This is a genomic window from Fibrobacter sp. HC4 (assembly GCF_023373925.1).
Lineage (GTDB): Bacteria > Fibrobacterota > Fibrobacteria > Fibrobacterales > Fibrobacteraceae > Fibrobacter.
In genome coordinates this window covers 1-99,337 of record NZ_JALCZV010000002.1, presented here as the reverse complement: position 1 = coordinate 99,337, position 99,337 = coordinate 1, and the positions used below count along the sequence as shown (strand labels likewise).

The window sequence follows — 99,337 nt, the reverse complement described above, 5'->3', positions numbered from 1 at the left end:
GTAGTGGATGATGCAGGGGTCGAACCTGCGACCCGCTGATTAAGAGTCAGCTGCTCTACCAACTGAGCTAATCATCCATAGTCGCGTCTCGAAGACGCGCACAATGATAGAAAAGAAAAGAACACTCGGCAAGGGGGAAAGGCAATTTTTTTTCTTTTTTTTGAAACCACCCCAAAATAGTGGATAGTGAAGAGCGAAGAGTTCTTTTACGTGTCATTCCGAGCGGAGGCCTGTAAGGCCGTAGTCGAGGAATCCAGAGCAAGAGACTCAAATCGCTACCTCACAATCCTTACCCTCTACAAGGAGGGATCTAGACACTTAGGCGATCGCCGATACCGGAAACACACCAAACAGCAACAAGCATAAAGCCAAAGAATAGAGAAGACATCTCATACCTCATACCTCATATCTTTTTATATCTTGTATTTCACACTTCAAATCTCTAGCGCCAAAGGCGCGCACCCAAACCTAGTACCAGCCTATGAGCCCAAATTTCAACCGACTTGACGCCTATATGGCATTCCTGGGGGTCGAGAGAAACCTCTCCCCGGCCACGATCCAGAGCTATCAGGAAGATTTGCGCCATTTCGTTGGATGGTTAGACGAACATTCTCTAGATTTAAAAGCCCTAACCCCAGAAAAACTGGACGAATTTTTATCCGATGCGGCCGCTCACGAGGAATACTCCCCCACCAGCATCGCCAGGCATTTCTCCAGCCTCCGAGGATTTCTGAAGTACATGCAGAACCAGGGCGAGTACGATTTCAGTACCGAGAGCATGCTGGCCACACCGCGACTGGGCCACTACCTACCCCAATACCTAACCCGCGAAGAAGTGGACAGCGTATTCGAGAGCGCCGCCAACGGCAAGAACCCATTGAGAGACACAGCCATGTTCGAGCTGATGTATAGTGCGGGCCTTCGCATTTCAGAAACTTTGGGAATCAAGCTGACGCACCTGGACCTGGAAAACGAATGGCTGACCCCTATCGGCAAGGGCAACAAGCAGCGTCTCATTCCGCTAGGCAGCAAGGCCAAGGAAAACCTGAAAGAATGGATCGAGCGAGGTCGTCCCCTCACCCATCCGGAAACAGACAACGTAATTTTAAATTCCCGCGGCAAGCCCATGAGCCGCATGGGCGCTTGGAAGATCGTGCAGCAACATACCATGCACTTGACTAAGCAGGTATCGCCCCACACCTTCCGTCACAGCTTCGCCACCCACTGCCTCGAAGCGGGCATGGACCTTCGCGTGCTGCAGGAACTGCTGGGTCACGCCGACATCAGCACCACCCAGATCTACACTCATGTGGACAAGGAATTTATCAAGCAGGAACACAAGAGTTTCCACCCCCGCGAAGTGGCCCAACGAGAATCTCGCGAGGATGGCGGAAAGAACGGGAATTAAACAAAACGAGAGGTAGAAATGCCCCTCGTTTTTTACTATCTTTGATTCGTTCAAATTTTAACCAAGGACTCAATAATGAGCAAGAATTACAAGATTGCAGTTCTCCCGGGCGACGGTATCGGTCCGGAAGTGATGAAGGAAGCTGTCCGCGTTCTGGACGTTGTTTCCAAGAAGTTCGGTTTCGACGTGAACGCAGAATGGGCCAACGTTGGTGGCGCTGCTTACGACGAAAGCGGTTCTCCGCTGCCGGAATCCACCCTCAAGCTGGGTGAAGCTTCTGACTGTATTCTTTTCGGCTCTGTGGGTGGCCCGAAGTGGGAACACCTTCCTCCTAACCTGCAGCCGGAACGCGGTGCTCTGCTCCCCCTCCGTAAGCACTTCAAGCTTTTCTGCAACCTCCGCCCCGCTCGCGTCTATAAGGAACTGGCCGGTGCTTGTCCCCTCCGTTCCGACATCGTCGGTGACGGCTTCAACATCCTTACCGTTCGTGAACTGACTGGTGACGTTTACTTCGGTCAGCCCAAGGGCCGCGAAGGCGTTCCGGGCTCCAAGGAAGAAATCGGTTTCGACACCATGAAGTACAGCCGCTACGAAGTGGAACGCATCGCTCGCTTCGCTTTCGACGCCGCTATGCTCCGCAACAAGAAGGTTGCTTCCATCGATAAGGCTAACGTTCTGACCACTTCCGTTCTGTGGCGCGAAGTCGTGAACGAAGTCATCAAGGATTATCCGGAACTGACCCTCGAACACCTCTACGTGGACAACGCTGCTATGCAGCTCCTGAAGCGCCCCCGCGACTTCGACGTGATGCTCTGCCCGAACCTGTTCGGCGACATCCTGACCGACGAATGCGCAATGCTCACTGGTTCCATGGGTCTTCTCCCCTCCGCTTCTATTGCTGAAGGTTCCTTCGGTCTGTACGAACCGGCAGGTGGTTCCGCTCCGGACATCGCTGGCAAGGGCATCGCTAACCCGCTGGCACAGATCCTCTCCACCGCTTTGATGCTGCGCTATACCTTCAAGGAAGAAGAAGCTGCACGCGCTATCGAAGCTGCTTGCGAAAAGGTGATTTCTCAGGGCTACCGCACTGGTGATATCTACCAGGAAGGCTGCACCAAGGTCGGTACCACCGGCATGGGCGATGCTATTATCGCTGCTTTGAAGTAATCGAAAACAGCAATTCGCTAAAAAAGGCAGTGTCTTGAACTAGTTTTTTAGTTCAGGCACCGCCTTTTCGTTAATTTACACTAAATCAAAAGCATTTTGAGCTATTTTACAATCAAAAAGGCCAAGACAACTGTCCTTAAAAGGGCTTTTTGTTCCATTCCGCCACGGATTTCACAAATAAACTAACAAAAAGGCAGTGGATTTCGGCATTTTTCATGCAAATCCACCGCCTTTGGGGCGTTTACGAACGAACCTGCGCAATCACTTTTGGAAAAGAGCGGCGATTTCTTCACAGGTCATGCAGGTGCGCTGTTCCAGCCCATCCACAATCACAAGCAAGGCCTTCTGGCAAGCCATCAGAATGTTGTAGCACTGCTCCACCACGTTGGTTTCCGACATCTGGAAGTAATAGCAAGCAGCCTGAAAGCTTTGGTAGTCCGCGTCACTGCGGTTCAGCTCCATAGGCAGTTCACGCATCACCGTATCTAGGTCACAAGCGAAATTCTTGCGGATAATGAATTCGGAAATATGGCCCGCAATGGCAATGTGGGCAGAGCCGTCCAGTTCACTTCCGGTAATGCGGGTAACGCCCGGACGCTCCTTGGAATTTGTCATCTTCACATATTCCAGAGGACGCTTAAACAAAAAGGCAACCAGAGCATGCCCCGCCTCATGGCGGCACAGGCGAGAGTATTCTTCAGCACCGAAGAATTCCACCAAAGTTTCACGAGTTAAATTCTGTTCAGACATTTTTTACCATTCCAAAAATAGCATTCCAAACAAGAAATGCCGCATAGCGCGGCACCTCTCAAAGATTAGACTTTACTTTTTCTTTTTAGAAGTCTTCTTTTTTGCAGCAGCCTTCTTTTTAGTCGTCTTTTTGGCGGCAGCCTTTTTCTTGCTGGTTGCCTTCTTGGCTACAGGCTTCTTCTCCGGTTCGGGAGCGGGTTCAGCCGCAGGTTCCTCAGCAGGAGCTTCTTCAGCCACAGCCTCTTCTGCGGGAGATTCTTCGGCAGGAGCCTCTGCGGCAGGTTCTTCAACCGGAGCAACTTCAGAAGATTCTGCGGCAGGCTGTTCTTCTGCGAGAGCAGCATCATAAGCAGGTTCAGCAGAAGGTTCACCAGTCATATTTTCTGCAGCGGGTTCACCATAATTAGAATACGGATCCGTAGACTCAGAATTTTCATTCACACTAGAAGGAGCATATGCGTCATAGTTTTCTTCTACAACCGGTTCCGCCACAACAGCATCATTTACAGTAGCGGCCTTATCGGCTTCAGCAGATTTGCCAGACAAATCAAAATGAACCGTAATGGAACCACCAAACTTCACAGAACTCAGGCGGAAATTCACACCATGCTTACTGAAGTACTTATCCATGGTCAGATAGGTGCAGTCGAACTCTACACCCATATGGTACGGCAGCTGCACACCGACGTTTCCCGTTACGAAAAAGTCCTGAGGCTTATCCCACCAAGTCAAATAATTAGTGGCCGGAATCGGATATCCCACGCGAGCGCCAAGGTAAGGGCGAACCTTCCAGCTATCAGGGCCAATTACACCAACAGAAAGCCACAGAGGCACGGAAGGCATCACGACATTATAGCCGCCATCAGTCTGTACACTAAAAAATCCGAGGCCACCGCCAACCATAAGGGGACCGACCGGGAAAGCCAAATATTCGGCACCAAGTCCCCACATAAAATCGGTATGGAGATCTCGGCTGGATTCAACACCTTTTGCTTCTTTTTTTTCTTTAACGTTACCAGGTGCGTATCCTGAAACAAAGCCTTGAATCTGGGCTGCAGAGCTAAATGTTACAAATGCGCCCAAGGCAAGGGCTAATGTAGAAGAACCGATTTTCATGTCAAAACCCTCTAATAGTGGTACAAATATAGTTTTGTCAAACCACTATTACTCGTAAATTTTGACAAACATTTTTGATAAGACTACTGTACTGACTAATCCTCGAGGCAGCGAACGACATCGCATTCGATTTGACACAGTCACTACCTTGCAAAAAAGCATAGTCTGCATAACAAGTCATGAACACGTAATATGCATATCGGCCATGATAATCTTCACTTTCATTTTGGGTAACGGACCAAAAATCAGATTCACAGCCGCCAACACTTTCAAACAAAGTTTCCCATTCCGCTAAACTGGGCAAATGCCATCCGTTGGGGCAAACACCTTGTACTGGTGCCAAAGCAAGGGCATCGTCTTTTAAACGATCACATACGACTCCATAGCCACAATTCTGCGGGTCATTCGCGTCATTAGCCAACGAGATCGAATCAATGGCAGCAATCCACGTATAGAGGCGTCCAAAAATGGAGCATTCATCGGCGTCATCATTACGGCACCAGGAACTTTCCTTGAGACTCGGGGTCTGCACAGAATCCGCATAGTTCAGATTCTCGGCCATCCAGGTTTGAGAGCCAATCACTACCGTTTTATAAATTTTTCCATCCCTTTCATCGACCAAGGTGCCATACGTAACGTCGGGATTAAAGAACGATTCCTTCTGAAAGAATCAGCCCCCGAAGACAACCCTTCAGATAGAGAACTAGATGAAATCATTTCTTCACTACCAGAAGGCGAAATATTTTCTGAAGAACTTACAGGCAACTCACTGGAGGAACTTGCAACGATATCGTCAAAGTCTGTTTCTTCGCTACTTGAAGTAATTGACGTAACAGCCGCGCTGGACGAAGATCCAGAATTATCGTTGGACGAACTTGCAAAGCCTTCATTAGCGGAACTTGCAGGAATTTCGCTGGAGGAACTTGCAAAACCTTCATTCGGTAAGTCTGCAGAACTTTCACTGGATGAGATTTCATCAACTACACTTGAAGATGAAATTTCATTGACATCTTCATTTGTGGAAGTTCCACTATCGCCATCACCGCAGGCTTAAGCCAAGAAATCTTCTTAAAAAGATTCATAATAAGCTCCTAACTTTTAACAACCTGCAATGTAAAAAAAATCCGCCCCTGCGGTAAAGCAGAAAGCGGATTTTTCAAGCAGCGCGGTACATGCCCGCGACAAGACTTTTATTAGCCCACGAAAATACGGCCGTTGCGGAACAGCTGCATCCACGGACCGTCTTCGCCCCATTCAGCCGGATGCCAGGAGTACTGGCAGGTACGGAACACGCGTTCCGGATGCGGCATCATGACGAGAGCGCGACCGTCTTCAGAGCAGAGGCCGTTGATTGCGAACGGAGAACCGTTGGGGTTCAGCGGGTAGCGTTCGGTGTATTCGTGCTTGCCGTCCACATAGCGGAGGGCTACGAGGCCAGTCTTCAGGCAGGCTTCTGCAGCTTCACGAGAGGCGAATTCTGCGCGGCCTTCACCGTGAGCCACTGCGATAGGCAATACGGAACCAGCCATACCCTTCAGGAGAACAGCCGGGGTATCTTCAACCTTCAGAGAGCAGTAACGGGCTTCGAAACGTTCAGAGAGGTTCTGAACGAAGCGCGGCCAATGCTTTGCGCCAGGAATCAAGTCCTTCAGGTTAGAAACCATCTGGCAGCCGTTGCAGACGCCCAGAGTGAAGGTATCCTTACGGTTGAAGTAAGCTTCGAATTCTGCGCGAGCCTTGGGGTTGAACAAGATGCTCTTTGCCCAGCCTTCGCCAGCACCCAGAACGTCACCGTAGCTAAAGCCACCGCAAGCCACGAGACCGTTGAAGTCCTTCAGGCTAACGCGACCGCTCAAGATGTCGGTCATGTGAACGTCGATGGATTCGAAACCAGCCTTGGCAAATGCGGCTGCCATTTCCAGTTCGCCGTTGACGCCCTGTTCACGGAGGATAGCCATCTTCGGGCGGCTGGAGTAATCCTTGATGATCTTTGCGCTTGCAGCCAAGTCGAAGGTGACCTTCGGAGTGATACCCGGATCATCCTGTTCCAACTTCAGCTGGTATTCGCTTTCGGCGCAAGCCGGATTGTCGCGGAGGGCGGCGATGCGGCGAGTGGTATCGGACCAGATAGCGCGAAGGTCAGAGAGGCCTTCGGCGTAGTCGCCGATAACCAGGTTGTAAGTATCGTTCAGCTTACCGATTTCAGAAACGGTGTCGCCAAGACCTGCAGCAGCGAAGGCAGCCTTAACAGCGGCAACGTCAGCATTTGCAACCTGAATGACAGCACCCAGTTCTTCGTTGAAGAGAGCGTCGATGACATTGCCCTGGAGAGCATTTACGTCCAAAGTAACACCAACGTGGCCAGCGAAAGCCATTTCGGTAACGGTAGTATAGAGACCGCCATCAGACTTATCGTGGTAAGCCATGATCTTGCCATCGGCATTGAGCTTCTGGATGGTTTCGAAGAAGGCGCGGAGTTCCTTTGCGGAATCCACATCCGGAGCCTTGTCGCCAAGCATGTTGTAAACCTGGGCTGCAATGGATGCACCCATACGGTTCTTACCGCGAGCCAGGTCAACCAGCATCAAGGTAGTCTCCTTGTTCTGGATGAGCTGCGGAGTCATAGTCTTGCGAACGTCGGCGCAGGGAGAGAAGGCGCTGATGACCAGGGAGATCGGAGCGGTCACGCGGTGGCTGCCCTTGTCGTCCTGCCATACGGTGCTCATGGACATGGAGTCCTTACCCACCGGAATGGTGATGCCCAGTTCCGGGCAGAGTTCCATACCGATTGCCTTTACAGCTTCGTACAGGTCGGCACCGTCACCTTCGTAGTTGGGAGTTGCCATCCAGTTTGCGGAAAGGTTTACGCGGCCCATATCCGGAACGTAAGCAGCAGCCATGTTGGTGAGGGATTCAGCAACAGTCATGCGGGCTGCAGCAGCCGGAGAGATGAGAGCAATAGGAGCGCGTTCGCCCATGGACATGGCTTCACCTTCGTAGGTGTCCAGAGTTGCGCTTGTGACAGCGCAGTCAGCCACGGGAACCTGCCAGGGGCCAACCATCTGGTCGCGGCAGATCATACCGGTCACGGAACGGTCACCGATGGAGATCAAGAAGGTCTTGTCTGCCACAGTGGGGTTAGCGAGAACACGGTGTGCAATATCCTTGATGGTTGCATCAGCAGGAACCACCTGGGAAGTAAGGGGACGCTTCTGGCTCTTTTCGTTACGGATCATGCGGGGCGGCTTGCCCAGCAAGACTTCCAGCGGCATATCGATGGGAGTAGAACCGAAGTGTTTGTCGGTAAGGGTCAAATGCTTTTCGGGAATAGCTTCGCCAACTACAGCATAGGGGCAACGTTCACGCTTACAGATAGCGTCGAACACGTCCAGCTTGTTGCCGGCAACAGCGATCACATAGCGTTCCTGGGATTCGTTACTCCAGATTTCGAAGGGGCTCATGCCCGGTTCGTCGTTAGGAACGTTACGGAGTTCAAACTTACCGCCGAGACCGCCATCGTTCACCAGTTCCGGGAAGGCGTTGGAAAGTCCACCTGCACCCACGTCGTGAATGAAGGTAATGGGGTTTTCTTCATCCATTGCCCAGCAACGGTCGATGACTTCCTGGCAACGGCGTTCCATTTCGGGGTTTTCACGCTGCACAGAAGCAAAGTCCAGAGATTCGTTACCAGCACCGTTGGCCACAGAACTTGCTGCACCGCCACCAAGGCCGATAAGCATAGCAGGACCGCCCAGAACTACCAGGTGGTCACCCGGATCGATGTGGCCCTTTTCGATGTGGTCGTGCTTGATGTTGCCAAGACCACCAGCCAGCATAATGGGCTTGTGGTAGCCGCGAACTTCGTTACCCTTTTCAGCAGAAACTTCCTGTTCGAAAGTACGGAAGTAACCGAGAATGTTGGGGCGGCCATATTCGTTGTTGAATGCTGCACCGCCAAGAGGACCTTCAATCATGATGTCCAGAGCGCTAGCGATACGGCTGGGGCTGCCAAAATCCTTTTCCCAAGGCTGAACTGCACCCGGCAGCTTAAGGTTAGAAACGCTGAAGCCAGTGAGGCCGGCCTTCGGCTTGGAACCCTTACCGGTAGCACCTTCGTCACGGATTTCACCACCACTACCAGTAGCGGCACCGGGGAACGGAGAAATTGCGGTGGGATGGTTATGGGTTTCCACCTTCATCAAGATATCCACTTCTTCGTTGTGGAAGTCATACTTGTTGGTGCGGGGGTCAGCGTAGAAACGACCGGCGGTTGCACCCTTCATCACGGCAGCGTTATCCTTATAGGCGCTGAAGATGTTGGTGTTGTGCAGAGCGTAGGTGTTCTTGATCATCTGGAACAGGGACTTGTCCTGCTTGACACCGTCGATGGTCCATTCGGCACCGAACACCTTGTGGCGGCAATGTTCGGAGTTGGCCTGAGCGAACATGTACAGTTCCACGTCGGTGGGATTGCGCTTGAGAGCGGTAAAGTTGTTGACCAAGTAGTCAATTTCGTCGGCGGAAAGAGCGAGGCCCATGGCCTTGTCAGCCTTCACCAGGGCTTCGCGGCCTTCGGTGAGCACCGGAATAATGTTCAGGGGACGCGGTTCTTCCTTGCTGAAGAGAACGTCCAGGGAAGCGGTGTCTGCGAATACAGCCTGAGTCATGCGGTCGTGGATCTTGGATTCGATCACCTTGCGAGAGTCGGCGGAAGCGGCACCGTCAAACTTCACGTAGTAGGCAATGGCGCGTTCGATACGCTTGATAGCGGGCAGGCCGCAGATGTGAGCGATATCGGTAGCCTTGGAGCTCCAGGGGCTGATGGTACCCGGACGGGGGCAAACCACGAACAGTTCACCATCCAGGGCCTTGGCTTCACGCATGGGGCCGTAGTGGAGCACCTTTTCCAGAGTTTCCTTTTCGGAAGCGGAAAGATCGGCGGACAGATCCACCACATGGAGGAATTCAGCGTAAACGCTTGCGACGTTCAGGTTTTCTTTCTTGAAGTCAGCCAGAAGCTTCTGGAGACGGAAATCCGACAGAGCCGGAGTACCACGAAGAATGAGCATTTTTACCTCTTGCCGGGGGTTAGCCGGCACCTTGTGTTATTTAAAATTTTACGGGGCTAAAGATAGAAAAGATCGCAAGAATTTTCACTAGATCCTTCGCTTCGCTCAGGATGACACTGGTGCAAAAACAGGAAAAAAACCGCATACATGAAAACGAAAAATCCCGGCTCATTCAAGCCGGGATTCCTCAATTTTTATCAAAAAGTGAGCGTTAAATCGTCTAACTCTTTACCAGTCAAAGAGTTAAGTTACTTGCGCTTCTTGCCTTTCTTACCCTTGGCAGCCTTCTTGGGAGCCGGAGCTTCTTCCACAACAGCTTCTTCGCCCTCTTCTTCATCTTCGTCAGATGCAGCAACAGCGGCATTGCCCAGAAGAGCATTCACGTTCACAGAGACGAGGCCAGAAAGGGACTTCACTTCGGTCTTCTTGTCGACTTCGACCTTGGCGAAGTTAGAAACGATGTAATAATCGGAGCTAGCTTCGAACTTACGAGTCTTGTTGGCAATGCTCATGGTACCCTTTACAGAGGGGAAGAGCTTTGCTTCGAGGCGAGCCTGATCCTGAGAAGTCTTTACGCTCTGAACAGCTTCGCAAGCCAGGGTCCAAACGCCCTTGTTGGTCTCGATGGAGTTGTTCACATACTCAATGATCTGGGAAGCGCCCTTGAAGGACTTGGTAGTGGTCTTTTCGTAGTGTTCAGTTGCCTGAGAAACGTAGCTACCCTTCTGCATCAGAAGAGTTGCCAGCAAAAGCACAACCACGACAGAAAGAGCAATGGAAATATTCTTCATGTTCATCGTTCATTACTCCTTATTCAAAGTGGTAGGGAGCCGGAGCTTCCAGCTTAAAGTTTGCACCCATGTTGTATTCGGTCAGAGCCTTGTAGTCAGCGGTCTTCAGCTTGCCCTTTGCGAAGGTGAAGCTAATGACGCAGTTCTTACCGCAAGCCACTTCCTTGACGCCGCCTTCATTCTTCAGAAGGAACTTGTCAGCAAGGCCAGCCTTTTCGTAGATGGAGTTCTGAGCCTGAGGAGGAATGCCTGCAGCGTTGTACATATAGGAAAGTTGCTTGAAACGGGCATCCTTGTCTTCTTCGATAGCCTTTGCGGTGGCATCAAAGGTAGCTTCGGTCTTGTCGCCGGTCAAAGTGGCAAAAACGAGCTTCCAGGCCATGCCGTACTGGTCAACAGCCTTCCACTGTTCCTGAACAACACCGTTAGACTGTTCCAGGTAGGCACCCACCTGTTCGCCAACGGACTTCTGAGCCTGGTCATTATAAGTACCCTTGAGGATCATCATCAAGGCAAACAAGCCGATAATCAATGCGATATCTACAATAAGTAGAATCTTGAACTTTTTGTTATTCATAGATTTCCTTTTTACAAGTTTATGCAGGGGTGAATTTAACTTCTTATTTCCAAAATAACAAACTAAGCTTTGTAAAATTACCACAAAAGGGGCTTTTTTCAGTTATAAATGGAGAATTAATCTATATTGGAGGCCATGAGTGATTTGCTTCCATCCCAGATTATATTCAACAACCTCAAGGAAATGCTGAAGGCCAAGAACACGGCCCACGAGTCCATGTTCAAGTTCCACTGGAAAAAGATGTGGCCCTTCAACCTGATCTGGCCCCAGGTGGATTTCGAGCGAATCGTACGACTGATGAGCGAACTGCGCAAGAACGTCATCAATCAGAAGAACCTTGTGGGTCAAGCAAAAGGCAAGGCCAAACCTTTTGAAAAAAACTTCCTGAACGCGGTGCCCGCCTATCTCGACGCCCTGGACGAATCCTGCAAGTTCCTTGGCGAAGCCGCCCAATGGAAACAGGACATGCTCATGAAAAAAATTCGCAAGGACATCAAGTTCAAGCGCGACGTAACCGAATGGAGCCGCATCCTGAAGGAATACGAAGACGCCCAGGGGAACTTGGTACGAGCAGGCGCCCTTGTGCAAATGGGCTGGGGCGAAGTGGTCCAAAACCTAAGCCAGGCGTAAAAAAGCCCACCCTATGGCAACCGTAAGCGTCATTATTCCGGTATACAATACCGCCGAATATCTGGAAGCATGCCTTATCAGCGTACAGCACCAGACCTTTGCCGACTTCGAAGCCATTGTCGTTAACGACGGTTCCACAGACAACTCTGCAGAAATTGTCGAAGAATTCATCAAACGTGATGAACGTTTCACGCTTCTGTCCCAAGAGAACGCAGGACTTTCCGAAGCCCGCAATGCAGGCCTCCAGAAGGTCTCCGCCCCCTGGATTACATTCGTCGACAGCGACGACATGATCGCCCCCACATTTCTAGAAACCCTGCTCAAGGCTTCACAAGATTCCGATGCAGAGATTATCTGCTGCGGGTCCAACAGCTTTACCGAATTGCCCGCCAAGATTCCAGGAAACCGAAGCAAGTCCATCCAGAAAATCTGGTCCCCCGAAGACGCCCTTATCCAGGCGCTGTACCAAGACAGGATTCCCGACCATTCCGCATGGAACAAACTTTACTCAGCAAGGCTCTGGAAAGACGTCCGCTTCCCGAGGGGCAAGTACTTCGAGGACCTTTGTACCATCCCGCAGATTTTCTTGAGCGCAAAGGAAATCCGTTCCGTAAGTTTGCCTCTATATCTGTACCGCAAACGCGAAACCAGCATCCTGAATTCCGCCTACAATTTAAAGAAAGCGGAACTGCTGGACATCGCCGAAAACCTTTGTACGACTATCACGGAAAAAATAAGGAACCCGAAGTTACTTCGTGCCGCAAAGAACATGCTCATCAGCACCAGCTACAGCATTCTGAAGCGCACCCCCGATACCGACGAATTCCAGGATTACCGCAATCGCGCCTGGAATCACATCAAGGAACTTCGATTGCAGAACCTGTTGGATTTCAAGGTTAGACTTCGCAACAAGGTGGCCAACGTAATCTCTTTCGGAGGCCGCGACGTCTTGCAAAAAATGCTTAGGAGGGATGAAAAATGATTCCTAGGAAAATTCATTACTGTTGGTTTTCCGGGGAGCCGTTCCCTGCTGATGTAACCCAATTTTTGGACGGATGGAAACAAGTTCTACCCGATTATGAACTGATCCTTTGGGACCGTTCCAAAGCCGAAGCCACAGGCATTCCCTGGGTAATGCAGGCCCTCGCCCAAAAAAAATGGGCCTTCGCCGCAGATGCAGTCCGTCTGTACGCCCTAGAAACAGAAGGCGGTATCTATCTCGACACCGACGTTGAAGTCGTGAAAAGTTTCGATCCGTTAATGGGCCGCGAATATTTCTTCGGATTCGAAAACGGATCCCGCCGCATAGAAGGCGCGATTCTCGCCGCAAACAAAAATCACCCCGCCATTACAAAAGCCCTGGACTTCTACAGACAAGAATCATTCAACTACACAGAATCCCAGGTGAATGAGCTGGTCTTGCCCAACATCCTTGCCAACGCCTTTAACAGTCTGCGTGACCCTTTGGAAATTTTCCCAGAAGATTTCTTTTCACCCAAGAGCTTTATAGACGGCAAGATTCGCGCCACTGCAGAAACCTACTGCATCCACCACTTTCAAAGTAACTGGAGACCGGAATCCGTCCGCAAGGGAATTGAACGTCGTCAAAAGCTTTACAAGATTTTCCCGACACCGGTCGCCAAGATTCTCTCCATTCCCCTTGCCCTTTGGACAAACCTAAAGTCACTGGGAATTGCAGGGACCATCAAGAAAATTTTCAGACGATAACGGCGTTTTGAATCAGACGTTAAAACGGCGGTCCAGAATAAACTTGGGCACAAACAGCTTCGGGAACCTTTTGAAAAAGTCCCAGGAGAACGAGGCTAGCTGAGGAATCCTGCGAACGGCCTCGGCCTTGTTGGTATAAGCAAGCATGGAGAACCAATGGGACTTCCAGATTTTCACAGCTTTCGGGTAAAGGGGATGATCGGAGTAACGAGCCAGCGCCTTTAAGAACGTGCCATACATCAAGGTACTGTTGCTGGACATGTTGTTTCCGTGAACGCGGTAGTAGCAGCACAAGGTAGGCAACACAGGTAACGTTCCAAACCTATGGAAGAACTTCAGCCACTGGGGAAAATCCTCGAAAGGGAATTCCTTATCATAGCCGCCCATATCACGGAATACATCCAGGCGAATCATTTCGGAACAGCCGTGAACTTCTTTCTTCCCCATGAAAAATTCCTCGAATGTCACTTGAGGAACAGAACGGGTATAGCGCGGGTCCGGGGTTTCGCCATGATTCCCTTCCCCATCCATCACCACAATCTGTCCGAAGCATACGGGAACTTCAGGATGACTTTCCAGGTACTGACTTTGTTCAGCCAATCGGCCTGCAGGCATCATATCATCTGACGCCATGGAGCAAAAATACTTGCCCTTCGCCATAGAAAGCAATTCATTCATGGTCGCCACCACCCCTTTGTTCGAACGATGGACGTATTTGAAGTGGAACTCGTTTGCCAAGCGTTCAAGAATCTCGGGCGACCTATCGGGACTGCCATCATCAATAACGATCAATTCAAAGGACACGCCCTCTTGAGCCATTACAGAACGGACAGCCGCCTCTACAAAACGTTCATGCTTGTAGCAGGCCATCAGCACAGAAACAATTACTGCTGATTCCATTTCAGCCTCCGGACAACAACGAACATAACTGCAAAGTATAGGAAGTTTTCTACGGCGTAAGCCATCATGGGTCCCTGGAATTCCACCAGTTTCATTAGAATCAGGGAACCTGCGGCCAGAAAAATTTCCGAACCAATTTCAATGGAAAGGAACTTCTTTGTTTCGCGGCGAGCGATCAGGACCAGTGCCAAGGAAAATCCACCAGCCCTAAAGAAATCTCCCAACAGTTGATAAAACAGATAATCGGCGGCACCCATATAGGCTCTTGAAAAAAGGATTTGCACTAGGAGACCGCGGCACAAAAATAAAGCCGTCACCATCACCAGAGAAATTCCCATCACACGCAAGAGCAAGGGATTAAACAACTTGAAAAATTCCTGCCTAGTCTGCTGGGCCGAAACCTTCGGCAGGATAATCACGGTAAGAATAGCCGACATCATCATGAAGAGGAAGTCCGAAACCTTCAACACACTCTGCCAGATGCCGGCGGCATCCTGCCCAAAGTTCGAAGCCACTGCGGTTCGGATTACCGTAAGCACAACGGGAGTCATGACCATGGGAACCAAGCCCATCAAGGCATAAGAGACCCAAGGTTCACGAATATCGGCTGCCGTAGACCAGACTTTCTTGACACTAAAACCAGCCTGGCTTGCAATGCGGATGGCAAAAAAGGCGGCCACGATGGACTGGGTCGCAATAATAGAAAGGACAGACAATTGGCCCGTATAAAGGAAAAATGCAACCCATAAAACTTGCCACAAGGAAGCCACAATATTGATAAGCGCCCACTTGCGATTTTCACCCATACCGTTCATGACGGCAGCACAGATGGCAATAATATTGGTAGCGAATACACCTGGCAAAGCAAACAGGATTGCAGCCTGCACCAGTCGAGTATTCATCCCAGGAAACAGAGTTTCCAATGGAGCCATGAAACAGAACAGAACTGCAGCCACAAAAGTGAACAGGCTCGCAAAAGTTGTCAGACGAAGACCGCCTCGCCACACTCCAAGAAGTTGCTTTTCGTTCTTGAAATTCTGAGCGGTCAGGCTAGTCCAGCCATTCTGAAGAGCAAGACTGGAAGTGGCCTGCCCGATAGTCAACAGGTTCATGAACTGCCCGACGCAGGCAAAGGCTGCAGGCGGCAAGAAAACAGCCAAAAGCTTGTTGATGGCAAAAGCCCTCAAGGCGTTAAAAGCCGTTACCGCACCCGAACCCAGGAAACTTTTCACAAACATAGACTAATCCTTAAAGCTGTTAACGCCTTCAATTACTGCTGCAATTTCATCTTCAGTCATGAAGGGGTGTAAAGGCAGGCTCAACTCCTCATTGGCCAGACGTTCTGCAACTGGGTAAGCCCCGGTGGAAAAATCATCGGCAAAAGCCTTCTGCAAATGGGGCGGCGTCGGATAATGAATAAGCGTTTCTACACCACGATTTGCCAAATGTTTTTGAAGGGCGTCGCGACAACTTTCGCCATTAGGCAGTTCGCAGTGTACCGCAAAAATATGCCACACACAATCCGCCACAGTACCGGCGGGCACAGAAACAGCAGCCTTTGGCAACCTCACCAGCGGATTTCTGATTTCGGCCAGGTAGCGGTTAGCGATTTCATTACGGCGGCGGTTTTCTTCGTCCAGTCGAGGAAGCTTCACGGACAGGACTGCAGCCTGAATTTCATCTAGGCGGGAATTTTCACCGGCAAACTCGTGAACATACTTCTTTTCGGAACCATAATTTGCAAGTTTGCGGACAACGGCAGCCAATTCGCCATCGCTGGTAACCACAGCGCCGGCATCCCCAAGGGCCCCCAGGTTCTTTCCCGGGTAGAAACTGAAACCGGCTGCGTCTCCGAGATTCCCGGCGCGAACAACGCCATTTTCAGTAGCAAATGACGCGCCATGAGCCTGGGCCGCATCTTCCAGCAAAAGAAGATCGCGATTCTCTGCAAACTGTTTCAGTTCCATCATGGGGCAAAGACGACCGTACAGGTGAACCGCCAGAATTGCCCGAACCTTAAGACCGTCCTGCTGGGCACCTGCAAACGCACGATCCACAGAAACGGCACTCAAAACCGCAGTTTCTGCATCCGGTTCCGCAGGAACCGGCACAAGATTAGCAGCCTTTACCGCAAGCCATGAGGCAATAAAAGTATTGGAAGGAACAATGACCCCGTCGCCTGGCAGCAAACGGCCCAAGGAGACATAACCCTTCAAAATCAAGGCCAAGGCCTCAAGACCATTCCCTACCCCGACGCAATGGCGAGATCCACAGTATTTGGCAAACTTCTCTTCAAAACCGCCGCATTCCTTGCCACGGATATACCAACCAGAATCCATCACACGATTGACAGCCTCCTTTATTTCGGAGCCGTAGGAATCGCTTACTCGCTTCAAAGGGTAATAGGGAACTTGAATCATGAACCTCAAAGTAGAAAATATCCCTATTTGAAAAACAGTCTAAAGCATTAAAACCGATAAAACCACCATTTTAATGGACAATCTAAAGTTTTCATCCATCGTTAAATACTAATTTGTGAATATGTTCGAGATTTTGCCCTACAACAAGGAATTGGACCAACGACTGGACCGGTTTGTGAACCGGGAGTCCGTCAACGGCACCTTTCTACAGACCCGGCAATTTTTGAACTACCATCCGGAAGATCGATTCAAGGATGCAAGCTTCGCCATCCACAAAAGCGGAATCATAACAGCCTATTTCCCCGGCACGGTTACAGCAGACGGAGAATTCATATCCCACCAAGGTTCCACCTTCGGCGGCCCCGTCATTTCAAAGGATTTTTACACCGCCAGCCGCCTGCAGGAAATCCTGAAATTCGCCGACGAATATTTCGCAAAGAATTTTAGAAGAGTCCGTCTGAAACTAACCCCGGCCGTATTTAGTCAGGAATCCCCTGCCCTTGTGGAATACCTGTTAGAGCACCTGGGCTACGAAAGACATACTGAACTAAGCGCCGTAACAACCATCGTTTCTGCGCCGGATGGAACATTCGCCGATCCTTTTGATCTCTGCGAAGGGGCTAAGCGCAGACAGGTTAAAGCATACGAAAAATACAAGGCCGAACACAAAGACATCATTTACCGCCCCATCGAGGCTGAAGAACTCGGACCGTTCTACGAATTTCTGAAAATTTCAAAAGCCAAGTACAACGTCAAGCCTGTCCATTCCATCGAGGAAATCAAGGATCTCGCTTCCGTCCGCATTGCAGACAACATTTGGCTTCGAGGCATTTTCGGCAAAGACGAAACCGGCAGGGAAAACCTCATTGCAGGAGCCATGTTCTTCGTCTTCCCTGAAACCAAGGCCGTGCACTACCAGTACATCGCCCCAGACCCAAGCTTTGACGCATTCAACCCAACCGTGGCAGTCCTCACGTCCATCATGCGCGAAGCGGCAACCAAGGGTTTCAAGAACGTGTCCTGGGGAATCTCCACCGAAGATGGCGGCAAATACCTGAACGAAACCCTGTTCAAGTTCAAGGAAGGCCTAGGCGGCAAAGCCTCCCTCAACACCTACTACACAAAAAATTTTTAACGACGCAGGGGCAGTAGCCCCCATGCATCATCTAACTTCTTTGAGGAAGTCTTCATATTCATATATATAGTCGGCTTCTTCGTAATGTTCCGAAGCAAGAACCATGCATACTGCGCCAGAAGAGAAATTCTCGATTTCACGCCAAGTCATGGTGGGGATATACAACCCCTTGTAGGAACGGTTCAACTGGAACTTCTGACGTGTCTTACCATCGTCCAGAACCACGTCAAAACTGCCACTGGCCGCAAAAATCAGCTGACGAAGCTTGCGATGGGCGTGCCCCCCGCGGGTTGATCCACCGGGAACATCATACAGATAATAAACACGCTTGATATCGAAAGGGACCAGTTGTCCCCCTTCCACAACACTCAAATTACCACGTTCATCGTGTACAATAGGAATATCAATAATCTGCGGTTCGTTCCAATTCATGAGATAAATATAGACAAAATGGAGTGAGGAACGCTGCGCTTCAGGTGTGAGGTCGCACGCAAGCGTGCTAGAGGTTTTATAGGGGGTTAATGGTGCATTTTTCTGACATCTAGCGTCGCTGGACGCGACCAGACCCCCTCTAGGAGCTCCGCTCCGACCTCACCACCTCGTTCCTCCGGTGGAAGTTTCCCCGCTGGTAGCCGGATTTCCTTGCGTGAACTCCTATGACACTTGAAAACCCCTATTGGATTTTCTATATATAGGTCCAACATCTAGCGTATGTCGTGTTAAGCTCTACCAGCATACGTCATTAACCAAAGAGCTTCCTTTTACGAGGTTAATATGTCCTCTTTCCGTGGACCTAAGGGCAAGGTTGCCCGTTCCCTGGACCTTGCTGTTTCTCAGAAGACTCAGAAGGCTCTCGACCGCCGTCACTTCGCACCTGGCCAGCATGGTCAGAACCGCAAGAAGTCCTCTTCTGTTTACAAGCAGCAGCTCGTCGAAAAGCAGCGTCTCCGTTTCACCTACAACATTTCCGAAGCACAGCTCGCTAAGGCTTACGCCGAAGCAAACCGTCGCGCAGGTTCTGCTGGTGACAACCTGATGATCTTGCTGGAAACCCGTCTGGACGCAGCAGTGCTCCGCATGGGCTTCGCTCGCACCATCTTCGCTGCTCGTCAGTATGTTGCTCACGGTCACTTCACCGTGAACGGCGTCCGCAGCTTCTCTCCCTCTCGTCAGCTCAAGGCCGGCGACGTGATTGCAGTTCGCGAACAGTCTAAGGAACATGCACAGATCAAGGAAGCACTCGCCGCTGGCGCAGCTGTTCCCGAATATCTGACTGTCGATGCTAACAAGATGTCCGGCTCTCTCGTGAAGCTCCCGCTCCGCGACCAGATCCCCGTTCAGCTTGAAGAACAGCTCGTTGTGGAATACTACTCTCGTTAGTCCGAGAGTCGATCCAACGACAACTGGAACATTTGGAGACACCTCGCTTCGGCGGGGTGTTTCTTTTTTATAATACAAGATGTATAATAAAGAAATAATTTCTTTAAATTTTTTATTAAAATTTTATTTTATTACATAAAAACACACTTTTTGTATAATAAACAAATTGTTTCTCGTGTTCAAATCCTATATTTGATAACATGAAGAACATCATAAGTTACACTGATTTCCGACAGTATATTAGGGACTTCTACGAAGAGCAAAAAAGGACATCCGCCTTCTCTTGGAGAGAATTCAACAAGCGGGCCGGATTCACCTCCCCAAACTACCTGAAGTTGGTTTGCGACGGAAAAAGCAAACTGAGCAAGGTCAAGACTGAATCCGTGGCTCACGCCATGAACCTGGCGGGCTACGAGGCAGACTATTTTCGCCTATTGGTTTCCCTGGACAACGCCAAGGATGACCTTTCCAAAAAATCCATCTTGCTTCAGATGGATGAAATGGCAAAGGAACATAAGGCCCGCGTCATTGACGGCGATGCTTTTGAATTTTATCAGTCTTGGGAATACCCCGTCATTCGAGAACTGGCCCCCATGATGCCGGGAGCAAAGCCCCACGAATTGGCGGCAGCCTGCAACGAAGATGTTTCGGCAGAAGACGTAAGCCGCATTTTAAAATTTCTTGTGAAGCGGGGTTTCCTGAAAAACGAAAACGGCAGTTACACCCAGACAGAAAAAACTGTAGTAGGATCCAAGGAGGCGATGCCCCTGGCAATTCGAGCCATGCACCGGATGATGGCCAATTATGCAGAAAAGGCTGTTGACAGGTATTCAACCGAAGAGCGACATTTCATGGGAATTACCATGGGGATCAACGAGGAACTTTACGGCAAGGTGGTGGAAGAACTGGAAAATTGTTGCAGACGCATCAATGCCATCACCGCCAACTGCGAGAACCTGGACCAGGTTTACCGCATGAACATTCAATTTTTCCCATTTACAAAAAAGGTTTAGGAGGCAAATATGAAAAAACAAATCATGGCAATGGGCACATTGAGCTTGCTGGCACTTACCGCTTGCACCGACAACAATACCGCAGGAAACGCCATAGAACCCAATGGCATCGCAGAGAATACATCGTCAAGCAGCATTGAATCAGCAGAAAGCTCTTCCGGTAGTTTATTCAACGCGGTCATCGATTTCGACCAACTCTACACATTCTCCACCGAAGCAACTGCTAGCAGCGTAATACAGGATATCGTCTCTGTAAACACCTATGAAGAGGAAAATGCTGCATCGGCCAGCTGCGAGGCTGCAGAGCAAAAACTCACTGGTGTTACAAGAATCCAGGACGGGCTAATTACAAGAGCCTATTCCGGTAGAAACTTAAGGGTTGACGTAGACAAAATGGTCGATATGCTCAAGAAGACCTGCGCATACACCTTTGACGCCGCAAACGCTTCAATAGATTCCTTGATTACCACTGCGAATGGTTTTGACTTTGCCTGCGTAACCACCACCGACATCATGAATATCGACGAAGCTCTCGGCCTATTCAATCACGTCATGGCCACGCAATGCGAACTTCTAGAAAAAAAAATCTCTCTGGATTCCCTAGATAGCGCAAACGCCGCCAACAGGGAACCAATCATCGAATTTTCAGAGGAAGATCCCGACACCATTTCTATCGACACCAGTTCCAGAACCTTGAGTGCATACGCAGCCCAGTTCGCGAGACCGGAGGATTTATCCTTCGACAGTCATGTATTAGCATATAACAGCAACCTGAGTACGGAATGTATCAACGCCATAAGCACCCCTGTCAAAACCGAATCGTACATACCCATCAATGCAAAGGCAATAAACTTCATCGAAAAAGAGGACATCTCTGCATGTTTCCCTACTACGGATTCCATAGGGAAGTTTTCCAAAAAAGAAACGTCTTGCAAGTACTATGTAATTAATAATTCTGACTCAAACCAGCCTACAGCCCACGTTCTTACCAAGGTAGCCCAGGATACCATTACAGCAATGAGCATTGGCCGTGGTTTTCCCAAAAAGCAAAACGGACTGTACGGATGCGCAGTCACAAATATGATTTCACATGCACATGTAATCTACCTTATTGAAGACTGCGAAGGAATCATCAACGAAAATACGGTGGTAAAGAATCGCTACGCCCAAAGTAGCCGTTGGATTTGCGGAACCAGCAATGAATACAAAGTACGAGCCTACGGAGAATGGTATAGCGAAGCCCTTCTTGACAATTAAGATTCTCTCTCAAGATACAGACACCCGCAGAAATGCGGGCGTTTCTTTTTTTTATAATACAAGATGTATAATAAAAAAATGTTTTTTCTTTTTTTAGGCCATATTTATCAGGACCTATTTACACTAGACAATACAATTTTTTCAACTAGCGCCATTCATTTTTTTGAATAAAAAAAAAGTATAGCTTTTATTAAGAAAAGAAGGTATATTCGGGGATGAAAATGCAATTGGGGAACCCCAAAAGCACGTTTTTTGTAAAAGTTAGGAGGTTTACATGAAAAAAAAATTCTTTACCACCGCAGGGATTTTAAGCCTGCTGATGTTCATGGCATGTTCGGACGATCAGGTTTCAGGAAGTCCTATCGACGACAACGAAACTACAAGCAGTAGTTCAGCCCCGAAAGCCGACACAAAATCGTCAAGCAGCATCGCCATCGACTTGAAAGAAATACTCACCCTCAGCACGTCCAAAACAGACAGCCGTTCGGTAGGTTTAACAAACATTGAAATCTACAAAAAAGAAAACGCCGTAAAAGCATCATGTCCCGTAATTCCATACGAGCCCGATTATTCCGGTATTATCGGTATCGCAAAAATCAGCCAAGGGCAACTCAACATGGCTTTCTTTGGCCGCCATCTAGCAGCCAACATTGACAGTCTGGTTATCAACTTGTCAAAAGCCTGCACAGGCGGAAAGGACGATGTTAACATCATAGCAGATTCACTTTATATTAAGGGAAACAGCTTCAATTACGCCTGCGTAACAGAAACTGAGGCCACATCCATTGATGATGTAGAAAAGGCATTTAGCAAATCAATGGACCTCAGCTGCAAGATCGTTAACGAAGCCGAGCCCCAAGAGCAGCCCGAAATAACTCTTCCAAACAAACATGACCCCAAGGCGGATCCTGTCGTTGTTGATACAACGGTCAATACACTGAATCGTCTCGCACTGCAGTATGCCGACCCAGAAGATTTATCCTTCGACAAACATGTAATGGCATATATCTCGGATTCGGAGTGTCAAACGAATCAGGATTCCACGAGCTCCTACCCCTACCCAGACATAGACAACAATATCTATCCCGTCGATAGAAAGCATATTTCCTCCTGTTTCCCTAAAACGGATTCAATCGGACATTTTTCAAAAAGAGATAAATCCTGTAAATACTACGTGGTCGCATTACCACTCAACGAACCTACAGGAAGCGTCCTTACCAAGGTTTCTTCAGACACCATAATGGTTCTCCAGATAAAATATCTCGATCTTTCTTTTGACACTTTTACGTCTGCAAAATTCCTTATCGAGGACTGCGAAAACATCATTAATGACAGAACAGTCTTATCCTCCCAAAGCGTCTTAAGCGCTCGATGGTCCAACGGGGGCGATTACAACATAATCTATTCGGAATGGTTCAGCGAAAGTTTACTTAAAAACTAGCCCATTTAAAAGGATGCCGCCAGAAAGAAACTGGCGGTATTTTTTATTTTTGCTTATATGATTCCAGCCCGCACACGCTCACTCAGAGACATTGACCCAGAAACAGCCCGAGGTCTCATCGCCAATAGCTTAAGCGACGAATCCGTCGATGAATCCAGGGTTCATGCCACCGCCATCCAGATGAAGAAGGGGCGGTTCGACACTTATGGAGTTTGCCTGGAACTGGACTCCCGTGGACACCTAATTAGCGGCCTAGATTACCTGCACGCTATAGTTGAAAGCAATAGCACGGTCAAAATTTGGGTCGCCGAGAACCGGGAACCGTAAAAAAAGCGAAATTTTACCAAAAAAAAACAAACTTATAAAAAACTTACAATCCTTGAGTTTGCAAGGTACTTTTTCATAAGTTAAAAAAACATCTCAAGCGAATTTCCGCCTTCATTTTATTCTATTTTATAAAAAAATTAAACGGAGTCCAATATGGAAAATTCCTTTAGCAAGATGATCTGCAGACTGGCCGTTGTCGCAGCCGCCCTGTTTGCTGCATTCCACATTTTCGTCAACAACAAGCTCGACAAAGACAATCTTTAACGAGAACACCAAAGGTTTATTATGGAAATCAATAAGGATATTGCCGACCTTCAAGCTGCTGAAGAATATCGCAACAAGCGAAAGAAGTTCATTCTGTGCTATCATAACTTCAATGCGAAGAATTTCAAGAAGGCTTCCGTACAAATCCGCAAGCTGGCCGAAGCAGCCGGTTCCCCCATCAGTATCGCCGTGGTCCCCTCCATCGGCGGTGTTCCGGAATCCGAAGCCGAAGAATTCCAGGCAACCATCCAGCAGTTCGTTGACGAAGGCTACGAAATCATGATTCACGGCGCACATCACCGTGCAGACCTGGCAGTCAACAGAACATGGGTTGGTAAAATTGCCCAATGGATTTCCGGCAACGAAGCCGAATTCGCCGGTCTCGATGAAAAATTCACCATCGCCCTCCTGAAACGCAGCCTTGCCCTTTGGAAGGCCAACTGCAGCCACGCCATTCCCTCTGGCTTTGTCCCGCCCATCTGGTTCGGCAACCGCCACCTGCGTGAACAGGCTCTGGAACAGTTCGACAATTACGAAGACCTGCATTTTATTTACAGCAAGAGAGACGGCTCCATTAAGAAGATTCCATCCAAGGCTCTCAGCTTCTCCATCGTCCCAGATGTTCTTCTGGGAATCGCCCAGACCAGAGCCTGCCTGACCATGATGCTCCCCGGCGGCATTCCCCGTCTGGTATTCCACCAGAAGGATTTCTTTACCATTGGCGAAAAGAGAATTTTGAACTTAATCCGTTACGTATCCACCATGCGTGAAAAAGTGATGTACAAGGACCTGTAATCGTCCATAATCATAACGGAACGAATGATGATTTTAAACAAATTTTTAAGTCGAGTTGACTACAATTCCTATGAAGATCTCCACGAGAACTTCAAGATTTCTATCCCCGACAATTTCAACTTCGCTTACGACGTCGTAGACGAGTACGCAAAGAACGAACCTAAACGCGAAGCCCTGGTATGGTGCGACGATAACGACGAAAGTCATATTTTCACCTTCAAGGACCTTTCCCGTGCCTCCCAGCGTACAGCAAACTTCCTGAAGGAACAGGGAATCAAGAAGGGCGACCGCGTGATGCTTATCCTCCGCCGTCGCTATGAATTCTGGTTCTTCATCATAGCCCTTCACCGCATTGGCGCCATCGTCATCCCCGCCACCAACATGCTTTCCGCCCACGATCTGGAATACCGTTTCGATGCTGCAGAAATCAAGATGGTGGTATCCTACGACGAGCCCTCCCTCCAGAAGGAAGTGGAGACCGCCAAGTCCAAGTGCTCCTCCGTAGAAAAGCTTGTGACTATCGGCCAGGCCCGTCAAGGCTGGATCAGCTTCTACGACGACTACGAAATCATGTCTCCGGAATTTCCCCGTCCGGTCGGCGAAGAAGCTACCAAGAATGACGACATCATGCTGGTCTATTTTACCAGCGGAACTTCCAGCAACCCCAAGATGGTGGCCCACACCTTTACCTACCCGTTGGGACACATCAATACCGCACGTTTCTGGCAGCACGTCGTAGATGGCGGACGTCACCTGAGTATTGCAGAAACCGGCTGGGCAAAGGCCATGTGGGGCAAGATCTACGGTCAGTGGATTGCAGGTTCCGCAGTCTTTGTATACGACATGAAGGTGTTCATCCCCGGCAAGATGCTGGAAAAGATGGCAGAATACAAGATTACCACATTCTGCGCACCTCCTACCGCCTACCGCTACTTGCTGCAGCAGGATTTGAGCAAGTACGACCTGTCTAGCCTCACCTACTGCGTTACCGCAGGCGAAGCTCTCAGTTCCGACATTTTCAATAGGTGGCTCGAAAAGACCGGCCATAAACTTCGCGAAGGCTACGGTCAGACCGAATCCACCCTCATTACCGGCAACTACGAATGGATGGAAGCCAAGCCCGGTTCCATGGGCCGCCCCTCCCCCGGTTACAACCTGGACATCATCAACCCCGACGGAACTTCCTGCGGCGTTGAAGAAGTGGGCGAAATCATCATCCGCATCGATGGAGGCAAGCCCTTCGGCCTGTTCGGCGGTTACTACCGCGATCCGGAACGTACCGAGAAGGTTTTCGAAGGTGGTGTTTACCACACCGGCGATACCGCCTGGAAGGACAAGGATGGTTACTTCTGGTTCGTGGGACGTACCGACGACCTGATCAAGACCTCTGGCTACCGCGTGAGCCCCTTTGAAGTGGAAGAAGTTCTCCATCAGCATCCCGCCGTTATGGAAGTGGCTGTGACTGGCGTAGAAGACGCAGCCCGCGGCCAGGCCGTTAAGGCAACCATCGTGCTCCACAAGGGTTACGAGGCTTCCAAGGAACTGGCCAAGGAAATCCAGCTGTTCACAAAGAAGGTGGCTGCCGCTTACAAGAGCCCCCGCTACATCGACTTCGTTTCTGAACTGCCCAAGACCATCAGTGGCAAGATCCGTCGCGCCACCATCCGCGACAACGACAAGGAAAAGGCAACGACAGAAGCAAAGTCCGAAGCTAACGGAGCCGAAAAGTAAACAGGACAAAGTCTAAGGAATCCCGGCGTAAAATGCGCTGGGATTTCTATATTTGACCAAAACTTTTAACGAGAATTCTATGAACAGAAGAAGAGTTGTGATTACCGGTATGGGTGCTGTTACACCCGTTGGCAAGAACGTTAATGACCTGTGGAAGGCCATCGAAGAAGGCAAGTGCGGCGTAGGCCCCATCACCTTGTTCGACGCCACCAACTGCCCCGTCAAGATTGCCGCAGAAGTCAAGGAATTCAAGCCCGAAGAACACGGGATCGACCCTAAGGAAGCCCGCCGCATGGCACGCTTCACTCAGTTCCTGCTGGCTGCCGCCAACGAAGCCGTCGCCGACTCCAAGCTCACCGAAGAAATCCTCCACGCAGATACCACCGGCGTCATCGCAGGTAGTGGTCTCGGCGGCATGGACATTCTCGACAGCACCTTCAACCAGTATGTAGATGGCAATAAGCGCCGCGTTTCTCCGCTGGCTATGGCCGAACTGATTCCCAACGAAGCCGCTGCCAACGTGACCATCGCCCTGGGCATTAACGGTTGCGCCTGGACTATTGCAACTGCTTGCGCTTCCGGTACCGACGCTATCGGCGTTGCCCTGGATGCAGTCCGCTCCGGTCGTCTGGACGTCTGCCTTGCCGGTGGTTCCGAAAGCGGTATTACCGACTACTCCATCAAGGCCTTCGCCGGCATGCACGCCCTCACCGACAAGTTCAACGACTGCCCCGAAAAGGCTAGCCGCCCCTTCGACAAGGACCGTTCCGGCTTTATCATGGGTGAAGGCGGCGCCGTTCTCGTTCTCGAAGAACTGGAACACGCAAAGGCCCGCGGCGCCAAGATCTACGCCGAACTGGCTGGCTACGGCGCTTCTGCCGACAACTACCACATTACCAGCCCCCGCCCCGATGGTTCCATCTGCGCCAAGGCTTTCGAACGCGCCATGAAGGACGCTGGCGTTACTCCCGAAGATATCGACTACTACAACGCCCACGGTACTTCTACCCACCTGAACGACCTGACTGAAACCGCCATGCTGAAGATTGCCCTGGGCGAAAAGCGCGCCCGCGAAATCAAGGTGTCCAGCACCAAGAGCATGACCGGTCACTGCGTAGGTGCCGCCGGTGTCTGCGAAGCCATCATTACCACCCTGGCTGTTTGCAACTCCTTCTACCCCGCCACCATCAACTACGAAACTCCGGATCCGGAATGCGACCTGGACTACGTTCCCAATGTTGGCGTCAAGGGCAACATCGACTGTGCAGCCTCTGCCTCCCTGGGCTTCGGCGGTCACAACGGTATCGTGATTATTAAGAAGTTCGAAGAATAAACTTCAAACCTTATGAACACAAAAAAATCCGCGAGTCAAACTCGCGGATTTTTTTTCGTAGTTCTTTCAGGTGTTTTCGCCTGGGACTTAGCGAAGCACAGATTCCAGAGTTTTCAACAGCTTTGGAATCTCGATAGGCTTGCCTACATGACCATCCATACCCGCCTGCAAAGCCTGCAAGCGGTCTTCTTCAAAGGCATTTGCAGTTACGGCAATAATAGGCAGGCTAGAAATTCCGGAACGGTGCATGGCACGAATCTGGCGGGTCGCCTCGTAGCCATCCATAACAGGCATCTGCACATCCATAAGGATTACGTCATACTGCCCCAATTCCGCGGTACGGATTCGTTCAACGGCAACAGAACCGTCTCCCACGGTATCCACCACAAAGCCAGCTTCCTGCAAAATACTCTGGGCGATTTCCGCGTTCAGTTCATTGTCTTCTACAAGCAAGACCTTCAGACCCTTGAAACTCTTGGGCGCAATATTCTCGATCTTGACATCAGGCTCTTCGACAACAACCGTTTCCTCGATCTTGAAGCTGAGTGAAACCGTAAACTTGGTCCCCTTCCCAGATTCACTCTGCACAGAAATGGTTCCGCCCATCATATTCACGATGTTCTTGCAAATGGCAAGGCCCAGGCCCGTTCCCTGAATGCCGCTGACCGTCGAAGTCTTCTCACGTTCAAAAGGTTCGAATACGTGCTTCAGGAATTCCTCACTCATTCCGATGCCATCATCTTCTACGACCAACTCGTAGGCGGCAGACTGGTCAACAGCGGCCCCCTTCTGCTTAACTCGCAAGGAAACATGACCGCCATCATGAGAAAACTTGATTGCATTTCCCATCAAGTTCAAAAGAACCTGGTTCAGTCGCAACTTGTCGCAAGAGACAGAATCGTTAATAACTTCACTGGTATCAAAAATCAAGGTTAGAGACTTTTCCTTGGAGCTTTCATTGACGATGGTCTCGATTTCACGGATCATCGCAGAAATGCTGGCAGGAGCTTCATCGATCTTGACCTTACCGCTTTCGATGCGGCTCATATCCAGGACATCGTTCACCAGTTCCAGCAAGTGGCGACCGGCTGTAGAAATCTTTGAGATGTAGCCCTTTAACTGCTCACGTTCATCTAGGTGAGTACTGGCTAGGCTAGAGAAACCAAGGATTGCGTTCAGCGGAGTTCGAATATCATGGCTCATGTTATTCAGGAAAGCAGACTTGGCGGCGCTGGCCTGCTGTGCAGTCACAAAGGCGTCCCGCAAGGTAGCCTGCTGCTGTTCCAGCTGAAGTTCCATTTCTTTCTGGTTATTGATATCGATAAACACACCGATCATCGAAATGGGCGATCCATTTTTACGTCTAGTCACACGCCCAGCCGCATGGAACCAATGGTAGACCCCATTCTTCATCTTGGCTCGATATTCTACATCGTATACAATTCGATCAGACCTGTCGTATACCGCAGTCCAGAAAGAATTAAGGATAATATCGCGGTCTTCGGGGTGAAGCCGCTCCGACCAGGCGTCCAACGTATTCGGGAACTCATCAATAGAAGAGTACCCCATCATCTTGCGGTAGGCTTCACTACGGTAGCACGAGACAACCTCGCCAGCCTCATCAAAATCAACATTCCACATGCCCGACTTGATGGACTCATTCAACTTCTGCAAATGTTCCTGACGAAGCAAAGCCTGCTTTTCGTCGTTAATGGAACGTGCGCAAAATAAAGCCTCAACCGTATCACCAAATTCGTTCAAGGTCAGAGGAATAATCAGGGCACGACTCCAGCCCGAGAAAACCCCAAGGAATTCCTCTGTAATGGTGTTCTTGCCCCTCAATCGTTCTTGCATGGTATCAATATCTGTAAAACGACTGATGGCAGCCTTATCCTCGGCCGACACCGTCTTTTCTGTCAACAGGTAGAATCCCTGTCTTGCATCCCCTTCTACACCAACCAGGTTACGAATTGCCTCTGTAGACTTGATTTCCTTGAAGTTCTTTTTTTCTAGATCAAAAAGGTAGAGGGCATAAAAAGGGTTACCCAGACAACGAATCACCGAGGAGTTCAGACGTTCATGTTCAAGGCTCGTTTCCAGTTCGCTGTTTCGGGCAATGAGACTGAAGTTCAACTCGTCAATCTTTGCAGATTGCTTCGCCAGTTCCTTACGTTGATGTAAGTCATTCACCTTGGTTCGATTTATCACGTAGCAAAGCATGCAACCGGCCACAGCAAAAGGAACAACGTCAACAACATCCGCCAAAAAGATTTCGTAATCCTTTACGTGGTGACTGCAAACCAGGAAAGCCCCGGTACCTACAATATTCAACCCGATCATTCGAAGGGGCAAATCGTAAAAGAAAATCGGAAGGACAACCACCATAGCCGCCATGGCCACAGCCAATCCCCTAGGCCCAAGGGCACATCCGGCATAAATCGCAAGAATGTAGCACGAAATCAAGACCACATAGCAAAAAGGGAGAATGACCTTCGGGAACGAGACGCCAAACTTATAGGAAATAAAGAACATGCCGTAATTCAGCACAGAAAAGGCGATGTAGGCAAGAGAGCTCACCATGACACCGCGGCTTTCCCAGAATATGGCTGCCAGAGCCAGGGCAAGCACGACCGTACCCAGCAAAAAAGACAAAGCCATCAAAAGTTTTCGGTTGGATTCCGGAAAAAGTTCGCTAGCCTGAGAATACTGCTCACGAGTAAAGCCGGCAAAAAGAGCAAAATCCTTTATTTTATTCAATAAAACCATATACTCTAATCTTATAAAAAAAATAGGCCGTATGCAAACGTCCTATTACTACAACTCGTAATTATGCCGATAGTTTTATCACTTTTTCTTTACGGCCAACACGACAACCGAGGCAAGAACCAGCAAAATACCCAACGCAAGTCTTATAGTCAGCGTTTCTCCAAAGACGCAAACCCCAATAACTACAGCCGTAAGAGGTTCAAGGCCACCCATAATCGCCGTGGAAGTGGAACCCACAATCTTAACCGCCTTGGTCATCAGTACCAGAGACAACACGGTAGGTACAAAACCAAGCATCAGGGCCCACCCATACGAAGACGGGGACTGCAGCAAGGGAGGAAGCCCCGACCCAAGGCACACGGAATACAGCGTAAGGAACAACAGGCAGAAAATCATCACGTAGAAGGTAAGCTTCAGGGGTCCCATCTGCAAATTGGCCTTGTTCACGAACACGATATAAATGGCGTAAGTGAAAGAAGAAAGGAATACCAGCAGAAGCCCGATGGAACTCAGGGGCATACCCCCTTCCCCACCTCGATACAGGAGACCGATCCCCAAAAGAGACAAAGCGATGGCGGCACCGGTTTTGGCGGTTAGGCGTTCCTTATAGATGAGGGCCATCATAAGGGCTACTTCTAACGGATAAAGAAAAAGTAGCGTGGAGGCAAGTCCTGCATCCATGTAATTGAAAGCCGCAAAAAGAGTCAGGGCACAAAAGGCAAACAGGAATCCAAGAACCGCAAGAGGAAGAATCTCAGCCTTCTTGATGGCGAACCGATTGCGGTTGAACAACATCAGCAGAGCCAGCAGCACAATGGCCGTAGCAAAGCGATAGCACAGCACCGATTCAGGGGACAACCCTTCGCAATACAGGAACAAGGCTCCCAACGGATTAGTGCCGTAACAGATGGCGGCACCACACCCGTAAAAAATGCCCTTCACCGAATTACTAAGCAAAGGCGCACCCCCGAACCTTAGTACTACGTGAGCATAAGGCTGCTCGTATTAACGAGCTGCCGTTGCGAGAGCGAGCGCCTACAGGACGTTCTTCTCCAGCCTTAGCGCGAGCGGTCTTAAATCGCGAACTTAGTTGCATCGGCAAGCTGAACGCTAGCAATACGGGAAATACCCTTGATTTCCTGGGTCACGCCGTACAGCATATCGGCTTCAGCCATGGTACGCTTGTTATGGGTCACCACGATGAACAAGGTCTGCTTGCTGAATTCACGGAGGAGGGCCATGAAACGACCCACGTTAGCGTCGTCCAGAGGACCATCCACTTCGTCCAGCACGCAGTACGGAGACGGCTTTTCCATGTAGATGGCGAAGAGCAGTGCCGTTGCGGTCAAAGCATGTTCACCACCAGACAGGGCCTTGATGCCACGCATCTTCTTACCGGTAGGACGGACGTTAATTTCGATATCGGCGTCCAGGATATCCATGGGCTTGCCCATTTCGTCTACCTTTTCGATAAGACTCATCTTGGTTTCGCCATTCAGGAACAGCTTACTGAACACGAACTGGAAGTTCTTCTGAATGCGTGCGAAAGTATCCAGATAGCGCTTGCGGGCGATGTCGTCCAGCTTGGTGATAGTACGATCCAGAGAGGCACGGGCGCGGTCCAAATCGTCGAACTGCTTTTCCACTTCTTCAAGACGTTTCTTTTCGTCTTCGTAGTCTTCCATCACGTTCACGTTGATGGGGCCCAGTTCCTTGATCTTGCCACGGAGTTCGCGAATTTCGCGGTCAGCTTCGGGCTGGCTGTATTCCACACGTTCAAAGTCTTCAGGATTAGAAAGGTCGAAATTGTATTCGTTGGTCACGCGTTCCACGAGGCGGTCCAGGTTGGCCTGCAAGGCTTCCTGACGGCGGCCCACGTCGTTCAATTCCTTCATCTTCTCGATCATGTCGTCACGGAGGCGGTTTACCTCGGAGCGCCATTCTTCAAGGTCGCCAGAAACCAGGTCGAACTTTTCCTTGGCCAAGTCGCGCTGACCTTCGAGATCGCGGAGGGCAGAATCCTTGGACTGGATCTGGATTTCAAGTTCGCGGCCATCTTCGTTATTCTTTTCGATGGCGATGATATTCTTTTCCATTTCTTCGGAACGGTTTCTGATGGAATTTTCCAGGTAACCGATCTGATCGGCAATACTCTTCAGGCGGTTTTCGTTCTGAGCCAGGCGGGCGTTCTTGTCGTTGGCGGAACGTTCCAGTTCGCGGACATCTTCTTCCTTCTCGCGATACATGGTATCCTGTTCCGTCAGTTCGTCGTTGACTCTGGAGTATTCGGCTTCCACACGTTCCATCGTAGCGGAAGCTTCCTGAAGTTCGGCATCGCTGTTCTTGGATTCTTCGGCAGCCTGAATCTTGCTTTCCGCATTGCGGATGTCATTTTCAAGCTGGGCAATGCGACGGTCGCAGTTCTGAACCGTATTGTTCTGGATAGAAAGGCCTGCGGTACCGCCACGCTTCATATCCTGCTTTTCGCGAATTTCATCGGCCAGGGAAGCAAGCATCTGGCTATCTTCATCCACAAGTTCCTGGATGCGGGCCACTTCATCTTCCATCTGGGAAGCTTCGGACTGGGCATTTTCCAGCAGTTCCAGAGCTTCGGCAATTTCATTCTTGCGAGACAAGGCTCCAGAAGTCGCCGCACCGCTGGAAACCAGGCCGCTAGTACGGACAATGGCATCGGGTGCCACAAAGCAAAGATCCTCGTCACGCATGGAACGGGCGAAGTTCAAGGCCGTCTGCAGTGAATCCACCACAAAGTAGCGGGAAAGGATTCCAGAAAGCCAGGGACCGATTTCGGGATCAGCCTTTACAAAGTCATTCAGGCAGCCCACAACTCCTTCACCGGAAATGGTTCCCGTGTATGCAGGAGCGCTATCGCTTGCCAGGGCCAGCAGGGCCTTGCCCACATTGTAGCCCTTCATGGAATTGACCACGTCCACCACGGCGGAATCGTTGGCCACCACCACGGCATCCATCAAGTCGCCCAGGGCGGCTTCCACCTGGGAAGCATATTCGGGAGCGGCCTCGATACGTTCGCTCAAAAGGCCACCAACCACGTCGGCCTTGTTCTCCATGAGCCAACGGCTGGCATCAGTTCCTTCGTTGGCTACGCTCTGAAGTACGTCAATTCTAGACTGGAGGCGAGCCTCTTCGTTGCGCAGATTCTGTAACTTCTTCTGGGCTTCCTGAAGGTCAGCCTTGCCGGCTTCCAGACGTTCTTCACGGGTAGATTTCTGTTCGGTCAGACGTTCAATATCTTCATCTGCCCTATCCATATTTTCCTGGATATCGCGGATAATGTCCTGGGCAGAATTCTTCTGGTTATTCAGGTTTTCCAGTTCCCCCTGCCAGCGGGTCAAGTTTCCCTGGAGCAGGGCGGCTTCGGCATCCATACGTTCAAAGCGGCTCTTGAGAGAGTTGGCCTTGTTGGTTGCCTGCAGACGCTGGTTAGAAAGTTCCCTAGACTGCTGGCGCAAGTCATCCAGCTTATCACGCATGACCTGCAAGGTTTCCCGTTCACGTTCCAGCAGGGCATTCAGTTCGTCCATTTCGTTGTCGGAACCCAGAGCCGCATTTTCTTCTTCAAGGCGACCACGTTCCACGGTCAATTCCTCGACCTTGGACTGGTTGCGGCTAATTTCTTCCTGGGCGCGATCGTTGGCGGATTCCAGGCTAGACACCACATCACGGATACGACCGATGTTGTTATTCAAGTCGTTCAGTTCGATGGTGGCCTTCTGAACATCGCGTTCCAAATCACGGTATGCGGTTTCATCTTCGGCGATCAACAATTTCTTTTCGTCAATCTTGGCCTGGAGCACCGTTGCGTTGGTCTTGGCGCTTTCCACCTCGTGGTTCATTCGCTTGGTGGTGGTATCCAGAGTAGAAAGACCTTCCTTCATATCTTCGTACTTGTCGACGCTGACAGAAAGATCCAATTCGCGGAGGCGCTTGCTCAAACGCTTAAATTCGTTAACCTTTTCAGCCTGGGTTTCGTACTGACGGACAGAACGGCGGACACTGCGCAGATTGTCTTCCACACGATCCATATCCATCTGCACACGTTCCAGCTGGCGGCGGGTTTCCTTACGCTGCTGCTTATACTTGCTAACGCCGGCTGCTTCTTCGAAAAGCACGCGGCGGTCGTCGGCCTTGTCAGACAGCACAGCCTTGATCATGTCGGCGTTCATCTGGGAATACGTACTGGAACCCAGACCCGAGTCAAAAAGCAAGGCATGCACATCGCGAAGACGACATTCCTGGTTGTTAATCAGGTATTCACCGGAACCATCACGATGGACGCGACGGGTCACGATCACTTCGGAATATTCAGAATTCAAAGTTCCGTCGCTGTTATCAATCACGATGGATACTTCGGCAAGGCTCATGGCGGCACGTTCTTCGGTACCGCTGAAAATCACGTCCTGCATCTTGCCCATACGAAGTGCGGCGGCCTTCTGTTCGCCAAGCACCCAGCGGATAGCGTCGGTAATATTGGATTTACCGCAACCGTTAGGGCCCACCACGGCGGTAAGACCCTTCGTGGGGAAGTTCACTTCGGTCCTTTGGGCAAAGGACTTAAAACCAAAAATCTTTAGCTTTGTAATCTGCACGGCAGCAAATTTAGAAAATAAGCAGAAAACGTTTCGCACCAACAGGTTACGAAACGTTCATAAGTCAAGCTTTACGGGAATTTCTAACGGAATCGATAGGTTAGCGAGTCTCCATCCGCTTCAACAACCATATAGAGGCTCCCCCCATCCAAGTCAAAGGAGCGATCATCGGCATAAACCTTGCCCGAACCGTCCTTGGATTTGGTGTACTTGAAACGGAGGGTAAATTCCCCCACCAGATCCTCTTCGACCACCCGGCTCCTTTCGCCAGGAAGGATAACTTCGTCGATCCACTTCTTGGACGATCCATCATTGGCCAGGATATCAACTCGCACAATGGAATAATCCTCGGTACCATTTTCAATCTGGAGTCGGCTAGAAGATTCTAGGAACCAATGGGAAATGCACCCGGTCAAGACCAATGGGAGAATGAGAATCGCAATAAGTACAGCAAACCTTGAAACAAGGAAAGACTTTATCTGCAATCGCATTATTTACCTCCCTTTTCGTAGCGGATACCCTTAGCCTCGATAGTCTTGGATGATCCAGGATTCAACGAGAAACCGCTTTCTTCAGAAGACTTGGACTTATTCTTCTCCTTCAGGATTTCCGTTTCCAGGGGAGCCGTTCTTGCGGCACCGCGACCAAACAGGAAACCATCAAGAGCGGCCAAGCCAAACTTGACTTCGGCAATGAAGGTTCCCTTGGCACCAAAGAAATTGTCATAGTCATAAGAAGAATTGTAAGCCAGACGTACAAATAATAAGTCTACGGCACCACCCCACAGCAGGTCCTTAAATCCGCTGCGCACACCGCGACGCACGCAAGTGGCTTCAAAGCCGATCATGCGAGAAGGATCCGGATAATAGGCCAACGAAGCGGAATGGAATTCGCCATCAGGGAAATCAAAGGAGACCTTTCCATACAGACGTTGGGCAAAAAGGTTCTGCTCCCATGTGACGCGGATGGAATCTTCCCCATGACCATTATAAAATCCGATGTCAAAATTGGGCAAGTAAGTCAAAGGTCCAGAAAGGCGGCCCCCATAAACGGAACGGCTTTCCAGGTCGAGATTCACATGGGCGTTCCGCCAGGAAGTACGGTAGAAACTTCCACTTGCGCTAAAATTGCCCCAGCGGAAATAACCCCAGCTGTATGCCAAAGAATCGCTTTCGTCGGCATAAATATTTCCTACATGTTCAACATTGGAATGCTGCATACCGGCAGCAATTGTTGCGTTAGACTTTACATCGGTATAAACCATACCCCAAGTCGTTGTAGAACGGACCAGGGAATAATCGGTATAATGGGGGAAGAGAACGAAATCTTCGCCATCCCAACCGGAACGGTCGAACCAAAGGACTAAACCGAAATACCTTTCGGGGCTCACATCGCCCGAGAAGAAACCAGCCATATGTTGCCTGAAAGCAAATCCATCATGTTCGCCATATTTGCTTTCTAGAGGCATCTGCTCGGCAGAAGGCAAATAGTAAAAACCGGCATCGATATAACCACCACGCCCCCCACGCAAAATCTGGGAGATTTCGGTCAACTGACGGTCACGAGTTACGGCACCACCGGCAGAAAGTGCTTCTGGAGTCACGCTATCTGCAAAGGAAAAAGTGGTTGCAGCAAGCAACACGGCCAGACCTTTAAAAAGATTTCCGATTCGCATAACCCAAATCTAGAAAATGCCGGGGAAAAATTTATATTTGCGCCCATGAACGAGCAAGAAAAAACACAGGAACAGAACAAGGCCCTGATCGCCGCATGGAGCGATCATTCCCGCATGTGGAAAGACAACACCTGGGTCTACCCCGTCATTAGCCGTCGCGCAGGCGGTTTATCGGTAGGTATAAACCTAAATCCCGACCACAAATGTTCCTTCGCCTGTGCCTACTGCCAGAGCGGCCCGCAAGAAGGTCACGAAAGTGTCGCCATCGATATCGACGGCGTGGAGCGGGAGCTTCGTCAATTCCTGGAATTCTACAAGTCCGGCGAATTCAGCAAGTGCGATTTCTTTGGACACGTTCCCGAAGACAAAAAGATTCTAAAGGACATCTGCCTTTCTGGCGATGGAGAATCCACCATCGTCAAGGAATTCCCCGAAGTGTGCAAGCGCATGCGCAAACTCCAGAAGGAAAACGAAGGGCAGTTCAAGCTCCGCCTGATTACAAACGCCAGCCGCCTCGGGAACGAGAAAGTCGAAGATGCCCTGGCCTACCTGCTGGAAAGTGACGGTGAAATCTGGGCCAAGCTGGACGCCGGTACCGAAGAATGGTACAAGCGCATGAACCGCTCCGCAGTCAAGTTCGAAACTATCCTGAACAACCTGGAAAAGGTCATCAAGCTGTACCCCATCTGCATCCAGACCATGTTATGCAGCCTTCAGGGAGACGTTCCCACCGACGCAGAAATCGAACAGTACATCGGACACCTCCAGCGAATTTACGCAGCGGCACCCAAGAACTTCGTAGAAGTTCAGCTGTACACCGTTATCCGTCAGACGGCCACTCCCGACGTCCTCCCTCTCCCCAAGGAATTCCTGGAAGCGGTCGCCAAAAAGATTAACGAAAAATTGCCGGTACAGGTTCGAATTTTCTAAAGTAAAATTAAACCATATAACGAAAGAAGCCCGCGTCGAAGCGGGCTTTACTTAATTTCGCCAAATTTCAAAATCGGCAAAATTGCCGTCGCGGCACTCGCCCTAGATCAACTCTTCAGGCGGGAGGTTTGTGTCGGCTTCCGGTTCCTGGTAGCAGGTTTCGGGAATCTGAACCTGGTTCTGGAAATAGGCACGATGGGCGGCGATTACCTTTTCGCGGGCAAAGGCGGCATCCTTCCATTCACCAATCTGAACATCCTTGCCTTCCAGTTCCTTGTAGTTCTGGAAGAAGTTCTTGGTAATGCGGAGGAACATCTGGTCCACATCCTTGATGTCGTGAATGGGGCGCGGGTTAAATACGGGAACGCCAAGAACCTTGTAGTCCTTCTTGCCGCCGTCGGTCATGTCCAGAGCGCCAACCACGCGGCAACTGCAGACGGTACCGGTCATCATGGAGGCGGGGCTGTAAATCAGCATATCCAGAGCATCGCCATCATCGGCCTTGGTGCTGGGGATAAAGCCATAAGTACAGGGGTAGCTCATGGAGCTCAGAAGGCAACGATCCAAGCGGAAAACATGAAGACGTTCATCATATTCGTACTTCAAATTGGTGTCCTTACCAATTTCCACAACACAATCCACTTCGTACGGATATTTCTTGCCGATGGGCAAATCCAAATAGTTAATAGCCATTTTTCTCCTACGAGAACTCACCTTGAGTTCTTCATCTTTTGACAATCCATCAAATTTTGTAATAAGAATTTAGTATTATAATCCTAAACGTCAAGCGGTAAGGGGTCTAACATTGAGATAATGTTGTTCTCGCTCACCGTTTTCTCAACATCTAGAGGATATAGGGGCGTGCCTGCTTGAACATCAGTTCGCGTTCGTCGCCCATCACCTTAAATTCAATATCCAAAATCAGCTCATCGGCGCTCTTCTTGTAGAGTTTGGCGAAATGAGTCTGGATTTTCTCGACGAAGCCATAGAGTTCCGTCACCTCGGAATCAGTCAAGACGGGTTCATCCGGAGACAACGTGGAGCTCTGCAGAAGAACCTTCTGAACGCCCTTGGCCGCAGGAACGATAGAGAAAATTTCGGGTCTGGAATTGTTTTCGGGATTCGTAATGGAAACTTCACCCTTCTGCACATTCACATAAATGCCGGCAACAGAGAAGTCTGCGATGTTCTGGGTAACAATGACACCATTGGCAGCTTCATCGATGAAGGCTCCATGTACGGCAACAGCCATCTGCACAGAGAAATGGTCGATGTTCCACAGGGTTCGTTCCTCGTAGGCCTTAAAGCTCCAAACCGAGGCCCAGACCTTACGAATTTCATCGGAGGGCAAATCCTTAGGCTCGCGGGTCGCCTTTACTGACTTATAAAGTCCTGCGCCATTAAATTCATCAAGGTCTTCGGAGTTCGTGCTGGAACGCAAGCGCACCGGAGTCTCCCCAAAAATCTTGTAGACCTTTTCATCCAGTTCCGTACCGAATTTTTCGTCTACGGGAATATGGCGGATCATGTAACGGATATTATCAAGAACAGCTTCCCTTGTACGGGTATCTGATTCAAACTTTTCGTCAGCAGTTACAGCGGCGATGTACTTTTTCAGCGGCAAGGAATCGTCCTTGACTGCAGACTCGCACAGTGTCTCGATGTAATCGCAAATTTCAGAAGAGCGACCTTCCTTCTTGCAATCCTTTTGAGAGCGAAGGCAAAGAGATTCCGTCACCTGGGCATAGCTCATGAAATTATCGTAATGATAGAACGGTACCGCAAAACCATCAGGAGAATTTTCGGGAATAAACTTTTGAAGTTCAGCCAGGTTTGCTGCCTTGACGCCTACGAATCCCGCAGAATTAAAACCAAGATCCTTGAAATCGGGGAATCCCTTTTCGCTCAAGTCATAAGAGAGGATCGTCTTTTCTTTCTTGAGACTTTCCCAATATTCCTTAGCTTCTTTCAAGGTCGTCTTTTCTACGGTATAGGACGCGGTGCTGACCGTCAGCTTCACCAGGCTATCGCAAAGAGCCAGAAGGGAGTCCGGCAGTTCATGCCCGTTAAAGGCTATGTTGGGAGTCTTACGAGCCTTGGCCGCAAGGTTCACATGAGAAAGCGGAGTCTGGGCATCCTTGCTGATAGCGCCAGCCACCAGCGGAATTTCGGCAGGCAGGGTTTCAAGAATTAAAATATCATGGGAAGAAACAATAGCCGTATCCAGTTCATCGGCGGTAAACTTTCTGAGAGTACCGTAAGCGACACCCGTATTCATAATCTGAAGACTGACGTCTCCAAAGATTTGGGCATGAGTGTACACGGGAACGTCTAACCGTTTAAATTCATCAGCGTAATCTTCGGCCGCAGATTCGGCCACGCTACCCGACGGCATATAATACAGGCGATTCTTTTTTGTTCCCACATTCAGGAACTGCAGACGGGATTCAATAATGCGATGAGTTTTCGCCACCAGTTCTGCACTAATCTTGTCTGTCGGGAAGAACGTCAGGGCGATCATGGAATCTTGAGCCGCATAATAGACTAACGTTCCAGCCACAGTCTTCTTTTTCGTGCTGTAATAAACATCGCTTTCAAATTCCGACAAGCTACGGGAATCCTTCAGCACCTTCTTTGCAAATTCATAATGCAGAGAATGCTTGCCGGTATTCTGCAAATGCAGCACAGGCTTCTTGGAATCAAAATCCGTAATGATGAATTTGACCAGGTAGCTTCGGCCAATTTCAGTCGACGACTTATAAGCCTTCTTCAAGAAAGCATCGTAACCTTCATCAGCAGTAAATCCAGAAGCTTCATCTGCAGTATTCTTGAATTCGTCAAGGCGACTCAAGGAAACATCGATATTACGATCCCTGTCCGCGCCCAGCTTTCCGGCAAAGAATTCGTTTCCCCAGGCCTTCACCACCACATCGGCAGAATCGCCTACGTCAAAGGAAATAGAGACACCCGAAGAAGTACACTTCAGATTGTCACTATCCGATTCCGGACATAAAACTTGCTGTTCATCGACTCCGACAAAAAAACTCTCAAGTTTCGCACCAGAAGCGTTAATATGCAGACCAGAAAATTCCTCGTTCACCGAAGAAGAACTGTCATCGGAACAAGCCGAAAAAAAGGCCACTGCGCTTAAAGTGGCCATAAAACAATTACGATATTTTTTCAGATTAATCATCAAAATCACCAGGGCACTTTTCAAAAGTATCATCAAAGCTACTTACGCGGCCCTTTTCATCAACATTTCTACAGACAACAGGCAAGGAGCGTTCTGAAGTGCAACCATCCTTGATTTCAGTTTCACCGTCAGCCTTGAAAACCTGCAGACAGTCCATTTCCTGGCAAGAACGCCATCCAAAGCCAAAGGAAGAGTGGTAAAACTTGAACACCTTGTCCTTGTAGGTAAAGGAGATGTTATCGTTATGATGGTTTCCACCCCAGCTATACTCGGCCTTAGAAACAGGCACCATTTTACCATTCACATAAAGCTCAGCTTTTTCAGTTTCAGAGGAAACCGGAACAACAGACATGAACATTTTCGCTTCGTCTACAGAAGACTGAATGTAGAAGTAACCATCTTCACCTTCGTAGTTAAAAGTGCAAATCCAATCCTGCTGCATGAATTTTTCAGAAGCAGGCTTGCCATCTTCGTCGGTATAGGAAACCTTCACGGAATCCGGCTTACGGACTTCGAAGATGGACATGGGATCATCGTTCTTTACGGGATCTGCAGAAGAGTTGGAAGAGGAATCATCACCGCAGGCAGCAAATAAAGCAAGTGCGCCAATGGACAGGATAAATTTTAAGTTCATATTTTCTACTCCTAATTTTTTGAAATAAAATAAAAAAAATTTTATAAATCGTAAATCAAGAAATTATCGACTGCGCCAGCGGGCAGAAGTCGTCTTGTCGAAAAGTCCGAAATAGAACTTAGGTTCCTTACGGTCAGGGCTATAGCCTACTTCAAAACGCACACGGTCCAAGGCGGGAATCACCAAGTGCAGGCCACCGTAAACGGCACCTTCATAGTTCTTCCAGCTTGGCGAACCTTTGTCCCAAAGCAGACTTCCATCAAGGCCAGCCACCAGCTGCAAACCATAGAAGAAATTGATTCCCCAGAGAGAAGCCGCCTTACGTTCGCGCAACACAAAACGTTCTTCCAAAGTCAGAAGAGCCTCGTGGACGCCTAAACTATTGCTGTCGGCTTCATGTCCGCGGAAGGTATTGGTTCCGCCATGATAGAAATAATCGTAACGTTCTACATCGCCTGGACGAATACGAACAAGAGCCGTAGCCCCAGTAATAAAGCGCCATGCCGTATAATAGGCGCGTGCATCCGTCAGCAGTTCCCAGTAGTTCTCGCCGCCCATGCCGTCACAGCTTTCCACAGTACAATCAGCATCATGATCGTCTCCATAGCCTACGTGAGTCATCATGTACTCAAAATACACACCCTTGCGGCTGTCCAGTTTACTATCGCGGAAATCAAAGGCAAAGCCAAGGCCCGCTTCGGGAAGCCACGCAGCCTTCTCCAAATAACGAACCGCCACCGTTCCCAGCAGCGAAAGTCGGGAAAGCACCTGATATTCTACATCCAGATCGGCCAGGTAGCTATCGTCCTGAAAGGAACGCAAGTCATCCCAGCTATCGGTCCGCAAGAATTCGAAATTCCAGCCCACCGGGAGTCCAAACAAGTACGGCGAACTTGCATAGAAGGCATATTCGTTGCTTTCAAAAATCGGGTCAATTGCAGTACGGTACTGGACCTCGGCACGAATGTCCTCACCAAGCACATTGAGATTTGCCAAGGCAAGGCCGATCATGAGCCCGTCGCGGTCAGTCGTCTTCCCCGCCGGAGCGGGAATCCAGCGGAAAATTTCCTTGAAGGAATAATGAAGGACCATCCCGCCGCCATTATCGGCACTTTCACAGTTTGCGGAAATCTCTGTGAATAAATCCAGATCCTGAAGTTTTAATTTTTCAGACTCAAATTTCTCTGTAGAAAAGGGTTCGCCTTCACGATTCTGCAATTCACGCAGCACCACGCGTTCATTTGTATGTTCTAGACCACCCAGTTCTATTTTCTTGATAATCGACCCATCAACACAGACAGCACCAACAGACGGGACCATCAAAAAAAGCGCCAACAAAAGCAGCAAGGCTTCCAAAAAGTGTAATGGGGCAAGAACTATCTTCACAAATCCTCAAATTTATAGTACAAAGATAAAAAAACACATTTCATTTTTTCTATCTTTGGCTTCGTCAAGGAGAAAACCCGAGGTTTTTATGTTAGACTTTCTTGCCAACAATTGGCCCTATCTTATCGCACTAGTCATTATCGTCTTTGCAGTCTTCGCAATTCGCGGACTCCGCAAGGCCCTCAAGGAAGGTGGTGGAGCATTCAGTCTCGAAACCATCAAGAAGGCAACCGAGCCCAACTTCGCCGCCCTCAAGCAGAAGTCTCATGCCCTGCTGGCAGATGCCGACATGATCTGCGAAGTCAAGGAAGGCGCCACCTACGTCATCCCCAAGAAGGAAGACCTGAAGCTGTTCCGCAACGCCGTCAAGCAAAAGTACAAGTTGGCCATGTTCCTGGTGCCGGGCACCACACAGGTTGCCTATTTCTTCTGCAAGACTGAACAGGGCCTCCGCCGCCGTATCGACAACCTGGTCATTAACCAGAAGTTCCAGGCCGGCAAGAAGCCTTACAACGATGTCGCCACCGGCGAAAAGCTCCGCTTCCCCAAGGCCTAGTAGATTAAAGGTTAAAGGATAAAGATTAAGCGCGATCAAGGTCGCGCTTTTTTCATAAGCATTTAAAGCAGACTTCAAAATTCAACCGCACGAAACAAGATGTTCCGAACATACAAAGACCTTGCCATTGCCGAAGAAGAATCCAAACTGATCGAAGCGATTGACCAAACCAGAAATCTACTGGTTGAAGCGCCCACCGGTTCCGGCAAGTCCCTATATATTCCCTGGTTCCTTTCGAAGCATTGTACAGGTCGTGTGGTAGTACTGCAGCCCCGACGCATCGCTGCTCTTTCCCTGGCCCAGTATTCCGCAAAATTACACGGCGAACCTTGTGGCAAGACCGTAGGCTATCAATTCAGACAGGACACCTGCAAAAGCGCAGAAACCCGCATTCTGTTCCAGACCTACGGAAACTTTCTGCAGGAACTTCTCCACGGGAAAATGGACGCCGAATGGGTTATTTTCGATGAATACCACGAGCGCAAGTCGGACATGGATTTGCTGTTCAGCTACCTGCTTAGACTACAGACGAAAGACGAAAGACGAGAAAAGAACAGTGATAAAGTTCCGCGAATTGCGGTCATGTCAGCAAAGCTGAATCGCGAAGAAATGGAAAATGCCCTAGGCGTAAAATGTCTGGAATTGGGACACCCTCTTTATCCGGTCCAGATTTTACATCAAACCCCATTAGCAGGTTCCTCCCTCGAAAGTGAAGTGGTCAAGGCCCTCAAGTCCCTGTACCGCAGCAACGTCTGGAAAACCACACTGGTATTCCTCCCCGGTAAAGCCGAAATTTCTAAATGCCACACTGCAGCCGAAGAATCCATGGGCAATGCTGCAGAATTTCTAGATCTGTATGGCGGTCAGGAACGTGATGTTCAAGACAGAATCTTCGAAGAAACGGAACGCCCCCGCGTCATCTTTACCACCAATATTGCCGAAACCTCCATCACCGTTCCCAACGTTAGCGGCGTGGTAGATAGCGGCGTGGAACGAATTTCCGAATACGACGACAGCCAGAAAGTAAACGTACTACGCACCGCCTCCATCTCGATGCAGAATGCCATCCAGCGTTCCGGACGTTCAGGCCGTACACAGAACGGAGCCTGCATCCGACTGTGGAGCGAAGAATCAGAAAACAGAATGCCCCGCGGAATCATTCCCGAAGTTACCCAAATTGAACCTTCCGAATTTTTGTTACAGAAGTCCGCACTGGAACGTTTCTTAGACGAGAGAGAAGGAACTAGAGGCGAGAATGGATTGGTTCTGCCGACGGCTATTCCCGAAAAACGAGAAATCGTCGCGAAGGAACTTCTGCAAGAATTGGACATGGTCGACGAAAATGGAATTACGGAATTGGGTCTGCAGGCCGTTCAGTCCCCCCTTTCCGATGTTCAGCTGGCTTACGTTTTAATCAAGTCCAAGCCTGCAGGAATCAGTAATTTAACTTTGTCTGCAATGGCATGGATTCACGGCGGCACAGAAGCGTTGCAAAAGAACAAGCAGCCCACCAACCTACTGATGTTGGCAGGCGATTCTTCTGGACACGGCAACAACACTCCCCGCGAAGTTTCACTAACGCTACGACAGTTGCAAGACTATTGCAAAAAGGAGAACTTCAAGAAAAGCGCAGACAACGAAACCGAAACCATCCAGATGCTAATGAAGGCCTACTCCGATAGGCTTGCCTCCCCCACGTCCAGTAACGGATCCTATAAGCTTCCCAACCAGAATGTCATCCGCCTGCAACATCCGGAACCGCCCTTTGCATTGCTGGCCATGACCATGCTCCGCACCAGCTCTGGCGCCGCTGCAGGCACCAAGACGGAACTCCGTCTAAACCTTTACGTTCCCGTTCCTAGAAGTCTTCTAGAAAACGAGGACGAAGAAGCCCGCTACGAACTCATTTGGCGTAGTGGCCAGGAACGTTTTATCGGAAAGGAAATCCGCGGCACAGTCGAACGGGAAATTCTCCCTCAGGAAGCCTCCCCCGCCGTTCTTGATCAGCTAAAGGAACTGACCGTCAGCGCCTGGAAAGAAAAGCTGGAAAAGGAAAACTGGACCGGGCGTTACCTTACAGAAAATCTGCAGACTCTTCTAATCAAGATGCGACTGGCCGCACAACTGTATCCAGAATTCAGCCTTCCTGAATTCAATGAAGAAGATATGGAACTGATCTTTGATGAATTCGCCAACGGCATCTTCCTGCTACGCGACCTGAACGAAGACCGCTACCGCGCCATTCTTGAAGACTACTTCGGACGATCCATGTTGCAATGGCTTCACAAGACCTTCCCCGACCATTACATTCTCCCCAACGGCAAGAAAGCTCGCTACAGTTATCAGGAAGTTGAAGCACCGGAACCGGGAACCCCCGGCAGCAATCTCGTTACCCAAAGTGCTGAAGGCGTTCTCGTAGAAGTTTCCGCCCGCATCGAAGACTTGATGCAGTTGCGAGGCGAACATAAAATTGCCGACGGAAAGTTGAAGGTCCGCTACGATATTCTTGCCCCAAACTTCAGAACCATTCAGAAAACTTGGGACTTAACAGGATTCTGGCAGAACACCTACGCCGAAGTCCGCAAGGAACTTCGCGGCAGATACCCCAAGCATCCCTGGCCGGAATCCGTTCTCTAGGCCACGGACCCCGAACTACTTGATAGTATAAATCACCAGCGACTTGCTGTATTCGTAATTGACAATCAGAATGGGAGTTCCCACAAGGGGGCTGTTCTTCTCATCAATAAACAGCATACCTTCAGGACCGCGATCTTCAGGATCCATGGTATATTCAACAAGCTTCGGAGCAACATGCTCCGTGCCAATGCTGGTCAAGCCAAAAACAGCAACACCACTCATCCGTTCCAATCCAACGAAGGCTAGACGGCGGCCATTTACAGTACCGATTACAATATTTTCCGGTTCGCAGCCCTTATCATCGCTGCGGGCATCAGCCTTACGTTTTCCCTTCTTGGAATTCCAGTTAAAACATTTGGGATACTTTCTGGCAAATTCCCTTTCCAGGGCATCTCCGGAATCCCAAATCAACTTACCCGAAAAACCATCAAACACGCTAATGGAACGGGAGCCAAATTTCACCTTGCACATTTCTTCATTGCCGCAAATTTTTGATTCGTCAAAATTCTTGACATCGGCACCTTCATTTGCTGTCACGACAAAAGTTGAACTTTCCGTTTCGAAGGCCTTAATTCCATCAGGTTGACGGAGTCCCCTAATGAACGCATTTTCAATACGGATCTTGCCATCCTTGATGGCATCCAGTCCAAACCCGGCCTTGGAATGATCCACATAGCCTAAATCAAACACGCCATCCAATTTCTTGCCGATCACGTCGATGCGGGCAATGGCGTTGTTTTCCTGCAAGCTGACCCAAGCCCATTTAGAATCCTTAGAAACTGTAATGTATTCCGGTTCCACATCCACATCGTCAAAAGGAACCACGGTCACCACAGGAGAAATATCCATAAAGGTGGCATCATCAAGACTTACAATGGCAACACCGCCAGGAGGATTGATTTTACCATCTTCGCTAGGTTCGCCTTCGCAAGCCACTAGCAACGCCTTTCCATCAGGGGTAAACGTAATCATATCCGGATGACTACATACCTTGTACGTCCCGATTTTCTTGACGCCCCCCACCACAGACGAATCCTCAGGTTGCTCCCCCACGTACTGCATCAGCTCAACAAAACCATCTTCCCAAGCCGGGTCCGCAAGCAAACTAGAGGCAATCAAGTTTCCATGAATAGAAACACTTGTCGCTTCCCCATCAAGCGAGAATGTTTTTTTAACCACAGGCTTCGTCGGATCAGCCAAGTCCACGACATCCATATTGTTGGAATCGCCCACAGAGAACAGCAACCTGTTTTGAGGCATGTAGGCAGAAATCTCGGCAGATTTCAGCTCAATTCGGGAAAGAGGTCTAAGAACAGACGTCTCCTGGGAATCGCCACCCTTCTTGGCGCAGCTAATCCCCGCAGCAAGCAACAGCGGTATCAAGATAAAATTTAGACGAACCATTCCAGACACCCTTTAAATTTCTAGTCGAAAATCAACCAGAACAGCAACATACCGAGACCGAGACCGCCCATAAAAGAAGTAGAAGTCATCATGGCGGCCTGCTGACGGTCCATATTTTCCTTTTCCTTCTTCTTTTCATTAACGCCGATAGAAACGCTCAAGGCCTGGGCGCAAACTTCGTTGTTCTGCTTGGCAGTATTGTAGCTCTTTTCCCAGTTGGCGCTCTTGGCCTGTTCCACTTCCAGAGCCTTCTTCAAGGAATCCCTTTCTACAGAATAGGAACTATCGCGAACAGCCATCACGGAATCACGGACAGCGATTTCACGCTTCAGTTCATCTTCGGCAGAAACTTCTGCAGGAGCAGCCTGTTCAACAACAGCAGGCTCAGCCGGAGTGGCGACAGGTGCAACCACAGCGGAATCCTGGGCAAAAAGAAAAGTCGCCGAAAGAACGACGACTGCAAAAATAGAGGCAATCAAATTCTTCATGTTTTACAATATAGCAAACTGAAGAATTTGAGTTTTGGAACTATCGCGGAAGAACCATCTGCTTTTTCCAAATACCATTGGCACCCTTTACATAGTAAACACCAGGCACCATGGCGTCACCAGGAGCAACCAAGGAACCATCTAGACGGCGCACCTGCAAACGGCTTCCCGAGAATTTTGGAACAGACTTCAAGTTTGCAATAGATGTAAGACCATATTCGTCATCAGAAGATGCAGGCTCCGCAGACTGGGATGAAGATGAAACTTCATTTTCAGAGGAAGCAGGCTCCACTGACTGGGAAGAAGATGAAACTTCATTTTCAGAAGATGCAGGCTCCGCAGACTGGGAAGAAGATGAAACTTCATTTTCGGTAGAACTACTCAACCCGATCTTCCGTTCGTCCATGAATATGCCATGAACTACTTGCAATGTCACGTCCTTAATTGAATCCGGAATTGCAACAGCCTTTTTAGCCTGATCAACAACCGTTACAGAATCCATGCCAACACTTTCACCAAAGTAATACTTACCTGCGGTAGTCACCTTGGTCTCACCACCCTTAACAACAGTATCCCTTCTAGTGACATGGTAATAGGCTACAGAAGCATACCACCAGTCAAACTGGAATTCATAGGTTTTAGACGCAAGAATTTCTCCAGAACGATAAGATCCATCTTCAGGAAAGTCGTCCTCCACAAACACCAGAAGATTATTGGTATTGGTAGAATCATAACCATTCATCTTATTGCCATGGATATCCAAAATAACCGTAGCATAGTCACTCGAACCTTGCTCCCACCTTCCAGAGGAACTCGAACTCAACCAAGAGTAATACTTATAGTCGTTGGAATAAGTTTCACTACAGGCAGCGGTTACCGTATACGGGAAATTGTACTTGGTATTTCGAGAAGGCTTTAAAGTCCAAATATCTTCATGACGAGTTTGCGTGACAGAAGTAGCCGTTTTCAAATCCTTGCTACCTTTCCACAAGGTCTCATCCATATAGGCCATCTTCAAAGTCACCTTGGGAAACGAACTATGAAGCAAAGTATCGCACACATTGCGAACATAAATGGATTCGTCAGCCCAGGCAGACACACCCAGCAGCATTCCAACAAACAAAACTTTTTTGGCCAGATTCATTTTAGCCTCCAAAACACAATTTTACTACCACTAAAGATATATCAAAAAAAGACAGTCCGTAAACTGTCTTTTACAAAGAGTGATTAAATCAGCCGAATTTTCGTAAAAAAGACTACAATTCCGTTGACTTAATGCGTTTCCACCCCTCTTCAGGAATCATGGCACCCATGACCTGCACCACTTCGTTAGAAACAACACTACCCAACTTACCGGCACGATCCATATCCCAGCCATTCATATAGCCATAAAGGAAACCGGCAGCCCACAGGTCGCCTGCCCCGGTGGTATCAATGGCCTTGGCAGCACCAGCCTCCACACGAGTCACCACGCCGTCCTTGGCAATCAAGGCGCCACGCTTGCCGATCTTAACCACAGCCACCTTGGCCTTCTTGGCAAGAACTTCAAGAGCGGCCTCTTCCTTGACACCGGCATAGGCGAAGGCTTCGTCTTCGTTGGCAATCACGATATCGATCATCTTCTTTTCGAAGAGTTCATCGAACAAGCCGCGGCAGGCATCCACCACCCCAAAGGAACTGAAATCCAGAGCGGTTTCAACACCAAGGGAACGGGCCAAGGTAAAGCACTTCTTGAAATTTTCGGTATCGAAGGCGCTATAACCTTCCGCAAGAATCAGGGAGACGCCATCAAACAGTTCCGGGCAGAAAACCTCAGACTTCATATCGTTAGACGCACCCAAAAAAGTCCACATAGAACGCTGGGCATCGGGAGTCACCGCGCTAAAGACGCAACCCGTAGCCACGTCAGAAAGACCCATACGATTTTCCACATTGTGAGACTTCAGATGATTCTGGAACAGTCGACCCAGTTCGTCATCACCCACGCGGCTAATAAAGGCGGAATCGCCACCCAGCTTCGAAATACCCACCATGGTATTGCAGGTAGAACCGCCAGGAACGCGAATGGGATTCTTCAACTCGCCCAGGAACTTTTCCATCTGGGGCCAATCCACATGATTCATGCCACCCTTCTGAACACCCTGTGCAGCCATCCATTCTTCGCTGACATTGGCCAAGACATCAACCAGGGCAGCTCCAATACCAAGAATTTTTTTAGTCATATGAGTTCGTTCAACCTTTAAAAAACAAGGCGGGTACAGAGACCCGCATTTTTAAAACTACCGACGGCGGCGAAGCTTTTCGCTTGCATCCAGAAGGAATTTACGTTCAGAGTCCGTCAGCGAATTGATTCCGCTTTCGTTCACCTTCTTCAGGATTTCGTCCATGCGCTTGTTTTCGTCTACATAGAAAACTTCACCTTCCAAGGGTTCGTCCGACTTGCGGGAACTGCGACTGGATTCCGCACGGCCACCGTCATTCATCTTGAACTTAGGGCCGCGGGCCTTGCGGGCGGCGCGTTCAAACTTGTCGGCAAGATCACCAATCTTGCCAAAGCCACGTTCGTAAAAATGCATATAGATAAAGCCACCAACGACACCGCCCAAATGAGCCAGGTGAGCCACGCCATCTCCGGAGGGAGCCATGAACACGTCGATACCCACCATAAACCACATGGCGTACTTGATTCGCATGGGGAAGAACATGAACATGAGAATCACACGGTTGGGGAAGAACTTATAGTAGGCCACGAACAGCCCCATCAAGGCGCCAGAGGCTCCGATAATGGGATTATTGGTCAGGCCCAGTACACACATAACCAGGCTGAACACTGCAGCAAAAATTCCGCAGAACATGTACATGCCCGTAAAATGTTTCGAACCCATCATGTCCACCACGTCGGAACCGAACATCCAGAGCATCAGCATGTTAAACAGGAAATGCCAGAAATCCACATGGACGAACATGTAAGTCACATAGCGCCAGGCTTCGTACGGAACCGTGGGGAAATAGGCGCCAAAATAAGTGATATAGTCGCGAAGATTGCCCGGTCCAACACCGGGAATGTTCAATTGCAAGCCTAGCACACCACCCAGAACAAAGGCTGCGGCAAAAACACCAGCGTTGATCAGGAGCAGAACTCGCAAAACCTTAGGCAAAAAACTAAACGGTCGCATTTCACATTACCTATTCAATAAATTGTCGAAAGAATTTTCACTACGAAAAATAGCAAATTCACACAGCTGACTTTGTGATAAACCGAATTACATTTTCGGGCAGGAACTTCTTTAAAGTCTCGACACCTTCAGCGGTATCAGCGATTCCACATTTTACGATTTCACGGACCACGGTACTGCTAATAGCCAGATGTTCCTGCTTGCTGGAAAGCAGCACGGTTTCGCAATCCGGGTAAAGCACCTTGTTGTTCCAGGAGACGCTCTGCTCGAAATCCAGGTCCATACCGTTACGGATTCCGCGAACCAGGAACTGGGCCCCGACAGACTTCATGAAGTCTACAGTAAGACCTTCGTAGGAAGCCACCTTTACGTTGGGCAAATGGGCAACAGCTTCCCGTACCAGAGATTCACGGCAGTCTCCAGCCAGCATATACTTCTTGGAGGTATTTACCGCCAGCAGTATCCACAATTCATCAAAAAGTTTGCAGGCCCTTTCAGCGATATCCAAATGACCTAAAGTAAAGGGATCAAAGGATCCCGCAAAGACCGCCACTCTAGATGTAGCAACATTCTTCTCGGACATTTCTACCCCAATTAAAGAGCCTTGCGGAAAATGACCAGGGAGGATTCGCCATACTTTCGGACAGAGGCCTCACCCGCTTCTTCGGATTCCTTGACCCAGGCCGGTAAATTCTTGGTGGGAGCCTCGAACACCGCCACGCCACCAGGATTCAGCCAATCAACGAAAGGGCGCAAATCCGGGTAATCCATATTCTTGAAAGGAGGATCGGCGTAAATCAGGTCAAAGCCTTCTTCCTCGCAAAAGGTTTCCTTGGACAAAGTCAGGGCATTGCTTTCCAGCAAAGTCAACTTCGATTCAAGATTCAAGGCCTTGTAAGCCTGTTGCACCAGGCGGGCTTGCACATGAGCCATTTCTACAGCAATCACGCTGGCGGCGCCACGACTCAAGGCTTCGATTCCCATGATACCGGTTCCCGCAAACAGATCCAGCATACGGAAATTTTCTACGCCCTGAAGAATATTAAAGAGGGCCTCCCTCGTGCGGGAGGCTGTAGGTCTAGTTTTTGATGTGTCCGGAGAGGGAACATTGCGTCCCCTCAGATTTCCACCTGTGATGCGAATGGGCATGAGTTCAACCCAATTACGGAATCACGAACATTTCGAAACGAATGGCAGTCAGCAAGTCCTTTCTTGCAAACTTCATTTCTACAGACGGAACGCCCATGCGGATGGGAGATGCGCTAAAGGCAGCGACAAATGCCTGCAGATCGCTAAAGTCAGCAGAAGTAGTTACCTGATAGGTAAAACGCTTGTAGACACCGAAATCTTCAACAACAGGCTTTTCGAATCCATTGAACGTTACCTTGTTGGTAGAGCCCAAGGTCTTTATAGCCTTGACTTCGTTGGCAACTTCAGCAGCGGAAACAAACTTGTTGACAGAATTCAGGTTAACATTCTCTACGTTGTACTGACCGAAGGCGGTAATGTCGGTTGCAGGAGCGTTTTCCGGCAGAGGCGGAGTCCTAAAGTTGGAGCTAACCGTCTTGATGCGATCCAGGAAGCTGCGCTGAGAAGCAGGCTTAGCAGCCACACCACGAACATAGAAGTAGTTGGGAGCCTGGTAGATACAGTCAGAGAAGCCCACGTCTTCGGGAGTTGCCGAATTCATGAAAGCAACGAACTGACCCAGAGAAGACTTCTGGAAGGAAACCTTTTCGAGAGGCAGGTAGGAATTGTAATCCGTGCGTTTGTTGTTAAACAGAGCCTGAGGATTGATTTCACCCACGACCTGCTTGGCGGTCATATTGTCGCGGTAACGCAGGGCGGCAGCCTGTGCAGCAGCCTGAGCTTCCAACGAACCACCTGCGGAAGTCCGCTGTCCGTTGCCCATGACAAGTGCGGTGCGGCTTGCATCTTCGGCACCAATCAGAGACAAGTAAGCCTCGGGGAAAATACCCTGCAGAGGAGCGGGAACGCCACAAATGCTGAGGAAGGCACTGAAAGCAACAATGGCAAACAGAGCGGCAACGGCAACCGTAAGAGCCTTCTTGCGGCTCTTCTTCTTCAGTTCGTCGATACTGGTAACGTGAACCGGAGAAACGGACTCGACTATAGTCAGTCGTTCAGCGGCATCAATCAAGTTCAAATGAATCATACGCCCTCCAATGCGTAAAGGGCAGCACCAATGGCACCGGCGCAACTCAATACGGCAGCGGAATCTTCAGCTTCCACCGGAAGTCTAATGTTGGAGAAAGAATCCATGGATGTGAGCAGACAATCCGGAAGAGCCTTTCTGAGGCATACCATGAATTCGGGGTCCAGAGCCATTTCACCGCAAAGATTGACATTCTTGGTGACAATGGCAGAATTTTCTTCCTGGGCAACCTTAATCTGTTCGACAATGCCCTCGACAAGGATCTTGTAAGCTTCTTCCTTAGTCTTGTTTACCAGGGGAAGAGTAGAGACACAACGCAGGGCCTGCAGATTATCCTTGGTGAGCCAAATCAGCGTCACACCGGCGTAGTCAGCCTTAATAACGCATTCCAGTTCAGTCATGTTTTCTGCAAAGGCCATCAGGTTCATTACAGAAAGAACATCCACGTCCAGGGACTTCGGTGCGAGGGACTTGTTACGGAAGCCCTTGCGCATGTTGTCCACCCACTGGTGGCGGACCGCAATCAGCATGACGGTAAAGCCCAGCGATTCGCTTCCGCTCAAGACCTGGTAATCGATGATATAGGCACCAGGATCAGCATTCGTAATCAGGGAAACGTACCACTTCAGGTATTCGTCCAGAGTCTTGGCAGCCTCAGCCGGAACAAACACCTGACGGACAATAGACCTGAATGCAGGAACGGTAACCGAAACTGCATCTACGGATTCAATCTTCGCAAATTCCATCCAACCTTCGAGGACGGATTCAAAAGCAAAAACGTCATCCAGAGGGCTGGTTTCAGTCTCGAGAATAGCTGTCTTCAGAACGCGGCGTTCATCCACATCAAAAACGGCAACTTTCAGGGAGGCGTCAGCCACCTCGATACCCATGTATAATTTCTTATCACTCATACTATCAATGACTTACAAAAAGTTTTCCATGTAAAAAATTAATCAAAAATTACCCCTTGCAGTATGGTCTCCAACTTTTTCTTGCCAATTCCAGGCACTTTTTTCAGGTCTTTTTCACTTTTAAAGGGGCCAGAGGACTCTCTTTGGGCAATAATCTTTTCGGCAAGCTTCGGACCAACCCCCTTCAAGGCACAAAGCATATCTAAATCCGCCGAATTGATCGGTATGGGAAATTGAACTTTTGGCGGCTTCTTTTTGGACATTTTTTGAGAATTGTCTTTTATTTTGTCTGCAACAAAAACCGTTTTTTCAACCGGTTCTCCGCGTAATTCCCTATGAGTTGAATCTTCAACATTCGCGATGACTACAGGATCTCCGACCTGGAACGTATCGATCGAAGGAAGTCCCCAAGGCAAGAATCGGTAAACGATTCCCATGACAAAAAGGACAAAAGACAGAAAAACCATCTTTTTTTCTGGTCCGTTCATAAGAACTCTCGTAAGGCGAGGGTCTGAATCTAAAAAATCAAGGGACTAGACGAGCCTCTACGGCAGCCACGTCCGATGGTACATCTACAGAAATGGAGATATAAGGACTTTTAACCATGCGTATGGTCCTGCAATTAATAATACGCATCTGTTCCAAAGAGCGTTCCAATTCAACGCTGGATTGAGGAAGAGCAGCGAATTCATCGCGGGAAGCCCGAGAATAAGCATATACACCCTGATGTTGGAACCACTCCGCAGATAACTGATCTGCTGTGGCGAGACATCGCTCGTCTACATCACGGGTAAAATCAAGAGCCACACCATCTTTCACCAGGACTTTCACCACGGTGTTCAAGTGATGTTCGGCAGGATTAAGGGGGCAGGCAACCGTCACCCAGCAATCAGGATGACATTCCAGTTCCCTAGCCACCTGAGCCAGCAAAGCAGGCTCCACAAGCGGTTCATCCCCTTGCAAGTTTACCACAAGGTCAAGTCCCAGCTTGCAAGCGGCCTCAGCCACACGATCAGACCCCGTCTGGGCAGGACCGGTCATGACACATTCAAAACCAGCCCTGGTCACTACATCGGCAATGACTTCAGAATCAGTAGCACAGACCACCGTCCCAAAACAGCCCGCATCACGGGCCCGTTCCAAGGTGCGTACAATCATTTCCTTGCCAGCTATCTTGACCAGGGGTTTCCCGGGATAACGAGACGACCCCATGCGGGCAGGAACTATGCAATGCACGGTCATAGACTAAAAATCGAAGAGATTAACCGCCAATGACCTTGGGAATAGCAAAGTGGTCGTTTTCTACGGCCGGAGCGTTTGCAAAAGCCTGTTCCAGGGTGAAACCCTGCATGGGAACATCTTCGCGAAGAATGGTAGCACCATTTTCGACACCAGTCATAGGTTCGACATCGGCAAGGTTCAATGCCTTCAAAGCTTCCATCTGGTTCAGCATCTTGTCAAGATGACCCTTCAGAGCCGGAATTTCCTCTTCGGAAACACTCAGGCGAGAAAGCTTAGCCAATTTCAATACTTCTTCACGTTCAAGCATAAAAGCCTCTTTTTTATCAAATACAGGAACAATGTAGAAAAAAGTAGATAGTAGGTAGTAGGAAGTAGACGGTTGGAAGGCGGTAGTAGACGGTAAAAAGAGTGAGAAGGGCGGAGCCTGCGGCTCCTTTCAGCAGTGAGCTGTGAGCTAGATAATCGCGCCAAAGGCGCCTTACTTTAACTCATAATTCGTATCTAAGTCCCTGGATCCCTCGACTTCGCTCGGGATGACATACCCTCACAGCCCACCATCCACTCTTCACTATTAACTGTTAATCGTTCACCCTCTAGACCACTTCCAACGATGCGTACTTCAGGATAATGGTTCTCGTGACACCGTCTCCAAAGCGGACGTCCACTCGGGCGTTGTCTCCAGTTCCGTAGGATTTCTGAACCACGCCGATACCGTATTTGATGTGGCGAACCTTTGCTCCCTGGTGGAACGGATTCTCGCTGAATTCGTCGTACACCACACGGGGGCCTGCGGGTGCCGCAGGAGCAGGCTTGGGAACAGAAACCGGATTGCGGTAGACAATGCGCTTATCGTTCTTGCGAATGGAATCGGGAACAGCGCCAGGGCGACTGAATCCACCGCTAAAGCCGCGTGAACCGAAATTAGAAGGTGCGGAACTGCGGCCACCAAAGCTACCGGAACTGGGACGACTGCCAAAGCTACCAGAGGCTCCCGGACGACGAGGAATGGGCGGAGGAGGATTTCCCATGCGAGGAGCCCTGAAGCCACCACCCTGAGAGTAATCCTGATTGAAGCTATTGAAACCGCCACCAAATCCGAAATCTTCACACGGTACAAAATCTACAACAGACGGATCCAATTCCTTGAGGAAACGGGACGGGGCGAAGGGACGGATATTCCCCTGGAAGAACCTGCGTTCCGCATGATACAGGAACAGCTTCTTTTCGGCTCGGGTACATCCCACATAGAACAGTCGACGTTCCTCTTCCATCTGTTCATTCATCTCGGATCCAGACATCATGGAAGACATTCGGATCAACGGGAAAATTTCTTCATCGCAACCCGCAATATGAACCGTATTGAATTCCAGGCCCTTGGCCATATGAATCGTCATAAGGGTAACTTGTCCCTTAGAAGAATCCACCTTCTTGTCGCCATCTGTCAAAAGGGAAATATCCTGGAGGAACGCATCCAAAGTAGCACCGGGATGTTCTTCATCGAATTCACGGATGGCGTTAACCATTTCATCCAAGTTAGCGATTCTTTCGTCAGCAGTAATCTCATCTTCCTTACGGAGGAATTCCTTATAGCCAACGTCATTGATAATCTTTTCGGCAAGGATGGGCAGCGGAGTCTCGCCTGCGGCCACCAAAGCCTTCCAACCGAGAACCAAGTCTGTAAATCCCTTAAGTTTGGGAGCCGTACGTCCAAGGCCATTGGCTTCGGCCAGCAGATTTTCCCAGAAGGAACCTTCCCCATTACGTTCCTTTTCCAGGACCGTTTCCACAGTCGTCTTACCGATGGAACGAGGAGGCGTATTGATAACACGGAGGTAGGCGGCGTCATCACGTTCGTTGGCCAATACGCGCAGATAGGCAATAATGTCCTTGATTTCCTTGCGGTCCCAGAATCGCGTTCCACCAAAAATCACAGAAGGAATGCGTCGATCGTTCAAAGCCTTTTCAAGAGAACGGGACTGGGAATTTGTTCGATAGAAGACCGCAGTCTTGGCATACGATTCAGGACCGGCCTTGGCAATAGTATCGGCAATGGCAGAAGCTTCGGAGCGATCGTCCATAAAGTGGCGAACATGAATCAGCTCACCCGCCTCCTGCTTGGAAAACACGTTCTTCTGCATTTCCTGCGGACGGATATTGTGAGCGATCACAGACCCTGCGCCTCTGACAATATTCGATGTGGATCGGTAGTTCTGTTCCAGTTTGACGATTGTCACCGGAGCAAAGTCGCGATGGAAATTACGGATGATCTTGATGTTGGCACCACGCCAGCCATAAATACTCTGGTCGTCGTCGCCCACCACAGTCACATTGTGCTGTTCATTCATCAGCAACTTCAGCAGTTCATACTGCACATCGTTGGTATCCTGATATTCATCCACAACCACATACTGAAAACGGGTAGCCAGCTGATTCGCCAAATTGGGCAACTTCTGCAGCATGAGCACCGTATTGAACAGCAAGTCGTCAAAGTCCATGGCATTGGATTCCAGAAGTTTCTTCTGGTATTCCGTATAATAGCGGGCGTACTTTTCTTCGTCAGGGTACTGAGCATTGTTGCGAGCCACTTCCGGAGTCTGCAACAAGGTACTGTTCCCTACCACCATCATAGAATTCTTGAACTTGGAAATGGCGGCGTGAGCCTTTTTTACATCAGCGGCTTCCACATTTTCATCACCGTCAGCCTTAAGAATTTCTTTAAGGATACGCTTTTGATCATCATCGTCATAAATGGAGAAGTTACCGTCGTACCACCTACCCCCCGAGCCGGCCATAGCGGCCACTACGGATTCCTTGGACAGGCAAAGTTTCAGCAGACGAAGACAAACAGAATGGAAAGTTCCCATCCAGCTGAAGCTCATCCTGCAATCCAGAAGCTTGTGAATACGTTCCTTCATTTCGCGAGCGGCCTTATTGGTAAAGGTCACCGCCAAAATACGATCGGACTCCACATTGTGGGCAGAAACGAGATGGGCTATCTTATAGGTAATGCAACGGGTTTTTCCCGAACCAGCACCAGCGAGAATCAGCATGGGTCCCTGGATTTTCTTGGCTGCAGCAGCCTGTTCCGGATTCAGTTCCCGGTCCAACACACCATTGTCCACAATATTTGCCATTTACCTCTCCTGACTTTTTAGGACTCGCAAGATAGCAAAAATGTCGAGACCCATGGGTCCCGACATCTAAGTTTTGCAATACATCTACGGAACTATTAATCGTCGGCAGTAGATGCACCCAGAGCCTGTTCCAGAGTTGTAATACCCTGCAGAGCCTTGGAAATACCATCCATACGAAGCGTAATCATTCCGCATTCCTGCATAGCGGCGCGCTTAATCACGTCACCGGAAGAACGTTTGATGATCAAGTTACGAACAGATTCGTTAGGCACCAGGAATTCATAGATACCCGCACGACCCTTGTAACCAGAACCGTCGCACTTATCGCAACCCTTACCATGATAGAACTGCATATCCGGAGACAAGTGCAATTCTTCGCGGAGGGATTCGGAAATTTCATACGGTTCCTTACAGAACTTACAGATACGACGCACAAGTCGCTGAGCCAACACGCCCTTGATAGCGGTAGACACAAGGAAGGGTTCCAGTCCCATTTCCAGCAAACGGGGGAATGCACCAGCAGCATCGTTTGTATGCAACGTACTAAAGACCAAGTGACCCGTCAATGCGGCTTCGATAGCCATTGAAGAAGTTTCCTGGTCACGCATTTCACCGATCATGATCACGTCAGGGTCCTGACGGAGCAAGGCACGAATGCCCGCGGCAAACGTAAACCCGGCCGCATTGTTGATCTGCCCCTGGTTGACGCCGTCGATATTCAATTCCACAGGGTCTTCCATGGTAGAAATGTTAATAGTACTATCAAGAATTTCACCAATAGATGCGTAAAGCGTAGTAGACTTACCGGAACCCGTAGGACCAGTAACAAGCACAATGCCGTTAGGAGCGTTAATAGCGTCGATAAACTGCTTGAGCACGCGAGGATCGAAGCCCATATCCTTCAGCGGGAACTGACCGGAGTTGGGGTTCAAGATACGCATAACGATCTTTTCGCAGACACCGCGCTTACGGAGAGAGATGGGGAATGAAGACACACGAAGGTCAACTTCAGAACCCTTGTATCGCACCGTAAAACGACCATCCAAGGGTCTACGCTTTTCAGCAATATCCATCTTGGAAAGCAGTTTGATACGGGACAAAATCTGCGGCATCAGACGAGCCGGAATAGGAGACATGACCTGCAGGTCACCGTCAATACGATAGCGGAGCTTCAGGAAGGTTTCCTGAGGTTCCAGGTGAATATCGGAAGCCTTACGGGCAATAGCTTCGTGAATCAAGGTGGTCACGATCTTAACGACCTGGCGACCTTCTTCGTCACTCAGTTCTTCTTCCTGGTTGCCCTGACCGCGTTCCACGGTCTCAAGTTCTTCACCATCCTTGGAATCACCGATAAGGTCTGCCAAAGATTCTTCGGTGCCGCCACCATGGCCAGCATAGACTCGTTCGATGGCCTTCTGCACATCGGCATCGGAAGCCATCACCACGTCCACGTCCATCTTCACCTTGAACTTGATGATGCTGATGGTACGCATGTTGGTGGGGTCCGTCATAGCAAGTGTCAGGATGCTATGGGCCTGACCCATTCCGTCTTCACCCTTCTGCATGTACAAAGGACATACCTTGTACTGCTTACACATATCTTCAGGCAGGTAAGTGTAGGCCTCGGAGTCAATGCTAAACGTATCCAGCTTTACGTAAGGAACTTCGAACTGCCTAGAAAGAATTTCAATAAGACGTTCTTCGGGCATAAAGCCCAGATCCACCAAGGTACGACCTAGACGCTTACCTGTGGTCTTCTGAGTTTCTAGAGCCTTGTTCAACTGTTCATCGGTGATATAACCTTGAGCGATCAGCATTTCACCAATACGCATCTTGGTGGAAGACTGCATCTGCACACCCAAAATGCTCGTTAGCGTATCTTCGCTAACCATGCCCAGTCGAACAAGAATCTTACTGAGCATAAGGCCAGTGCGTTTGTGTTCCGCCATGGCATGGGCCAACTGATCTTCGTCAAGCACACCTTGACGCAGCAACAGCTGACCCACATTCATTTTAGTACCATTTATCATAAATGCGACCAAGCCTGCGGTTTAACAGGCATTTTAGCTCCATTCTTGCAAAGCATGCAGACATTGTCATTCCCGGACCATTCACGGGCAACACCAATCCTGTAGACCTTGCCTAATCCATCATTATATCCATTAAATATACTTATTGGGCTAGAATTGGCAAACAACAACTGGTATTCTTCCCCTCCATTCAGGACTAAATCCAGAGGGTTCACACCATAACATTCAGCCATTTTCACCACTTCAGGATCAATTGGCAGGGAAAGTTCGTCAATTTCAATAGACACCCTGGAAGCCAATGCCAGGTGATTCAATTCCGAAGAAAGCCCATCGCTAATATCCATACAGGCACAAGACGCACCGTTCAGTAGACCTACCAACTCAGCCCCCGCCCTCTCGCAAATACGGGGAGCCAGATGATACTCCACCAGGGATCGGAATTTTTCGCGGTCTTCCGGATGATTCATCAAAAGCCAGAGCCCCGCAGCAGATTTGCCCAGAGTTCCGTTTACATACAAGTTATCTCCAGGCTGTACCGCCGAGCGTAGAAGAGGTTTACTTCCGGCCAATTCGCCGAGAAGAGTTGTGGAGAACACCCCCTCTTCGCCAGAAACGGTATCACCCCCGATCAAGGTAATTCCACGCTTGGCAAAACCCTCGGCCAGGGCGACACGCACTCTAGTCTTGATTTCGTCAGACCAATGACGATTCAGGCAAAGCCCCAGCAAGGCGATACGGGGACGCCCGCCCATAGCGGAAATATCCGAAACATTTGAAACGATATGCTTTTCTACAGCCTGTTCCGGCGTCGACCAATCAAGACGGAAATGGGTGTTTTCAACGGAAAGGTCCTTGGTAGCAAGCCATCCGTCAAGAATGGCGGCATCATCCCCCACCCCGAGCCAAGTACGGCTACCGGGAGAACGTTCCTCCAGGGGGGCGGCATCCTTCAAAAGAGCGTCAATAAAACGAAATTCACCAAGATCGAGCATAGCAATTAACAATGAAGAGTGAATAGCTTAAAGGTTAAAGAGTGATGAGCTGCGAGCAATGTGTATTGAGTTAAGGTAAGGCGCCTTTGGCGCGATTATCTAGCTCACGGCTCATTGCTCACCGCTGAAGGGAGCCGCAGGCTCCGCCCTCATACCTGATTCCAATAACAATGTAGTTTTTACGGAGGAAAATCGCCAATTTCGGAACAATTTGCTTTATCTTTTTTTACATTTTAGCCAATGGGTCACATTTTTTTCATTTCACCGTCTTCACCAGGCAGCTTGGATAAGCTGAGCCAATGGACATTCCGTTGGCTGCTGGAGCACGATGAACTGTCTGAAGATGCTACCCTTTACACCTGCAATACCATCGAAGATGCCACGAACCTTCTGGAATCGGCTCTGATTATTGGCGAATCCCCGGCCCTCATCGTGTTGGACCATGCCGACCGCCCCAAGGCCGAAAACCTGATTTTCAGCAAGAAACTTCACGACGGCATCCCCGAATCCTGGATTGTGGAACTGGTCCCCGACTCCATGCCCCTCCCCGACAAGGATTGCGAAGAAAACGGTTTCTACTGGATCCGCAAGCCGGTCAGCGAAGAAGAATGGCACAAGACACTGGAGTTAGTCCTGGTCCGTAACGGATCCCCCCAATGGGCCAGTAACAATTAGATTTTTTCATCCGACTTAAAAAGTCAGACCTTAAAGAAAATGATGGAAGTAAAAGTAAAAGGCGTAAGCTACTTTGGCGTGCGCTCCCCTAAGCATGTTCTTGCCGACATGGCCGACATCAAGGCCGCAGGATTCAACGCAGTACTCCACACCTGGAGTGAAGAAGACCAGCAGTATTATTACGGCACCATGAAGGAAATCGTAGACGGTTCCGCCAACCTCGGACTGAAGGTCTACGTGAACCCCTGGGGAATCGGCCGCGTGTTTGGCGGAGAAGCCTATTCGGAATTGACCGCCCGCGACCACAGTATGTGCCAGGTTGCTCTAGACGGGAAACCCAAGGTTGCAGCCTGTCCCAGCAATCCCAAGTTCAGGGAATACATGCACAAGTGGATTGAAACCGTTTGCAACACCGCCGTAGACACCATCTTCTGGGATGAGCCCCACTTCTACTTCGAAAAGGGCGGTCTCAGCAACTGGAGTTGCCGCTGCCCCGTCTGCTGCGCCAAGTTCCGCCAACGTTTCGGCTACGATATGCCCGCCGCCCCCTTTGATGAAATGCAGCAGGATCAAGCCCGAGACGTCCTTCAGTTCCGCGAAGACAGCCTTATTGACTTCCTGAAGGAAATGACAGAAGACGTTCACGCCCGCGGCAAGCGCAACTGCGTCTGCATGCTGCCCCCCTGGTTCCCTGCAGGCCTTGATGACTGGAGCAAGGTGGCCCGACTGGAATCCGTAGACGAAGTGGCCAGCGACCCTTACTGGGAAAAGGGAGCTACCGAGGAATGGGTCCGCGAAAAATACGCCGAAACCGCCCGCAAGTTGACCGACGTCGCCAAGCAATTCGGCAAAGACGTGCAGATGTGGATCAAGGCCTATCAAATCGAAGCAGGCCGTGAAAACGACCTCGCCATCGCCGTCGAAGAAAGCCGCAAGGCCGCCATCGACAACATCTTCGCCTGGAGCTATCGCGGAACAGAAACCCTAAGCTGGCTGAAATCCGACAATCCGGATGCCGTAGCCAAAGCATTCCGCACCGCATTGAAATAACCTCTCAAGCCCCACCACATAAATTACTGTGAACGGAAAAAAAGCCCCCGGCAAAACGCCGATGGGCTTTTTTTCTCAAGATCCAGTCTGAAAGTACGCTCTCCTTACCTGACGAAGTGCCAAGTTATCGGAGGTTACCATCCCGACGAATTACTTGGCACGTTCCAAATAAGAACCGTCGCGGGTATCCACGCGGATCTTGGTGTTGTTTTCGATGAACAGCGGAATCATGACCTTAGCGCCAGTTTCAACGGTGCATTCACGGAGAACGTTACCGCTGGTGTTGCCCTGGACAGCCGGAGGAGCGTCGATGATCATGAGGTCAACGAAGGTCGGCGGAATAACTTCGACGGGGATAGTAGCCAGAGACTTCGGGTCCTTCCACCAGGTCACTTCAACGGTAGCACCGTCGAGGAGCCAAATTTCGCAGCCGCCCATGCTTTCCTTACGGATTTCCATGGTTTCCTGAGTGTCGTTGTCCAGGAAGAACCAGGTTTCGCCATCATTGTAGAGATAAGTCATTTCGGTGAAGGTCACATCTGCTTCTTCAACAGTGTCACCGCTCTTCCAGGTACGTTCGAGAGTACGGCCGTTAACCAGGTTCTTGATACGAACGCGGTTGAAAGCCTGGCCCTTACCCGGCTTCACGAACTGGTTTTCAATGATTTCGTACGGCTGATCGTCGACGATGATTTTGAGCTTCTTGCGGAATTCGTTGGTGCTTACAGTACCCATATTATCCTCTTTTTGTGTTTTATGTTTCTAAATTTAGTAATATAATGGAACACCCCGCTTTTGTATTCACACAAATTTCTGACTTTTTGGACTATTTAGGCCCGGATTTTGCGACTTTGATTGCAAATACGCCCTATCTGGCCAACTTGGACCACGCCCCCTCGTTCCCTTTCTGCTGTTCCAGGCATTACGCAGACCTGATCAAGAACGCCAAGGAACCGGCGGCCCTATTGCGGGAAGTGCTCCCCACGAAAGAGGAATATGCCGACATTCCCGGCTTCGTCATGGACCCAGTCGGCGACTTGGACGCAGGCAAGAGCGAATGCGTCATCCAGAAATACGACCGCAGAGCCCTTATCGTAACGACCGCCACTTGTGGTGTCCGCTGCAGGTTCTGCTTCCGCAGGAACTACCCCTTCCAAAGTTCTCCGAATATTGCAGCCGAGGTCGGCTCCTGGCTGGACACACACACCGATATCTGGGAAGTGATTTTGTCTGGAGGCGACCCGCTGACTTTATCGCCCGCAAAATTGCAGAGCCTCATTGAAGCCATTAGCGACCATGGTTCCGTGACCACACTTCGCATCCACAGCCGTCTGCCCGTAATGCGCCCCGACCTGGTGCAGCAGCACTTCGAATTCCTGCGAGACCTCCCCGCCCGATTTGACTGCGTGCTGGTAAGCCATGTGGACCATCCCGACGAACTGGACGAAAGCAGCATGGAAATTTTCGGTCAGTTAAAATACAGCGGCTGGACGCTGCTGAACCAGAGCGTTCTGCTGAAGGGCGTAAACGACAACGCGGACACCCTGACCAAGCTTTCACGTAAGCTCTTTGAGCAGGGAGTCCTCCCCTACTACCTGCACCAGCTGGACCACGCCAAGGGTGTTGCCCACTACGAAGTCAGTGATGAAAACGCCAAGGAACTTATTGAAGAAATCCGCACCAAGCTTCCCGGCTATCTGGTGCCTCGCCTGGTGCGCGAAATTGCCGGCGAAAAAAGCAAGACACCAGTGTAACTCAAAGCTACTCCTTAATGCAACGGACGGGAATACCGAAGCCACGTTCCTTATCAGTAATGGAATAAGAGCCGCCCCACTGGGTAATGTTGCTAAACAAGAAGGTATAGTTGCCAACAAGGCCGTTATACCTGTCGCTTAACCACATGTGGAATCGGTGGGTATAGTCCGCGTAAACGCCGGTCTCATAGAAACGTCCGTTGTCGTAGCCACGAAGGCCGCCCGGCAGCATAGTAAGTCCGGTAGCATTGTTTCCTTCAAATGCGTTTTCGTTGGGCAGATCCCACAGATCCGTCTTTGCCATGAAAATTTCTACACCGGCTTCTTGATTCTTCATGTACTCAATAAGTTTGTTTACATCACTTTGGCTAGGCACACGGTAACCTTCGGGGCAGATGGGGGCGTCTGTAGCAATGGCGTTGCCGCCATAGTAACGACCATACTCGTTGCAATCGCCGAATTCGTCTAGTTCATCGTTAAAGCACCAGGAACTACCGACGGCAGCCTCATAGCGCAGGTTTTCGGCCATCCACAGCTGATCGCCCACATAGACAGTCTTGTAATAATGGCTATCACGTTCGTCAAAGATGCAGCCGTATTCCACATCCGGATTCAGGTATTCCCAGTTGCTGTTGTAGCCATAGTCGTTACAGCCTTCGGCTACTTCGAGAACCGGCGTGGCATTGCCAGATGAAGAGGACGGAACTGTGTTGGGAGAGAGTTCGCCCTTTACGCAACGGACATAGGCGCCAGTGTATTTATGACCGTTATCTTTATAAAAATAGATGTGGTTGTCGTGAATGTACCAAAGCCAGGCATATTCGTAGAGGGATGATGATCCAGATACATCGTATTCTGTAGAACTTATAAAAGTCACCTCAGAGCCGACACTTCTGTAGAAACCTTTGTAATCGTAGGCTCCGCCGTACTGGTTCTGGAAATAGGTCAGGTATTCCGGATTTGCCTTGATGTATTCATTCAGCCGGTTCCATTCCTCATGGCTTGGCAAGTGTGAACCTTCGGGGCAAATTCCCTGGTGAGGTTCCTTAGTCTCACCGTACTTCTTTCTGTCGTAGGAAATGTCAATGTCCATGGCCATGGACCATGTATAAATGCGACCATATTTTTCGCAATTTTCCGGCTTGTCATTGTAGCAGGAACTTCCTTCTACATCTACATCGAGATTCCTAGTCATCCATTCCTGGTTGCCAATCTTCACAAATTCGCCTACTGCAGGCTGGCTGCTGCTGGAGACCTTTTCGACAGAGGAACTGGCCCCTTCAACTCCAGCACTGCCGTTCTGGTTGACACTGGAGGAGGATACATCCTCGGAAGAGCTGGATTCCACGTTCTCGGAAGAGCTAGATGACTCCACCTTTTCCTCGGGCTTGATTTCTCGATAGAGAGTCTTTTCAGCATCTTCCTTGCAAAGGCAGTCATCCAGAGTCCACTGGCGACCCTTGGCAATGAGCGGTTCCATGTCGCCATCGGTACCCAGCTTATAGCTGCAACCATCCATCTCCGCCCAGATATGCATATACTTCTGTTCTGTAATGACCTCGACATCAAATCGATTCTTTGCAGAATTGTAGGTCGCTGAGGTGCACCTTGCATAGAAAGCAAGCTGGTAGCTCATGTATTCCGAAATGCTTTCGCAAACCTGCTTGCTAATGAATTCGTTTCCTGATAAGGTTTCTACCCAGGTATCGTTTTCCGTCGTACCGAACTTTTCATAGCAACGCTGGGCAATTTCTTCTTCGCTCGGGCCGGAATCACTGGAAATTCCTGATTCCGCAGAGGAGCAGGAGTCACCGCCACAAGCAACCAATGCCGACGTGGCAAAAGTCGCCAAGCAAGCAGTCATCAAACTTTTCCAAAAACCAAACTTCATAATTGAATCTCTAACTAAGTATTATAGGGTGCTAGTTGTCCTGAAGGCAGCGGACAGAATAGTACAGATTTTCGGAGACACTGCTTATTCCAACGCCACCCATACTATGCAAGAAATAGACCATCACGTTATAGCCATCAGCATCAACAGAGGACGTCCAAAGATGGGAGTCAAACTTAATCGTAGACCCGTAGACTCCGGTTGCGGTGGCAAAACTGGCGGGCAGCACGGAGAAGTTGTATTCATCTATTCCAGCGTACTTTTCAAAGTTTTCCTGTAGAACCCAGTTGCTTCTAGATTTCAGCTTGATGCCAGCAACATTGGTTCCGCCCACATATTCAAAAAGAACCTTCCATTCATCGAGCGAAGGAAGATGCCAGCCTGTGGGGCACGCCGTCATGGCCTTGTCCCTTTGATACAGGCGACCGTAGACATCGCATTGTATATAATCGTCTGAATGGCATCGGGAGCTTCCTACAGGACCTGCATATTGCAGATTCTGGGCAAACCAAGTCTGATTGCCGATTTTTACAATCCTATACACATGGTTGTCACGAGGATCCTTGAAAAAAGCGGATTCTTCGCTCTTGACACTTGATGAAGATTCCTCTTTCTGTTCACTGGAAGAGGACACATCGTCCTTGACTTCCGGGTTATCCTCCACATCCTGGGAGCTCGACAAAGGTTCATCTTTCTGGCTACTCGAAGAAGTATCTTCCTTCTGGCTGCTTGAAGAAGCGTCACCCTTCATTTGGCTGGACGAGGACTTTTCCTCATCTTGACTTGACGAAGATTCACCCTCATCCTGGCTAGACGAAGAATCATCCTTGTCTACGCTTGATGAGGATTTTCCATTTTCAGAACTTGACGATTGTTCATCCTTCTGAACGCTGGAAGAAGATTCCTCGACAGAACCGATTTCATCGAGAGGGGACCATTTTCCAGAATAGCAGACATACTCTCTATTCTCGTTCTTGACAAAGATGATGGTTCCTTTTCGGTCGTCCTTGCATTTTCCCAGTTCATACACTGAGCCGACCTCGGTAACAGTTTCCTGATCCCCAGGCAAGTCCATTGTGGAATTTGAAGACGTGGAATCACCACAGGCGTAAAATACAGCGCCTGCAATAGAGATTAAACTAGCAATACCGAACTTATTCATTGCAATCATCCTTTAAAAACTTAATTCTATTAATCTATTATACAACGAATGGAGTAGCCTCTGTCTTTGTCGTTGTATTGGGCGTCGTGATAATCAAAGGTACTACTGCCGTACTCAAGGAACCAGTAGACAGCACCCGTGGCCTTTTTGCCCTCTGAAGCAGACCAGTAGTTGGCATAGTAACTGGCATCGTCAAAGACATACCGGCTGAATTGCCCATCCGGATTCCTATGAGAACCATAGTAGGCTCCAGTGGGAATTGCAGAGAATCCATACGGATCTCGGGGCGTAATAAAGGGACTTTTCAAATCATGCCAGCCAAGCACGGACTTCAGCTGTCCGGAGCCATCATTAAAGTCAACCTTTCCACCCCCTTCCATCATAACCACGTACTCTCTAAGAATGCTAAACTCGCCTGTATTGGGAATATGCCAACCCGCGGGGCACAGCCCCTGATGCGGAATCTTGATAACACCCGCTGCCGATGCGGAATTGGAATTGTACTTGGGATCAAGGTTCATGGCTGCAGCCCAGGTATAGAACCTGCCGCCCACTTCACAATTTTCTTCAACATCCTCATAGCACCAGGTGCTTTTCTGCAAATTAGCATTGTTCTTGTCATAGTAATTCAGGTTTTCCGCCATCCAAGTCTGGGTTCCAATCTTTACGGTCTTGTAAGTCTTTCCGTCGCGAGAATCCTTCAATGTCCCGTAGCTCTTGCTGGGATTGAAATAGTTACTCTTTGGGTAGTCGTAAACTCTAGCCAACCTCCAGTTTCCGTCGCCGGGGCAATACCAATCCAGATTTCCATTAGTGGTACCCTCGTGCACAATGGTTCCCTTGTTCTTAACGGCACATGCGAAACCTAGGCGTTTTTCGGTGGAAGTAGGCTTACGCCACTTGCCATCGGCACAAACGTATTCCTGACCTAAATTCTTACTATAGGGATTCTTGATTTTAACCTTTTCGCCGTCCCTATTTTCAGAGCAGACGCCAATGTCATACACAATGCCCGCAAACTGGTAGATATACTTTTCGAAGTTCGGAACGCGGGGGCCCACTTCAAGCAATTTTTCGCGGATTTTACTAAAGGACCTAGTAGTATCCATAGCCCAGTCTGCCACAGCGATTCTTGCGGCAGAATCGTTCCATACGCCATCATCTTCAAAATCGGTGGTCAAGGAAGCGAGTCGGCTAGAAAAATCAGCATCGCTTAAATCACCCTGCAGAAGAATCGATGCAGCAAGTAGCTTGGCATCATCTTCGGTACTGCCGAAAATGTTCAAGTCTTCAAATGCATGGTTATTGACAGTCCAGTGGAAGGAGTTCATCACTTCCTTTTCTGCGGCGGACTTTGCTGCAGGCACATTCTTGTACTTGCCGCTTTCAGCAAACAGGTTTACAATTCGCTTATGAGTCAGATGACCCAGGATGTTCACATTGGCGGATTTGCGTTCATTCAAGTCTACCATGGACTTCAAGGTAAGCTGGCCCGTAGAAGTCTTGCCTGTATTCTCGTTGTAGTAGAAACCGCTGACCTGCATCAACGCATATTGACTCCTCAAGGTCACCTTAGAGGAGGTATATTCACCCTGATCGGTAGTCACTTCCCATTCAAAGGAAGTTCCCGTAAGATCCAGCACTTCGTCCAATTCAGACAGTTTCACAACGGAACCTGCCGTAAAGGGACCCTTCTGGGCAACACCGGTAAAGGTCTGCTTAGAAACAGCCACATCGGCCACGACCTCGTTCTGCCCGCGGACACTGGAACTGGACTCAACCACACTGCTGGAGTTTACCACAGAACTGCTGGACGAGCCCGGAGTTTCAGAAGCATCATCCTTCGAAGAGGAGGATACTTCCTTGGAGTCGGAGGATTTGTCTACAGACGTATTTTCATCCTTGGATGCAGAAGACAAGTCGTCCTTGGAATCGGAAGACTTATCCGTCGAGGAAACGTCGTTCTTTGAATCAGAGGATTCATCTTTGGACGTAGAAGAATCATCCTTGGAGTTGGAGGATATGTCCTTGGAATCGGAGGATTCCGGAGTTCCAAGATTTTTCCAGTTGTTTCCATCACACAGATAATCCGAATCGTTTTCTTCAACAAAGATGATTTCACCTTTTCTTTCTGAAGAACACTTTCCCAAGTCGTAGATTGTCTCAACCGAGGTCTCGGAAGTTACCTTGTCACCAGAGTTCAATCCAGTGGAAGAATCTTCTCCGCATGCGCCCAGGAAAAGGGAGGTGCAAACGGAGGCTGCAAGGACGGACAACTTAATTTTATTCATACCAGCATCCCGCTAAAAATTTTTACTTCAGGCGAAACAACGCCCATATCAACATTTATTACAAATGTAGGTTATTCCCTTTTTATCCTCAACACACAACAAGTCTAAAACAGCCAAATAAACAGCACTGTGACCGGGAACACACTTTTTCAAAGAAACAAAATGTTTTATATGATTCACAATGAATCATATGAGTTTGAAAGCCCATAATAGTTTGAATTCGGCTCCATTTCGGCGAGCTATGATTGCACAAAAAATTTATATTCTAAATGAAAAAAAGCAAATGAGGTGTGTGAATGAAAAAACTGTTTTCCTTAAGTGCAGCAGCCCTATTATTCGTTGCCTGTGGAGATGATTCCTCTACAGGGTCTAATACCGAAAACAAGGTTTCCTACGCCACCGAGGTGGAATCCATCTATGATCTAGGCAAATGCTCCTCTGATAGAGAAGGTGATGTTGTTTACGTAGAGGACGAAGATTCCGATTACCAGTGCGTCAACGACGATTGGAAGAACATCGGCAAGTCCGAATCTTCTTCTTCAAAAACCGGAGACAAGGAAGACGGAAAATCTTCTGCAAATGACAAGTCTTCCTCATCGGCAAAAGACGGATCCTCCAGTTCCCAAAAGGACAACTCTTCAACTGAAAATCCTGAAAGTTCAAACGGATCCTCCCCTGACAAGACCGAATCCTCTGACTCCAAAAATCCCGGTTCCAACGACACCGACGATTCTAGCTCCAGCAGCATTCAGGAATCCAGTTCTAGCATCGTACCCTCTGATAAGGTCGTAGAAAACGTTGCCATCACCAAGATGACATTCACTGGTGTTGCCGAAAAGGGCCCATACAAGTCGGGCACGACAATCAAGCTGTCCGAACTTGACGACGAAATGGACCCGACTGGCACCACATTCGACTGGGAAGTTACATCCGATCTCGGCGCCTACACCTCGACTAAGGTAACCCTCAAGAGCCAGTACGCCCTGCTCCAGGCAAACGGCTACTATTACAACGAAAATACGGCTAAAACGACAGCCAACCAGGTGAGTCTAAAATCCTTGATCGACTTGAACGGACGTACTTCGGCAAACATCAACATCCTCGGCCATCTCGCCTACAAGAGAGCAGTTAATCTCTTTGTCGAGAGTGGAAAGTTCAAGAACATTCCCGCAGCCAAGTCCCAGGCCGAAAAGGAAGTCCTTGCAGCCTTCGGCTGGCCGACCAACAATCACGCCTTTGAAGACCTTTCCATTTTCGGAACCTCTGAAGACGACGCAAAGCTTCTGGCCGCATCGATCCTGCTCCAGGAAGGCTTGAGCGACGTAGACATGACCAGCCGCCTGACCGTTCTTGCTACAGACTTTGAAGAAGACGGTCTGTGGAGCGATTCTGCCGCCAAGGTAAAGGCAGCCGACTGGGCCATGGACACCACAAGAAAATTCTCCAAAACAAGGACTCAGCTTGAAGAACTTGGAGGATCCGTTCCCAACTTTGAAAAGTACATCAGCCTCTTTGTTGGCAATGTATACGGCATCGGCGTTTGCAACGGTGAACGCGACGGCGAAAAAATCAAGATGACAAATGCCTACAGCGACAACCTGGGAAAATTCTACGCTTGCGACGACACCAAGTGGCGCTACCCCACCGCCAACGAAAATAGACTCGGCAAAACCTGTTCAGCCTCCAAAAAAGGAACTTTCGCATCCCTCTTTGATGCGTATGACCGTGAAACGGAATACGTCTGCGATGGAGGCAACGGCAACTGGCGAGTTTCAACCGTTTACGACCACCCGAAGGAATACTACTTGAATCCGGACTACAAGTACGGAACCCTCAAGGATTCCCGCGATGGCAAGACCTATAAGACTACTGAAATCGGTTTGCAGACATGGATGGCCGAAAACCTGAACTACTATGACAAGAACAATTCAAACCTTGTCGACAACAGCTGGTGCTACAAGAACGTAGAAGCCAACTGCAACGTAGGCGGTCGTCTTTATAGCTGGACTGCGGTAATGGATATGGATCCCAAGTATGCAAAAAATACCGCCGAAGACCTGATCGATAATCCTCACAGGGGAATATGTCCCAGTGGTTGGCATGTTCCTACCAACGCCGAATGGACGCAAGTGAGAGACTACATTTCAAAAATGGAAGGCGGTTCTAACGGAGGCTACTCCGAAATCATGAAATCCGCCAACGGGTGGTATCCGTACTCACCCAGTTCAGAGCCATCCAAGGATACCTACGGTTTCTCAGCCATTGCTACTGGAGCTTATTACGGTAAATATGCCAACCCAAGAGAAAGTTATAGCAGATACGCCTTTGATGATGAGAAATACTTTGCAAACTTCTGGAGCGCAACAGAAGCAACCAAATACACTGGAGCTATTTATTGGTTCCTTGACTATAGAGAATACAAACTATCTAGTTACGCAACATCATACAACGAAAAGGATCGTGGATTCGCCCTTCGTTGCGTCAAGGACTAATTCTTATAGCCTACAGTAATACTTACATCTACAAGATTTGAACTCTGGAGTTTTTATGGATTGTCGCAAAATAGCATTAACGCTAGGTCTTGCCTCAAGCATGTCCTTCGCATCGGTATCCCTCAGTTTTTACGAAAAGACAGACGGTTACACCACCACCAACGCCAAGTTTGAATTGGACCAGAAATCCTGGACTCCTTGGGTAAAGGAAAAAGGCTACGTAACCACAACCATCACCGGTTCAGAATTTTCCTCTGGCTTGACAGTCACCCCGAATGAAACATGCGAAGGCTACCTTACCGGCATCGTCAATTACGGCGGTACCTGCGGAAGCAACAGTCTTGCCGCCTATGGCTATTACGACGGCTACTGGTACGAAATCGGAGCCTTCTCAAGTGGTCAGGCGTTGTCAATCGAATGTGACTACTCTAAAATAGCCTTCCAGGCACAAACTTCCTCTACAAAGGAATGTAGTGTATCCATCAATTCTATTGCCATTGGCGGCCCAAGTGATGTTATCGTTACAAAAGCCAGCGTGACAAGCGATTATACCAATTACGTCAGAAGCAACGACACCATCTACTTCACGGTACCGTTCACTGCAAAGATGGAAAGCATAACCCCTTACTTTACGGGATTATACAGTTCGGTCACTCCCAGTACCGCACAAGATTTTAGCAAGGGGCCTGTTACCTATACATTCAAGTCCAAAAGCGGACTCAGCACCAAAGACATCATCCTAAACATAAGCCGAACCCCAGGCGATACCAATGCGGCAATTGTCAATGTTTTTGACTTCTGTTCAGAAAGCAAAGTTTATCAGTGGTACCAAACATATTCAGACTCCCCCATTATTGATGTTACAAAAAGTACCTTGGCTAAACAAGGCACATACTGCACAGAGGGAACAAAAATCACCCATCCCCAAAATTCTGGCGACACAGGGCTGGTCGAGTTAAAGCTTTACAAATGGGTACCAGATTCCATTCGTCATAATTTGTATGGCCGATACAGTGCCGGCAGATCAAATTCAAACTACGCCGGATTAAAATTTTCCGGCTTGGCGAAAAGGAATTGGTATAAGAATGGCGAGCCAATCAGTGTTGACTTGTTCAATACCCCCATTGACCTAGAAAGCTCAGTTGTAGAAGTCATTGCACAAAACGGAAGTCCAATTCACTATTACAAATTCAAATTTGTTGACGTCATAGAAGAAAACAACTACTTGAGCCAATTGCTCATGATCGACACAGCAAAACAGGAATACATCTACCCGAGAACCATTTATGACCCGGAATCTCCCAATGACACGGGAAAGATTATTTACGACCTTCCCTACAAGGGAACGCCCGTTGCAAAACTGTTTGCCTGCGGTTCAGGAGATGATTTTTTAGTCGAGAACACCTTTTGGAGAAATTGCGAAAGAACATTTTCTCTTCCCGATACGAACATCACCTTGACTATTACCGGGAAAATGTACGGTACATCCGGCATGTATGCTACACTGACTAAAGACTACGATAAAAAGACTTATGCCCTTAAAGTTGTTAGACAGCCAAAGGTCTGGCCTGATAACAACGTCTCTGGCATTTACGTTGTAGACCTCACCGACAACAAAAATTTCTCTGCCATTGCAGCAACTCCCAACGCAACGAGTCAAAAGTTCAGCATAAACCTGGCTGATAAAAGGTCAAGTATAAACTATAGCGACTATGACCTCTATGTCGCAATGCCCAATCCATTCGCCACATATTCTTATGAACCCACAAACTACGATTACCCCGTATGGGGTCAGGGAAGTATACTTTCAATTATAACCTACAATGAAATCAACAAACGAACAGTTCTTTCAGCAAATGTTGTTCACAAGGCTGAAGAACAGGATGTTGCCGAACTAAAGTCATTCTTTATCGAAGCCGGGCTTGCATATTTTGAAGGTAAAATTGATCAGGAAAACAAGATTGTTCACGTAGACCTCCCCTTCGAAATAAACTTGAAGCGAGCAACCATCGTTTTTGCCGGCCCACATAAATCCTATTCTGAGAATTATAAAATTTTCCATGAATATGACTTAAGCGACACCATTGACTTTGACTTCCATTCCGCAGATAGCAGCAAGACCGCCATTTATAAAATTGTGGCAACATACAACCCGGACATGTACAAGGAAGAACCAACTATAGATCCTGGTAAGGATACCAGCGAGGCTTCGTTTGCGAAAATTTTAGACAACGCCAGTGCAACAGTCAAATTTGCGGAAAACAACCTCATTTACACAGGCGACATCCACGAAGTAAAGTCAATCGTTATATATGACGCCCTCGGAAATAAGGTTTATTCTAAAACAGGTTTTGAATATCCCGTCATGAATTTAGAAATCCTAAATCAGGGAGTTTATGTAGTAAAAGTTCAAACTACAAACGGAATGTCTTCACTTAAATTCACAAAGAAGAAATAAACGACATTCAGTTTGGCGGCCACGCAGCCCTTAACCTTACCGACTGGATGTCTCTGGTGAAGCCACCACCGACGGAGGCATGAGCGTAGGTTTTAACGCCGGTGTTGCCGCAAAGATCGCCCTTTCCGAAAAGGCATCCGTCATCCCCGAAGTCACCTTGGACCTGCGTCGCGTTGGTAACGACGATGTTTCTTACACCGCATGGGCCATTGACGTTCCCGTCCTCTTCCACTATACCCCAGTCATGAACCTCTACGTAGAAGCAGGTCCGCAGATAGCCTTGATCCTGTCTGGCTCCTGGGATGTTTCTAGCAGCGGTTCCTTCTACGACGATGGTGACGACTATGGTTGGGACGACTATGACTATGGTTGGAACGACTATGACTATGGCTACGGAGCATCTAGCGCAGCAAGCAACCTCCTCGACAACATGTACAAGAAGAACACCTTTGAATTCAGCTTGGTATTCGGTCTCGGCTATGACGTATCCCCGAACATTGACGTAGGCTTCCGCTACATTCTCGGTCTTACCAATGTGTTTGACGATGTAGACCTGGGTCTCGGTTCTTCCGAAGTCGATATTCAGAATTACCAGATGCAGTTTACTGTAACCTACTGGTTCTAACATTTTCTACCTTCGGATATGCGAAAGGCTTGAGTTTTCCACTCAAGCCTTTTTTCTTTTTCAATTCAAATTCTAGAACAGCGTTTTGACACCGACGCCCACAATACCATCCAAGTAGCTTTCGCCATTGCGAAGGGCATAATAAAAATTGACGCTCCAATTCTTGCGATACTGAGTAAAGGCCAAGCCGTATTCCTGTTCACGCTTCCAGCCATGATCCGGACGAGGAGCGCGATACAAGCCCGGCATATAGAAGCCTTCAATGCTCAGGTCATAACCATCCTGCCAAAGCAAAGCGAACTCGGTATAGCCATAGGCTCGACTACGCAGGAATCGATAATCCATTCCACGAAAATCGTTCATGCCTCCCAAGGCAAATAGATCTTGACGATCAAGGTCAGCATCGGGAGCAAATATTCCACCGGCGGCACCACTGAATCTTGTAATCCAGTTTGCGTAAACCGGTACATAGCGCACCAGGGAGCCTCGCACCTTCAAGTAATGATCCAGGGAATCGGGACGGGAAAAATTCCAAGAGGCAAGTCCATAAAATTTGGTTCCGCTACGAGGTAAAGCAAACCGGTCAAGGGACGTGTAGGTCAACTCCAACGAGGACGTCTTTTCATTATCACCGATTCCTACAAAGACCCCAATGGTAAAATCAAAACCGATATCGCGGCTAATGCCCACTTCGCCGTAAGCTTCGCGGGTTGAGGAATCTTCGTCAAAATAGCCGCGGGCAATAACGTTCCAGGCAGAGCCAAAAATCCATGGTTCCTTATAGGAGCCTTCAAGACGGCGGGAATCTGCGGCTGTATAACCTTCCAGTTGTAGGTCGCGGGCTGTCCCCAAAATGTTGTACAGCGACACGTTGACATTACCTTCCCACAAGTCAGTTTCGCTAGAATAAGTCAGCAAGGCTTCCGCCTCGGACATGGCTGCAGCCCGCATATTGAACACGGGAATGATACGGTTCCGGTAGGCATCTCGATACATGCGGGGTTTACCCACTTCTTCAAAGTACCCCACACGGGCAAGTTTATAATTAGCCCGCTCCAGATCTCTGGGGGAAACATAGGAGCCCACTTCCAGTCCTGTCAATTTACGGAACACTTCAGGTTTGGTTCCGGTAGAATCCATATTTTCTGCAGGTCCCCACACCCAGGCACTGCCACGATTCAACTCCAACAGTAATACAGCGGTATTCGTTGCCTCACTGGAGTCAGCAGGATTTTCCAAAAGTTCGCCAACAAGACTTGCAGCAAGGAATCCGCCATTTTCATAACGTTCCTGGATTTTTCGAGAGGTGTTTTTCCAGACAGGGCCGTTCAAACCTTCGCAGGGCATTCCAACAAGATTCGCAGCATCAGCTTCATCAGCCATCTCGTGGTAGCCATTCCACACCACGTCAGAAATACGACATTCACCACCAAAGGCAATGCTCACCAAAAGAAGAAATGTCAAGAATAATCTAATCAAGGCAACGAAATATAAGATACAAATTATGAGATACTAGATTCTTCGCTCAGAATGACACCAACTCATCACTGTTAACTGTTAAAACACCGCTCTGGCTTCTGTGCTGAGTTTCTGGAAAACATTTTCCTCGGAGTTACCAAAGCGCAAAATGTAATGGCAGCCCAGAGAAATAAAATCATTCATGTCAATGGAAAGGGAGAATTCAAAACGATAGGTACGGCCATCACTATAACCGGACAGGACCTGATAGGGGATGTAATCCCCCCGGTCGTCCACCTGGATTACAGAAAAATTCGCAAAGGCATCCACTTTTTTTTGCTTGTTATATCCGACTCTAAAAGCGCCTTCCCAAAGGTCAGCTTCAAAATCATTATCAAGATCATCAGCTCCAGTTCCCTGGCGGTAACGGCCTAGAGGCTGAACGAAAAATCCGTTCAAGAAATCAAACCGATATTTCAAAGAAACATCATAGATGTTCCAGTTCCAAATTTGCAATGCAGAAAGTTCATCATCTTCCATCAACAGGTCCGCCCCAACAAAGTGATCAGGATTTATGCGATAGCCCGTTTCGATTTCATGGGAATAGACCGTTTCGAAATATGAAATGGAGCTGAGTTTTTTGTCAAAGGAGGCACCCGGTTTATAAGCGAGACTAACACCCGACGGATGTTCCCATTCCACCAGACCTTCCATGTTGATGCGTCCCGAAGTGGTTCGGCGCAAGGCGACTGCAGTGACCGGAGGGAAATACAAAGTGCGTCCTGTCGTATCGCTACCTTCTCCATTCCAGGAACCGCCAAAAGTAACATCACGCAAAATTCCTCGTTTTACACCAAGAGACACACCGGGATTCCAGCGGAAATCAAATCCGAAGGAGGCGTCCGACGAAAGAACGGCCCCCACGGAATCATTACGTCCCATACCGTCATAAACGAAATCGCCATTGTCGACTCCCTCGATAAACGTTCCCGTCAGGCTATCATAGCGCACATCTCCGGTACCAGGCGCCACCGCCTTATACACAGCCGTATAAATTTGCTCTTCTGTCAGACCGATTTTATAAGTGACGTTTCCCGTCAGGCCAATTTCGTCACCACCCATTCGGGAATTCAATTCCCCCACCCAGCTATTTTCCCCCTCGGAGGAATCGCGGGCAATACGTTCATACTGCAGCAGGTGATTCAAACTAAAGTAACGGGCTCCGTAATTCGCTTCCTGCAACCACATGGCCGACCGCAAGGAATCCGCCCATTCATTGCCATAGGTATCGCCCCTGCGACAGGCGATTCGACCTCCTGCACTTTCACGCAAGAAGCCTTTGTCAAAATACATCCCGAAACCGCCTGTGGATTTTCCGTACAGGACTTCATTATGAATCGCTCCCACGCCACCGTCAATTCCTGCCACATCAGAAGTTTCATCAATTCGCGTGTAGCGGAAATCGCCGCTGCCAAAGGGGCGTACAAAGCCCTGTAAAAATTCAGCGGAAGCGGTTCCCTGGTAACGTTCCATATTCCGGTCTGCGGTACTAGCCACACGAATCAAGGCCACTTCACTTAGGGAGTTTCTATTCCGATGTTGCAACGAAATTTTCGCCCTCGAGGAATTCCATTCTTCCCCATCGTTTCGGCGGTACCCCCAAAGGGCATTCCCGAACCAGCCATTTCCAAAGGCCGTGCGGAATTTTACCTCGTCGTAAAGCAAGTCGTCATCCAAGAATGCGGAACCACCGTAGGCCAAATCCCACTGGTCCTGCAAAATGTATGGATCCCAGTCCGAATTTATGCTGCGGAACTCCGTAACATCATAGCCTTCCATAATGCGGTTGCCGTAAACATCCATGGCCAACGGGAAATGCAGCAAGTCCCTGGTAGAATCTGTGGTAACAAACCAGCGGAACGCCTTGCCTTCCGGCCCACCCACATGATCAGAAACCGTATTGGAATCGCTCTTGTTCAGAGCCACTTCCAAGTCTGCGTAGAATTGCCGGTTCTGCTGAACGCGAAGGCGGGCCCCCATACGAGCGCTACGATCGGGGCGACGTAAAGCCCTCAGGGAATCATCACGAACAAAAACTTCTCCGCGGTCAGACTTCAACATATTGTAATCTTCGTCCGTCCACACGCCGCGACGCAAACGGTCCACATCGTTCTCCAACTGGAACATGGAAAGATCAAGATACAAGTTGGGATGCCTATAACTGGCGGCAGCCCCCTTCAGAGAATAAATGTTGTCATCTTCGTAGGCGTCGTACTCCACCCGAATTTCATCATCAAAGCTAGGAACAATGGAACCCTTGAAATCCAGCATACCGCCAGCATAATTCACCAGATAGTCTACACCGCGGGTCAGCTTCACCCCATTCATCCAGACCGTTTCGGACTGGGGCACAATGGCTACAAAGCCACCAGACGCATCCAGGGAATACCCCTCGCGCTGACCGCTGACACCATTCAGAGTTCGTCTAAAATGTTGAACCTCGTCGGTGCCAACAACGCCACGAACCTCAGTGTACCCCCCACCGAAATCACCACGCACACCACCCATGGCCCCAAGGCTACTCCGTTCAACGGAATACAGTTCCAAGGAATTGTCGACCCAGTTCAAATCCCCCAGATGCAAAAAATAACGGGGCGATTCCACGCGAAAGTATATTTGGTCCACTTCCCGCAAGGTAGCCGTGGTCTGGTCACCCGCCTTGCGGCCCACATCCGAAAGCAGGGCGTCAATCCATACGCTGTCGGCGAGACGCCCCGTTATAGAGAGGCGCAGTTCCTGATCCACCTGGGTGCCGCCATCGCCCACCGTAATCTGCATGGTCTTATAGCCGTGGGTTTCGACGGAATCATGACGAACATTTTCCGATGATTCATCTACGGAACCCAAACCGTTAGCGGTACTTATTGCGTCCCCATTACTTCGTACAAGAATGGAGGGGTCCCACACAGGCAATGAATCAACATTCATTGCAAACGCAAAATTTATAAGGGAAAGTAAAAAGAGCAGGCGAAGCCGTCCCAAACGCAATGGGCGGGACATAAAGGCTACCTACGGACGGGTTCCACAAGGAACTGCTGAGTCGACAGAAGCTTTCGACCTGCCGCCAGGTCAACACTCCACTCACCCGGTTTCAGAAGTTTTGGGACAATGGTCGTATGGCAAACGCCCATAGAAACAATGCAATTTGACTTCTGGACCGTATCCGCCCCGTTGTACCAAATATGCAACAAGGTATCGGATTCCAACTTTACAGACGTGGACAAGGTGGAGTAATAGTAAAGGCGAGTGCCTTCTTCAAAAACGCTATCTACACCGAAAGGGGAACCGTTCACGATATGGCTGCAAACCACACTCTGAGCAAGGGAAAGTTCTGCGTCGGCGGAGGAGCTAATAGAAACATCATCCAGGCAGAAGGCCACAATACGATGCACCAAGAAGCCGAAAAAGACGGCAACCACAATGATTGTCGTCTTTCTCAAATTACGTAATGCGGTAGCCTTTGCCACGGAATACCCGACAAACTAACTAGACCAAACTAGCGGACCAGTCGGCTGGTATTCTGGGTAAATGCAGGAACGGCATCCACCAGCTTTTCGACCAACAGGCGGTTGAAGTCCTCGATGCGGTTGGGCAGATGGTTGCCCGGGAAGATCTGCACAAGGAGCAAGGCCTGGTCTACAGGGGAAATGTAGATGGAACGATTGTCGCCAACATAAGAGACGGAGTTGAAATTTTCGCCACCCAACATGAGCCCCACCTGCTTGGCGGAGTCAAAGGAAGCGGTGCTCAGCACTGCCAGCGGAGTGGCATCGACACCAATGGAACCCACTTCTGCAATAATGGAACCATCGCGGTGGCAGAGCACAATGTATTCGGCCTTAATGCTAGCCTGATAGGCAGACATCAAACGGCGGACTTTGTCAGCATCATCAGAATAAATGGTAAAATCACTCATGAGTAGATTCCTTAAAAATCAGATTAGTCCTTCTTCTTGGGAACATAAGGACGCAGTTCGATTTCGTCGTCAGCCTCGTTGTTGGGCTTTGCTACATCACGACCAAAGGTGGGCATACGGGGAACCGGGGCTGCAGCGCGGGGGCGACCGAAGGGGGAAGATGTGGCTCCCTTCTGGAATAGACCACCACCGGCAGATGCAGGAGCGGCAGCACCACCAGCTGCAGGCGGCTTGGCTGCGAAAGAGGGCATGCGGAACGGAGATGCAGGGGCGGCGGCCTGTGCCGGCTGGGCGGTTGCTTCCTTAACGGAAACACCATCCTTGGTCAGGGACACATCGTGAACGCCAGCGTTGTTTGCATTGGCGGCAGCCTGGCGGAGGAAGCCCTGCTTGACGTTGAACTTTTCAATCACCAGCATAGCGATGGTCTTCAGGGTAGTAACCACGCCCTTACCGTTATGGGCAGTTGCCGGGAAGAAAGGCACGTTGCGCTGATTCAGTTCAGCATTCAGTTCTTCAAGAGTAAAGACGTTTTCCATGTCGCGCTTGTTGTACTGAAGCACGAAAGGCATATCGTCCAGGTCCATGCCGTAGTCCTGCAGGTTCTGTCTAAGGTTCTGCAAGCTTTCCAGGTTTTCGGCCTGACGGGAACGCTGGGAGTCAGCCACGAACACGATACCATCCACACCGCGAAGCACCAGCTTACGGGTACTATTGTAGTACACCTGACCGGGCACGGTATAAAGCTGGAAGCGGGTCTTGAAACCCTTAATGTCACCCAGGTTCAGCGGAAGGAAGTCGAAGAACAAGGTTCGATCACCTTCGGTAGCCAAGGAGACCATGTCCGTACGCTTGTCTTGCGGCATCTTCTGGTGGATCACCTGCAAATTGGTGGTCTTTCCGCTCAAGCCCGGACCGTAGTAAACAACTTTACAACTAATCTCACGTGTAGCAAAATTTATTGACGACATTACAAATCCCTGAATACTCAGATTTTCAATTAATCATTGATAATTTAACAAAAAAAGAAATGTTTTTAACAATCAAAGGATGAATTGAAACGTCTAAAAGCAAGTATTTCGGCAAGAAAAAGAAAATTTTACGTAAAAAGGGGATCGCGGGACAAGTTCCGCATACATGGGAAAGACAATTAATAGAAAATAGGTAAAAACAGGAAAGGCCGATACAGTTTCCTGTATCGGCTAAACCTTAAGCACTTAACTAAAAATTAAGCGAGGCTGTTGATGACCTTAGCGGCCTTAGCCTTGTAGTTGGCAGCGCGGTTTGCGCAGAAGCCAGCGCGATGCTTTGCAGCAGCCTTGTCCAGCATGCTAAACAGTTCCGGCATAACCTTGAGGGCTTCTTCCTTGGTGGAGGCAGAACGCACAGCCTTGAGAGCGGTACGGATAGCGGAACGGGTAGAACGGTTCATGGCATTGGCCTTTTCGGCCTGAAGCAAACGCTTTTTGCAAGATTTGTGTTGAGGCACCTTATTATCTCCGGGTGAAAACCTACTTAAAAATGTTGGCACAAAGTTAGTAAATGTTTGAAACTTTTCAAGGGGTGTTCAAAAATTTCTACTTTTAGGGCCATGATTCCCTTCGTAAACCTGCAAAAACAGCGTGATTTCTACAAAAACGAGTTCCTCGAGGCCGAGAAAGAAGTGCTGGATAGCGGCTGCTTTATCGGCGGCCCTCAGGTAGACAATCTAGAAAAAGAGCTGGTCGATTACATCGGGCTCCCCGATTTGCAGGCCATTTCCTGCGGAAGCGGCACCGACGCCATCACCATTGCGCTTATGGCATTGGGGCTCAAACCAGGGGACGAGGTCATCGTTCCGGACTTTACGTTTATCGCTCCGGCGGAATGCGTCGCACTGTTGGGCGGAACCCCGCGATTCGCCGACATCAACAACCAGACGTTGCAGATCGACCCCGAAAGCGTTAGAAGCCTTATAACAGATAGGACCGTCGGCATTATCGGAGTGGATTTATTCGGGCAGTGCGCCCCCTTCGAAGAACTGCGCAGAATTTCCGACAAGCACGGACTCTGGCTGCTGGAAGACGCAGCCCAGGCTTACGGAGCCAAGTGCGGGAACCAGACGGCTTGCACATTGGGCGACATTTCCATTACAAGTTTCTACCCCACCAAGCCTCTTGGCTGTTACGGAGACGGCGGGGCCATGTTCACTCGAGACAGCCAACTGGCCGAAAAAATGCGAATGCTGGCCAACCACGGCAGCAAGGGGCACTACAATCACGAAACACTCGGTCTAAACAGTCGCCTAGACGCATTCCAGGCAGCAATTCTCCGAGTAAAGCTGAGACATTTAAAAGATGAACTGACTGTAAGGCGAGAAAACGCCCGTAAGTACGACGATTTTTTCAGTTTACCTGACTTCATAAAAAAAGTTTGCGGAGTAAACCCGCAGTTCATAGAACAAACAAACGAAAGTACATACGCCCAGTACACGTTGTTGTTAGAAAAACGCGACAAATTTATTGAAATATTGAAGAGTCAGGGCATTCCTTACTGTATTCATTACCCAAACACGCTATCCCAGCAGAAATGCTTTCGCGAAATGGTCGGCGAAGAAACGCAACCCATTACACCCAACGCCCAAAAGGCAACGAAACAAGCATTGAGCCTTCCCGTCTGCGCCTTCAGCGACGTTGAGGAAATTATAACGCGACTAAAAGCGGCAAGCTGCGCTTGCATTTAGGGGGCCTCGGTCATGCCTGGCAAGCGAGCTTGCCAGTCACGACTCTCGGCTTTTACTAAATTTGGCCTGTGCCGTTTTATTCCGATGACATTATTCGAGAGCTGAAGAGCCACGCAGATATTGCGCAGGTCATCGAGAACTTTTTGCCGTTGAAACGTTCCGGCAACGGCCGCTATGTGGGGCGCTGTCCTTTTCATGACGACCGTTCCCCTTCCATGAGCGTCAATCCCACCATCGGGATTTACAAGTGCTTCGCCTGCGGAGCCGGCGGTGACGTTTTTAAGTTCGTACGCGAACATGAAAAGCTAGACTTTAGAGGGGCCGTGGAATGGGTCGCCAACTATGTTGGTTTCGCCCTCCCCCAGCTAGATAACGAGAACGCCGAGGTTTCCGAAGAGCGGGCCATGGTCCGCAAGCTAAACGAGCTGGCTTGCCAATGGTTTGAAAGTCAGCTGTCCATGAGCCAGAAGGCCCTGGAATACCTGGCCAACCGACACATTACCGAAGAGACACGCAAACTGTTCCACATCGGCTACGCTCCCGATGGCCGCGAAGGTTTTATCGGATATGCAGTCAAGAACGGATTTTCTCCCCTGGACTGCGTCAAGGCAGGTCTCGCCGTGGAACGCGAAAACGGCGGAGTGTCTGACAAGTTCCGCGACCGTCTGATGATCGCCATCCAGAACCAGTCCGGAATCGTAGTGGCATTCGGAGGACGCGACCTCTCTGGTAATTCCCCGGCCAAGTACATGAACAGCCCGGAATCAGCCACCTACCACAAAAGCGACATCCTCTTCGGATTCAACCACAGCCGCGTAAGCATCGCCAAGGAAAAATCCGTCATCATCGTGGAAGGCTACTTCGACCTGATGAGTCTCTATCAGGGCGGCGTCACCAACGTGGTGGCCGCATCGGGAACCGCCCTCACCGAAAATCACGCCAACATCCTTTCTCGCTACGCCAAGACCGCCTACCTGGTTTTTGACGGTGACGCCGCCGGCAAAAAGGCAACCCTCCGCAGTTTGGAAATCGTGTTGCCCAAGGGAATCGCCCCCCGCGTTTTTGCACTGTCCCGGCCCGACGGCACCAAGATCGACCCCGACAACTTCGTAAACGAACAGGGTCCCGACGCCTTCAGGCAGGCACTCACCCAAGCCGAAGACTGGCTCAACTATCTGGCCATGGAACGCAACCCCCGCACCCCCGAAGAAAGGGCGGAATTCGTCAGCTACGTCAAGAGCTTGGTTAAAAGTATAGACGATCGCGAACTGCAGAATCAATATCTCAAACTTATTTCGGAACGTTACAATACAGACCGTTCCCTGGCACACGTCAAGAGCATCAAGCCCGCCTACAAGGCTCCTCGCCCCGTGGCAAGTTCCAACTCCCAGGGCGAAGTCATCCCTCAGTTGGAGCAGGAAGCAAGCATCGACTGGGCCATGATCCCGCCCATGGAAGTACGCTTCGCCAACCTGATTCTGCGCAACCCCACCTTGATGGACCGAGCCGCAGAATACTTCGACATGGACTGGGCCACCAGCGGCATCCAACTTTTTGAATCCCGCGTCGTAGAAGATTTCATCAGTTCCACCGTGGCCATCTACCTGGAATCGGGTTACCACTCTCCCCAACTTTTGTACGAGAACTTCTCTCCGGAACTGCGACTGTTCCTGGAAGGCCTCCCCGAAGAGCAGTGGAAGTCCCCCCAGGAAATCAAGGAATTCTACCAGACCCTGACGGTGCTTTCTACAAAACTTTGCGACAGGCAAAAACGCATGATTCCCCTGAACTCCAACGACGCCGTTGAAATCAGAATGCAGATGTCCAAGTTCACCCAGGGAATGCAAAAAATCAACCAGCTCTACAGCACCGAAAAAATTGACATCAACGCCTTTGCGGACCAGGTGGTCAAAAGTCGAAGCATGTTGATGAAGTTCCAAGCGGCCATCCCCGACAATGGGTATTGATTATTTTGGGGTTCGCAAACAAGGAACGCAGACTTTATAAATAAAGAGGAAAAAATGTTAAGCATCAAGAATCTTAAGGCAAGCATCGAAGACGGCACCCAGATTTTGAAGGGCATCAACCTGGAAGTAAAGCCCGGTGAAGTCCACGCCATCATGGGCCCCAACGGAAGTGGCAAGAGCACCCTTTCAAAGGTCATCGCAGGCCATCCGGCTTACACCGTCAACGACGGCGTCGTAGAACTTGACGGCAAGAACCTCTTGGATATGGAAATCTGCGAACGCGCCAACTCCGGTCTGTTCATCAGCACCCAGTACCCCACCGAAATCCCCGGCGTAAATAACGTGGAATTCCTGCAGATGGCATTGAACTCCAAGCGCAACTTCCTGGGCCTCCCGGAAATGAGCGCCGACGAATTCAAAAAGCTCTGCGAAGAGAAGATGGAACTTCTGGAGATGGACAACCGCTACCGCGACCGCGGCGTCAACGAAGGTTACTCCGGCGGCGAAAAGAAGCGTAACGAAATCCTCCAGATGGCAATTCTCGACCCCAAGGTTTCCTTCCTGGATGAAACTGACTCCGGTCTGGACATTGATGCCCTGCGCATTGTGGCAAACGGCATCAACCACATCATGAGCCCCGAAAAGGCAGTGATTCTGGTGACCCATTACCAGCGCCTGCTGGATTACATCAAGCCCACCTACGTTCATGTGCTGCGCCATGGCAAGATTATCCTAAGCGGCGGTCCTGAACTGGCATTGAAGCTGGAAGAACAGGGCTACGACTGGATTGAAGAAAAGTAATCGAGGGCCAAATGAGCTATATGAATTCTGAATTAGCACAGGCCGCCCAGGCTCGCATCAACGCCCTTGGCATGCCCAAGCGCAACAACGAGCTGTGGAGTTTCTTCCCGGTCCATAAGATTCCATCTGTAGTGGATGCTGGTGCCGATTGCACTGCTGGTGGGATCGTCGCGAACAGCGCCGCTGTGGAATGCGCCGACTTCGGCATTGCCGCCGAAACCGACATTGCAGCCCTTCTGCCCATCGCAAAGTCCGCACCCGCCATGAAGAAGGATTTTGCCGCAGGCGAAACCGAAATGGGCCTCATCAAGAGCCGTGACGACTTCGGTCACAGCATTTTCAACATCGGGAAGAACGCCAAGGTCTCCCTCGAAATTCTGGACAACAAGGTGGAACACGAAATTGCCGCCGAGCGCTTCGACATTAACGTGGAAGAAGGCGCTGAGCTGGAAATCTTCTTTGCCAACCCCGCAAACGAACTGCCGCTGCAGTTCCGCCATTTCGCGATTAAGCAGTCCGCAAATTCTACGGTTCACTTTTCCAACATCCTGCAAGACGCAGGCATCGGCCGCATCAGCATTGACGTGGACTTGAACGGCGAAGGCGCCAACTTCGATTACCGTTCTCTCAGCGTGTTGAAGGGCTCCGCCAGCAAGCACCAGCGCCTGACCATCCGCCATAACGCACCCAACACAGTCAGTTCGCAGTTTGCCCGCAACCTACTGGACGAAAAGTCCTACGTCAGCTACGATGGAAGCGTCATTGTGGGTAACGGATGCAGCCAGGTGAACTCTAGCCAGCTGGTAAATTCCATTCTCCTAGGTGACGAATCCAGCGTTTCCGTGAAGCCCGTGCTGAAGATTTACCACGACGATGTGGAATGTACCCACGGTAATACCTGCGGTGAACTTGACGCCGACCAGATGTTCTACCTGACCAGCCGCGGCATCCCCGCCGAAACCGCCAAGAAGATGCTCATGAAGTCCTTCGCCAAGGAGCTGTTCCTGCCCCTGATCGACGGCCCCGCCAAGAAGCGTCTGCTGCAGGTATTGGCATACCTGTAGTTAAATCAAAGTTTTGTTAACGAAAATCCCCGGAAACGGGGATTTTTTTGTCAATAAAAATAGCTTTTCCATTAAAATACCTCTCAAATGACATTTTTTTGTCAATAAAACTTTATACATTAGGAGTATGAAACTTTTATCTAAAATCCTGGTCTCTTTAGCTATTTTCTCGGCATTTGCTTTCGCCAACGTTCAAAGTATAGCCGACACTTTGCACAACAAGGTTTCAGAAAATATTGAAAAGAAAATCGCTGCAGCCGAGGCCGCAGTAACCGAGATTTCCAAACTGGCAAAAAACGATCCTTCCGATTCCGCCATCCTGGAACGTCTCAACAAGACGGATTCCTTAGGCGAAACCACAGCAAAAAAGCACGCCGTCTGGATCAAGCTGGAAGGCGACGTGGAGCCCGCCATGTACGATTTCTGTGCCCGTGCCATTGGCGACGCCTTAAAGGAAAATCCGGACTACATCATTTTTGAAATCAATACCTTTGGTGGCCGACTTGACGCCGCATTCGACCTGGTAGACACCATCATGGCGATTCAAGGTCCACAAACAATCGCCTTTGTAAAGAAGAAAGCCATCAGTGCGGGCAGCCTTATCGCTCTTGCCTGCAGCAAGCTTTATATGATGGAAGCCACCACCATCGGCGACTGCGCGCCCATCGTACAGAACGGTGACGGAACCCCGCAGATTGTGGGAGAAAAGATTCAGTCCCCTCTCCGCGCCAAGTTCCGCAACCTGGCCCAGAAAAATGGTTACCCCGAGCTACTGAGTTCCGCCTTTGTAACACCGGAACTAGCGATTCTTGAGCTCAGCACGACATTGGATGCCGGTAAGAAGACCGAACGAGATACGTCCATGATTATTGAAGCCGCAAAGTACGAAGTTCTAAGTCAGAAGGACATCGAATTCTGGGGTGCACCCAAGATTCTTGTAAAGGAAGGAGAACTTCTGACCATGACGGACAAGGAAGCTCTAGAACTGGGTTTTTCTCAGGGAACCTTCAAGAGCCGCAATGAATTCGAAAAGACTCTTTTCATCGAAAGTCGTAGTGAAGTAGAAACGACCCTTGGCGAAGACATCGCCAGCGCCATTGCCGCCATTAGCGGATTGCTATTAATTCTTGGATTCGGCGCCCTGTACATTGAGTTCAAGACTCCTGGTTTTGGAGTTTTTGGAATTGTCGGTATCGCATTGATTGCCGTGGTGTTCCTAGGACAGTTCGCACCTCAGCTAGACGGAATGTTCCCCGCCATTCTCCTGATTGCAGGCGTAGCCCTTTTCCTAGTTGAAATTTTTGTAATGCCAGGAACGTTCCTCTTTGGCGTAGGTGGCATTATCTGCATGATTCTAGCCCTTGCCTTTAGCTATGATCCTGCCAATATTCCCGAATACGTTCCCGAAGCTACTGAAGAAACCTTTGATGCCCTTCCCTGGCTATTCGGATTATTCTACATGCTTTGCTGTGCGGCAATCGCACTCATATTCCCCATTGCGGCAAGCAAATACATTATACCATTGCTACCTGAAGGCTGGACTCCTATGTTGAAAACTGATTTGGAAACAGCCTCCTCCCCCACAGAAGCCGTCAGCGAAATTCACGTTGGCGATATCGGAGTTGCAAAGACGTTCTTACGTCCCGTTGGACAAGCCTCCTTTACATTGCCTGACGGGAGCGTCAAACTTTATGATGTTCATACAAAAGGTGAAATCATTGAGGCCGGTCAGAACATCAAGGTAGACGCAGTGCAGGAAGGTCACATTTTCGTTTCTGCCTGTTAGCGCCAACATCCCATATTTAATCATCAATCGTCAATTATCAATGAATAACTTCATCATTTTTGATAATGCGCCTCGGTCATAAAAATAAACAAGTTTATTTTTGCGACACTCGGCTTAATTATCAATTAAGTTTAATTACCACGAGGAATACAACATGGATACACTCATTACCGTAGGCATTGTCATTGCCGCCATCGTCGTCATCATTCTTCTCGCCTTTATCGGCAAGTTCTTTAGCCTCTGGCTTCAGGCCTTGTTCTCCAGGGCAAACGTGAGCATCTTCCAGCTCATCGGTATGCGTCTCCGTAAGGTGCCACCCCAGGTGATTGTGGAAGCACGCATTCTGAGTTGCAAGGCAGGCCTCCCCGTCGACACCAACTTGCTGGAAGCCCACTTCCTTTCTCGCGGTAACGTGCTCCGCGTAATCCAGGCTCTCATTGCTGCCAACAAGGCAAACATCAAACTGGACTTCAAGGAAGCTGCGGCTATCGACCTTGCCGGTCGTAACGTTCTTGAAGCTGTCCAGATGTCCGTGAATCCCAAGGTTATTACAACGCCCAAGGTTTCCGCTGTGGCTCTGGATGGTATCCAGCTTCACGCTGTTACCCGTATTACCGTCCGTGCAAGCATCCAGAAGCTGGTTGGTGGTGCTGGTGAAGAAACCGTTATCGCCCGTGTTGGCGAAGGTATCGTGTCTTCCATTGGTTCTGCACAGAGCCACAAGGAAGTTCTTGAAAACCCCAACATGATTTCCAAGAAGGTGTTGGCATCCGGCCTGGACGCTGGTACCGCATTCGAAATTCTCTCCATCGATATTGCCGACGTGGACGTTGGTCAGAACATCGGTGCTATCCTTGAAACTGACCGCGCCGAAGCCGACAAGAAGATTGCTCAGGCTAAGGCGGAAGAACGCCGCGCCATGGCATTCGCCGCCGAACAGGAAATGAAGGCCAAGGTCATGGAAATGAAGGCTAAGCTAGTTGAAGCTGAAGCCCAAATTCCTATGGCCATGGCAACCGCCCTCCGCGACGGAAAGCTTGGCGTCATGGACTATTACAACATGAAGAACATCGAAGCCGACACCCAGATGCGTAAGGAAATCGGGACTGGCAGCGAAGCTGCCAAGTAGCGTAAAGTAGAAAGGATAAAGGTTAAAGATGTTCGCCTACAGGAAACTTAAGGTTTATCAAAAATCTTTGCAATGGGTTATAGACATATATAATCTTACGTCAACATTTCCAACTGCAGAGAAATTCGCTTTGACAAACCAAATTCAACGAGCCGCAGTTTCTGTAACATCAAACATTGCAGAAGGCTCTGGCAGAACGTCTACCAAAGATTCGATCCATTTTTTGGAAATAAGTTTTGGATCTCTGATGGAAGCACAAAGCCAATTGGAAATCGCAGCTCTTTTGAATTACATTTCCAAAGAGCAACTCACATCCATTGAATGCAAAACGGAAGAAATTGCCAAAATGCTTTCTGGCTTAAAGTCTGCGAAATCAAGAAATTCAAATTAGCAATCCTTTAACCTTTATCCTTTAACCTATAACCTAATAACTCATATGGAAGGTTTACTCATTCTTATCGGCATCTACGTTCTTGATATTGTCATCAAGAAGGTTGCTGCAGGTAAAAAGAAACAACAGGATCAACATCGGGAAATTCCTCCTGATGACGAATTCGATAATGAACAGCAGGAAGAACAGACTAGCCATACAAAGCCACGTTCCCTGCAAGATCTTATTCGCCAATTTGAGGAAGCCCAACGAGAAAATTCCGGAGGAACCTATGTTCCGCCATCTCCCGAAGTAGAGGATGATGAGGAAGACGTGGGCCTGCCAGTCGTCACGCCGGCGAAGCCCGGAGAATACACCTTCAGCGAAATCGCTGAATCTGTGGTCCAGTGGGAATACGTAAGTGTTGAGCTGCTGCAGGAAGCTTTCGGTTTCTCTGAGCGGATTGCCCAGCAGGTTCTTGCGGAACTTCAGGCAAAGCGCATCGTTGGCCGCGACATGGGCGATGGAGATTGCGACCTTCTTGTCCACGACAAGGTTGAGCTAGACAACCACTTCAAGCGATTACAGCGCGAAGCGGAAGAACAGCAGGCCGCTGCCGCCCAGGAAGCATCCCTCCAAGAACGTCGTGAAGCCGAGCTGAAGCACCAAAAGGAATTGGCAGAACTTGAAGAGCGAGCCCGGCAACTACGTGAGCAGGCTGGTCAGGGAACGTCTCCTGACATGAATGAAGCTATCGGGGAACCTTGTCTAGCCAGTGCAGACAACCACGTCCACACACGCAATCTTGACAAGTTCGAAATCCGCCGCGGCTTCATCTGGGCAAAGGTTCTCGACGAGCCCCGCTTCAAAAAACGCTGGAGCGCCCGGGCACGTTAGTTGTCAGACAACTCTTAAAAGCAAAAGCGTCGAGGTCTTACCCCGACGCTTTTCTATTTCATTTTCAAGTTATGCAACAAGCAAACTTTGTGCAGGATTCACTAACCTTGAGCAAAACGGCTCAGGAAGCTAGCAAGGCGTTCGTTACCGGACTGGTTGAATACGAAATCAGGAGAGCCCTGTTCCACGATTACGCCCTGGTCCATAAAGATTACCTTGTTTGCAACGTCGCGGGCAAAGGCCATCTCGTGGGTCACGATGACCATGGTCATCTTCTGGTCGGCAAGGCCCTTGATAATCTTCAGCACTTCGCCGGTCAGTTCCGGGTCCAGGGCGCTGGTAGGTTCATCAAAGAACAGAATCTTGGGCTGCATGGCCAAGGCGCGGGCAATGGAAACGCGCTGCTGCTGGCCACCGGAAAGTTCACAGGGGTAAGCCTTTTCCTTGGTTTCAAGTCCCATCTGCTTAAGCAGTTCGCGGCCACGCTTGCGAGCTTCTTCACGATCCATTCCCAGAACGCGGATAGGCGCGATGGTCAAATTCTGAAGCACCGTCAAGTGCGGGAATAGATTGAAGTTCTGGAAAACCAGACCTGTAGACAAACGAATTTCGCGAAGGACACTGGCAGGAGCGTACTTGGCAACGCCCTTCTTGTCCACACCCACAACCATGTCCTTGCCATTCACGCAAACCGTACCGGCATTCATGGTTTCCAGCTGGGTAATGCAGCGGAGAAGCGTAGACTTGCCGCTACCAGAGGGGCCAATGATAGAAAGAACTTCGCCTTCCTTCAGGTCGAAGGAAATATCCTTAAGAACGTGGTTATCGCCAAAGGACTTCTTTAGGTGTTCTACTTTCAAAACAGCGTTCATACTCATCTTTAACCTTTATCCTAGATTCTTCACTTCGTTCAGAATGACACCGAAACGTATCACTTATAATAGTTCAGTTTCTTTTCTACGTAGGCGAAAAGGCAACTGAGCAAAAGGTTTGCGATATAGTAGAACACACCGGCCACAAACAGCGGATAAATGCTGGCGTAGGCCGCCTGCTGCTTTTTAGCCAGAGAGAAAAGTTCCGCCACGGCAATAACCTGAGCCAGGGACGTATCCTTCACCAGGGTAATGACTTCGTTGGCGCTGGCAGGAACAACCTGCTTTACAACCTGAGGCAAGATAATGCGGAAGAAAGTCTGGCCGCGGGTCAAGCCAAGCATAGTAGCCGCTTCGTACTGACCCTTGGGAATAGCCTGAATGCCACCGCGGAAAATTTCAGCAAAGTAGGCCGCATAGTTGATGGAGAATGCAGCCACCACCGCCGGAAAGCGGTCAAAGGAAATTCCCAGGCCAGAGAATTCGCTGAGGTAATAGGACCCGAAATAGATAGCTACAATCTGCAGCAAGAGCGGTGTACCGCGCATCACGGAAATGTAGAAGGACACCGGATAACGGACAACGCGGTACTTGCTCATCTTCAGCACTGCGACCAAGAGTCCCAGCGGAATGGAGAACAACAGCGTCAGTCCAAAGATTTCTAGAGTGGTAACGAAACCGCCCCACAAGACAGGCAGAAGAGTAACTAAATCAGACATATCAGCTATGAGGTTTGAGGTTCGCAGCTACGCTGCTAGAGGTATGAGTTTTTTATTTGGCGCTCCGCGCATTATATTAAAAGCGCCAAAGGCGCCATGCTTCGCTCAAAGTGCCGCAGGCACGCCCTCACACCTCAAAGCGAAGCGACCTCGATCCTACTTACCGAACCACTTGGCCTGGATTTCAGCGAACTTGCCGTCAGCCTGCATAGCCTTGATGGTTTCGTTCACGGCGTCGCGGAGAGCCTGGTCCTTCTTGCGGAAGCCGATAGCATAGACTTCATCGCTGAGGCCTTCTTCAAGAACCACGAAATCCTTGGCGTTGGAAGCGATCCAGTACTTGGCGACGATTTCATCCAGGAATACAGCGTCTACACCGCCCTTGTCCAGGTCCATCATAGCGGTCTGGTTATCGTCGAAGGGAACGATTTCCTTGGCGGCCTTGCCAGCGTCAGAAGCTTCAAGCAACTTCTGGGCAGTGGAACCGTTCTGCACGGCAATCTTCTTGCCAGCGAGAGCAGCGAGGTTAGCAAGAGCCTTGTCCTTCACGGAGAAGATCATGCGGTTCTTGAGGTAGGCGTCGCTCAGGTTCATGGCGGCAGCGCGGGCAGAGTCAACGCTCATGCCGTTCCAGATGCAGTCGATCTTGCCAGTGTTCAGTTCCTGTTCCTTAGCGTCCCAGGAAATGGGCTGAGTCTTGAGAGTCACACCGAGACGTGCGCAAACTTCAGCAGCCAAGTCAATGTCAAAGCCCACAATGTTATTGTCCTTGTCGCGGAAGCCCATGGGCGGGAAAGAGTCATCGAGGCCCAGCACGAAAGTGCCTGCAGCCTTCACCTTGTTCAGGGATTCGTCAGCCTGTGCTGCGTTATCATTCTTCTGTTCGTTGCAGCCGAACAAAAAAGCGGCACAGCAGGCAACCATTGCTATCTTTGTGAAAAACTTCATTGTGTAACTCCTTTAAAATTCTACTGGGTAAATGTAGTTAAAGTTGACTCTAAATTGTTCTACAAAAAAGAACTCCACCCGGAGTTTAACCCGAACGGAGTTCTTGACTTGCTCAAAGGCCTGAAGCCCCACACCTCAAAGGGAGCGAAGCGACCGACCTCATACCTCACGCCTCATTAATCCTTGCCGTACACCTTTTCAGCGTAGGTAGCGGTTGCCATGAGGTATTCGCGGTTCATTTTGGCGATGTAATCCACGGTGATACCCTTCGGGCAAGCAGCCTGGCATTCGTAAAGGTTGGTGCAGTTACCAAAGCCTTCCTTGTCCATCTGTGCCACCATAGCGAGCACGCGCTTCTTGGCTTCGACCTTGCCCTGGGGCAAGAAGCTGAGGTGAGAAACCTTAGCAGAGACGAAGAGCATAGCGGAAGCGTTCTTACATGCAGCAACGCAAGCACCGCAACCAACGCAAGCAGCAGCGTCGAATTCTCCTCAAATCCCTGCAAAACACCATCGGCATCAGTATGACCGTATGCACCATGTAAAAGAAGCACGTTATAATTCGTCAAACTTTCCATAGGCTTGGGAACAGCCCGTGATTCGCAAACAATCAACAAAATCAAGAATAGAACAATCCTCTTTCTCATACTTTACTCCAAATCCACCACGACATCGTCACCTTTATAAAATTTTAAGGGTTCACGCCATGTAAACGTAGAATCAAGACATGAAATTTCTTGATTACCAAGGTTACATATATTTGCTCGCAGTTCTATCATATTCCCCCAAAAAATTCCCTTACTAAACACCAACGGCGCCAGAATCGTATCCTTTTCGTTCTTTAAAATGTTTCCCTCAAGAGGACGCTTTCCAGGAAGGGAACAATACACGTCATAACCCCACGCACGGACATCATCGCACTTCTGTATCCACATCAGGTCTTCATCCAGTCTCTTGTAGGTGAGAACCCCCGACACGGTGTCCAAAACGGCATATTGGCAGCTATCGTTACCAGCTGTCAAATTTCCTTTTGCAAAAATTGCGCCATCAGTCCATTCCCTCAAGGAACCAATCGGAAAAGAAACAGAACAACCATCAAAAGACTGCCTAACTCCAATTATATGCGGTTTTTCGCCAATTTTCCAAAAGGAAAATGATGTCGCATTTTTCCAAACCAACAGATTCGGGTCCGTATTACCGCCCCAGACTACAGAATCCGACAATTGTCCCAAAACATACATGTATTGTCCATATCCATCGTCAACGGAATCCACAAAAACGGGGCCATCCAATTGTTCCCTGTAGTTATATACGCCAATGGTCCATCGTCCCAAACCGAACCGCTCTCCACTACACATGCAGTCAGCCTCATAACTCCATCTATTCGCATGAGCCACTATGGCAAAACTATCGTTAACGAAACCAACAATTTTCTTTTCGGTCGGGCCCGTCCACCGATACTCCATATCATCGCACGGATCATCGTAACACCCCCACATACATACACTTGAAATTACGGTTATGGCAGCCACAATCAGCCTTTGAAGTCCAAACTTGTTCAACAGATTTTTCACACCCAGTTCTCCTTAAAAATTTTTCTACACATTTTACTACAAAATAACAACAAACCGAGTTGTATGTCCAAAGTTCCGGTTCCCTCGTGCGGTGAATCAAGCATGATAAATTTGTCCACATCACCGTTGTAGAAGTTACCCTGCACGTATTCACGGGAGACGACACCGCCCATGCTGTGACCGATAAGGATATAACGAGATGCAAGTTGACGATAGAGGTTGGAGTTTTTACGGATGATTTCAAGAGCTTTTTGTCCAACCGTAGAATCTACAACAACAGAATCCCCAACAATATGCTTATTGTATATTTTCGCCTTCACTTCCTGAGCCTCTTCAAACAAGGCCCTACGTACGGAACACTTGTTATTCCCTTTCCAAGTTCTATCACCAATTTCGTATGCGTTATGTGCAGGGGACGCCGCTGGATTCGCAAAGGAACGTTGGATATAGATATACTCGGAGCCGTATGTTACCGTATCTTCAAAGACAGCGGAATCTAGCCAAAGAGTAAGTTTCTTTTCACCATCCTGATTATATGCCCCCAACATGCCTGCGGCATCACCCAAAGACTTTTGGAGTTTCGCGCTATCCATCTTAAGTTGTATAGTCTACAACCCAATTGTTATGAAAACCCCACGCACTACGAACAGTTTCATCACACGAACTTTCGAATCCTTGATTTTCCGGAGCAGCTCCATGAATAAGCACTACATTGTACCGGGAGAGTGCCCATACTATTGCCACGACTCTAGCCTTTATGTATATTATCTAAGAAATGGACAAGAAACTGATCAGATATACCGTTGCATGCGTCAACGAGTTCGCCGCAAACAAGAGCCTTACAGAAAAGCAGGCTTTTGATTATCTATGCAATCACGGAGCGATGGATTTCCTTGTCGAATTCTACGATGTGGAGCATACGCTTTCATTTGAAGACGCCATCAACGACCTAACGCTAGTCAGCCAGCAGAACGGAGGGAAGATACAGTGATTCTCTTCCACGGTTCGAACACGGACATCGCCCAAATTGAACTGTCCAAGTGCCGTCCGAACAAGGATTTCGGCAAGGGGTTCTACCTTACCACCATTCGGGAGCAGGCTGTAAGGATGGCGCAAAGGGTAGCAAGAATGTATGGCGGCTCGCCCACCCTGAATATATACGATTTCGACAATTCGGCGGACAAACTTGGAACCCTGAACATCCGTCACTTTGATTCACCCACCATAGAATGGGCGAAATTCGTCATCACGAACCGAAACGCAACGAAACTGAAAGACCCGCAGGAAGACTCCAACATAGACGGTCGGTTCGACTTGGTCATAGGGCCGATTGCGAACGATGACTTGGCATTGCTATTTAGGCAGTTTTCCGAAGGAACTATCTCTGTCGAAACGCTCGTTAGCGAGATGAAGTTCAAGAAACTAACCGACCAATATTCCTTCCACTCAGAAAAAGCGATTGCGCTGTTGAAAAAGAAGGAGTCGGTCCATGTCTAAGCCCAAAATGCTTGCTGAACTCATAACGGGAGACATCATCTCGTATATGATGGAAGACCAGAAAATCCCGCTCATCGAAGCAATGCGCAGGCTCTACGCGTCAGAAACATTCGCCAAGTTGGTTGACCTGGAAACCGGACTTTACCTTGAAAGTTCTCCCTATGTCTACGACATATTCAAGGCGGAACAGGAAAACGGGAAACTGACTCAACTCGAAGTCTAGCCTAAGCCGGCTCCTTACACAGCCAGCCTTTTCAACCTATACTCTACCTGGCTCAGGCACCCGAGCGTGCTATGCAACCTCCTGCGGTTATAGAACGCCTCAATATAGTCGAATATGTCCGACACCACCTCCCCCATGCAGGAATACTTTCTCCATTTTTTGCTATAAGCCAGGCGTTGCGGGCTGGCGTCTGAAGCCCGCAGTGGGGGGGGCGCGGAAGACCCAAAGGGGCTGACGCCCCACACCTCAAAGGGAGCGAAGCGACCGACCTCATACCTCAAAGCGAATGCCTTGGGCATGAGCGACCTCTTAATCCTTACCATAAACCTTTTCAGCGTAGGTAGCGGTTGCCATGAGGTATTCGCGGTTCATCTTGGCGATGTAATCCACGGTGATACCCTTCGGGCAAGCAGCCTGGCATTCGTAAAGGTTGGTGCAGTTACCAAAGCCTTCCTTGTCCATCTGTGCCACCATAGCGAGCACGCGCTTCTTGGCTTCAACCTTGCCCTGCTTCATCTGTTCTTCGTTGACAATGTCCAGCATTTCCAGGAAGGACGAATGTATGGGAAAATTACAAGGATTCAAGCAACTTCTTGAAAAGTCGTTCGCCAATGTGACGACCGCTAGAACGCAATATTTCTACAGCTTCGCGAACTTCATCTGCAGAAATGTAGCCATCCTTATAAGCGGCTCTAAAAATGCCGATTGTACCCATTATGTTGAGACCGATTGTTTTGGCAACATGCCTTGCCCTGATTTCATCAACAAGAAGTAAGTCCGCATTTAACCGATCTGTCAAAACGAGAGCCTCACTCTCACCAAGGTCAAGCCCCGTAGCCCTCCTAAAAAGGGAGACTTCTTGAGGATTGACATCTTGTATTTCAATGAATTCACATTTCCTAATCTCTTCCGCTTCTTCAGAAAAGTCAGGATTGGCAGTTAATTCTTCAAATACGCCTTGAGACGTTCATAGGTAGCGACATCCTCTTCGACCTCGTCCCAATCCATATCAAAGTAGGCAAAGCCCTCATTGGCATAAAGCTCGATTAGCTGCCACTTTGTGATACCGAGAATTTCGGCAGCGCGACCATGCGATATGGTCTCGTTCTTTACAAACGGATGCAACAACAAGGCCAACTGCACAAGTTCGCCTTCTGGCTTCGTCGCAATATACGGCTCCATATCCACCGGGATCTGAAGTTGGACTGTTGTCATTTCCATTGTAAAGCCTCCACTCTTAATATATAATTTTATCAAGAATAAAGCAACCTAGCCGATTTACGTGACACCGTTAGATGCTGTTCACTGAGGAGTTCCGAGGTGAAGCGTTTGGCGAATGTTACTGAATCGAATTATCTAGGATAAATATTGACAATACAAAATTCACAAAAAAGAACCCCGCCCGGAGTTTACCCGAACGGAGTTCTAGATCCTTCGTCTCCGGCGCAAGCGCCTTCGCTCAGGATGACATGCTAGGAATTAGTCCTTACCATAAACCTTTTCAGCGTAGGTAGCGGTTGCCATGAGGTATTCGCGGTTCATCTTGGCGATGTAATCCACGGTGATACCCTTCGGGCAAGCAGCCTGGCATTCGTAAAGGTTGGTGCAGTTACCAAAGCCTTCCTTGTTCATCTGTGCCACCATAGCGAGCACGCGCTTCTTGGCTTCGACCTTGCCCTGCTTCATCTGTTCTTCGTTGACAATGTCCAGCATTTCCAGGAAGGACATGTCGGGAGAAATGTCGCTG

Annotated in this window: 85 protein-coding genes, 1 tRNA gene and 4 pseudogenes; 34 read left to right on the top strand and 56 right to left on the bottom strand. The window is 49.3% G+C overall.

Annotated elements, in window-relative coordinates; genetic code table 11:
- Nucleotides 1-4: 4 nt before the first annotated feature.
- A tRNA-Lys gene (locus tag MMG03_RS01645) sits at nt 5-77 on the bottom strand.
- Nucleotides 78-481: 404 nt separating this feature from the next.
- Here MMG03_RS01645 and MMG03_RS01640 point away from each other — a divergent pair.
- Nucleotides 482-1,408, top strand: coding sequence for a tyrosine recombinase (locus tag MMG03_RS01640; protein WP_073235163.1), 927 nt, complete (start codon nt 482-484; stop codon nt 1,406-1,408).
- 75 nt (nt 1,409-1,483) lie between these two features.
- Complete coding sequence (leuB, locus tag MMG03_RS01635) at nt 1,484-2,575, top strand: 3-isopropylmalate dehydrogenase (RefSeq protein WP_073160566.1); 1,092 nt, start codon at nt 1,484-1,486, stop codon at nt 2,573-2,575.
- 261 nt (nt 2,576-2,836) lie between these two features.
- Here the strand turns inward: leuB and MMG03_RS01630 are convergent, their stop codons facing one another.
- The 3 genes from MMG03_RS01630 to MMG03_RS01620 all read right to left on the bottom strand — a co-directional run bounded on the left by MMG03_RS01630 (nt 2,837) and on the right by MMG03_RS01620 (nt 5,024).
- Nucleotides 2,837-3,325, bottom strand: coding sequence for a hypothetical protein (locus MMG03_RS01630; RefSeq protein ID WP_073235156.1), 489 nt, complete (start codon nt 3,323-3,325; stop codon nt 2,837-2,839).
- Nucleotides 3,326-3,397: 72 nt separating this feature from the next.
- The gene (locus tag MMG03_RS01625) at nt 3,398-4,441 is read right to left on the bottom strand and encodes a hypothetical protein (protein ID WP_249505477.1); all 1,044 of its coding nucleotides are present in this window, start codon (nt 4,439-4,441) and stop codon (nt 3,398-3,400) included.
- A gap of 37 nt (nt 4,442-4,478) precedes the next feature.
- A complete protein-coding gene (locus MMG03_RS01620) occupies nt 4,479-5,024 on the bottom strand; it encodes an FISUMP domain-containing protein (RefSeq protein WP_249505476.1) in 546 nt (181 codons plus the stop codon).
- On the opposite strand from MMG03_RS01620, the gene MMG03_RS01615 reads away from it, so the two are divergent.
- Nucleotides 5,010-5,495, top strand: a complete 486-nt coding sequence (locus MMG03_RS01615) for a hypothetical protein (protein ID WP_141100490.1) — start codon at nt 5,010-5,012, stop codon at nt 5,493-5,495. The two genes, MMG03_RS01620 and MMG03_RS01615, sit on opposite strands and share 15 nt — an antisense overlap.
- Before the next feature lie 139 nt (nt 5,496-5,634).
- Here the strand turns inward: MMG03_RS01615 and purL are convergent, their stop codons facing one another.
- From purL to MMG03_RS01600, 3 genes are all read right to left on the bottom strand, one after another.
- Nucleotides 5,635-9,510: a phosphoribosylformylglycinamidine synthase gene (gene purL, locus MMG03_RS01610; RefSeq protein WP_249505475.1), complete on the bottom strand. Its 3,876-nt coding sequence runs from the start codon at nt 9,508-9,510 to the stop codon at nt 5,635-5,637.
- Nucleotides 9,511-9,758: 248 nt separating this feature from the next.
- Nucleotides 9,759-10,307, bottom strand: coding sequence for a hypothetical protein (locus tag MMG03_RS01605; protein ID WP_249505474.1), 549 nt, complete (start codon nt 10,305-10,307; stop codon nt 9,759-9,761).
- Between the two features lie 13 nt (nt 10,308-10,320).
- Nucleotides 10,321-10,878: a hypothetical protein gene (locus MMG03_RS01600; RefSeq protein WP_073160556.1), complete on the bottom strand. Its 558-nt coding sequence runs from the start codon at nt 10,876-10,878 to the stop codon at nt 10,321-10,323.
- A 135-nt stretch (nt 10,879-11,013) separates the two neighbouring features.
- Between MMG03_RS01600 and MMG03_RS01595 the strand changes: the two genes are divergently transcribed.
- The 3 genes from MMG03_RS01595 to MMG03_RS01585 are packed head-to-tail and all read left to right on the top strand — an operon-like array spanning nt 11,014 to nt 13,236.
- On the top strand, nt 11,014-11,508 hold the full coding sequence (locus MMG03_RS01595) for a hypothetical protein (RefSeq protein ID WP_249505473.1): 495 nt from the start codon (nt 11,014-11,016) through the stop codon (nt 11,506-11,508).
- Between the two features lie 13 nt (nt 11,509-11,521).
- Entirely contained in the window at nt 11,522-12,490 is a 969-nt protein-coding gene (locus MMG03_RS01590; RefSeq protein WP_073235138.1) for a glycosyltransferase, read from the top strand.
- Nucleotides 12,487-13,236 carry a glycosyltransferase family 32 protein gene (locus tag MMG03_RS01585; protein WP_073235135.1) on the top strand — a complete coding sequence of 250 codons (750 nt, stop codon included), beginning with the start codon at nt 12,487-12,489 and terminating at the stop codon, nt 13,234-13,236. Before MMG03_RS01590 ends, MMG03_RS01585 begins: the two co-directional genes overlap by 4 nt.
- Nucleotides 13,237-13,248: 12 nt before the next feature.
- Here the strand turns inward: MMG03_RS01585 and MMG03_RS01580 are convergent, their stop codons facing one another.
- Genes MMG03_RS01580 through MMG03_RS01570 form a run of 3 tightly spaced genes read right to left on the bottom strand, consistent with a single transcriptional unit; the run spans nt 13,249 to nt 16,556 of the window.
- Entirely contained in the window at nt 13,249-14,136 is an 888-nt protein-coding gene (locus tag MMG03_RS01580; protein ID WP_249505472.1) for a glycosyltransferase, read from the bottom strand.
- Nucleotides 14,121-15,374 carry an O-antigen translocase gene (locus tag MMG03_RS01575; protein ID WP_073235132.1) on the bottom strand — a complete coding sequence of 418 codons (1,254 nt, stop codon included), beginning with the start codon at nt 15,372-15,374 and terminating at the stop codon, nt 14,121-14,123. Before MMG03_RS01575 ends, MMG03_RS01580 begins: the two co-directional genes overlap by 16 nt.
- Before the next feature lie 3 nt (nt 15,375-15,377).
- On the bottom strand, nt 15,378-16,556 hold the full coding sequence (locus MMG03_RS01570; RefSeq protein ID WP_249505555.1) for a DegT/DnrJ/EryC1/StrS aminotransferase family protein: 1,179 nt from the start codon (nt 16,554-16,556) through the stop codon (nt 15,378-15,380).
- Nucleotides 16,557-16,677: 121 nt separating this feature from the next.
- Between MMG03_RS01570 and MMG03_RS01565 the strand changes: the two genes are divergently transcribed.
- On the top strand, nt 16,678-17,691 hold the full coding sequence (locus tag MMG03_RS01565; RefSeq protein WP_249505471.1) for a GNAT family N-acetyltransferase: 1,014 nt from the start codon (nt 16,678-16,680) through the stop codon (nt 17,689-17,691).
- Nucleotides 17,692-17,718: 27 nt separating this feature from the next.
- Here the strand turns inward: MMG03_RS01565 and MMG03_RS01560 are convergent, their stop codons facing one another.
- Nucleotides 17,719-18,123, bottom strand: a complete 405-nt coding sequence (locus MMG03_RS01560; protein ID WP_073160540.1) for an FdtA/QdtA family cupin domain-containing protein — start codon at nt 18,121-18,123, stop codon at nt 17,719-17,721.
- Between the two features lie 342 nt (nt 18,124-18,465).
- On the opposite strand from MMG03_RS01560, the gene rpsD reads away from it, so the two are divergent.
- The 7 genes from rpsD (at nt 18,466) to fabF (ending at nt 27,232) form a co-directional block, all read left to right on the top strand.
- A complete protein-coding gene (gene rpsD, locus MMG03_RS01555; RefSeq protein WP_073160538.1) occupies nt 18,466-19,071 on the top strand; it encodes a 30S ribosomal protein S4 in 606 nt (201 codons plus the stop codon).
- 200 nt (nt 19,072-19,271) lie between these two features.
- A complete protein-coding gene (locus MMG03_RS01550) occupies nt 19,272-20,084 on the top strand; it encodes a TIGR02147 family protein (protein ID WP_249505470.1) in 813 nt (270 codons plus the stop codon).
- 9 nt (nt 20,085-20,093) lie between these two features.
- A complete protein-coding gene (locus tag MMG03_RS01545; protein WP_249505469.1) occupies nt 20,094-21,341 on the top strand; it encodes a hypothetical protein in 1,248 nt (415 codons plus the stop codon).
- 274 nt (nt 21,342-21,615) lie between these two features.
- Nucleotides 21,616-22,782: a hypothetical protein gene (locus tag MMG03_RS01540; RefSeq protein WP_249505468.1), complete on the top strand. Its 1,167-nt coding sequence runs from the start codon at nt 21,616-21,618 to the stop codon at nt 22,780-22,782.
- 612 nt (nt 22,783-23,394) lie between these two features.
- Nucleotides 23,395-24,168 (top strand): DUF2334 domain-containing protein, encoded by a 774-nt coding sequence (locus tag MMG03_RS01535; RefSeq protein ID WP_112131766.1) that lies wholly within the window; start codon nt 23,395-23,397, stop codon nt 24,166-24,168.
- Between the two features lie 27 nt (nt 24,169-24,195).
- Complete coding sequence (locus MMG03_RS01530) at nt 24,196-25,899, top strand: AMP-binding protein (RefSeq protein WP_073235426.1); 1,704 nt, start codon at nt 24,196-24,198, stop codon at nt 25,897-25,899.
- A 79-nt stretch (nt 25,900-25,978) separates the two neighbouring features.
- Complete coding sequence (gene fabF / locus MMG03_RS01525; protein ID WP_073161390.1) at nt 25,979-27,232, top strand: beta-ketoacyl-ACP synthase II; 1,254 nt, start codon at nt 25,979-25,981, stop codon at nt 27,230-27,232.
- A gap of 87 nt (nt 27,233-27,319) precedes the next feature.
- Here fabF and MMG03_RS01520 read toward each other — a convergent pair whose 3' ends face one another.
- The 5 genes from MMG03_RS01520 to MMG03_RS01500 all read right to left on the bottom strand — a co-directional run bounded on the left by MMG03_RS01520 (nt 27,320) and on the right by MMG03_RS01500 (nt 36,301).
- On the bottom strand, nt 27,320-29,998 hold the full coding sequence (locus MMG03_RS01520) for a hybrid sensor histidine kinase/response regulator (protein ID WP_249505466.1): 2,679 nt from the start codon (nt 29,996-29,998) through the stop codon (nt 27,320-27,322).
- A 78-nt stretch (nt 29,999-30,076) separates the two neighbouring features.
- Nucleotides 30,077-30,955 (bottom strand): DMT family transporter, encoded by an 879-nt coding sequence (locus MMG03_RS01515; protein ID WP_249505465.1) that lies wholly within the window; start codon nt 30,953-30,955, stop codon nt 30,077-30,079.
- Nucleotides 30,956-31,071: 116 nt separating this feature from the next.
- Nucleotides 31,072-34,626 carry a chromosome segregation protein SMC gene (smc, locus tag MMG03_RS01510; RefSeq protein ID WP_088666732.1) on the bottom strand — a complete coding sequence of 1,185 codons (3,555 nt, stop codon included), beginning with the start codon at nt 34,624-34,626 and terminating at the stop codon, nt 31,072-31,074.
- Nucleotides 34,627-34,709: 83 nt separating this feature from the next.
- Nucleotides 34,710-35,117, bottom strand: a complete 408-nt coding sequence (locus MMG03_RS01505) for a hypothetical protein (RefSeq protein WP_249505464.1) — start codon at nt 35,115-35,117, stop codon at nt 34,710-34,712.
- Nucleotides 35,117-36,301 carry a hypothetical protein gene (locus MMG03_RS01500; protein ID WP_073235104.1) on the bottom strand — a complete coding sequence of 395 codons (1,185 nt, stop codon included), beginning with the start codon at nt 36,299-36,301 and terminating at the stop codon, nt 35,117-35,119. The genes MMG03_RS01505 and MMG03_RS01500 overlap by 1 nt, the downstream gene beginning before the upstream one ends.
- Before the next feature lie 45 nt (nt 36,302-36,346).
- Between MMG03_RS01500 and MMG03_RS01495 the strand changes: the two genes are divergently transcribed.
- Nucleotides 36,347-37,231 carry a radical SAM protein gene (locus MMG03_RS01495; RefSeq protein ID WP_101479354.1) on the top strand — a complete coding sequence of 295 codons (885 nt, stop codon included), beginning with the start codon at nt 36,347-36,349 and terminating at the stop codon, nt 37,229-37,231.
- Between the two features lie 102 nt (nt 37,232-37,333).
- On the opposite strand, the gene MMG03_RS01490 is transcribed toward MMG03_RS01495, so the two are convergent.
- The 4 genes from MMG03_RS01490 to MMG03_RS01475 form a co-directional block, all read right to left on the bottom strand.
- Nucleotides 37,334-37,924, bottom strand: a complete 591-nt coding sequence (locus tag MMG03_RS01490; protein WP_073161344.1) for an inorganic diphosphatase — start codon at nt 37,922-37,924, stop codon at nt 37,334-37,336.
- 151 nt (nt 37,925-38,075) lie between these two features.
- Nucleotides 38,076-40,391, bottom strand: a complete 2,316-nt coding sequence (locus MMG03_RS01485; protein ID WP_249505463.1) for a PEP/pyruvate-binding domain-containing protein — start codon at nt 40,389-40,391, stop codon at nt 38,076-38,078.
- 25 nt (nt 40,392-40,416) lie between these two features.
- Nucleotides 40,417-41,058 (bottom strand): hypothetical protein, encoded by a 642-nt coding sequence (locus tag MMG03_RS01480; protein WP_073285490.1) that lies wholly within the window; start codon nt 41,056-41,058, stop codon nt 40,417-40,419.
- A 63-nt stretch (nt 41,059-41,121) separates the two neighbouring features.
- Nucleotides 41,122-42,444, bottom strand: a complete 1,323-nt coding sequence (locus tag MMG03_RS01475) for a BamA/TamA family outer membrane protein (protein ID WP_249505462.1) — start codon at nt 42,442-42,444, stop codon at nt 41,122-41,124.
- 88 nt (nt 42,445-42,532) lie between these two features.
- On the opposite strand from MMG03_RS01475, the gene MMG03_RS01470 reads away from it, so the two are divergent.
- The gene (locus tag MMG03_RS01470) at nt 42,533-43,000 is read left to right on the top strand and encodes a hypothetical protein (protein ID WP_249505461.1); all 468 of its coding nucleotides are present in this window, start codon (nt 42,533-42,535) and stop codon (nt 42,998-43,000) included.
- Between the two features lie 99 nt (nt 43,001-43,099).
- On the top strand, nt 43,100-45,637 hold the full coding sequence (locus MMG03_RS01465; RefSeq protein WP_073161349.1) for an ATP-dependent helicase C-terminal domain-containing protein: 2,538 nt from the start codon (nt 43,100-43,102) through the stop codon (nt 45,635-45,637).
- A gap of 15 nt (nt 45,638-45,652) precedes the next feature.
- Here the strand turns inward: MMG03_RS01465 and MMG03_RS01460 are convergent, their stop codons facing one another.
- The 15 genes from MMG03_RS01460 to thiL all read right to left on the bottom strand — a co-directional run bounded on the left by MMG03_RS01460 (nt 45,653) and on the right by thiL (nt 61,190).
- Complete coding sequence (locus MMG03_RS01460; RefSeq protein WP_249505460.1) at nt 45,653-47,041, bottom strand: choice-of-anchor I domain-containing protein; 1,389 nt, start codon at nt 47,039-47,041, stop codon at nt 45,653-45,655.
- A gap of 20 nt (nt 47,042-47,061) precedes the next feature.
- Nucleotides 47,062-47,529, bottom strand: a complete 468-nt coding sequence (locus MMG03_RS01455; protein WP_073161351.1) for a hypothetical protein — start codon at nt 47,527-47,529, stop codon at nt 47,062-47,064.
- A 40-nt stretch (nt 47,530-47,569) separates the two neighbouring features.
- A complete protein-coding gene (locus MMG03_RS01450; RefSeq protein ID WP_249505459.1) occupies nt 47,570-48,673 on the bottom strand; it encodes a hypothetical protein in 1,104 nt (367 codons plus the stop codon).
- A gap of 112 nt (nt 48,674-48,785) precedes the next feature.
- Nucleotides 48,786-49,751, bottom strand: a complete 966-nt coding sequence (locus tag MMG03_RS01445; protein ID WP_249505458.1) for an adenosine kinase — start codon at nt 49,749-49,751, stop codon at nt 48,786-48,788.
- Nucleotides 49,752-49,808: 57 nt separating this feature from the next.
- Nucleotides 49,809-50,705: a rhomboid family intramembrane serine protease gene (locus tag MMG03_RS01440; RefSeq protein ID WP_249505457.1), complete on the bottom strand. Its 897-nt coding sequence runs from the start codon at nt 50,703-50,705 to the stop codon at nt 49,809-49,811.
- 58 nt (nt 50,706-50,763) lie between these two features.
- Entirely contained in the window at nt 50,764-51,288 is a 525-nt protein-coding gene (gene coaD, locus MMG03_RS01435; protein ID WP_073161355.1) for a pantetheine-phosphate adenylyltransferase, read from the bottom strand.
- Nucleotides 51,289-51,299: 11 nt separating this feature from the next.
- Complete coding sequence (rsmD, locus tag MMG03_RS01430) at nt 51,300-51,854, bottom strand: 16S rRNA (guanine(966)-N(2))-methyltransferase RsmD (protein WP_249505456.1); 555 nt, start codon at nt 51,852-51,854, stop codon at nt 51,300-51,302.
- 13 nt (nt 51,855-51,867) lie between these two features.
- Entirely contained in the window at nt 51,868-52,881 is a 1,014-nt protein-coding gene (locus tag MMG03_RS01425) for a hypothetical protein (protein WP_249505455.1), read from the bottom strand.
- On the bottom strand, nt 52,878-53,792 hold the full coding sequence (locus MMG03_RS01420) for a hypothetical protein (protein WP_073161358.1): 915 nt from the start codon (nt 53,790-53,792) through the stop codon (nt 52,878-52,880). Before MMG03_RS01420 ends, MMG03_RS01425 begins: the two co-directional genes overlap by 4 nt.
- A gap of 38 nt (nt 53,793-53,830) precedes the next feature.
- Complete coding sequence (locus tag MMG03_RS01415; RefSeq protein WP_088658519.1) at nt 53,831-54,280, bottom strand: helix-hairpin-helix domain-containing protein; 450 nt, start codon at nt 54,278-54,280, stop codon at nt 53,831-53,833.
- Nucleotides 54,281-54,317: 37 nt separating this feature from the next.
- Nucleotides 54,318-55,034: a 3-deoxy-manno-octulosonate cytidylyltransferase gene (locus MMG03_RS01410; RefSeq protein ID WP_088658520.1), complete on the bottom strand. Its 717-nt coding sequence runs from the start codon at nt 55,032-55,034 to the stop codon at nt 54,318-54,320.
- A gap of 19 nt (nt 55,035-55,053) precedes the next feature.
- Nucleotides 55,054-55,341 carry an Asp-tRNA(Asn)/Glu-tRNA(Gln) amidotransferase subunit GatC gene (gene gatC, locus MMG03_RS01405; protein WP_073161361.1) on the bottom strand — a complete coding sequence of 96 codons (288 nt, stop codon included), beginning with the start codon at nt 55,339-55,341 and terminating at the stop codon, nt 55,054-55,056.
- A gap of 286 nt (nt 55,342-55,627) precedes the next feature.
- The gene (locus MMG03_RS01400) at nt 55,628-58,168 is read right to left on the bottom strand and encodes an ATP-dependent helicase (RefSeq protein ID WP_073161362.1); all 2,541 of its coding nucleotides are present in this window, start codon (nt 58,166-58,168) and stop codon (nt 55,628-55,630) included.
- 95 nt (nt 58,169-58,263) lie between these two features.
- Nucleotides 58,264-60,198, bottom strand: coding sequence for a GspE/PulE family protein (locus MMG03_RS01395; RefSeq protein WP_249269280.1), 1,935 nt, complete (start codon nt 60,196-60,198; stop codon nt 58,264-58,266).
- Nucleotides 60,195-61,190 (bottom strand): thiamine-phosphate kinase, encoded by a 996-nt coding sequence (thiL, locus tag MMG03_RS01390; protein ID WP_249505454.1) that lies wholly within the window; start codon nt 61,188-61,190, stop codon nt 60,195-60,197. The genes MMG03_RS01395 and thiL overlap by 4 nt, the downstream gene beginning before the upstream one ends.
- 240 nt (nt 61,191-61,430) lie before the next feature.
- On the opposite strand from thiL, the gene MMG03_RS01385 reads away from it, so the two are divergent.
- Together MMG03_RS01385 and MMG03_RS01380 are read left to right on the top strand one after the other, a co-directional pair.
- Nucleotides 61,431-61,865, top strand: coding sequence for a hypothetical protein (locus tag MMG03_RS01385; RefSeq protein WP_073161364.1), 435 nt, complete (start codon nt 61,431-61,433; stop codon nt 61,863-61,865).
- A 39-nt stretch (nt 61,866-61,904) separates the two neighbouring features.
- The gene (locus MMG03_RS01380) at nt 61,905-62,915 is read left to right on the top strand and encodes a hypothetical protein (RefSeq protein ID WP_249505453.1); all 1,011 of its coding nucleotides are present in this window, start codon (nt 61,905-61,907) and stop codon (nt 62,913-62,915) included.
- 150 nt (nt 62,916-63,065) lie between these two features.
- Here MMG03_RS01380 and efp read toward each other — a convergent pair whose 3' ends face one another.
- Nucleotides 63,066-63,650 (bottom strand): elongation factor P, encoded by a 585-nt coding sequence (gene efp / locus MMG03_RS01375; RefSeq protein ID WP_073161365.1) that lies wholly within the window; start codon nt 63,648-63,650, stop codon nt 63,066-63,068.
- 86 nt (nt 63,651-63,736) lie between these two features.
- Between efp and MMG03_RS01370 the strand changes: the two genes are divergently transcribed.
- Entirely contained in the window at nt 63,737-64,669 is a 933-nt protein-coding gene (locus MMG03_RS01370; RefSeq protein WP_249505452.1) for a KamA family radical SAM protein, read from the top strand.
- A gap of 7 nt (nt 64,670-64,676) precedes the next feature.
- Here MMG03_RS01370 and MMG03_RS01365 read toward each other — a convergent pair whose 3' ends face one another.
- The 3 genes from MMG03_RS01365 to MMG03_RS01355 are packed head-to-tail and all read right to left on the bottom strand — an operon-like array spanning nt 64,677 to nt 70,013.
- The gene (locus MMG03_RS01365) at nt 64,677-66,560 is read right to left on the bottom strand and encodes an FISUMP domain-containing protein (RefSeq protein WP_249505451.1); all 1,884 of its coding nucleotides are present in this window, start codon (nt 66,558-66,560) and stop codon (nt 64,677-64,679) included.
- Nucleotides 66,561-66,591: 31 nt separating this feature from the next.
- Entirely contained in the window at nt 66,592-67,722 is a 1,131-nt protein-coding gene (locus tag MMG03_RS01360; RefSeq protein ID WP_249505450.1) for a fibrobacter succinogenes major paralogous domain-containing protein, read from the bottom strand.
- A 29-nt stretch (nt 67,723-67,751) separates the two neighbouring features.
- Nucleotides 67,752-70,013, bottom strand: a complete 2,262-nt coding sequence (locus MMG03_RS01355) for an FISUMP domain-containing protein (protein ID WP_249505449.1) — start codon at nt 70,011-70,013, stop codon at nt 67,752-67,754.
- A 296-nt stretch (nt 70,014-70,309) separates the two neighbouring features.
- Here MMG03_RS01355 and MMG03_RS01350 point away from each other — a divergent pair, with 296 nt between their 5' ends.
- The 3 genes from MMG03_RS01350 to MMG03_RS01340 are packed head-to-tail and all read left to right on the top strand — an operon-like array spanning nt 70,310 to nt 75,588.
- Nucleotides 70,310-72,505, top strand: coding sequence for an FISUMP domain-containing protein (locus tag MMG03_RS01350; protein WP_249505448.1), 2,196 nt, complete (start codon nt 70,310-70,312; stop codon nt 72,503-72,505).
- A gap of 55 nt (nt 72,506-72,560) precedes the next feature.
- Nucleotides 72,561-74,963, top strand: coding sequence for a T9SS type A sorting domain-containing protein (locus MMG03_RS01345; RefSeq protein WP_249505447.1), 2,403 nt, complete (start codon nt 72,561-72,563; stop codon nt 74,961-74,963).
- 43 nt (nt 74,964-75,006) lie between these two features.
- Nucleotides 75,007-75,588 (top strand): porin family protein, encoded by a 582-nt coding sequence (locus MMG03_RS01340; protein WP_263859248.1) that lies wholly within the window; start codon nt 75,007-75,009, stop codon nt 75,586-75,588.
- Nucleotides 75,589-75,660: 72 nt separating this feature from the next.
- Here MMG03_RS01340 and MMG03_RS01335 read toward each other — a convergent pair whose 3' ends face one another.
- The 6 genes and pseudogenes from MMG03_RS01335 to rpsT all read right to left on the bottom strand — a co-directional run bounded on the left by MMG03_RS01335 (nt 75,661) and on the right by rpsT (nt 82,511).
- Entirely contained in the window at nt 75,661-77,067 is a 1,407-nt protein-coding gene (locus tag MMG03_RS01335; protein WP_249505446.1) for a BamA/TamA family outer membrane protein, read from the bottom strand.
- A gap of 78 nt (nt 77,068-77,145) precedes the next feature.
- On the bottom strand, nt 77,146-80,034 hold the full coding sequence (locus MMG03_RS01330) for a hypothetical protein (RefSeq protein WP_249505445.1): 2,889 nt from the start codon (nt 80,032-80,034) through the stop codon (nt 77,146-77,148).
- 77 nt (nt 80,035-80,111) lie between these two features.
- Complete coding sequence (locus MMG03_RS01325; RefSeq protein ID WP_073161376.1) at nt 80,112-80,573, bottom strand: hypothetical protein; 462 nt, start codon at nt 80,571-80,573, stop codon at nt 80,112-80,114.
- A gap of 29 nt (nt 80,574-80,602) precedes the next feature.
- The gene (locus tag MMG03_RS01320; RefSeq protein ID WP_073161377.1) at nt 80,603-81,022 is read right to left on the bottom strand and encodes a roadblock/LC7 domain-containing protein; all 420 of its coding nucleotides are present in this window, start codon (nt 81,020-81,022) and stop codon (nt 80,603-80,605) included.
- A 407-nt stretch (nt 81,023-81,429) separates the two neighbouring features.
- A pseudogene (locus tag MMG03_RS16000) lies at nt 81,430-81,993 on the bottom strand (GTP-binding protein); the annotation flags it as partial.
- 257 nt (nt 81,994-82,250) lie between these two features.
- Nucleotides 82,251-82,511, bottom strand: a complete 261-nt coding sequence (rpsT, locus tag MMG03_RS01310; protein ID WP_073161379.1) for a 30S ribosomal protein S20 — start codon at nt 82,509-82,511, stop codon at nt 82,251-82,253.
- Between the two features lie 102 nt (nt 82,512-82,613).
- Here rpsT and MMG03_RS01305 point away from each other — a divergent pair, with 102 nt between their 5' ends.
- From MMG03_RS01305 to MMG03_RS01270, 8 genes are all read left to right on the top strand, one after another.
- A complete protein-coding gene (locus MMG03_RS01305; protein WP_073235036.1) occupies nt 82,614-83,744 on the top strand; it encodes a DegT/DnrJ/EryC1/StrS aminotransferase family protein in 1,131 nt (376 codons plus the stop codon).
- A gap of 68 nt (nt 83,745-83,812) precedes the next feature.
- Nucleotides 83,813-85,711: a DNA primase gene (gene dnaG / locus MMG03_RS01300; RefSeq protein ID WP_101479379.1), complete on the top strand. Its 1,899-nt coding sequence runs from the start codon at nt 83,813-83,815 to the stop codon at nt 85,709-85,711.
- A gap of 54 nt (nt 85,712-85,765) precedes the next feature.
- Nucleotides 85,766-86,512 carry a Fe-S cluster assembly ATPase SufC gene (gene sufC / locus MMG03_RS01295; RefSeq protein ID WP_073161382.1) on the top strand — a complete coding sequence of 249 codons (747 nt, stop codon included), beginning with the start codon at nt 85,766-85,768 and terminating at the stop codon, nt 86,510-86,512.
- Nucleotides 86,513-86,523: 11 nt separating this feature from the next.
- Nucleotides 86,524-87,576, top strand: coding sequence for a SufD family Fe-S cluster assembly protein (locus tag MMG03_RS01290; RefSeq protein WP_249505444.1), 1,053 nt, complete (start codon nt 86,524-86,526; stop codon nt 87,574-87,576).
- 127 nt (nt 87,577-87,703) lie between these two features.
- Nucleotides 87,704-89,362, top strand: coding sequence for a nodulation protein NfeD (locus tag MMG03_RS01285; RefSeq protein WP_249505443.1), 1,659 nt, complete (start codon nt 87,704-87,706; stop codon nt 89,360-89,362).
- Between the two features lie 154 nt (nt 89,363-89,516).
- On the top strand, nt 89,517-90,491 hold the full coding sequence (floA, locus tag MMG03_RS01280; protein WP_073235031.1) for a flotillin-like protein FloA: 975 nt from the start codon (nt 89,517-89,519) through the stop codon (nt 90,489-90,491).
- Nucleotides 90,492-90,519: 28 nt separating this feature from the next.
- Entirely contained in the window at nt 90,520-90,882 is a 363-nt protein-coding gene (locus MMG03_RS01275) for a four helix bundle protein (protein WP_249505442.1), read from the top strand.
- Between the two features lie 45 nt (nt 90,883-90,927).
- Nucleotides 90,928-91,758: a hypothetical protein gene (locus MMG03_RS01270; RefSeq protein ID WP_249505441.1), complete on the top strand. Its 831-nt coding sequence runs from the start codon at nt 90,928-90,930 to the stop codon at nt 91,756-91,758.
- A 101-nt stretch (nt 91,759-91,859) separates the two neighbouring features.
- On the opposite strand, the gene MMG03_RS01265 is transcribed toward MMG03_RS01270, so the two are convergent.
- From MMG03_RS01265 to MMG03_RS01240, 6 genes and pseudogenes are all read right to left on the bottom strand, one after another.
- Nucleotides 91,860-92,630, bottom strand: coding sequence for an amino acid ABC transporter ATP-binding protein (locus MMG03_RS01265; protein WP_146741778.1), 771 nt, complete (start codon nt 92,628-92,630; stop codon nt 91,860-91,862).
- A gap of 59 nt (nt 92,631-92,689) precedes the next feature.
- Nucleotides 92,690-93,349 carry an amino acid ABC transporter permease gene (locus MMG03_RS01260; protein ID WP_249505440.1) on the bottom strand — a complete coding sequence of 220 codons (660 nt, stop codon included), beginning with the start codon at nt 93,347-93,349 and terminating at the stop codon, nt 92,690-92,692.
- 156 nt (nt 93,350-93,505) lie between these two features.
- Entirely contained in the window at nt 93,506-94,297 is a 792-nt protein-coding gene (locus MMG03_RS01255; RefSeq protein ID WP_249505439.1) for an amino acid ABC transporter substrate-binding protein, read from the bottom strand.
- A gap of 176 nt (nt 94,298-94,473) precedes the next feature.
- A pseudogene (locus tag MMG03_RS01250) lies at nt 94,474-94,782 on the bottom strand (4Fe-4S dicluster domain-containing protein); the annotation flags it as partial.
- Nucleotides 94,783-94,946: 164 nt separating this feature from the next.
- Nucleotides 94,947-95,870, bottom strand: a complete 924-nt coding sequence (locus tag MMG03_RS01245; protein WP_249505438.1) for a hypothetical protein — start codon at nt 95,868-95,870, stop codon at nt 94,947-94,949.
- Entirely contained in the window at nt 95,867-96,463 is a 597-nt protein-coding gene (locus MMG03_RS01240; protein ID WP_249505437.1) for a triacylglycerol lipase, read from the bottom strand. Before MMG03_RS01240 ends, MMG03_RS01245 begins: the two co-directional genes overlap by 4 nt.
- Before the next feature lie 182 nt (nt 96,464-96,645).
- On the opposite strand from MMG03_RS01240, the gene MMG03_RS01235 reads away from it, so the two are divergent.
- From MMG03_RS01235 to MMG03_RS01225, 3 genes are read left to right on the top strand one after another with little or no spacing between them, the layout of a single operon-like run.
- A complete protein-coding gene (locus MMG03_RS01235) occupies nt 96,646-96,861 on the top strand; it encodes a DUF3791 domain-containing protein (RefSeq protein ID WP_072801212.1) in 216 nt (71 codons plus the stop codon).
- A complete protein-coding gene (locus MMG03_RS01230; protein WP_073235017.1) occupies nt 96,858-97,367 on the top strand; it encodes a DUF3990 domain-containing protein in 510 nt (169 codons plus the stop codon). Before MMG03_RS01235 ends, MMG03_RS01230 begins: the two co-directional genes overlap by 4 nt.
- Nucleotides 97,360-97,590 (top strand): hypothetical protein, encoded by a 231-nt coding sequence (locus tag MMG03_RS01225; RefSeq protein ID WP_073161622.1) that lies wholly within the window; start codon nt 97,360-97,362, stop codon nt 97,588-97,590. Before MMG03_RS01230 ends, MMG03_RS01225 begins: the two co-directional genes overlap by 8 nt.
- 14 nt (nt 97,591-97,604) lie before the next feature.
- Here the strand turns inward: MMG03_RS01225 and MMG03_RS16315 are convergent, their stop codons facing one another.
- The 5 genes and pseudogenes from MMG03_RS16315 to MMG03_RS01200 form a co-directional block, all read right to left on the bottom strand.
- Nucleotides 97,605-97,889, bottom strand: a complete 285-nt coding sequence (locus MMG03_RS16315; protein WP_406600060.1) for an IS3 family transposase — start codon at nt 97,887-97,889, stop codon at nt 97,605-97,607.
- Between the two features lie 10 nt (nt 97,890-97,899).
- Nucleotides 97,900-98,106, bottom strand: a pseudogene (locus MMG03_RS01215) (succinate dehydrogenase/fumarate reductase iron-sulfur subunit); the annotation flags it as partial.
- Between the two features lie 55 nt (nt 98,107-98,161).
- A complete protein-coding gene (locus MMG03_RS01210; RefSeq protein WP_139258468.1) occupies nt 98,162-98,389 on the bottom strand; it encodes a DUF3368 domain-containing protein in 228 nt (75 codons plus the stop codon).
- A gap of 140 nt (nt 98,390-98,529) precedes the next feature.
- On the bottom strand, nt 98,530-98,811 hold the full coding sequence (locus MMG03_RS01205) for a UPF0175 family protein (RefSeq protein ID WP_073235011.1): 282 nt from the start codon (nt 98,809-98,811) through the stop codon (nt 98,530-98,532).
- A gap of 258 nt (nt 98,812-99,069) precedes the next feature.
- Nucleotides 99,070-99,337 (bottom strand): annotated as a pseudogene (locus tag MMG03_RS01200) (hypothetical protein); the annotation flags it as partial.

What these genes read in the sequence shown, in the direction of transcription:
- MMG03_RS01640 (WP_073235163.1), top strand. Translation starts at nt 482, where the DNA reads ATGAGCCCAAATTTCAACCGACTTGACGCCTATATGGCATTCCTGGGG.
- leuB (WP_073160566.1), top strand. Translation starts at nt 1,484, where the DNA reads ATGAGCAAGAATTACAAGATTGCAGTTCTCCCGGGCGACGGTATCGGT.
- MMG03_RS01630 (WP_073235156.1), bottom strand. Translation starts at nt 3,325, where the DNA reads ATGTCTGAACAGAATTTAACTCGTGAAACTTTGGTGGAATTCTTCGGT.
- MMG03_RS01625 (WP_249505477.1), bottom strand. Translation starts at nt 4,441, where the DNA reads ATGAAAATCGGTTCTTCTACATTAGCCCTTGCCTTGGGCGCATTTGTA.
- purL (WP_249505475.1), bottom strand. Translation starts at nt 9,510, where the DNA reads ATGCTCATTCTTCGTGGTACTCCGGCTCTGTCGGATTTCCGTCTCCAG.
- MMG03_RS01605 (WP_249505474.1), bottom strand. Translation starts at nt 10,307, where the DNA reads ATGAACATGAAGAATATTTCCATTGCTCTTTCTGTCGTGGTTGTGCTT.
- MMG03_RS01600 (WP_073160556.1), bottom strand. Translation starts at nt 10,878, where the DNA reads ATGAATAACAAAAAGTTCAAGATTCTACTTATTGTAGATATCGCATTG.
- MMG03_RS01595 (WP_249505473.1), top strand. Translation starts at nt 11,014, where the DNA reads ATGAGTGATTTGCTTCCATCCCAGATTATATTCAACAACCTCAAGGAA.
- MMG03_RS01590 (WP_073235138.1), top strand. Translation starts at nt 11,522, where the DNA reads ATGGCAACCGTAAGCGTCATTATTCCGGTATACAATACCGCCGAATAT.
- MMG03_RS01585 (WP_073235135.1), top strand. Translation starts at nt 12,487, where the DNA reads ATGATTCCTAGGAAAATTCATTACTGTTGGTTTTCCGGGGAGCCGTTC.
- MMG03_RS01580 (WP_249505472.1), bottom strand. Translation starts at nt 14,136, where the DNA reads ATGGAATCAGCAGTAATTGTTTCTGTGCTGATGGCCTGCTACAAGCAT.
- MMG03_RS01575 (WP_073235132.1), bottom strand. Translation starts at nt 15,374, where the DNA reads ATGTTTGTGAAAAGTTTCCTGGGTTCGGGTGCGGTAACGGCTTTTAAC.
- MMG03_RS01570 (WP_249505555.1), bottom strand. Translation starts at nt 16,556, where the DNA reads ATGATTCAAGTTCCCTATTACCCTTTGAAGCGAGTAAGCGATTCCTAC.
- MMG03_RS01565 (WP_249505471.1), top strand. Translation starts at nt 16,678, where the DNA reads ATGTTCGAGATTTTGCCCTACAACAAGGAATTGGACCAACGACTGGAC.
- MMG03_RS01560 (WP_073160540.1), bottom strand. Translation starts at nt 18,123, where the DNA reads ATGAATTGGAACGAACCGCAGATTATTGATATTCCTATTGTACACGAT.
- rpsD (WP_073160538.1), top strand. Translation starts at nt 18,466, where the DNA reads ATGTCCTCTTTCCGTGGACCTAAGGGCAAGGTTGCCCGTTCCCTGGAC.
- MMG03_RS01550 (WP_249505470.1), top strand. Translation starts at nt 19,272, where the DNA reads ATGAAGAACATCATAAGTTACACTGATTTCCGACAGTATATTAGGGAC.
- MMG03_RS01545 (WP_249505469.1), top strand. Translation starts at nt 20,094, where the DNA reads ATGAAAAAACAAATCATGGCAATGGGCACATTGAGCTTGCTGGCACTT.
- MMG03_RS01540 (WP_249505468.1), top strand. Translation starts at nt 21,616, where the DNA reads ATGAAAAAAAAATTCTTTACCACCGCAGGGATTTTAAGCCTGCTGATG.
- MMG03_RS01535 (WP_112131766.1), top strand. Translation starts at nt 23,395, where the DNA reads ATGGAAATCAATAAGGATATTGCCGACCTTCAAGCTGCTGAAGAATAT.
- MMG03_RS01530 (WP_073235426.1), top strand. Translation starts at nt 24,196, where the DNA reads ATGATTTTAAACAAATTTTTAAGTCGAGTTGACTACAATTCCTATGAA.
- fabF (WP_073161390.1), top strand. Translation starts at nt 25,979, where the DNA reads ATGAACAGAAGAAGAGTTGTGATTACCGGTATGGGTGCTGTTACACCC.
- MMG03_RS01520 (WP_249505466.1), bottom strand. Translation starts at nt 29,998, where the DNA reads ATGGTTTTATTGAATAAAATAAAGGATTTTGCTCTTTTTGCCGGCTTT.
- MMG03_RS01505 (WP_249505464.1), bottom strand. Translation starts at nt 35,117, where the DNA reads ATGCGATTGCAGATAAAGTCTTTCCTTGTTTCAAGGTTTGCTGTACTT.
- MMG03_RS01500 (WP_073235104.1), bottom strand. Translation starts at nt 36,301, where the DNA reads ATGCGAATCGGAAATCTTTTTAAAGGTCTGGCCGTGTTGCTTGCTGCA.
- MMG03_RS01495 (WP_101479354.1), top strand. Translation starts at nt 36,347, where the DNA reads ATGAACGAGCAAGAAAAAACACAGGAACAGAACAAGGCCCTGATCGCC.
- MMG03_RS01490 (WP_073161344.1), bottom strand. Translation starts at nt 37,924, where the DNA reads ATGGCTATTAACTATTTGGATTTGCCCATCGGCAAGAAATATCCGTAC.
- MMG03_RS01485 (WP_249505463.1), bottom strand. Translation starts at nt 40,391, where the DNA reads ATGGCCACTTTAAGCGCAGTGGCCTTTTTTTCGGCTTGTTCCGATGAC.
- MMG03_RS01480 (WP_073285490.1), bottom strand. Translation starts at nt 41,058, where the DNA reads ATGAACTTAAAATTTATCCTGTCCATTGGCGCACTTGCTTTATTTGCT.
- MMG03_RS01470 (WP_249505461.1), top strand. Translation starts at nt 42,533, where the DNA reads ATGTTAGACTTTCTTGCCAACAATTGGCCCTATCTTATCGCACTAGTC.
- MMG03_RS01465 (WP_073161349.1), top strand. Translation starts at nt 43,100, where the DNA reads ATGTTCCGAACATACAAAGACCTTGCCATTGCCGAAGAAGAATCCAAA.
- MMG03_RS01460 (WP_249505460.1), bottom strand. Translation starts at nt 47,041, where the DNA reads ATGGTTCGTCTAAATTTTATCTTGATACCGCTGTTGCTTGCTGCGGGG.
- MMG03_RS01455 (WP_073161351.1), bottom strand. Translation starts at nt 47,529, where the DNA reads ATGAAGAATTTGATTGCCTCTATTTTTGCAGTCGTCGTTCTTTCGGCG.
- MMG03_RS01450 (WP_249505459.1), bottom strand. Translation starts at nt 48,673, where the DNA reads ATGAATCTGGCCAAAAAAGTTTTGTTTGTTGGAATGCTGCTGGGTGTG.
- MMG03_RS01445 (WP_249505458.1), bottom strand. Translation starts at nt 49,751, where the DNA reads ATGACTAAAAAAATTCTTGGTATTGGAGCTGCCCTGGTTGATGTCTTG.
- MMG03_RS01440 (WP_249505457.1), bottom strand. Translation starts at nt 50,705, where the DNA reads ATGCGACCGTTTAGTTTTTTGCCTAAGGTTTTGCGAGTTCTGCTCCTG.
- coaD (WP_073161355.1), bottom strand. Translation starts at nt 51,288, where the DNA reads ATGTCCGAGAAGAATGTTGCTACATCTAGAGTGGCGGTCTTTGCGGGA.
- rsmD (WP_249505456.1), bottom strand. Translation starts at nt 51,854, where the DNA reads ATGCCCATTCGCATCACAGGTGGAAATCTGAGGGGACGCAATGTTCCC.
- MMG03_RS01425 (WP_249505455.1), bottom strand. Translation starts at nt 52,881, where the DNA reads ATGATTCATTTGAACTTGATTGATGCCGCTGAACGACTGACTATAGTC.
- MMG03_RS01420 (WP_073161358.1), bottom strand. Translation starts at nt 53,792, where the DNA reads ATGAGTGATAAGAAATTATACATGGGTATCGAGGTGGCTGACGCCTCC.
- MMG03_RS01415 (WP_088658519.1), bottom strand. Translation starts at nt 54,280, where the DNA reads ATGAACGGACCAGAAAAAAAGATGGTTTTTCTGTCTTTTGTCCTTTTT.
- MMG03_RS01410 (WP_088658520.1), bottom strand. Translation starts at nt 55,034, where the DNA reads ATGACCGTGCATTGCATAGTTCCTGCCCGCATGGGGTCGTCTCGTTAT.
- gatC (WP_073161361.1), bottom strand. Translation starts at nt 55,341, where the DNA reads ATGCTTGAACGTGAAGAAGTATTGAAATTGGCTAAGCTTTCTCGCCTG.
- MMG03_RS01400 (WP_073161362.1), bottom strand. Translation starts at nt 58,168, where the DNA reads ATGGCAAATATTGTGGACAATGGTGTGTTGGACCGGGAACTGAATCCG.
- MMG03_RS01395 (WP_249269280.1), bottom strand. Translation starts at nt 60,198, where the DNA reads ATGATAAATGGTACTAAAATGAATGTGGGTCAGCTGTTGCTGCGTCAA.
- thiL (WP_249505454.1), bottom strand. Translation starts at nt 61,190, where the DNA reads ATGCTCGATCTTGGTGAATTTCGTTTTATTGACGCTCTTTTGAAGGAT.
- MMG03_RS01385 (WP_073161364.1), top strand. Translation starts at nt 61,431, where the DNA reads ATGGGTCACATTTTTTTCATTTCACCGTCTTCACCAGGCAGCTTGGAT.
- MMG03_RS01380 (WP_249505453.1), top strand. Translation starts at nt 61,905, where the DNA reads ATGATGGAAGTAAAAGTAAAAGGCGTAAGCTACTTTGGCGTGCGCTCC.
- efp (WP_073161365.1), bottom strand. Translation starts at nt 63,650, where the DNA reads ATGGGTACTGTAAGCACCAACGAATTCCGCAAGAAGCTCAAAATCATC.
- MMG03_RS01365 (WP_249505451.1), bottom strand. Translation starts at nt 66,560, where the DNA reads ATGAAGTTTGGTTTTTGGAAAAGTTTGATGACTGCTTGCTTGGCGACT.
- MMG03_RS01360 (WP_249505450.1), bottom strand. Translation starts at nt 67,722, where the DNA reads ATGAATAAGTTCGGTATTGCTAGTTTAATCTCTATTGCAGGCGCTGTA.
- MMG03_RS01355 (WP_249505449.1), bottom strand. Translation starts at nt 70,013, where the DNA reads ATGAATAAAATTAAGTTGTCCGTCCTTGCAGCCTCCGTTTGCACCTCC.
- MMG03_RS01350 (WP_249505448.1), top strand. Translation starts at nt 70,310, where the DNA reads ATGAAAAAACTGTTTTCCTTAAGTGCAGCAGCCCTATTATTCGTTGCC.
- MMG03_RS01345 (WP_249505447.1), top strand. Translation starts at nt 72,561, where the DNA reads ATGGATTGTCGCAAAATAGCATTAACGCTAGGTCTTGCCTCAAGCATG.
- MMG03_RS01330 (WP_249505445.1), bottom strand. Translation starts at nt 80,034, where the DNA reads ATGAATGTTGATTCATTGCCTGTGTGGGACCCCTCCATTCTTGTACGA.
- MMG03_RS01320 (WP_073161377.1), bottom strand. Translation starts at nt 81,022, where the DNA reads ATGAGTGATTTTACCATTTATTCTGATGATGCTGACAAAGTCCGCCGT.
- MMG03_RS01305 (WP_073235036.1), top strand. Translation starts at nt 82,614, where the DNA reads ATGATTCCCTTCGTAAACCTGCAAAAACAGCGTGATTTCTACAAAAAC.
- sufC (WP_073161382.1), top strand. Translation starts at nt 85,766, where the DNA reads ATGTTAAGCATCAAGAATCTTAAGGCAAGCATCGAAGACGGCACCCAG.
- MMG03_RS01290 (WP_249505444.1), top strand. Translation starts at nt 86,524, where the DNA reads ATGAGCTATATGAATTCTGAATTAGCACAGGCCGCCCAGGCTCGCATC.
- MMG03_RS01285 (WP_249505443.1), top strand. Translation starts at nt 87,704, where the DNA reads ATGAAACTTTTATCTAAAATCCTGGTCTCTTTAGCTATTTTCTCGGCA.
- floA (WP_073235031.1), top strand. Translation starts at nt 89,517, where the DNA reads ATGGATACACTCATTACCGTAGGCATTGTCATTGCCGCCATCGTCGTC.
- MMG03_RS01275 (WP_249505442.1), top strand. Translation starts at nt 90,520, where the DNA reads ATGTTCGCCTACAGGAAACTTAAGGTTTATCAAAAATCTTTGCAATGG.
- MMG03_RS01270 (WP_249505441.1), top strand. Translation starts at nt 90,928, where the DNA reads ATGGAAGGTTTACTCATTCTTATCGGCATCTACGTTCTTGATATTGTC.
- MMG03_RS01265 (WP_146741778.1), bottom strand. Translation starts at nt 92,630, where the DNA reads ATGAACGCTGTTTTGAAAGTAGAACACCTAAAGAAGTCCTTTGGCGAT.
- MMG03_RS01260 (WP_249505440.1), bottom strand. Translation starts at nt 93,349, where the DNA reads ATGTCTGATTTAGTTACTCTTCTGCCTGTCTTGTGGGGCGGTTTCGTT.
- MMG03_RS01255 (WP_249505439.1), bottom strand. Translation starts at nt 94,297, where the DNA reads ATGAAGTTTTTCACAAAGATAGCAATGGTTGCCTGCTGTGCCGCTTTT.
- MMG03_RS01240 (WP_249505437.1), bottom strand. Translation starts at nt 96,463, where the DNA reads ATGGATAGCGCGAAACTCCAAAAGTCTTTGGGTGATGCCGCAGGCATG.
- MMG03_RS01235 (WP_072801212.1), top strand. Translation starts at nt 96,646, where the DNA reads ATGGACAAGAAACTGATCAGATATACCGTTGCATGCGTCAACGAGTTC.
- MMG03_RS01225 (WP_073161622.1), top strand. Translation starts at nt 97,360, where the DNA reads ATGTCTAAGCCCAAAATGCTTGCTGAACTCATAACGGGAGACATCATC.
- MMG03_RS16315 (WP_406600060.1), bottom strand. Translation starts at nt 97,889, where the DNA reads ATGCCCAAGGCATTCGCTTTGAGGTATGAGGTCGGTCGCTTCGCTCCC.
- MMG03_RS01205 (WP_073235011.1), bottom strand. Translation starts at nt 98,811, where the DNA reads ATGGAAATGACAACAGTCCAACTTCAGATCCCGGTGGATATGGAGCCG.